Source organism: Rhodoferax sp. GW822-FHT04A08, from assembly GCF_058801025.1.
The window spans coordinates 1-111,854 of the sequence record NZ_JBXAMW010000006.1 but is presented as its reverse complement, the minus strand read 5'-3'; the positions used below and the strand labels follow the sequence as shown (position 1 = coordinate 111,854).

The window sequence follows — 111,854 nt, the reverse complement described above, 5'->3', positions numbered from 1 at the left end:
ATTTATTCACGCTCCGGAGGCAGCATGGGCATTGGATTTGCCATTCCCGTGTCTACCGCCAAGCAGGTGCTCGAGGGCCTGGTCAAGGATGGTCAAGTGACGCGCGGCTGGATTGGCGTGGAACCCAATGACCTGTCGCCCGAACTGGCCGAAACCTTCGGCGTCAAGGTCAACGAAGGTGTGATCATCACCGGCGTGCTGCAAAATGGCCCGGCAGCCAAGGCAGGGATCAAGCCTGGTGACGTGATTGAGAGGGTGGGAGAACGCAAGATCAACGACGTGACGCAATTGCTGTCAGCGGTCGCTTCCTTGAAGCCGGGGAACGCAACCCCTTTTGCCGTCAATCGCAAAAGCCAGGAACTGGTGCTGACCGTCACACCGGGTGTACGTCCCAAGCCCAAAGCCGCTCAGCGCTGACGGCCACCCCGGCTTAGCTTGCTGGCTCTTCCGGGGCCTTGGTGACCCGTATAAAGACCTGGGCAGCCCAAATGCCAATCTCATACAGCAGGCACATGGGGATCGCCAGCGAAAGCTGCGAAACCACATCAGGCGGCGTCACAATGGCTGCGGCGACAAAGGCCACCACAATGAAATAGCTGCGAAAGGCCTTGAGCTTTTCAATGCTGACCAGCCCCATGCGCGCCAGCACCACGACCACGACCGGCACTTCAAAAGCCAGGCCGAAGGCCAGGAACATGGACAGCACAAAGTCCAGATAAGCTTCTATGTCAGGCGCCGCCGTGATGCTCTTGGGGGCGAAGCTCTGGATAAACGCAAAGACCTTGCCGAACACAAAGAAGTAACAGAAGGCGACCCCGACGAAAAACAGCAAAGTGCTGGAGATCACCAAGGGCAACACCAGCTTCTTTTCATGCGAGTACAGGCCAGGCGCCACAAAGGCCCACACCTGCCACAACACAAACGGTAGCGCCAGCAGAAAGGCACATACAAACATGATCTTGAGTGGCACCATGAATGGTGAAATGACCGACGTGGCAATCATGGTTGCACCCTTGGGCAAGGAATGCACCAGAGGCTGAGCCAGGATGTCGTAAAGCGCGGCCGGGCCTGGATACAAAGCAAGAATGGCAATTGCCACCCCAATGGCAAAAGCGGCCTTGATCAAGCGGTCACGTAGCTCAACCAGATGGGCAACAAAAGGCTGCTCCGTGCCGGACAGCTCGTCTTCTTTGGAATTTTCAGAGGCCATGAACAGTCTTGCAGAATGCCTCAGGTAGTGCGGCGTGGGCGGAAACGGGCGACTCGCGCTGCGCCGGACAGCGCCTTGGTGCGCACACCGTTGCGCGCCTTGTACCAGTTGGGCGTGGCACCTTGTTTCAGACGCCAGTTCTTGCCGGGGTGCTTGTAAACGGGAGGTTCCGGCTCTTGCTGCAGGGCCGGGGTCTCATCGGACCAGGATTTCTCAAAATCGCTAGCATGGGTCTGGATGGTGTTCTCGACATCGCGTGCGGCACCTTCAACCGTCTCGCGCATCTTCTTGAGTTCTTCCATCTCCATGGCGCGGTTGACCTCTGCCTTGACGTCAGACACATACCGCTGCGCCTTGCCAAGCAGAGTGCCTACAGTGCGCGCTACCCGAGGCAGCTTCTCGGGGCCTATCACCACCAGAGCGACGGCGCCAATCAGCGCCATCTTCGAAATGCCAAGATCAATCACGCGGGTCTAACGCAAAACACACCAGGAACAGCCGAAGCCGCGATCAAGACTTGTGACGTGCTTCGACGTCAATGGTGTTTTTGTCTGTAGCAGCGTTGGACACCTGGTTGGTAGTTGCAGCTGGCTTTTCCTCCGGGGCTGTGCCATCACGCATGCCTTCCTTGAAGCCCTTGACGGCGCCACCCAGATCCTGTCCGATGTTCTTGAGCTTCTTGGTGCCAAACACCATCACCACGATCAACAGAACGATCAGCCAATGCCAAATTGAAAACGAGCCCATGAATTACTCCTAACGATTGATGTGATTCTAGTCTGCACTTACCCGCGCAACCAGGGACGCGGCCCGCCCATCACATGGAAATGCAAATGCTGCACCTCCTGCCCACCCTCGCGACCCGTGTTGCTCAGCAGACGATAGCCGCCATCTGGATATGGGTTGCAGCCCTGCTGCAAAGCCAGTTCGGGAACAAGGGCCATCATGCGCCCCAACAAGCCAGCATGCTCCGTGCCAATCTGGGCCATGGAGGGAATGTGCATCTTGGGAATCAGCAGGAAATGCACTGGCGCCCAGGGATTGATGTCGTGGAAGGCATACAACTCCTCGTCTTCGTAAACCGCGCGAGAAGGGATCTGCTTGGCAACGATTTTGCAGAAGATGCAGTCGGGGTCATGGGGTTTGATCAGCGCGCTCATAGATCCTGTCCTATCTCCTGTCCTTTGTTCATGGCGATGAAGCCGGTAACGATGCGGTACAAAAACCAGATGGAAATGGCCGTCCAGGCGATCCAACCGGGTACCAGCAAGAAGAACCACAGTGGCGCCGTCACCAAGTAAAGGCCTGCGGCGATCAGCACGGTGCGAATGCGCCAGCGGAAATGCGATGCATGCCAGCTACCGACCGCGCGCTCCCGGTTCACCAGATCGATCACCAAAGCGGCGATCAAAAGCACGGGCCCCAGTTGTCCGCCGGGAATAATCGCACCGATGGCCACCAGCAGATGCAGCACATAGCTGATGGTGCCCACGGTATTGAGCGACTGCATGCGCTGCAGGTATGCCTGGTCCGGATTCTCCGGCACGGTGAAGTTCTGGGTCATGTCTGGCCCTCCTCCCGCGCAATGGCCTTGCGCAGAGCCTTTTCCTCAATACCACTGGTGCCCTCGCGGCGTTGCAGTTCTTCAATTACGTCGGCTGGCGTCAAGCCGTAATGCGCCAAGGCGATCATGCTGTGGAACCACAGATCTGCCACCTCGTAGACGATCTTGGTCTTGTCACCGCCATGGTCTGCATCCTTGGCAGCCATGACCACTTCGGTGGCCTCTTCCCCAATCTTCTTGAGAAAGCCGTCCGGCCCCTTGTGCAGCAGCCTGGCCACATAGCTGGCGTTGGGGTCACCGCCGTTGACCGCCTTGCGGCTTTCGATAACGGCCGCCAGCCGGGCCAGCGCGTCTTGGGATGTGGTGCTTGTCATGGGCTTAGTTGTAGATGGTTGCAGGGTCCTTCAAGACCGGGTCGACACTTTTCCAGGCACCGTCTTTCAGCACACTGAAAAAACAGCTGTGGCGACCGGTGTGGCAGGCAATGCCCGGCTCGTGGCCGAGCTGCGTGACCTTGAGCAACACTACGTCGTTGTCACAATCCAGGCGGATTTCGTGCACGGTCTGCACGTGGCCAGACTCCTCGCCCTTGTACCAGAGCTTGGCACGCGAGCGGCTGAAATACACCGCACGCCCAAGCTCCGCCGTCTTTTGCAAAGCTTCGCGGTTCATCCAAGCAAACATCAGGACATCGTTGGTGCCCTGCTCCTGCGCAATCACGGGCACCAGCCCCTGTGCATCCCATTTGACTTCGTCTAACCAGTTCATACCCAGGATTGTCGGTGATTTGTAGATTGCCACTAAAGCAGCTTGGATGAAACTTCAGTGACACCGCGGAACCGGCTTCGCCGGGCCGGAGGTGTCGCCCCAGCAGGGGGAAAGGCCTTGCGACACGCAGTGCGTAAGGTCGATGGGGGTTACAAACGTACCGGTATCCCGCGCTCAGCCATACGCGCCTTGGCTTGCGCGACGGTGTATTCGCCGTAATGGAAGATGCTGGCCGCCAGTACCGCGTCCGCCCCACCCTGCTGCACCCCGTCGGCCAAGTGGTCCAGATTGCCCACACCACCCGAGGCAATGACGGGCACGCTGACAGCATCCGCCACGGCACGAGTTAGCTCCAGATCAAAGCCAGACTTGGTTCCGTCGCGGTCCATGCTGGTCAACAGGATTTCACCCGCGCCGCGCCGCGCCATTTCCGTGGCCCATTGCACCGCGTCCAGACCGGTGTTCTTGCGACCACCATGGCTGTAGACGTCCCAGCCTGGGCCAATGGCACGGCCATCCACCAGGCGCGCGGCGTCATCCGCATTGCGGCGCTTGGCGTCGATGGCAACCACGATGCACTGGGCGCCGTATTTGTGCGACGCGTCCTCGATCACCTGCGGATTGGCTATGGCAGCCGAATTGAAGCTGGTCTTGTCAGCACCGGCGTTGAGCAGGCGGCGCACATCTTCCACCGTGCGCACACCGCCACCCACCGTCAGCGGGATGAAAACCTGCGAAGCCACGGCTTCGATGATGTGCAGGATCAGGTCGCGGCCGTCACTGGTAGCCGTGATGTCCAGAAAAGTGAGTTCGTCCGCGCCCTGGTCGTTGTAACGTGCCGCGATTTCCACCGGATCGCCGGCATCGCGCAATTCAACGAAATTGACACCTTTGACGACACGTCCGCCTGTCACGTCCAGACAGGGAATGATGCGTTTAGCCAGCATGCGAAGTCTCTGCCGGGCCGCGCCAAGGAGACTTGGCCCCCACGGGGGGCAGCGCACTACACGCGGTGAGAAGCGTGGGGGCCATATCAGCCGTTGAGCTCGTCGGCACGCTCTTGCGCTTTTTCAAAGTCGAGGTCGCCGCTGTAGATGGCCCGGCCGCAGATGACACCTTCCACGCCCTCGTCTTCCACTTCGCAAAGTGCTTCGATATCGGCCAGATTGGACAGGCCACCCGAGGCAATCACAGGGATGGTGAGTGCCTGTGCCAGCTTGACCGTGGCCTCGATGTTGATGCCGCTGAGCATGCCGTCGCGGCCAATGTCGGTGTAAATGATGGACTCTACGCCGTAGTCTTCGAACTTCTTGCCCAGGTCCACCACGTCATGGCGGGTGAGCTTGCTCCAGCCGTCCGTTGCCACCTTGCCGTCGCGGGCATCCAGGCCGACGATGATGTGTCCGCCAAAGGCCGTACAAGCGTCCTGCAAGAAACCGGGGTTCTTGACGGCCGCCGTACCGATGATCACGTAACGCAGACCGGCATCGAGGTAGCGTTCGATGGTGTCCAAATCGCGGATACCCCCCCCCAGTTGCACGTCGACCTCGCTACCCACGTCCTTGAGGATCTTGCGGATAGCCTGCTCGTTCTTGGGATGACCGGCAAAAGCTCCGTTCAAATCCACCAGGTGCAGGCGTCTGGCGCCCTTGTCGACCCAACTGCGGGCCATGACGACCGGGTCTTCTCCGAAAGTAGTGGATTGATCCATATCGCCTTGTTTGAGGCGAACACAGTGACCGTCTTTCAGGTCAATCGCAGGGATGAGAAGCATGATGGCGGATTTTGCCGAGGGGAAGAATCAGGGGTTCCAGTGAAGGAAGTTGCGATAGAGGGAGAGGCCGTGCTCTGCGCTTTTTTCTGGGTGAAATTGGGTTGCGAAAATATTATCGCGTGCAATCGCCGATGAAAAGCGCTGGCCATACTCGGTTTCACCCACGCTGTGGCGCATATCAGACGGTCTGGCGTAATAACTGTGCACAAAGTAGAAGTAACTGCCGTCCGGCACATCTCCCCAAACTGGGTGGCGCGGCACGTCATGCGCTGATTGCCAGACCTGGTTCCAACCCATTTGCGGCACCTTGTACCGGCTGCCGTCGGGCTGGAACTGACCATCCAGTTCGAATTTGACAACTTCGCCGCCGATGAGCCCCAGGCATCGGGTATCCAGCTCCTGGCTGTGGTCCAGCAGCATTTGCATTCCCACGCAGACCCCCATCAACGGTTTGTTGGCCGCGGCGTGCATGACGGCGTCAAACATGCCGCTGGCGTGCAGTTCGTGCATGCAATCGCGCATGCCGCCTTGCCCTGGCAGCACCACCCGCTCGGCGTCCATCACCTCTTGCGCCGTACGTGCCCAGACCACTTCCACACCGGCATCGGAGGCCACATGCATCACCGCCTGGGTGACGGAGCGCAAATTGCCCATGCCGTAATCAACAACGGCGACTTTTTTCATGCCACAGCCTTCATGCTAGAGCGAGCCTTTGGTGGAGGGAATGACGCCTGCGGAGCGGGGATCCAGCTCCAGTGCTGAACGCAAGGCACGTGCAAAGGCCTTGAACACAGTCTCAGCCTGGTGGTGTGCGTTTTCACCCTTGAGGTTGTCGATATGCAAAGTGACGAAGGCGTGGTTCACGAAACCCTGGAAGAACTCATGGGTGAGCTGGGTATCAAAGCCGCCGATCATGCCGCTTTTGAACGGCACATCCATCACCAGTCCAGGCCGCCCGGAGAAGTCCACCACCACGCGCGACAGTGCCTCATCCAGAGGCACATAGGCATGGCCATATCGGCGTATGCCCTTTTTGTCCCCCACGGCCTTGTGCACCGCCTGACCCAGCGTAATGCCCACGTCTTCCACCGTATGGTGGCCATCGATATGCAGGTCCCCATCGGCTTCGATCTCCAGATCGATCAACCCGTGGCGCGCGATCTGATCCAGCATATGATCAAAAAAACCGATGCCCGTGGACAGGCGACTCTTGCCGGTACCGTCCAGATTGACGATGACACGGATACGCGTTTCCGCAGTATTGCGGCTGACTTCAGCAGTGCGCGGGGCCTGGGTAGCCGGGACTTCGGTCAGTGGATAGTTGCTCATAGAATTTCCTGAAGGGCTGCCAGCAAGCGGTCATTTTCGGGCGCAGTGCCCACGGTGACACGCAAACAGTTGCGCAGCAATGGGTGCATTTTAGAAACGTTCTTGACCAATATGCCGCGCGACTTGAGCGCCTCGAATACGGCACCGGCCTCATCAGCCTCACCGGTCAAGCGCAAAAGAATCATATTGGCATCACTGGGGAAGGCCTGTACGCCGTTCAAGCGGCTGAAAGCCTGCTGCAAGCGGTCACGCTGGGCCTTGATGTCTGCAGCCTGTTGCGCAAATACTTCTGCGTGCTCCAACGCAAACAGGGCGCATTCGGTATTGAGCACACTGATGTTGTAGGGTGGCCGCACCTTGTCGATCTGGGCGATCAATTCCCGCCGGCCAAACAGATAGCCGATACGCACGCCAGCCAGCCCGAATTTGCTCATGGTACGCATCAGCAGCACATGGGCATGCTGCTGCGGCTGGGCTGCGATCACATCCCGGTAGGTTCTGCTGGAAAACGGCTGGTAGGCCTCATCAATCACCACCAGACTGCCCACTTCACCAGCTGCGGCCACAACGCGTGCCATGGAATCGGAGTCCCACAAATTGGCCGTCGGATTGTTCGGATAGGCCAGATAGACGATGGCAGGCTGATGGACGGCAATGGCATCGACCATGGCCTGCGCATCCAGCGCAAAGTCCGCTCGCAGGGGCACACCGACAAAAGTCATCCCGTGGAACTGCGCGCTGATGGCATACATCACAAATCCGGGTTCCGGCGCCAGCACCACCGGCCTTTTGCCTGTGACCGCATCCTGCGGTACAGCGCAGGCCTGCGCCAGCAGGGATATCAACTCGTCCGAACCGTTGCCCAGCATCAGGTCGTAACCTTCCGGAATGTCGGCGTATGCAGCCAGTGCGTGGCGCAACTCGTTCACCCGATCATCCGGATACCGGTTCAGTGCCACCGTGCCCAGTCTTTTGCCCAGTTCCACCTGCAAGGCCTCGGACAAACGGTGCGGATTCTCCATAGCGTCCAGTTTGACCATGCCTTTGGAGTCCTGAATGGCATAGGCGTGGACGGATTGCACATCCTGGCGGATGCGGCGGGCAATCAGGGCGGCGAGCGGGTCAGTGCCTTGGCGCATGCGTATGGCGGTTCAACAGGGGTATACGTTGGCCAGCGCATTGGTGACTACCAACTGCACCGGCATATCGGCCTCGTACAGGTCCGCATTGCGCTTGAGTTCGGTGCGATACAGCCCCTCCGCCATGTCCGGGCTGAGGCGCCGACCATTCAAGCAGATGCTGGCGGTGGCACCACTGCGAACCGCCTGGTCATGCGCCTCCAGCGCCCCTTCCATGGTGCCCACCAAGTAATAGCGCATGTAGTTGGCACCCTGCTTGGGGTCGGATTTTTCCAGCTTGCGCAGCTCGCGAATGGACATGGCTTGCACAGTCGAAGCACACATCGCCAGGAGCGCGAGTGCCCCTATCAGGCGCACCAGACGGGTACCCGAAGAAGGAGCTGATAGGAGTAGACGCATGCCTGTCAGTCGGGAGCGGCTGCAAACTCTTACTTGAGACGCAATTCGGCAGCACGCGCGTGGGCTTGCAGACCCTCGCCATAGGCCAACTCGGCTGCGATGGGGCCCAGCACCTGGGCCCCGGCTTCACTGACCTCGATCAGGCTGCTGCGCTTCTGGAAGTCATACACACCCAAAGGACTGGAAAAACGTGCGGTACCGCTGGTAGGCAGCACGTGGTTGGGGCCAGCGCAGTAGTCGCCCAGCGATTCGCTGGTAAAGGCACCCAGGAAAATCGCACCCGCATGCTTGAGCAAGGGCTCCCAGCGGTGCGGTTCGCTGCTGGAGACTTCCAGATGCTCGGGCGCTATGCGGTTGGAAATGGAACAGGCTTCATCCATGTCGCGGGTAAGGATCAGGGCACCACGGTCGTTCAGACTCTTGGCGATGATTTCCGCACGGGGCATGGTGGGCAACAGGCGGTCGATTTCACGTTGCACCGCGTCCAGATAAGCAGCATCCGGGCACAACAGAATGCTCTGGGCGAGTTCGTCGTGTTCGGCCTGGCTGAACAGATCCATGGCCACCCATTCGGGCGGTGTGCTGCCATCGGCCAGCACCAAGATCTCGCTGGGGCCGGCAATCATGTCAATACCGACGGTACCGAACACGCGGCGTTTGGCCGCGGCCACATAGGCATTGCCGGGACCGGTAATTTTGTCAACCGCAGGAATGGTGGCTGTCCCGTAAGCCAGTGCGGCCACGGCCTGGGCACCGCCGATGGTAAAGGCACGCGTCACACCCGCCACATAGGCTGCAGCGAGCACGAGCTCGTTGCGTTCACCGCGGGTGGCGCCGGAATTGCCACTGCCGCCAGTGGCCACGCTGCCACGCACCGGCGTGGGCACCACCATGATGATTTCCTGCACACCGGCCACATGCGCTGGCACCGCATTCATGATCAGGCTGGACGGGTAGGACGCCTTGCCCCCCGGCACGTAAATGCCCACGCGGTCCAGGGGTGTCACCTTCTGGCCCAGCAAACTGCCGTTTTCATCGCGATAGCTCCAGCTCACGCCGCAGGCTTTTTTCTGCGCTTCGTGGTAGCTACGCACGCGGCGCTCTGCGTCCTGCAAAGCCTTGCGCTGTGCTTCGGGCAGTGCGTCAAATGCGGCCTTGAAGTCCGCCTGCGACAGCTCCAGTTCGGACACGTTGGAGGCCTTCAGCCCGTCGAAGCGTGCGGTGTACTCCAGCACGGCGGCGTCGCCCCGCTTCTGCACGTCGGACAGTATGTCGGCCACGCGCTGCTCAATAGCCGCGTCGGTATCTGCGGACCAATGCTGCAAGGCCTTGAAGCGGGCTTCAAACCCTGCGTCGATGGTGGACAGGCGTACGGGGGCGGCGTGCAAAGTCATGGGGTGCAGATGGGTCGGATGGTGGAAGTGCTACTTGCCAACAGCGCCCGCAAAGGCGTTGATGATCTTGCGAATGGGTTCCTGCTTGAGCTTGAGGGCGGCCTGGTTGACAACCAACCGCGAGCTGATGTCCATGATGCGCTCCACTTCCACCAGATGGTTGGCCTTGAGCGTGTTGCCGGTGGAGACCAGATCCACGATGGCATCAGACAACCCCACCAGGGGTGCCAGCTCCATGCTGCCATACAGCTTGATCAAATCCACGTGCACGCCCTTGGAAGCAAAGAATTCCCGTGCGATGGAAACATACTTGGTTGCCACCTTGAGGCGCGAACCCTGTTTGACTGCCGAGGCGTAGTCAAAGTCTGCTCGCACGGCGACGCTGATGCGGCACTTGGCAATCTGCAGGTCCAGCGGCTGGTACAGCCCCTGGCTGCCATGCTCCAGCAAGGTGTCCTTGCCGGTAATGCCCATATCGGCACCGCCATATTGCACATAGGTGGGTACATCGGTAGCACGCACCACCAACACACGCACATCAGGTTGGTTGGTATCCAGAATCAGCTTGCGTGATTTCTCGGGGTCGTCCAGCACCTCGATGCCCGCCGCTTTGAGCAACGGTACGGTTTCTTCGAAGATGCGGCCTTTGGAGAGGGCTAGGGTAATCATTTCACGCGCTCGATATCTGCGCCAATGCCGCGCAATTTGGTTTCCATCTGGTCGTAGCCTCGATCCAGGTGATAGATGCGATCAACCAACGTTTCGCCATCTGCCACCAAGCCGGCAATCACCAGGCTGGCGGAAGCGCGCAAGTCCGTGGCCATCACGGTAGCGCCCGACAGGCGTTCAACGCCTTCAATCACAGCCACTTTGCCATCAATCTGGATGTGCGCACCCAGGCGCACCAACTCGTTAACGTGCATGAAGCGGTTCTCAAAGATCGTCTCGGTCACCTTGGACGCACCATGCGAGATCACGTTGAGCGCCATAAACTGCGCCTGCATGTCGGTGGGAAAACCGGGGTATTCGGTAGTCCGGAAGCTCTGGGCTTTCAGGCGTCCTTGTGACTGCACGCGGATGCCGTCCTCCAAGGCGGTCACCGTGGCACCTGCTTCACGCAACTTGTCGATGACAGCGTCCAGATGGTCGGCACGCCCATGCTTGAGCACCACGTCACCACCGGTTGCCGCCACGGCGCACAGGAAGGTGCCAGTCTCGATGCGATCCGCCACCACCTGGTGCGTACAGCCATGCAGTGATTCCACACCCTGGATGCGGATGCGGCTGGTGCCGTGGCCTTCGATCTTGGCCCCCATCTTGATCAGCAGCTCTGCCAGATCGGGAATCTCGGGCTCTTGTGCAGCGTTCTCCAGGATGGTCTCCCCCTCAGCCAAAGCGGCGGCCATGAGGAAGTTCTCCGTTCCGGTCACGGTCACCATGTCAGTGGCAATGCGCGCACCCTTGAGGCGCTTGCGGCCATGGGCCAGCTTGGCCACCATATAGCCGTGCTCCACCACAATGTCGGCACCCATGGCAGCCAGACCCTTGAGGTGCTGGTCCACTGGCCGGGAGCCGATGGCACAGCCACCGGGCAGTGATACCTTGGCGTGACCAAAGCGCGCCACCAGTGGCCCCAGCGCCAGCACCGAGGCACGCATGGTCTTGACCAATTCGTAGGGCGCCTCCGGGTTGTTGAGGGATGCCGCATTCAACTCCACCGAACCGTCCTCACGCGTTTCCGCGCGCACGCCCATGTTGCGGATCAGCTTGAGCATGGTGGATACATCCTGCAGGCGCGGAACGTTTTGCAGCGTCAAGCTGTCCGCAGTCAACAGGGCTGCGCACAACTCGGGCAAGGCGGCGTTCTTGGCCCCAGAGATCAGCACCTCGCCAGCGAGCTGGCGTCCTCCGCGAATCAGTAACTTGTCCATCAGGCTTGGGCGGCCCACTCGGCCGGTGTGTAGGTTTTCATGGATAGTGCGTGCACCTCATCGGTCTTGATGCGTGCGCCCAGTGTGGCGTAGACCTGTTGGTGGCGTTGGATCAGACGCTTACCCTCAAATGCACTGGAAACGATGGTGGCAAACCAGTGGCGGCCATCACCCTCGAGCTCGCAACGCTCGCAGGACAGACCGGCGGTGATAAGGGATTTGAGTTCTTCAGCTGTCATGGAAAGTGCGGGCAAGCCCAAAGGTAATAGGAGGCGCTTCAGCTACGGATTTTGTAACCTGTGCGCAACAAGTGCAAAGCCACCAGGCTGACTGCCACCATGGTCGCCCCCACCACGGAGAAGCTCAACCAGGGCGACACATCACTCGCGCCAAAAAAACCATAGCGGAACCCGTCGATCATGTAGAAGAACGGATTGAAATGGCTCACCCCCTGCCAGAAAGACGGCAGCGAATGGATGGAATAGAAGACGCCACTCAGAAAGGTCATGGGCATCACCACGAAATTCTGAAAAGCCGCCAGTTGGTCAAACTTCTCGGCCCACAAGCCGGCAATCAACCCCAACGTCCCCATCAGGGCGGCACCCATCACGGCAAACACCAGTATCCACAGGGGCGCCACAAAACTGAGGTGCGTGAAGAAAGCCGAGACGACCAGCACCCCTACACCTACCACGATACCGCGCAGCACCGATGCGCCCACGTAGGCCACAAACCAGTGCACATAGGAAAGCGGCGTGAGCAAAAGGAACACCAGATTGCCCATGACCTTGCTCATGATGAGGGACGAGGAGCTGTTGGCAAAAGCGTTCTGCAACAGGCTCATCATGGCCAGCCCCGGTACGAGAAAGGCGGTGTAGCTGACCGTGTCATAAACCTTGACGTGGTCTTCCAGCGCGTGGCCGAAGATCAGCAAGTACAGCATGGCTGTCAGCACTGGGCCGGCGATGGTCTGAAAAGCAACCTTCCAGAAGCGCAGCGACTCCTTGTACAGCAGTGTTTGCCAACCGTTCATAAAATGGCCCCCACGCTTCCCGCTACGCGTGGTGCGCTGCCCCCCACGGGGGCCTTCGCGCCTTGGGACGGCCCGGCGGCGCTCATGCTGCGACCCCCACACCCTGAACCGAGTTCTTGTTTTGTGCCATCACGTCCAGGAACACATCCTCCAAGTCAGCCTTGCGAATTTCCACGTCATGCGCCACCAGACCAGCCTCGCGCACGGCTGCCAGATAGCGCTCCACTTCCAGCGCGTCATGCGCTGGGAACTGGACGATTCGACCGGTAATGCGGGCCTTTTCTGCCAGCGCCCTGGGCAGCTCACTGTCAATCTTGAAGCGCAGGACATTGCTGGATGCGGCCTTGAGCAGGTTGCTGGTTTTGTCCAGCGCCACGATGCGACCAGTCTTGAGCATGGCGATGCGGCCACACAATGCCTCAGCTTCTTCCAGGTAATGGGTAGTGAGCAGCACGGTATGGCCTTCGCGATTGAGCTTGGCGATGAATTGCCACAGGGTCTGGCGCAACTCGACGTCCACGCCTGCCGTGGGCTCATCCAGCACGATGACGGGAGGTTTGTGCACCAACGCCTGGGCCACCAGCACGCGGCGCTTCATGCCGCCGGAAAGCTGACGCATATTGGCATTGGCCTTGTCGGTCAGGCCCAGGTTTTCCAACAGTTCATCAATCCAGGCGCCGTTGTTCTTGATGCCGAAGTACCCAGACTGGATACGCAGTAGTTCCCGCACATTGAAAAACGGATCGAACACCAGTTCCTGCGGGACCACCCCCAGGCTCTGACGAGCACGGGCGAAGTCCGACTGCACGTCGTGGCCCAGTACGCTGACCCTGCCCTTGGTCGCGCGGGTCAGGCCAGCCAAGACACTGATCATGGTGGTTTTGCCAGCCCCATTGGGACCGAGCAGACCGAAGAATTCACCTTCTTCGATGTTGAGACTGACGTCGTCCAACGCCAGAAAGGTGCTACCGGCAGCGCTGGCTTTTGAAGACTTGGGCGACGGGTAAGCTTTGGAGACGGATTGAAAAGAGATGGCGGCCATGAGAGACCGTCATTTTACCTGGGACGGCTCAAGCTGCTGTGAGCAGGCCTTCAATCCCGTACAAGGCGGCCAGATCACGCAACCGGTCGGGCAAGCCTTTGACGGCAAACAGCTTGCCGGCCCGTGCGCATTCGCGGCGCACGGCCAGCAAAACCGCCAATGCCGAGGAGTCAAAGTTGTTCAGCGGAGCAGCGTCTATCACCACCTGCTTTTCTGCTTCCCGCTGCACATCCTGGGTGAGCTTGGCCAAACAGTCGTTGGCCTGTGTCTGGGTCAAAATGGCGGGCAGGATCAGCATGTCAGGACTTCTTGGGAGTGGCGTTGCTTTTGTTGCGTTCTACCAGCGAGGTGATCAGTCCGTCAATACCCTTGGCATTGATTTCTGCAGCAAACTGGCTTTTGTAGTTCTCCACGAGCCAGACACCCAGCACGTTGATGTTGTAAATCTTCCAACCTGCACCTTGTCCAGGCGTCTTGGCCAGGCGGTAATCCAGCTGGATCGGGTCTCCGCTGCCCTTGATTTCGGACCGCACCACGACCTCTTTGTCATCCGGACTGGCACGCAGAGGCTTCATGGATATGGTCTGGTCGGTAACCTGCGCCAGGGCACCCGCATAGGTACGCACCAGCAAGATCTTGAACTCATCCTGCAGACGCTTTTGCTGCTCAGGGGTGGCCTGACGCCAGGCGGGACCGACCGAAGAGGCCGTCATGCGCTGAAAATCCAGGTTGGGCAAGATGCGCGAATCCACCAACGCAACCACCTTGTTCATGTCTCCGGCACGGATGGACTTATCCGCCTTGATGGAGTCCAGCACCTCAACCGAAAGACGCTTGATGAGCGCATCGGGCGCTTCGTCTTCAGCGCGCGCATGCATCGCCACGCCCAGCCCCAGGATCAGGGAACAAGCAACCAACAGTTTGCGCAGGAATTCTCTTTTCATCATTTCGATCAGCAGTTGAACATGCTTTGTATTATGTACCTCGTCACATTTTCCCGAGTAATCCTGCGGTAAAGACTGTATCAAGGTGCGGTATCTTCCTCTTCCGGTGGATTGCCGTCATACTGGATATTGCGCTGGCGCTGCAGATAGGCGTCACGCCGGAAGGTGTAACTGTCCAGCGCTGCGCCTTCGAGCACATCACTGGCATTGAGGTACTTGGCCCGCAGGTCCACGACGTCCAATACGGGAAGCCAGGTCCTGGTGTCCTGGTCGCCAATGTTGTAGAGCGGTTCACCTTGCCAATCGACCGGCAGGGCTGCCACTTCGCGCAAGGTGCGCGGACCCATGATGGGCAGCACCACATAGGGCCCGGGCGGAACGCCCCAGCGCCCCAGCGTCTGGCCGAAATCGGCCGTGTGCCGGTCAATGCTGAGGTCACTTGCGACGTCAACCACACCCAACAAACCGAAGGTGGTGTTGATCATGACCCGACCCACGTTATCGCTGAATTCCTGACCACGGCCCTGCAATGCACTATTGACAACTGACCACATGTCCTCCAGGTTGTTGAAAAAGTTTCCAACACCCTTGCGTAGCCAGTCCGGCGTCACTGCACGGTAGCCTTTGGCCACGGGCTTGAGCACCACAGTATCGACCTTGTCGTTGAAGCCGAACATGGCACGGTTGAACGACTCCATGGGGTCGCGCGGATCCGGATGCGCCACTGTTGCACACCCCTGCAAGGCAACCAGTGCAGCCACCAGCAACCAACGTCCACAACCAGCCAAGCGCGTCATGGCTTGGCCTTGTCGGACGGTCCGTCCGCCGCCTTGCTGTAGAGGAACTGACTGATCAGGTTTTCCAGAACCACGGCGGACTGTGTGGTGGTGATGGTGTCGCCTGCTGCCAGGTTGGCAGAATCCGCACCCGCCTCAATGCCCACATACTGCTCGCCCAGCAACCCGCTGGTGAGAATCTTGAGCGAACTGTCCTTGGGAAAGGCGTAGCGCTGATCCATGGACAGGCGTACCCGGGCCTGGAAGGTCTTGTCGTCGAACGTGATGGCCTCCACATGGCCGACCACCACACCTGCGCTTTTGACCGCTGCCTTGGGTTTGAGTCCGCCGATATTGTCAAACTTGGCCGTCACCGCGTACCCCTTGTCGAAGTTGAAGGTCAACAAGTTGGCCGCCTGCAATGCCAGGAATACCAGGGCTGCACCGCCGATCAACACGAACAAGCCCACCCATACATCCGTACCAGAACGTTGCATGCTTTCTTCTCCTAAACCTAAATACTGAACATCATGGCGGTCAGAACAAAGTCCAGACCGAGCACGGTGAGCGATGCCATGACCACCGTGCGGGTGGTGGCATGGGCCACGCCTTCGGGTGTCGGTTGCGCCTCAAAGCCCTGCAACAGCGCAATAAAGCTCACCGCAAAACCAAACACCACGCTCTTAATGACGCCGTTGCCGACATCCTTCCAAACTTCCACCCCGCCTTGCATCTGGCTCCAGAAGGCACCGGAATCAATTCCGATCATGGCCACGCAGACAACCCAGCCACCGATCACGCCCACCGCGCTGAACACGGCAGCCAACAACGGCATGGCGATCACGGCACCCCAAAAGCGTGGTGCCAGAATGCGCTGAACTGGGTCAACCGCCATCATCTCCATGGCGCTGAGTTGCTCGCCCGCCTTCATCAAGCCAATTTCCGCCGTCAGCGAGGTACCAGCCCGACCGGCAAACAGCAGGGCCGTGAGTACCGGACCGAACTCTCGCACCAGACTCAGGCTGATGAGCATGCCCACCGACTCTGCCGCACCAAAGCGTTGAAGCCCGTAGTAGTACTGCAAGCCCATCACAAAGCCGACGAACACACCGGACACAGCAATGATTGCCAGTGAATAATTGCCCATGAAATGCACTTGGTCACGCAGCAGCGCGGGGCGCTTGAGTGTGGCTCCTATGGACACCAGCAGACGCAGAAACAAACGCGCAGCGTAGCCCATGTCGCCCAACTTGGCGCGCAGGGCAAAGCCCACATCGGAGGGACGATACCAGCTCATGCTTTCCCTCCTGCAGAAAAGTCCACATCTACAGTGACAGCCGGATAGTGGAAGCGCACAGGACCCTCTGGAAGGGCATTGACAAACTGGTGCACCAGCGGATTGTCGCTGTGGCGCACCTCGTCGGGTGTGCCCTGGGCAGCGATCTTGCCGTTGGCAAGGATGATGACCTTGTCTGATATCTGAAAGGTCTCCTCCAGATCGTGCGACACGATGATGCTGGTCAGGCCCATGGCATCGTTCAACTGACGGATCAAGCGCGCAGAGGTCCCCAGTGAAATGGGGTCCAGTCCCGCAAAGGGTTCGTCGTACATCACCAGCTCGGGGTCCAGGGCGATGGCACGTGCCAGAGCCACACGCCGCGCCATACCACCGGACACTTCAGAAGGCATCAGGTCACGTGCACCACGCAAACCTACTGCGTTGAGCTTCATCAACACTACGTCCCGGATCAGGTCCTCGGACAGGCTGGTGTGCTCACGCAGGGGAAAGGCGACGTTGTCAAACACACTGATATCCGTAAACAACGCGCCAAACTGGAACAGCATGCCCATCCGGCGACGCGCCAGGTACAGAGCGCTGCGGTCCATGGAGCCTACGTCCAACACACCATCAGACACCTGCTTGCCGTGCAACAGCACCTTGCCCTGCTGGGCGGTGTACTGCCCGCCAATAAGGCGCATGGCGGTCGTCTTGCCACCGCCCGACGCACCCATGAGCGTCGTGACCTTGCCGCGGGGTATGGTGAAAGACACGTCATCCAGGACTACGCGATCGCCGTAACCAAAGCGCACATTCTGGAATTCAACGAGAGTAGTAGAGGATGAGACTGCCATAAAAACAAAAGCCAGCATGTATCTGGCTTTTGGATCATAAAGGATATGGAAAAACTCAGCGGGGCAGTGCGCTAACACCCATCAAGAACTCATCCACCGAACGTGCAGCCTGACGGCCTTCACGAATAGCCCACACCACCAGACTCTGGCCGCGACGCATGTCTCCGGCCACAAATACCTTGGGCACATTGGTGCTGTAACCACCAACCGCTTCGGTACTGGCCTTGGCATTGCCGCGGGCGTCCTTGTCCACGCCGAAAGCTTCCAGCACAGTGGCCACGGGGTTGACGAACCCCATGGCCAGCAGGACCAGGTCTGCCTTCATGACCTTTTCGGTCCCGGCAACCTCGACCAGCTTGCCGTCCTTGAGCTCCACTTGCACCGTCTTGAGGCCGGTGACCTTGCCCTTTTCACCGATGAACTCCTTGGTGGAGATGGAAAACACGCGCTCGCAGCCTTCTTCGTGGCTGGAGCTGGTGCGCAGCTTCAGCGGCCAATAGGGCCAGGTCATGGGGCGGTTCTCCACTTCAGGCGGCTGTGGCATCACTTCAAACTGAGTGACGCTGACCGCACCATGGCGGTTGCTGGTGCCCACACAGTCGGAACCTGTATCACCACCACCGATGACGATGACGTGCTTGCCATCAGCACGCAGCTGGCCCTTGAGCTTGTCGCCCGCATTGACCTTGTTCTGCTGGGGCAGGAATTCCATGGCGAAGTGAATGCCATCCAGATCGCGGCCCGGCACTGGCAGGTCGCGTGATTGCTCTGAGCCACCGGTCAACAATACGGCGTCAAAGTCCTTTTTGAGGTCTTCGGCGGAAATGGCTTCCTTGGCCCAGTTGGTGACCTTGGAATCCTTGGGCATTGCACCGACCAGCACGCTGGTACGGATGGTCACGCCTTCGGCCTTGAGCTGTTCGACACGTCGGTCGATGTGCGACTTCTCCATCTTGAAGTCGGGAATGCCATAGCGCAGCAGTCCGCCAACACGGTCGTTCTTCTCGAACAAGGTCACGTCATGGCCAGCCCGCGCCAGTTGCTGTGCAGCAGCAAGCCCTGCGGGGCCGGAGCCGACCACTGCCACCTTTTTTCCGGTCTTGACTGCGGCAGGCTGAGGGACCACCCAGCCTTCATGCCAAGCACGGTCGATGATGGCGTGCTCAATCGACTTGATGCCCACAGCCTCCTCGTTCACATTCAGCGTACAAGCAGCCTCGCAAGGTGCGGGGCAGATGCGCCCGGTGAATTCGGGGAAATTGTTGGTACTGTGCAGCGTATCAATAGCGGCCTTCCAGTCCCCCCGGTACACCAGATCGTTGAAATCCGGAATGATGTTGTTGACCGGGCAACCATTGTTGCAAAACGGGGTGCCGCAGTCCATGCAGCGCGCAGCCTGCTTGTTGGCCTGGGCATCATCCAGCCCGATGACAAATTCCTTGTAATTCTTGAGCCGCTCGGCAACGGGCTTGTAGCCCTCCTCGATGCGCTCAAACTCCATGAATCCCGTGATCTTTCCCATGCTCACTCCTTGGCGGACCGGTACACGCGTACCGGCCCATTGGCTCTTGAATTGCTGTACGGCGAGGCCTTACTTGGCAGCAACCGCTTGCTTCTTGGCAGACGCAGCAGCTGCCTGGGTGGCCGCGGCGGCTTCCTTGCGCGCATGGATCTCGCCCAGGGCGCGCTTGTATTCGTTGGGGAATACCTTGACGAACTTCACGCGCGCAGCTTCCCAGTTGTCCAGCAGATCGCGGGCGCGTTTGCTGCCTGTCCAACGGTTGTGATCTTCCAGCAGCTTCTTCAGTTGGGCTTCGTCGGTCTCGCCACGGTGCCACACGGCTTTGTCTACGGAGGCTTGTTGCTCGGCTGCTGTCAGAACCTTGTCCAGGCTGACCATGGCGGTATTGCAGCGACTGGCAAATTGACCATCCTCGTCGTACACGTAGGCCACGCCACCGCTCATGCCTGCCGCAAAGTTGCGTCCCGTCTTGCCCAGGACCGCAACCGTACCGCCCGTCATGTACTCACAACCATGGTCGCCGGTACCTTCGACCACCGCAGTGGCACCGGACAGACGCACGGCAAAGCGTTCACCCGCCACGCCGCTGAAGAAGGCCTCACCTGTAGTGGCACCGTACATCACGGTGTTGCCCACAATGGTGTTCTTGATGGCATCGCCACGGAAGTCGATGCTGGGGCGCACCACCACACGGCCACCGGAAAGTCCCTTGCCGGTGTAGTCATTGGCGTCGCCAATCAAGTACATGGTGATGCCCTTGCACAGGAACGCACCAAACGACTGCCCGCCGGTTCCTTCCAACTGGATACGGATGGTGTCGTCGGGCAAACCTTCGGGGTGCACCTTGGTCACCGCACCGGACAGCATGGCGCCGACCGAGCGGTTGACGTTGCGGGCCACTTCCATGAACTGAACGCGCTCACCCTTTTCGATGGCTGGCTTGGACTTGGCGATCAGCACATTGTCCAGTGCCTTTTCCAGACCATGCTCCTGCAATTCCACTTGGAAACGTGGTACATCGGCAGGCACTTGCGGCTGGGCAAACAGGCGGCTGAAATCCAGGCCACTGGCCTTCCAGTGCTCAATACCTTTGCGGGTGTCCAGCAGGTCGGAGCGACCAATCATGTCGTCAAACTTGCGGATGCCCAGCTGGGCCATGATCTGGCGCACTTCTTCAGCAATGAAGAAGAAATAGTTCACCACATGCTCTGGCTTGCCAGAGAACTTCTGGCGCAGCACCGGATCCTGCGTGGCCACGCCCACCGGGCAGGTGTTGAGGTGGCACTTGCGCATCATGATGCAGCCTTCGACCACCAGCGGTGCTGTGGCAAAGCCGAACTCGTCGGCACCTAGCAAGGCGCCGATGGCCACGTCGCGGCCGGTTTTCATCTGACCGTCGGCCTGCACGCGGATGCGGCTGCGCAGGCGGTTGAGCACCAGGGTCTGCTGGGTTTCGGCCAGGCCGATTTCCCAAGGGCTGCCTGCGTGCTTGATGGACGACCAGGGCGATGCTCCGGTACCACCGTCGTGACCGGCGATCACCACGTGATCGCTCTTGCACTTGGCAACGCCGGCTGCAATGGTGCCCACACCGATTTCGGACACGAGCTTCACCGATATAGAGCTGTGCGGTGCCACGTTCTTCAGATCGTGAATTAGCTGCGCCAAGTCTTCGATGGAGTAGATGTCGTGGTGGGGCGGCGGAGAAATCAGTCCAACGCCAGGCACGGAGTGGCGCAGCTTGCCGATGTAATCAGACACTTTGCCGCCAGGCAGCTGACCGCCCTCGCCTGGCTTGGCGCCCTGGGCCATCTTGATCTGGATCTGGTCAGCGCTGGAGAGGTACTCCGCCGTCACGCCAAAGCGGCCCGACGCAACCTGCTTGATGCGCGAGCGCAGAGAGTCGCCGGCTTGCAGTGGCAAGTCTACTTCCACGTTTTCTGCGCCAATCACGCTCTTGAGCGTATCTCCCACCTTGATGGGGATACCCTTGAGCTCGTTGCGGTAACGCGCCGAATCCTCGCCGCCTTCGCCCGTGTTGCTCTTGCCGCCAATGCGGTTCATGGCGACGGCCAGAGTGGCGTGGGCTTCAGTCGAGATGGAGCCCAGAGACATGGCGCCAGTGGCAAATCGCTTGACGATTTCCTTCGCGGATTCAACTTCCTCAACCGGAATGGCCTTGGAAGGATCGATCTTGAACTCGAACAAACCGCGCAGCGTCAGGTGGCGCTTGCTCTGGTCGTTGATGATCTGGGCGTATTCCTTGTAAGTGTTCCAGTTGTTGGCGCGGGTACTATGCTGCAATTTGGCGATTGCATCCGGTGTCCACATGTGCTCTTCACCACGCACGCGCCATGCATATTCGCCGCCGGTTTCCAGCGCGTTGGCCAGTACCGGGCTGTCACCGAATGCGGCGTTGTGCATGCGAATGGCTTCTTCGGCAATTTCGAACACACCAATACCTTCCACACGGCTCGGTGTACCGGTGAAGTACTTGGCAATGGTCTGTGACGACAGGCCAATGGCTTCGAACAACTGCGCGCCACAGTAGCTCATGTAGGTGCTCACGCCCATCTTGGACATGATCTTGGACAGACCCTTGCCCACTGCCTTGACGTAGTTGTAGATGGCCTTCTCGGCGCTCAGGTCACCCGGCAGATCCTTGTGGATGCTGGCCAGTGTTTCCATGGCCAAGTAGGGGTGCACCGCTTCGGCACCGTAACCTGCCAGCACGCCGAAGTGATGCACTTCGCGCGCAGTGCCGGTTTCCACCACCAGACCGGCAGTGGTGCGCAGTCCTTCGCGCACCAGATGCTGGTGAATCGCCGACAGCGCGAGAAGCGCTGGAATGGCGACCTGGGTGGCACTGATGAAACGGTCGCTGATGATCAGGATGTTCTTGCCGCTCTTGATAGCATCGACTGCCTCGGCACAGAGCGAAGCCAGCTTGGCTTCTACACCTTCATGACCCCAGGCCAGCGGGTAGGTGATGTCCAGTGTGTAGCTGCGGAACTTGCCTTGGGTGTAGGTTTCGATGTCGCGCAGCTTGGCCATGTCTTCGAAGTCCAGCACGGGCTGGCTGACTTCAAGGCGCATGGGCGGGTTGACCTGGTTGATATCCAGCAAATTGGGCTTGGGTCCGATGAAGGACACCAGCGACATCACAATCGCCTCGCGAATCGGGTCGATGGGCGGGTTGGTCACCTGGGCGAACAACTGCTTGAAATAGTTGTACAGCGGCTTGTTCTTGTCGGACAGAACAGCCAGCGGGCTGTCATTGCCCATGGAACCAATGGCTTCTTCACCTGCCGTGGCCATGGGGGCAATCAGGAACTTCAAGTCTTCCTGGGTAAAGCCGAATGCCTGCTGGCGGTCCAACAAGGACACGGTGTCGCTGACGCGCTTGGGCTCCACGCCAGCAACCACATCTGCAAACTTGTCGTCTGCGCGCTTCTCGGCAATGGCCACGTCATCCAGCTTGATGCGCAGGTTTTCGATCCATTGCTTGTACGGCTTGCTGTTGGCGAGGTTGGCCTTGAGCTCTTCGTCATCAATCATGCGGCCCTGCTCCAGATCGATCAGGAACATCTTGCCTGGCTGCAAACGCCATTTGCGCACGATCTTGTTTTCGGGCACGGGCAACACCCCCGACTCGGAACCCATGATGACCAAGTCATCATCCGTGATGCAGTAGCGCGAAGGACGCAGACCGTTGCGGTCCAGGGTGGCGCCGATCTGGCGTCCGTCGGTGAACACGATGGATGCTGGGCCATCCCATGGCTCCAGCATCGCGGCGTGGTATTCGTAGAACGCCCGGCGACGTGGGTCCATGGTAGTGTGCTGCTCCCAGGGCTCCGGGATCATCATCATTACGGCTTGGCTGATGGGATAACCTGCCATGGTCAGCAGTTCCAGGCAGTTGTCGAAAGTCGCAGTGTCCGACTGGCCGGCAAAGCTGATCGGATAGAGCTTTTGCAGATCGGGTCCCAGAACCGGGGAGGACATCACGCCTTCACGCGCCTTCATCCAGTTGTAGTTGCCCTTGACGGTGTTGATTTCCCCGTTGTGCGCCACATAGCGGTAGGGGTGAGCCAGCGGCCACTCAGGGAAGGTATTGGTGGAAAAGCGCTGGTGCACCAGACCCAGAGCCGACACGCAGCGCTCGTCTTCCAGGTCCTTGAAGTACACACCGACCTGGTCCGCCAACAGCAGGCCCTTGTAGACCACGGTACGGCTGGACATGCTGGGCACGTAATACTCTTTGCTGTGCTTGAGCTGCAGGTTCTGGATGGCGGCGCTGGCTGTCTTGCGGATCACATACAGCTTGCGCTCCAGTGCATCCTGGACGATGACATCATTGCCACGCCCTATGAAGACCTGCCGAAGGATTGGCTCCTTCTTGCGAACCGTTGGCGACATGGGCATGTCGCGGTTCACAGGCACGTCACGCCAGCCCAGCAGCACCTGGCCTTCGGCCTTGATTGCGCGCTCCATCTCCTGCTCGCAGGCCAGGCGGGATGCATGCTCCTTGGGCAGGAAGATCATGCCCACGCCATACTCGCCCAAAGGCGGCAAGGTGACGCCTTGCGCCAGCATTTCTTCGCGGTACAGCGCATCAGGCAACTGGATCAGAATGCCGGCGCCGTCACCCATCAGCTTGTCTGCCCCAACGGCACCCCGGTGGTCCAGGTTTTCAAGAATCTTGAGCGCGTTCTTGACAATGGCATGGCTCTTTTCGCCGCGTATATGGGCAACGAATCCCACGCCGCAGGCATCGTGCTCTTGATCTGTTGAATACAGACCGTGTTCGGAAAGGTGCTTAACTTCTGCAGCCGTTGTCATGGCGCGCTCCTGAAAATGACAGAGGACGTGAAGCTTAATGCAATGCAACAAAGATGCCAAGAAGAATTAAATAGGGTCAGATTCTATTTTTAAGAATCCGATTCTCTCTCTAGATTAATTGGGGACATATAAAATCCCAATTACCAGACTATGCTACTGTTGCTTTTTTTCTCTTGCTGGCCGCCCTGGCTGCCCTTTGGTGAGACGTCTGGAGGTCTCCTTCTGGAGCTTCTCCACAAACACGGCGTCGCCCAATGCCCAGCCCTTCAAGGTTGAGTCCGTCAGCGTCTGCTGGAGACTACTGGCAATTCCCTCTTGCACCAACGCCCCGTAAGCGGCTTCACGTGCAAACGGGGTATTACCCAGTCCCCAAAACTGTGCGTGCGGTGTAATCACCCGGTCTTGCCTTCTTCCCACGTAATGGCCGTGGCTGGACCACTCGTAGTCCGCGGCGGAGGCCGCAATTCCGGCTCTCACCGGATTGGCATCCATATAGACCATGCAAGGAAGAACGTATTTCTCCGGTTGCAAAACCGTGCAGCGGTAGCGCCCATCCCACAAAGTGCCGGTCCTAGCCTGTGCATCGTTGAAATAGCGCACATAGCGGCGACCAATTGACTGCAGCATTTGTGGCAATCCGTCGGCGGCGATCGGTGTCGCAAGCAAATGAAAGTGATTGGGCATCAGCACATAGCCGTGCACGGCCACGTCAAACTCCCGCGCGTACTCCAGCACAAGATTCAGCATGTACTGGTAATCTGAAGGTCGCAGGAATATGGGCTGACCGTTATGCCCTCTTTGGATCACGTGGTGGGGCAAGCCCGGGAAGCTCAAACGGGGCAAGCGTGCCATATCAAACGGTCCCGCAGTACGGTGGCGCCATGCCGCAGGAGCGCACGGTTACTTGGGCGCTTTGGTAACGCGCACTTTGCCGCCCGTCGTCACAATGATTACAGGATCCCCTGCCTCCAGCTTTTCCGTACCTTTGGCTTGCACAATGGCGCGACGCTCGCCCCCTTTGAGCTGCACCAAAATTTCCAACGCATCATCGCGCGTGGCATAGCGCTCAATCATGTTACCGGCCGCAGCTCCCGCCACACCAGCCAGCACACCCAGAACTTGCCCCTCGCGCTGTACACCACTTCCGCTGTAGCCGCCAATGGCTCCCACCACGCCACCAACCACGGCGCCAGCACCAGATTGACTGCCGTCAATGGTGACGGAACGAACCGAAAGAATCACACCGTCTTCCACCTGCGCCATGCGCTGCGCCTCACCACGCTGAACGACATCCGGACTGCTGGAAGCGCAGGCACCCAAGACCGCCGCAATGGCCACAACCACAGCAATACGAATTGCTTTTCTCATCTGGAACTCCACAAACTATTTAGAGGGGACCGCACCATAACGGTTTAAACGGCCATTTCGTTGTCTGCCTGATTGTCTGGCAGGTGTGTAAAGCGGGTGTCAAGCAGGGATTCAATCCCAAATTCCTGCAGGATTGCGCGCAATCTCTGCGCCGCGCTACGTTTCTTTTGGCCGGTATAGCGGGCAAGAATGAGTTCGTTCTTCATGCTGTGCTCCCACCCCACCAGCTCGGTCACCGTCACATGGTAGCCACAGGCCTCCAGATACAGGCAGCGCAACACGTTGGTAATTTGGCTGCCGATCTCACGCGTATGCAAGGGATGGCGCCACAGTTCGGCCAACGGCGTTCGGGACAGTGACAGAGCCTTGCTTTGGTTCAGATGACGGGCAACCTCTGCCTGGCAGCACGGCACCAGGACCATGGCCCGGGCTCGCTTCTGCAACCCAAAGGTAATGGCATCGTCGGTTGCCGTGTCACATGCGTGCAATGCGGTAACCACATCGACGCGGTCGGGCAGTTTGCTGCTCTGGCCCGATTCGGCCACCGTGAGATTGAGAAACGACATGCGGTCAAAGCCCAGTCTGGCTGCCAATTGGGCTGACTTGTCAACCAGCTCCGCTCGTGTCTCTATTCCATAAATGTGTCCAGCCGCATGGACCTTGAAATACAGGTCATACAGAATGAATCCAAGATAGGACTTTCCTGCACCATGGTCCGCCAGACTGAAAGTCTGGTGCTTCTCCGTCTGCAGTTCATCGAGCAGTTTTTCGATGAACTGGAACAGGTGATACACCTGCTTGAGTTTGCGTCTCGAGTCCTGATTGAGTTTGCCCTCACGCGTGAGGATGTGCAATTCCTTGAGCAATTCAATCGACTGCCCCGGCCGCAGTTCCGCCGCCAAAGGATTGACTTCCAGGCCAGCTAAGGACGCCCCTTGGGATGAGCTCTTGCGGGATTGTGGTTTGGTGTGCTTCATGAGGGGTCTTCGTCGGTCGCACGCGCGGCCAAGTCCAGTGCGCCCCAACCGTCAGCGCCTAGGCGTCGCATTGTTTGCATATTGGTTTCGAATATGGCTTCAGGATTCGGGAATGCCGCCACCGCCCTATCCACACTTTCTTCACGCAACAAATGCAGCGTGGGATATGGCGCCCGATTTGTGTAATTGGTGATGTCTTCCGGATCCGTATCGGCAAACTGGTACTTGGGGTGCAAGCTGGCAATTTGCAATACGCCGTCCAGATCCAGATCGACCAGCAATTGATCAGCACGTTGCAGGAGATCATTGAACTCCAGGAAATCAGAAAATCCGTCCGGCGCAATGAGCAACGTCGTGTCCAGAATCGCCGCGTCGGTGTCAACAAGATGCAGCAATTCCCGCTTCAAGTCCGCCAGCAGGCCCTTCGCGCGCGACGCGTGGCTGACGGCATAACGTACCTGCCGTTTTACTTCGACGGATTTGGCAAATGGGCACAGGTTGAGACCAATCACTGCCCGCTGAACCCAGCGGCGCGTGTCCTCCTGCACGGTCTTATCTCTCTCTGAAATTTGAGACATTATGGAAACCTGCTTGGCTGCGCCACTATGAGCTTCGCCAATTCGTCCATCAGGTTGCTGTTGACGCGCTCCGATTCAATGGGAATTGTGAAAACCCCAAAACCCTCTGCATTGGCAACCCGAAACACCAGTTGTGCAGCATCGTGATCTGCGGTGACCATCACGCCTCCTCTCGCCTGGGTTGTGTATTCAAACCGCACGGATAGAAGACTCCTTCGCTCGGGGTGTCTATGCTCTTTGCGCTCATAAGAAACACCGGCTAGATCCAACATCCTTTGCACATTGTCCGCATCCGGCAAGAAGCTGACAATCACCGCTCCACCGACAGGAATGCCCATCTTCGGGATCATTGTCCAACCTATGGAGATCGTGTCAAAAGCTTCCTTATCCCGCAAACTCTTCTTGCGGGCATCCGCGCTGAACTTGACTAACTTCATGGCAGGCCAAGGCGTATTGCCATTCAGAATAAACCGAGGCCCTGTTGGCTCAATAACATTCAATTGCTTGGCCAATTCACGCAAGTAATGCGACACGATTTCGCATGCCGCTTCTGTCTTGACAAAGTTGACAGAAAGGTCACGCGCATTGTCTGAATTCTGATTGGTCAGCTCCGCCGCCTGTGACTTCAATTGATCCAAAAATCCCACAGGGCCTCCACTACGTTTTTCATTTTCTAGATTTCGGTCACGCCACCGTTGGAAGCACACGCCGCCCAGTAAGGCGGTGATGTTCCCTGGAAGCAAAACGATCTGTCATGCCGGCGATGTAGTCTGCCACGCTCCGCTGCAATGCGGGTCCCGCATCCCAGGTTGCGACCGTTTCCAACTGGGACCTCAGCGCGAAACCTGCTTGCATCTCCTGAGGCCTCTCACAATATGCCTCGAACAACTCACGCACCACCGTCTTGGCCTGCTCCATGGTTTGCACGACTTGCGGGTGCCGATATAGATGCGCAAACAAGAAGTGCTTGAGTTGTGAAGACCGGGTTTGCATATCCAAGTCAAACTTCACCAAGGAGCCACTTTGCCGCACATCTGCAAGCTGTTGTACGCCTGCCTTTTCAATGGCTTCTGAAGTAGCATCAATCACGTCAAACACTTGGGCGCTCAACATCAAGCGGATGCTCTCGTACACCAATCGGCGCTTTTGATTGGGTTGCCGCAAGTGGGCATGTGCAATCTGGGCCTGTTCGCAATATTCCAGAAAAAGCGGTACGTCTTGTAACTGCTCCAAAGTGATCAATCCAGAGCGAATCCCATCATCTATGTCATGGGCGTTGTACGCAATTTCATCAGCCAGATTGCATAGCTGCGCCTCAAGACTGGGGCGCGCACCGGTCAAAAAACGTTGCCCCACCCCGCCCAGGCCATCGGGGTAGCTGTGATCAGCGGCTTCCAGCAAGGTAGCGTTGACGCGCGAGCAATGCTTGAGTATCCCTTCACGTGTTTCAAAAGTCAGGTTTAGTCCGTCAAATTGCGGGTACCTTTCTTCCAGCAAGTCCACCACGCGCAAGCTTTGCAGGTTGTGTTCAAAGCCACCGAATTCAGTCATGCACTCATGCAACGCATCCTGGCCCGCATGACCAAAAGGTGTATGTCCTAAATCATGCGCCAGGGCTATGGCCTCCACCAGATCTTCATTCAGATGAAGCGAGCGGGCAATGCTACGACCGAGTTGCGCCACCTCCAGCGAGTGGGTAAGCCGTGTTCGAAAAAGATCGCCTTCATGGTTAAGAAACACTTGTGTCTTGTAAACCAGTCGCCTGAACGCAGTGGAATGCACAATGCGGTCCCGATCTCGCTGGTAGTCCGTTCTCGTGGGCGCCTTGGTCTCAGGAATACGCCGTCCGCGGGTCTGTGATGGATCACACGCATACGGCGCGAGACCGGTTGCCACCGAAGAAGATTGATCTAGTGTGTGCAGCATGCATCGATCACTTCGCGCACCATTGCATCTGGCGCACCACGCACACAGGCTCTTGAAGGCCCGTCAATCAGCACGAACTTGATTTCGCCGGCATCCGACTTTTTATCCAGACGCATAAGCTGCAGATAGCGCCCGGCGTTGTCCGCAGCATCCAATATTGGCCCCACAACTGGTAAACCGGCACGAACAACCAGCGCCGTCAGCCGCACGACAAAGCTCTCATCAACCAATCCCAGCCGCCTGGATAGCTCTGCCGCCATAACCATGCCGCAACCGACAGCCTCACCGTGCAGCCACGCGCCATAACCCATGCCGGCTTCAATGGCGTGACCAAACGTATGTCCAAAATTCAGAATTGCACGCAGACCGCCCTCACGCTCATCCTGTGCAACTACCCATGCCTTGATTTCGCAACTACGCCGCACAGCGTGGGTCACCGCATCCACATCGCGCGCCATCAGCAGATCCATGTTCTGCTCCAGCCATTCCATGAAGCCCATATCCGAGATCGGACCGTATTTAATGACCTCCGCCAGACCCGCACTCATTTCCCGGGCAGGAAGTGTCTTCAAGGTGTCCAGATCGCAAATCACCCGTAACGGCTGGTAGAACGCTCCAATCATGTTTTTGCCTAGGGGGTGATTGATGCCGGTTTTCCCACCCACCGAAGAATCCACCTGTGAGAGCAAGGTGGTTGGCACTTGAACAAAGGGTACGCCGCGCATGAAACTTGCGGCTGCGAATCCGGTCATGTCGCCGACGACGCCACCGCCAAGTGCCACAAGCAGGCACTTGCGATCGCAGCCGTTTTCTAAAAGCGCATCAAATATCAGGTTCAAGGTCTGCCAGCTCTTGTGCGCTTCGCCATCGGGCAACGACAAGGTAATGACCTTGGGAAATTTCGCACGCAGCAACTCTTCCAATTGCCTTGCATAAAGCGGAGCAACCGTCTCGTTGGAGACGATCAGTACCGAGGTGGCCCGTGGAAGCGCCTCCCACATGGTTTTTTCAACCATGAGATGGGAACCAATATGGATGTCGTAACTGCGCTCCGCCAAATCAATGGCGACTGTTTGGAAATTTGGCTTGCTCATAGCTCAAGTTTAGAGCTTTTGCAAAAGCTCCCTCCGGCGCAGATTTAGGGCTGTTGACCCGCGCCAGATAGCTCCAATTGCATCACGATCATGTTGACCAGCGTAGAAACAGAGGGTCGACCAGTCTCCAACACGAAATGCGCCACCTCCCGATACAGCGGATCACGTTCGGTATACAGGGTCTTGAGTTTGTGCATGGGATCTGCCACCTGTAGCAAGGGGCGGTTGGAGTCATGCCGCAAGCGGCGAAAAAGCTCTTCCGGTGTCGATTTGAGATACACCACCTGCCCGCGCTCACGCAAATGTTGCCGATTCTCAGGACGAAGCACCGCCCCGCCACCGGTCGACAATACTTTATCTGCGCCTTGAGTCAAGGTATCCAGGACATCCTGCTCAATGTCGCGAAAACGTGCTTCGCCTTCACGCTCGAAAAACTCACGAATGGAGCATCCGATGCGGGCCTCGATCTCGTGGTCCGAATCCACAAAAGGAAGCTGGAGACGCCGGGCCAGCTGCCGCCCTACGGTGGTCTTCCCGGAACCGGGAAGACCGACTAACGCAATCACTCGCAAGCCTAAATCAATAAGGTGAGGGTGGCAATATGCAAGCAGTCACAGTACCACTACTGTCCACAGTCATATCGACTGTGTTGGCTGGCAATCGGAATATCAAAGCACTACCAGACTCAGTGGTGCTTGAGTTCGCTACAGTTGCAGTAATTTTGTCAACAATCCAAATAGCAGACGCCTTTAAGTACGTAAGACTAAAGGATGCGGAACCATTTGAATTGGTTTGAACAGAAGAAGGTATCGCACCTCCCATTGAGTTTTGAGGGGTTAAAAGACCATCAGATTTACCTGCAGTTGGCGCTGGCAAAGCATTTGATGCTGGGCACTGTCCCGTCGTGTTAACAGTAATTGGTGACCGAACGCCGTCTTCACCAGCATCAAGCGACCCGTTACCATTAGCATCCTCTGAACAATAAGTTCCGGTCACTGTACAGAAAGAGCCCGTACTAAAAGCCACTGGCCTGGCGCGCAATGTAACTGTTGCATTTGACACCGGATTATTGTTTGAATCCGTTACCTGAACTGCATAGTCTTGAATATATAACGTCTTATCCGATGACTCTCTCAACACGGAGGCTGCACCAAATGAAACAGAAAAAGCCTGACCTCCAATCGTGAGTGCTACTGGAGCACTGGATGAACCAGATCCAGTTTGTACACTTGTATTTTGTATCTGCGCTGAGACTGTAATGCCGTTTTGGACGGTTGCCGAAGTACCTGAGTAGAAATCCGCATACGCAAATCCAGTCCCGTCTGTCAATTGATAGGCCGGCGTAAGGTATTCGCCTGCATTCGGCCCTCCCGTGAAGGAGAACAAGATAGGGACATTGGCGACACCTTGCCCATTGTATTTTGCTTGGGCAACTATCCTTGTACTTGGCGTCGAGGTGCTAGTTGCCAATGGCAGCGTAGTGGGACTAGCTGTCAAAATAACCTGATTCGCAGAAGAAGCGGGCGGGGAAGCGTACAGCACCAATGTCGCAATGTGTGTGCCATCAGAAATCGTAATATCTGACCTGCCTCCGGTGGTTGCCGTCAGGTTGGCGGTGTAGGTGCCCCCATTCACCGTAACACCACTGAAAGTTCCGCGTGTCGCACTGAAATTCAGTGTGGAACCTGATGCAGCAGAGACAACAATTTGTTGCGCAACCCCTGTAACAAATACAGAATTATTAGGCGGTGAAGTTACTACAATACTCGCCCCACCCGTAACCGTAAATGCAAAAGACTTTGCATTTCCAAGCGAGGTAATATTTACGCTAGCAGATCCAGGAGCTAAACCAGTTACGGAAACAGTAGCCAATCCGTTAGCATTGGTCGTTGCAGTAACAGCGCCTAAACTCAATACACTACTATCTGTGACGGCAAAGGTAACCGTTTTATTGGCAACTGCCGCCCCTTTTGCGTCTGTCACAACTGCATTCAAAGTGAAGGCACCGCCACCAACAACTAATGCACTTCCAGCTGGGCTGGTTACTGTTAACTTTGCACCGTTGACCTGAACTTGCAATGTCGCAGCACTAGCGGAGCAACCAGAGCAACTTGCAGTCACTGTTGCTATTCTGGTCGACAAGTCCGCATTGTTTGCAGTCAATGTAACAGTTGTAGTTCCAGTTGTGGCATCTGTTGTAACCACTGATGCACTCAAAACCGAATTTCCTGTAGATGCCAGCCCGATGGTCGCACCTTTGACTAAGCCATTTGACGAGTCCAATGCACGTACTGTCAAAGTAATTGTGGACGTGCCGTCGGCGTCTAGAGTCAACGGATTTGGCGCTGTGAGCAAAATGCTCGCGACAGAAGAAGTTGCAGTAGTGGTTGACGTGGATGTTGTTGGCGAGCTTGCATTTCCGCCGCCACCTCCACAAGCTACCAGCACAGCAGCCAGCAAGACCCCGGCTATTGACTTAAATATTGACATCGTGAGTGCCCTGTTCATTTCATAAGTATTCAATTTGACGCACTTCTATCAGCCAAAACTCTAGGTGTAATGAAAACAAGCATTTCCTTCTTGTTGGAGCCCTTGGTCGTTCTCTTGAACAAGGCACCCACAAATGGCAGATCGCCAAAGAAGGGAACCTTGTCCACAACATCGCTTGAGTCTTCAGTAAAGATACCACCGATCACGATGGTTCCGCCATTTTCAATCAATGCCTGAGTCTGGATGTGCTTGGTATCAATGGCATAACCACCAGGTGTCAGTTGACCCACCGTGTCCTTGTTGACGTCCAATGTCAGGATAATGCTGCCCTCCGGGGTAATCTGGGGCGTGACCTCCAGCTTCAAGTTGGCCTTGCGGAACTGAATACTCGTGGCGCCACTTGAAGATGCCACTTGGTAGGGCAATTCAGTACCTTGCTCGATAAGCGCTTTGGTTTGGTCGGCCGTCACTACACGGGGGCTGGAAATAACCTTGCCCTTACCGTCGGACTCCATGGCCGAGATTTCAAGGTTCAGGAACCGATTGGCGGATGCATTGAAAATGGACAGAGCGAAGGTGCCAGCCGCCGTACCAGTCACCGGCAAATTCACTGCGCTCGCCGTCTGGTCAACCGTACCACCGGCACCGCTGGAAGCCACAGCATTACTGTAACTGGTACCAAATGCGATTCGGTCACTGCCATTGAGTTGATAGCCACCGTCGCCACCGTTTTGGGCACGCAGATCAGAGCCACCTAGACGAACACCGAGAGCTTTGCTGAATGTGTCGGAAGCCTCCACAATCCTCGCCTCAATCACCACTTGGCGTACAGCAACGTCCAGCTTGGTAATCAAATCCTGAACCTGCTCGAGACGGCTGGGAATATCGGTGACGAATAATTGATTTGTACGGGGTTCCGCAATAACGCTTCCCCTGGAACTCAAAATCCGCGCAGAAACGGAACCCGATGCAACTGCCCCTGCACCACTAATCTGCGTAGCAATATCGGCTGCCTTGGCAAAGTTGATTTGGAACGACTGCGTCTTCACCGGTTCCAGATTCTGAACTGCAGTCATGGACTCCAGATCCAGCTTTTCCTTGGCGGCAATTTCATCCTTTGGAGCAACCCAGATCACGTTACCACTCTTGCGCATGCCCAAATTTTTGGCTTGCAAGATGATGTCCAGTGCCTGATCCCAAGGAACATCCTGCAAACGCAACGTCACTGATCCGTTCACACTGTCCGAAGTAACAATGTTGAAGTTGGTGAAGTCGGCTATGACCTGCAGCAGCGAACGCACTTCGATACTCTGGAAATTCAGGGACAGCTTCTGACCGTTATAACCAATACCTTGGGTCAACTTCTTGGGGTCTACCTTAACCTCTTTGACCTCAACTACGAACTGTTCATCGTTTTGATAGGCCGAGTGCTCCCAAAGCCCTTGCGGCTCAATGACCATACGCACCCGGTCCCCGACTTGCGTAGTGGTAACCGTTTTGACGGGGGTACCAAAGTCGCCAACATCCATGCGACGACGCAGCCCTTCGGAGAGCGATGTCTTCATGAATTCAACAACCAATGCCTTGCCTTGCTGACGAATGTCCACCCCCACATTGCTGTTGGGCAAAGTGACAACCACGCGACCGGAACCATCTGCCGAGCGGCGGAAGTCCACATCCTTCAATGCCTGTACATCGCGTGTACGGTTTTCTGCAAATGTAGAGGTCGCTGTAGCGCTCTTTGCGCTGGCACTGCTGGGGTCCAGCACGACCAACAAAGATTTGCCCTTGATTTCCGCCTTGTATGTCGTTGCCTGTTTCAAATTCAGAACCACACGGGTTCTCTCACCAGCCTGCACAACGCTGACAGACTTCAGATTGCCCTCATTGACCTCAATGGAAGATCGACCCATTGCATTGGTGATCCCAGGAAAGTCCAACGCAATGCGAGCGGGCGACTGAATGGTAAAACCCGTAGGAACTGAGTCGAGCGCCTTTGACAAGTCGATTCGCACATACTCCACCCCGCTTTGCATGGAGCCGGTCACCGATTCAATTGCGTTCTGAGCCCAGCACAAAGGAGCAAGCGTCATCAAGGACAGTGCAAAGAAGATACGACGCCACATGTAAGACCCTAACCCAAAATTATTGATATTCATTTGGACCTCTCCTGCAACTGGAGCGTTGCAACGCGTTCAATCCATTCGCCAACCGCATCCTGCACGATTTCCCGAAGAGTGACCTCTGTTTCCGTGATTTTTGTAACACGACCAAAATTCAGTCCCAAATAGTTTCCAAGTTTGACTTGATACAGCAAGTTGTCGACTTTAACCAAGGCAACCGGCTGCCCAGCCTTGATGATGCTTCCAACCAATGCCATGGAGTCCAAAGGAAAGGCCTCCAATGCTTCTTTACGCCGGGCCAGCTCAGGTGCGACAAGGCTCGCATTGGTGGAAGACTGTGATGAGTCCCGTTTGAGTGCCTGCGTGAGCTTCAGATTGCTGAACGGATCCACCGCCGTCGTATTGGCATATGGTTCAGGTATGAACTGCTTAGGCGGCTGAATGGGGGGAACATGTGGCTTGGTCTGATTGTGCTCCTGCACCATCCAGGCTCGAACATCATCTTCTTTGGACGAACCACAGCCTACCAGTGCAAACCCGGCAATTAACAACAAAGTAATATGAGCGTGCTTCATTTTTTCTTGGGCCCTGAAGCGTTTCTCTGCGCCTTAACCTCATCATCATCAAGGTATCGGAAGGTTTTGGCCGTGGAGTCCATCGCAAGCGCCCCATCCGCCTTGGGGGAAATCGTCAGATTGTTCAGCGTAACAATGCGGGACAAATTGGCAATATCCGAAGCGAATGCGCCTATATCGTGGTACCTGCCCGTCACTTTCAGAGCAATCGGCAGCTCAGCGTAATACTCCTTCACGGCCACCTGACCAGGGCGGAACAGATCAAACTGGAGGCTGCGGCCCAACCCGGCCTGGTTGATATCGGACAGCAAAGCATCCATTTCCGCCTTGCTGGGCAACTGCTTTTCGAGCTGCGTCACATACTGCTGCACCTGTTCGCGCTGCTTCTTCAGCACATCAAGATTGACCGCCTTAGCCAACTTGACTTTGTAATCTTCACGAAGCTTGACCTCTTTAGCTTGCTCTTCTTGCAACGCATCTTGCGAGCCACTCAGCCATACGAACCACAAAACAACCAGCACCACCAATGTTGTTACGCAAAAAAGCGCATACCGCGGAATGGAAGGCCAAACGGACGGATCGCGAGGGTCCAAATTGGAAAACTGGCTCTTCAGATTGTCCTGAAACGCCTGAAAGTCAATCGAAGGTAATGATTTGGTAGCCATGGCTTTATGCTATTTCTTCACAGGAGAAGAAGCTGCCGCCGCTGGCGCAGATGCGCCGGCAGCAGGCGCTACCGCCTTTTCTGCTTCGCTCGAACGCATGAGGCGCACCTTGATAACAAAATTGGACACTCGCTTTTGTTCTTTGGTCGGAAGCGTGATACTTCCAGCCACAATTTCAATCAATTCAGGCTTGCTGAACCAAGGCGTATTGCTTCCCAGATTGCGTAACAGTTCCGCTACGCGTTCGTTGGACTGCGCCGTACCGGTCAATGTGACCGACTGGTCCACCTGAACCATTTTGGACACAAAAATTCCGTCAGGAAGTTGTTTTACCAACTCGGTCAACAAGTGAACCGGCAAATTGCGGTCAGACTGCAGATCCTCAACCGCCTGTTGGCGCGCCTTCAACGCAGCGATTTCCCCCTCTAAGCCGGCGATCTCCTTGATCTGCCCTTCCAGTTTGGTAATTTCACTCGCAATGATTTGATTTGAATTTTGCTGCGCAGATATCTCGGACTCGTACCAAAGGAAAATGGCACCTGCAATCAGCCCACCCAACAAGGCTGATCCAGCCAATGAAACATTGAATATGTCGCGCCGCCGTTTACGCGCGGCCTCCCTGTGCGGAAGCAGGTTAATCAGAATCACTGGGTAAACCTCCGCAAGGCCAGGCCACAGGCGGTCAGATAGGACGGCGCCTCACGGGTCATTTTCTTGAGACGCACGCCACTTCCTATTTCCATTCCATCAAATGGATTCAAAAGTGTGCACGGAAAGGATGTGTGCTGGGTCACTGCTGCAGTCAATCCAGGCAATGCCGCAGAGCCACCCGCCAGCATGATGTAGTCCACCTTGTTGTGTGGCGTGCTGGTAAAGAAAAATTGCAATGCCCGCCCCAATTCTTGAACCATCGTCTCAATAAACGGATTCAGTACAGCAGACTCATAGTCCTCGGGTAGCTCGCCACTGCGCTTCTTGGCCTCGGCCTCTTCCGCAGAAAAACCATACTGCCTCACAATTTGTTGCGTGAGCTGCGCGCCACCAAAGGCTTGGTCTCGGTCGTACAGCACGTCTTCATCACGCATAACTTGCATGCTGGTGGTAAGCGACCCCAACTCAAACAATGCCACGATCTGGCCCTTACCTTGATCAGGAAGGTTCTCAATCAGTCGATTGGTTGCCATCCGTGACGCATAGGATTCCACATCAACCACGACGGCAGTCAATCCGGCTGCCTCTGCCAGCCCCTGTACGTCCTGCACCTTTTCGCGCCGAGATGCTGCAATGAGGACCTCTACATCGCCGGCTGAAGTTGAACTGGGCCCCATGACGCAAAAGTCCAGGCTGACCTCATCCAGCGGAAAGGGAATGTACTGGTTGGCTTCCGTTTCAACCTGCAATTCGAGGTCAGAGTCAGACATGCCTCCAGGAAGAATGATCTTCTTGGTAATTACCGCAGAGGGTGGCAATGCCATAGCCACGTTGCGGGTCTTGGTGCCGCTCTTCTTGACCAGTCGCCTGATGGCGTCCGCAACTTCGTCGAACTTTTCGATATTGCCGTCGGCGATCCAGCCTCGCTCCAGAGGCTCAATGGCACATCGTTCCAATACCAGGTTGCCCGCCTTGTCACGACCCAATTCGACCAGTTTCACACCAGACGTGCTTACGTCAAGCCCGATCAAAGGCGCAGGTTGACGACTAAAAAGCGACCCCAATGAGATCAAAACTGTCCCCTGAAACAGACCAGCTACATGCCAGTCCTACTTAAGAATTCACTTCAATGCTATCAGCAAGCCCGTTGTCCGGCAAAGGTTTTTTAATTCTGACCTCCGGTCGAGCGTTGTCAAAAGCAGACGATATATACAGGTATCTCCCAAAAAATGAACATTCATCAGGTGCTTTGCGGCGCCCATGCCAAGATACCGGTCGACCCGCGCCTGAACTTTACATGCATTTTTATAATGTGACGGCGACAACCCACCTTCTTTTATGCCCTCCACCTCCCCACCTTCCGAACCGTCCAAGGCGGCATCCCCTGCGAAAAAGAAAACCATGCATTGGGGGTTGAAGGTGCTGCTGTGGGCATCCGGCTTGGGTCTCGCTGCCGTGCTCAGCGGTTTGATCGTGTTGGCCATTGCGTTGTCAGTCGCTTTTCCCAACCTGCCGGACATTTCTGATCTGTCGGACTATCGTCCCAAACTGCCATTGCGAATCTACTCGGCGGAAGGTGACCTGCTCGGGGAATTTGGAGAAGAACGGCGCAATCTGACCCCCATCAAGGACATCCCCAAGGTCATGTCCAACGCAGTTCTGGCCATTGAAGACGCCCGCTTCTACCAACACGGCGGTGTCGATTACATGGGCGTGATCCGCGCTGGCTTGGCCAACGTCGGACGGGCGAAGAGCCAAGGCGCGTCAACCATCACCATGCAGGTGGCGCGCAATGTCTATCTTTCCTCGGAGAAGACTTTCACCCGCAAGATTTACGAAATTCTGCTCACCTTCAAGCTGGAACACATGCTCAGCAAGGACCAGATTCTGGAAATCTACATGAACCAGATCTTCCTGGGGAACCGTGCCTACGGCTTTGCGGCTGCGTCGGAAACCTACTTTGGCAAGCCACTGAAAGACATAACCATCGCCGAGGCAGCCATGCTGGCCGGACTGCCTAAGGCACCGTCCGCCTACAACCCCATCAGCAATCCACGGCGTGCTCGTTCACGCCAGCTCTACATCATTGACCGGATGCTGGAGAACGGCTTCATTACGCAAGCGGAAGCCGAAGCCGCCAAAGCGCAGGAAATCAAGGTCAAAAGCGGGGCCGACAGCAACAAGATCCACGCCGAGTACATCGCCGAAATGGTGCGCCAGCTCATGTACAACCAGTATGGCGATGAGACCTACACCCGCGGCCTCAACGTTCAAACGACCATCCATTCCGACGAGCAGGACGCCGCCTACAAGGCGCTACGCAAAGGCATCATGGACTTTGAGCGTCGCCAGATCTATCGTGGCCCGGAAAAGTTCATCACCCTTCCCACAACGCAGCAGGACATCGAAGACGCCGTAGATGACGCGCTGGACGAACATCCCGACAACGGCGACGTCATGTCGGCCGTAGTCATTGAAGCGGACCCCAAACACATCAAAGCCATGCGCACGGCAGGTGAAACCCTGGAAATCACGGGGGATGGCCTCAAACCCGCGCAGTCCGGCCTTTCCGACAAGGCGCCGCCCAATATCAAGTTGCGCCCCGGCGCTGTGATCCGCGTGGCGAAAACTGCCAAAGGCGGCTGGGAAATCACCCAACTACCCGAAGTGGAAGGTGCGTTTGTAGCCGTAGACCCCCGGGACGGCTCTATCCGTGCGCTTGTAGGCGGCTTTGACTTTGCCAAGAACAAGTTCAACCACGTAACCCAGGCTTGGCGTCAGCCAGGCTCCAGCTTCAAACCGTTCATTTACTCCGCGGCGCTGGAAAAGGGTTTCACGCCTTCCACGGTCATCAACGATGCACCGTTGTTTTTCGATGCAGGAACAACCGGCGGCCAACCCTGGGAGCCCAAGAACTACGATGGGACCTTTGAAGGGCCCATGACGCTACGCCGTGCACTGGCAAAGTCCAAGAACATGGTCTCCATCCAGATTCTGCAGTCCATTGGCACCCAATACGCGCAAGAGTGGATCACCAACTTCGGTTTTGATGCGGACAAGCATCCGCCCTACCTGACCATGGCGCTGGGCGCGGGCTCGGTCACCCCCATGCAGATGGCTGGGGCCTATTCAGTCTTTGCCAACGGTGGCTACCGGGTCAACCCCTGGCTGGTAACCAAAATCAGTGAGCAGCGCGGCAAGGTTCTGGTGAACACCCCCCCGGTGGTTCTGGATGAGTCACAGCGCACCATAGAAGCGCGCAATGCGTTCCTGATGACCAGTCTCCTGCAGGAAGTCACCCGTTCCGGTACCGCAGCACGCGCGCAGGCCACCTTGAAACGACCCGATATCTACGGAAAGACCGGCACCACCAACGACTCCATGGACGCTTGGTTTGCCGGCTACCAGGCCACCATCACGGCCGTAACCTGGATTGGCTACGACACACCACGCAAGTTGGGCGACCGGGAAACCGGCGGCGGCTTGAGCCTGCCCGTGTGGATCTCTTTCATGGAGACCGCCCTCAAAGGTGTGCCCGTGATGGAGCCGACTGCGCCCGAAGGCATCACACGGGTGGGCGGCGAGTGGTACTTTGAAGAATTCGCCAAAGGCAATGGCGTGTCCGGCCTCAATGCAGGAGAGAAGTCAGAGCCTGCTCAGGTCCCTACCGATGAAAAGAAGAAGATCATTGATCTGTTCAAGAACTGATCAGGCGGTGAATTCCAGCTTCTGGCCAGACTGGACACTGGCCTGACGCGACAACTGTGCGAAGAACTCGCCTTGCCCCTTGGTGTCCTGCCATTGGTCATCCAGCCACCGGTAGTGGTAGCCACCCGCCTTTGCCGCCATCCATATTTCATGCAATGGCTTTTGCAAATTGATGACAATCTGGCTCCTGTTGGCAAAGGTCATCGTCACCATGCCACCCACGCGCTGGTTGTCGATATCTGCATCGCCTTCGTCGTTCATGCGATCACAACATTCCTCCACGGCTTTGAGCAGGGCTTCGGCTTGATCCAGGAATTCGAGGTCAGTCATTACAATTTGGCGATGTTGAAAGCAAAGCAAATTCTAGCCACCCTGATAGTCCTTGGTGTGTGCATGTTGAATCTGGCGGGTTGCGGGCAGACCGGCCCTTTGTATTTGCCCACACCACCAGCGGCCTCGACGGCCAAATAAACAGCGGCTACGACCGCTGCAAGCGGCGCAACAAACGCCAGCCGAGCAACACCGACAGTACCGCCGCATATACCGCCACTTCGGCAAAGTTGTTTTTGCCCGCACGCATCCAGAAGAAATGCAGTATGGCCAATCCGGCCACGCAATAGGCCGCACGATGCAGCACTTGCCAACGCCTGGCCCCAATGGCCTTGATGGCGCGATTGAAGGAAGTCAATGCCAATGGCGTGAGCAACACAAATGCGCTGAAACCCACCAATATGAAGGGACGCTTGGCTATGTCCTTGGCGATATCGAGCAGCTCAAAGCCCATATCGAACCAGGCGTAGGCCAGCAGATGCAACAACGCGTAGAAATACACAAACAGCCCCGCCATGCGTCGCATGCGGGCCAAGCCCGTCACGCCTGAAACGGTACGTAACGGCGTGACAGCCAGCACAACGCACAGGGCACGCAAGGTCCAGTCTCCTGTTGCCCGCACCAAGGCCTCAGCAGGATTTGCTCCCAATTGGTCTGCAACGGCGCCCCAAACCAGCCACGCAACAGGCAGGACGGACACCACAAACCAGACAGGCTTGGCCACAGCGCTGGAAAGCCAGCGGTTCAGCATGACACGCATGAACAGACTCAGTAGTACTTTTTCAGGTCCATGCCGGCATACAGCTGACCCACTTGTGCCTCATAACCATTGAACATCAACGTCTTGCGCTTCTTGGCAAACAGTCCGTCTTCTCCGATACGGCGCTCCGTGGCTTGGCTCCAGCGCGGATGATCCACAGTCGGATTGACGTTGGAGTAGAAGCCGTATTCATTGGCCGCTGCCTTGTTCCAGGCAGTACCGGGCTGCTTTTCAACAAAACGGATCTTCACGATGCTCTTGCCGCTCTTGAAGCCGTATTTCCAGGGCACCACCGCACGTACCGGCGCACCGCTCTGGTTGGGCAGCACTTCGCCGTACATACCGAAGGTGAGAAGCGTTAGCGGATGCATGGCCTCGTCCAGACGCAGTCCTTCCGCATAGGGCCAATCCAGAATCCGTGAGCCCACAAACGGCATGGTTTTGGGGTCGGCCAGACTGATGAATTCCACGTATTTGGCACTCCCCAATGGCTCCACCTTGCGAATCAACTCCGCCAGAGAATAGCCAATCCACGGGATGACCATGGACCATCCCTCCACGCAACGTAGACGATAGATGCGCTCCTCCAGCGGGCTGAGCTTGAGCAAGTCTTCCAGCGCAAACTTGCCCGGTTTCTTGATAAGGCCTTCCACTTCCACCGTCCAGGGCGCGGTCTTGAGCGTGTGTGCATTGGCAGCGGGGTCGGATTTGTCCGTGCCGAATTCGTAAAAGTTGTTGTACCCGCTGGCGTCCTTGTAGGGCGTAACCTTTTCCATGGTCAGAGCCCCTTCTACCTTGGATGCCTGGGTATTCAGTGCAGCCAATTTGCCCGGTCGACTGCCCCAGGCCGAATCCGCAAACGCTTCACGCGCGGTCCACGACGCCAGCCCCGCGCCTGCAGCCCACGCGGCAGCACCCTTGAGCAGTTCGCGTCTACGTGCATAGATTGCCTGGGGCGTGATTTCACTCGCTACGAGGTGATTGAAACCATTGTCTTGAGATTTGATGAGCATGGAGAAAAGTCCTTGTTTCGCGTTGGTCTGACAATGGCGTCGCTTCTTACAGCTTTCCCCAATTTCATGGGCCCTAGGCAAACCGGTGCGCCAAGCTAACACAAGCGGAAAAAGTCATCCTCCGCCCAGGTTATTTCACAAAAGAAAAGGCGGACTCCTTTCGGAGCCCGCCTTTTCAGACAATCTATGCAGGTCAGCGCTCATAGGCGCATAACCTGCAGCAGGATTAACGCAGTCCGGCGATGTAGTCGCTTACGGCCTTGATTTCGCGGTCATTCATCTTCGCTGCAACGCCCGACATCTGGGCGCTGTTCTTGCGAACACCATCACGGAACGCAGTCAGCTGAGCCACGGCGTAGTCCGCATGCTGGCCGGCCAGACGTGGGAACTGTGCAGGAATACCGGCGCCATTGGGGCTGTGGCAGCCAGCACAAGCAGGAACCTGGCGATCGGCAATACCACCGCGGTAGATGCGCTCGCCCAACGTGACCAAGTCCTTTTCCTTGGAGAAGCCAGGCTTGGACGCCTTGGTTGTCACCCAGTAGGCAATGTTCTTCATGTCTTCTTCGGACAGAGCCGATGCCATGCCCTTCATGACGGCGTTGGCACGCTTGTCGGACTTGAATTCGGTCAATTGCTTGACGATGTATTCAGGATGCTGTTGCGCCAGCTTTGGATATGTGGGTGTGCCGGAATTGCCATCAGCACCGTGGCAGGCGGCGCAAACGGCGCCGAAGCTCGCTTCACCCTTAGCCAAGTCCGGCTTGAATTTGGCAGGTGCAGCCTCAGTGGCCACAGCTGAGAAAGAGGATGCGGCAACAAAGCCAGCGATGAGCAAATGGGCAATCAACTTCATAGTGGGGTGGTTTCTGAGAAGCAAAACTGCTCGCATTCTACAATGCGGCTTCGGGTTTACCTTATCGATCAATGACCACCCCTCCAAACCCAAGCCGCTCCGCTGGCACCGCCCCCCCTCAAACACCTCTAGAAAAGTCTGCGGCTGCGGTAGCCATGGGCTGGTTGCATACCGCCAAATTCCTGACGACAGCGCCCCAATTGCACTTCCTGCCCGCGCTGGATGTGCCGGAAATCGCATTTGTGGGTCGATCCAACGCAGGCAAGTCCACCTGCATCAATACCTTGACGCAGCAGAAGCAATTGGCCTTTGCTTCGAAAAAGCCGGGGCGCACCCAGCACATCAACCTGTTCTCGCTAGGCAAGCAGGGTGTGATGGATGCGGTGCTGACCGATCTCCCCGGCTATGGCTATGCAGCCGTGCCCAAGCAGGACAAGATCCGTTGGCAGCAGGTCATGGCCAACTATCTGGTTTCGCGCAAGAATCTGATGGGTATCGTGCTGATGTGCGACCCCCGCCATGGCATGACCGAGCTGGACGAAGTGCTGCTGGAAGTCATCCGTCCGCGCGTGGAAGAGGGACTGAAGTTCCTGATCGTCCTGACCAAGGCCGACAAACTGACCCGCACCGAGGCTGCCAAAGTGCTCTCCATTACCAAGCTGCAAGCGGGCGGAGGAGAAGTCAAGCTGTTCTCAGCCACCAAGCGCCAGGGCATAGAAGACGTGGCACAACTGCTATGGCAATGGGCCCACCCCAAGGCGCCTAGTACGGAGGCAGCTCCCCCGCCGGCCGATCCTTGAACCGCTTGTGTACCCAGTAATACTGGGCGGGCATGGTGTCTATATAGGCTTGCAACCGCTGATTCATCAGCGCGGTGTCGGCCGTTGCGTCCGCCGTTGGGAAACCGACCCACGCCGGCAATATCTCGATGTCATAGCCTTGCGGTGTCATTCGGGCCAACACCGGAACCACCTTGGCCCGGCTTAGCCTGGCAAAGCGCGACAAGGATGGAACGGTTGCCGCCGGCACGCCATAAAAAGGCACAAACACCGAGTCCTCTGGCCCGAAATTCATGTCCGGCAGCAAATAGAGCGGGTCACCTGCCTTGAGCGCCGCCACGATGGGTTTGACGCCATCGATGCGACCAAACAGACGCGCGTTCCCAAAGCGTTTGCGCCCTTGCAATATCCAGGTATCCGCTACTGTATTGGCCTGATTGGTATAGATGGTGGTGAAGTGACGAGGCAATTGCCGCGTAATGGCTGTCCAGCCAGCATCCAGTCCGACAAAGTGCGGAGCAAAAATAACCGTGGGCATTTCGCCTAGCAGTTCTTCGGTGTGGCCGATGATGCGCAGGCGCTTGTCCAGCCGAGACTCCTCACCGTGCCAGAGCCAGCCCCTGTCCAACCATGCCTGGGCGAAATACACGAAGGTGCTGCGGCTGCACGCACGAACCTGCGCCTCGCTCCAGTCTGGAAAGCACAGACGCAGATTGGTCTGCACCACACGTCTGCGTGAGCCCACGGTCCAATACAACAACCACCCCAACCCCGCCCCCAAAGCGCGCACCCAGGACAGCGGTAGCACCGCAATCCATTGCAGCAGCGTCAGCATCCATCGCGTCACGACTCGGTGCTCCGGGGCGTCTTGTACCGTGCATAACCCCACAGGTACTGCGATGGGAGTTGGCAAATCAGGCGCTCCATGGACTGGTTGATTTGCCCTGCCGCGATCTGCATGTCACTGGAGAGGACCTCTGCCATCGGGGAGACGTGCACCACAAAACCGCGGCCCCAAGACAGTCTCTCGCACCAGGCGACCAGCACGGTTGCTCCGGTTTGCAGGGCCAAACGTGCCGAAAGCGTCATGGTGTATGCGTTCTTGCCAAAAAATGGTGCCCATACGCCCATGCCTTCGGGAGGAACCTGGTCTGGCAACAACCCTATGCAGTGCCCGGATTTCAAGGCCTTGATGAGTTGCTTCACGCCAGCCAGCGTGGTGGGGGCAGTGAGCAAACCGGGGCGCTGGCGCGCCGCGCCCACCACGGCCTGCAGCCAGGCCTTGCGCGGGGGCCGGAACAGCACGGTCATGGGTTTGCCGTGAATACCAAAGGCTGCGGCGTAAGCCTGGGCAGACACCTCAAAACAACCTAAGTGCGGCGTCAGAAAAACGATACCGCGCTGCAGCTCCAACGCGGCTTTTACATGCTCTTTACCATCCCAGAAGATGGGTACATCGGAGCCCATCCAGAGCCGTGGCAGTTCGGCGACCATCTTCCCGGACTCGCCTACCGCCTTTCGCCATTGAGCCCCCGGAACCCTTGCCAGCGCAGCGTTTTCCAGGAAACGGCGACGGTAAGTTGACGATGCCAGAAACGCGACCCAGCCCATGGCCCAGCCCAGGCCGTGCAGCAGCCACAAGGGCCCATGCGATAAGAGTCTGAATACTGAAGTCATTGCTGAGATAAAATGGCGCGTGTCGCTGAGTTACAGAACTACTTGCAGGGCGACATGCACTGTGGCTTTTCTTTCGGGATCGCCATTGTGCCCTGCCAATTTGGCCAATCTGCTAAAGCGTTCGCTGCAAGCCCAAAAGCCCAAGCAACGCAACTTGTTGAACTTTTGGAGAACTTTTTATGGCGAACGACTTCCTCTTCACTTCCGAATCCGTATCCGAAGGCCACCCCGACAAGGTTGCCGACCAGATTTCCGACGCGATTCTCGACGCAATCTTCAAGCAGGACCCGCGCAGCCGTGTGGCCGCCGAGACGCTGACCAACACCGGTCTGGTCGTGCTGGCAGGTGAAATCACCACCAACGCGCACGTCGACTACATCCAGGTCGCGCGCGACACCATCAAGCGCATCGGCTACGACAACACCGAGTACGGTATCGACTACAAGGGTTGCGCCGTGCTCGTCGCCTACGACAAGCAGTCCAACGACATCGCCCAGGGTGTGGACCATGCGTCCGACGACCATCTCAACATCGGCGCCGGCGACCAGGGCCTGATGTTCGGCTACGCCTGCAACGAAACGCCCGAGCTGATGCCTGCGCCCATCCACTACGCCCACCGCCTGATGGAGCGCCAGGCCCAGTTGCGCAAGGATGGCCGCCTGCCTTTCCTGCGTCCCGATGCCAAGAGCCAGGTGACCATGCGCTATGTGGATGGCAAGCCGCACAGCATCGACACCGTGGTGCTGTCCACCCAGCACAGCCCGGACCAGTCCGAAACCTCCACCAAGATGAAGGCCAGCTTCACCGAAGCCATCATCGAGGAAATCATCAAGCCGGTTCTGCCCAAGGAATGGCTGAAGGACACCAAGTACCTGATCAACCCCACCGGCCGTTTCGTCATCGGCGGCCCGCAAGGTGACTGTGGCTTGACTGGCCGCAAGATCATCGTCGACACCTATGGCGGCGCCTGCCCGCACGGCGGTGGCGCGTTCTCCGGCAAGGACCCATCCAAGGTGGACCGTTCTGCTGCCTACGCTGCACGCTATGTCGCCAAGAACGTGGTGGCAGCCGGACTGGCGCGCCAGTGCCAGGTTCAGGTGGCCTACGCCATCGGCGTGGCCCGCCCCATGAACGTGACGGTCTACACCGAAGGCACGGGCGTGATCCCCGACGAGCAAATCGCCAAGCTGGTCAACGAACACTTCGACCTGCGTCCCAAGGGCATCATCCAGATGCTGGACCTGCTGCGCCCCATCTACGAAAAGACGGCTGCCTACGGCCACTTTGGTCGCGAAGAGCCCGAATTCACCTGGGAACGTACCGACAAGGCTGCCGCACTGCGCGCCGCCGCCGGCCTGTAAGCAGACAGCATGAAACTGCAGACACAACGCTTCATTGACCGCTGGGTTGGCCAGCTGCTGTGCGGGCTTGTGTCTGCCTGGGTGCGTTTTACCGGACTTTTCTCCGGTCCGGTAAAACCGGTCCATAACCCAAAAAACATTCTGGTGATCCTGCTCTCCGAGATGGGGAGCATCGTGCTGGCTGGCCCCATGTTTGCGCAGATCCGCCGTCAGTACCCGGGCGTGAACGTCCACATCTTGCAACTCAAGAAGAATCAGGAAGTCTCCAAGCTGCTGCAACTGACCAAACCGCAGTACCTGCACAGTCTGGACGACAGCTCCGGTGCTTCCCTGATCAGCGACATCCTGTCCGTCAGCAGCAAGATGCGTAGCCTCGGTCTGGATGCGGTCATCGACTGTGAGTTGTTTTCGCGCGTGAGCGCCCTGCTGTCTTTCACCACCGGAGCGCCGGTGCGGGTCGGCTTTACGCCGCATACCCAGGAAGGTCTGTACCGCGGCAGTTTCATCAACCACGCCATTCCCTACAACCCCTACCAGCACATCAGCAAGCAATTTCTGTCGCTGGTGGACGCGCTGGAGTCTGCCGGTAGCGTTCCGCGCAACAAGGCTGCGACGATACGCGCCCTGCCCCCCGAAACCGAGCTGAGCGTCGATTTTTCCGCCGCGGAGTTGCAGACCTACCAGGCACAAGTGCACCGCGACCACCCGGTCACAACGCAACGTCCTCTGGTGCTGATGTATGCCGGAGGCGGCATCCTGCCCGAACGCGCCTGGCCGGCCTCGCATTACGCGCGCGTCGCCCAGGGTCTGTGTGCCAAGGGCTATGCCGTGGGCCTGATCGGACTGAAGGACGATGCCCAATTGGCCAAGGACCTGATGGCGCAAGTGCGCAGCGACGCCTGCCTGGACCTCACCGGCTACACCCGCAGCATCCGCGAGTTGCTGATGCTGTTCCACTCTGCCCGTTTGCTCATCACCAATGATGGCGGTCCTGGCCACTTCGCCACCCTCACCCCGATCCAGACCATGGTGTTTTTCGGGCCGGAGACCGGTAAGCTGTACGGCCCGTTGGGCAACCGCAATCTGGTACTGGAGAGTGGCATCGCCTGCTCCCCCTGCCTTACCGCCTACAACCATCGCCTGACCTTCTGCGATGGTGACAACCAGTGCCTCAAACGCATAGCGCCCGATCCGGTACTGGACCAGGCTTTGCAATTTCTACAGGGCACCGCCCTTTCTTCATGAGCGATGCATCTCCCTTGCGGCGGGGCGCACTCGCTCTGCTGCGCTGGCTGGAAAAATTCCGCTACATCAAATTCGGCATCGTCGGTGCCAGTGGCACGGTGGTCAATCTGCTGGTGCTGCATTTCGGCCACGAGTACCTCTTCACGGCCATGGAGCCGCCCGGCAGCAAACCCTATGCCTCGCTGGCCTTTGCCATTGCGGTTGCGACGCTCAACAACTTCACCTGGAACCGGCTGTGGACATGGTCTGATCGCGTCAAGGCTGCAGAACTGGCCCACCTGGAAGACACCGAACAGTTGCACGTCAACCAGTTGACCCGGGAATTCGGCAAATACGCAGCCGCCTCCGCTTTTGGCAGTGCACTGCAATACGTGCTGACCCTGGTGCTGACCGGCTACATGGATTACCGCCTGGCCAACGTCATTGCCATCGTGGTGGCCAGTGTGAGCAACTTCCTGGCCAATGACTATTGGACGTTCAAACGTCGCTGAAGCACACTGAAGGCAATCATGCCCAATCTGCGCACCCTGCTCCACCCCGCCGTGCTGTGGGCCGCTTTGTTGCTGCTGGTAGTGGCCACCTATCTTTTCGGACTCGGCGGCCCGTTTGCGCCCACCAACGGCGACGAAATGGTGTACATCCACATTGCGCGCATGACGGCCGAAAGCGGCCACTGGTTGCCACTGCAAAGTGAGTTGCTGGGCACGCGCAATACCAAGCCGCCGCTACTGATCTGGCAAGGCATCGCAGCCAGCGGCTGGGGCCAGCACTGGAATCTGGTGGCTCTGCGGCTACCCAGCATCTTCTACACGTTTGCCACCACAGCTTTACTGGGCTTCTTCACCTGGCGCATGAGTGGCAAGCGTCGCACCGCCTGCCTGGCTGCCGTGTTGTACCTGTTGTACTTCTCTACCTTCCGCTATGGCCGCGTCTATTTGACGTCCGCGCCGGAGACCTTCTGGCTAGCGCTGCCGATGTGGTGGCTGATGTGGTTGCAGGCAAAGCAGCGCAGTCCCGGAGCCAAAGGCCCAGATGTACCGGCCGCCTTGGGTTGGATTGCTTACTCATTGATAGGGGTGGCTTTCGGGCTGGGCGCAGCCTACAAATCCTTTGCCCTGTTGGCACCGGCCAGTGCGGCGCTGTGGTGCGCAACACTCTGGGGTACGCCATGGCAATGGCGCAACGTCGTGCGCGCTACGGCTGGCGTGTGCTGGAGCGCCTTGCTGGGCCTGGGCATTTTCTGCCTATGGTTCGTGCTGGACCCGGATCCATCCGCGGTGTGGAACGAATTTGTTCTGGCAGAGAACGTCGGCAAGATGTCCAACCAGATGGGCTACTGGCAGGCCGCCATCAATGGCCCCTATCCCATGTGGCAACAACTTCTGGCCTACCCTGTGAATGCCGGACTGCTGGCACTCACAGGTCTGGGCTTTTGCTGGCTCATCTTCAAGTGCCTGGTACGACCCGGCCGGCTTGCACCACTGACGGCTTCACAACGGGTACTGGTCGTGTGGCTCGTCGTATGGCTGATCGTGTTCACCATTCCCAGCCAGCGTTCCGAACGTTACGTCATCCCCGCCATGCCTGCATTGGCCATTGCCATGGCCCTGCTGTGGCAGCACATCGGGCGCATCTGGTCGATTGCCACCTTGCTGCTGATTGCGCCTGCGCTGGTCATGCTGGCGCGCATCGCATGGGTGATTGACGACATGGGCGCAGGCTCTGAATGGCTCAGTGACTCCACCTTGGCCGTGGCGGGACTGGGCCTGCTGGCGGTATTTCTGGGTCTGTTCAACGCGCGCTGGACACGCAATGCCAGTCTGGTGGCCTGTGCCACAACCTATGCCTGCTTCAACCTGATGGTGGCTCCACTGTCCCATCCGGATGCCGACTACCCCAGCGCGGTGGTGGCCTCATTGCAAGACAAGCGCGTGGCCGTGCCCAACGGGTTTACTGGCCAGTACGAGAACTACCACTTTGTACTGGGCCGCGCCCGCACCATCCCCTACGATGCGGAAGGGCGCAACACCGGCGAGTTGTACCCGGACATGCCCGCACCACAGCGGCTGGAGCGCCTGCTCAACGAGTTTGATGCCGTGGTCTGGCTGCAGGACGACGATGACCAGGAAGAGCCCACTTGCCTGCCGCACTGCACCTTGGTGGCACAACGCTGGCATGTCCTGAGTCGCCACAAGCCGGGCGACATCACCTGGGACAACATCTGGTACCCGCAGGAGTGGCTGTTCAGCCGCGAGTGGCTGCTGGTGAAGTCGGGCGCTTGAGCCCTTTGTAACGCCTGTAGAGGGCGCGGATCAGCAGACCGTGCAGGAACAGCCACAGCAACGGGTCCAGCAATGCATCCCACAGATTGCCGGTCGGCAGCCGCGTGGCGGCATACAGCAGCAAGGCCGCAGGCGTCAGCCACCGGGTCAACCCCGCTTGCGCGCGCGACGCGCCTGAAAACACCCACGGCAGCAGTGCCATCAGCAGCAGAACCAGCAACAGCAAGGGGCTGAAACCCCAGGCATAGACCTGCCATGGAAGCACCGCAAACGTGTCCAGCAACAGCGCATACCCCAGTGCCAACGGCACCAGCAGCAGCAAGCCAGGGCCCGCAGCTGGCGTGCTCGATTGGTGCGAAGGCGGGAACAGACTGCGCCACAGCCACCAGCCGCACAACAACATGGCGGACAGGCTGGGTGCATGAAACGCCAGCCCCAACCAATAGTCTGGCGTGAGAGGTCCAGGCAACAGCGTCCAAACCACCAGAACGGCGGCAACCACTCGACGGGTTCGCAGCGATAGGCGACAGGTCAACCCGACGCCCAAGGCGGCAAGTACCAGAGCCCAGCCAAGCGCCAGACCAGCGTGCATGGCCCAGGCCACCGGCAGGGACGGAGCGCTGGTGGACAGCAGCGGGGACAGCCAGGACATTGCGGCACTCATGGCGTTCCCTGCCCCGCAGCGGCAAAGCGCTGCCACGCAATGCTGCGACGGTGATCGGTATAGCTCAGCCACAGGGATCCGTCGGCCCAGGCCACGGCTGGGTAGGAATACTCATCCCCTTCAGTGCCGCGCGCCAATGAGGCTTGAGATAACCATTGCATGCCATCGGCAGAGCTGCTCAAGTCCAGCACTTGCCGTGAATGGGCCGAGCTGTTGTGGGTCAACACCATCTGCCCGGGTGCCAACGCCAATCCGGCAATGGCTGCGTCCGGGTTCACCAAGGACAGGTCCGGTAGGTCACGCCAAGTCTGCCCCGCATCCAGGGTCTGTACCGCCGTGACGTGGCCGTCGGGGCGGTGATCTCGCATCAGGGCCACCCAGGCCGTTTCGGACTGGGGTAGCAGCGTGGGCTGCAACAGATACGGCCTTTGCGACATGCGCACCATGCCCAGAAACTCACCATCGCGATCAAAGCGCAAGGCCACCGGGTACTTGATGCCGATTTCAAAATGGGCGGGCAGCAGCATGCCGCCATCTTTCAGAGGTAGCGGGTTGTTGCGCACCAGAAAACTGGTGTTCCACAACCAAGACAAGGGCAAAACGCGCACCGGCTCAAACTCCATTGCAGCCAGCTGGTTGTCCGCACTACGCTGCACCAGATGCAGGATGCGCCCGGCGGCCCAGCCGCCCCAACCAGTGGCCACCACAAACAGGTGCATGCGGCCTGACGCGTCCAACCAGGCCACCGGATTGCCCAGTCGGCGCAGGCCAAAGCCGAGCTGCTCGCCCATGACATGGCGATCCACCACGTAACGGGCCGCAAGCCATTGCTGAGTGTCCCGGTCGAATTGGGAAGCGGCTATCTGCACATTGGGCGCACTCTCGCGGTCGCCGGCAAACCAGAAGGCCGTCAACACGGCCTTGCTGCCCGCAGGCATGGCCAGCAGATTGCTGGCATGGGCCGCCAGAGCGCCCTCGGGCATGGGAATTTTTCCGGACGCTACCGGCTTGAGCGCATGCACGTCTACAGCCTGTTTGTCCGATGCAGTCGCGAACACGGCCTGCGCTGCGCCCGGTTCAGCGGGCCGCCGCCAAGTGTCCAGCCCCCAGGCAAGGCCCAGGACCAGCAAGGCCAGCACGCACCGGGCGGCCAGCGGAAGTGGGGCGCGGGAGGTCATGCTTGCGTCTGGCCCAGACGGAGTTCTGCAAGGTGTGGCGGCAAGTGCATGGCTTAGTGATGCTCGATGTTCAGCTCTGCTCGTGGCTGCCAGTCGGCCTCGGTTGGCGAGGTCTTGGCAGCGCCCATGAACAGACGGTCAGACGGCAATTGTCGGGCAACCAGATAGTCCCGCACCGCGATGCTGCGGTTCAGGGCCAGTTCACGTACCGTATCGTCGTTGACCACAAAACTGCCCAGCAGCAAAGCCTCCATCTCCGACTGCGGCAGATCCTTGGCAAAGCCCACCAGATTGCGCGGCTTCTTGATGTCCGAGCGGCGGTACACCTCCTTGAGCAGGGCTGGGTATTCCTCGGGCGTGACGGCAGTCACGGCGGTCACATCCTTGCTCGCGCTGGCAGCAACACGCCGCTTCTCGGCCAATAGCAGACCAGACAAGCGCTCGCGCTGGATCGCTTCTGCCTCACGCTCCAGACTGGCAGTGCCCACCACGGTCAGACGCAAGCTGGGCTTGTCTGCCAGTGCCTTGGCTACCTTGTCGAGGTTGGCCTGCGCGGCGGTGCTGATGTGTGTGGTGCCAGCGTCAAACGCAACGGTGCTGAGCTCGTCCGCGCCACCATCGCCACTGAAGATTCCACTGATGAGATTGAACGGTGACGTAATGGCCTTGGCAATGATGTTGCCCACGATCTTCCAGACGATGGGCCAGACGCGGAACTGCGGGTCGTTGAGCGAGCCGCTCAACGGCACGTTCAGGTCGATCACTCCATTGCGGTCCGCCAGCAGCGCCACCGCCAGCTTGACCGGCAGGCGGTTGGTCGCGCCTTCGACTTCATCACCAAAAACCAACTGGTTCAGGATGATGTTATTGCTGGCCTGCAATTGCCCATCCGGTGCCACGCTGTACTTCACGTCCACGCTGAGCTTGCCGCGCTCGATGCCGTAGCCTGCGTACTTGATGGCGTAGGAAGAAAGTGGCGAGAGCTCCAGGTCGCGCACTTTGCCGGTGATGTCCAGCGCCAACGGCTTGGCCAGTGGATTGACCTTGCCCGTGATCTCCAGGCTGGCGGTTCCTTCTGCACGCCCCCGCAGTTCCAGGTCCGCCATCTGCACACCGCCCTGCGGTGTCTGTGAACTGAAGTGGCTCAGACTGCCACCCAGCTCGGTCAGGCTGGCAGAGTAATTGGGCTTGATGAAACGGTCGGAGAACGCAACCCGGCCATTGACAAGTTTGATGGTGCCGATGTCAATGACCGGGTCCATTGGAGAAGCCCTGGGAGCGGATGCGACAGCTGCTGGCGACGACGCAGCGGCGCTTGCCTGGGGTGCCGCACCTTGCGCGGGTACCGGAGGGCCTACATCTTCGGGACGAACAATGTCCTGCAGCACCAGACGCCCTTCCGGGCTGATGATCAATCGCGCATAGAAGTCAGACAGGGAGACCTCACGCACTTTCAGTCGCAGCGGCACACCGGGCGCCATAGTGAATTCAATGCCGGGAACGGACAAGGCCTTCCAGTTCAGCAGCTCTTCAGACGTCGCAGATAGGGGCTGCGCCTTGGCCGTGCTGGCTCCGCTCTGGGCAGCGCTGGCTGCGGCGGGCGCCACGGTGGGATACAGGCTGTTGAGCACAAGCTCTTCCACCGCCGCATCGCCACTCACCTGCACCTGCGGCCCAGCGGGCAGACTGGCATAGCGCACCTGGCCCTTGAAACTGGTATCGGCCCGCAGCAGATCCAGCCGCAACTGGCTCATCACATAAGGCGCCACCGCCTGCAATGGCAATTGCGAGGCTTGCAGCGCACCCTGTGCTACCAGTGGATCCCACATCACGCTACCGTCAAAGCGCAGAGTGCCCGGCTCGGTGCGTGCGGAGCGAACCTTGGCCGACAGCGTCAGCGGCACTGGCTTCTTGCCGTCGGGCGAGAGATTTTTGGCGTGCGACTGCAAGGCGGACAGCTCCAGGAAAACCGTTTTTTGCGGTACCTTGTCCACATAAGTTAGCGTGCCGTCGTCCAGCGCGAAGTCATTGAGCCGCAGCATCCAGGCCGGTCCGGCCTTGGTGGCAACCGTCTTCTGGGTTGGCGGTGTCTTGGGGGTGACCGGTGGCTTGAGCCAGTGGCTGAACATCCATTGCCCGTCATCGTCGCGCTGCACACGCAGCTTGGGGCTGCTCAGAGCCAGGCTACCCAAGGTCACACTGTGCTTGCCCAGATCCGCCGCCACCTGGGTCAGCTGCAACAGTTTGAAGGACGGCAGGTCCTTGGCACGCATGTCGGTGTTGCCTGCAGGCGGCAGCAGTGCAAAGTCATGGGCGGCCAGGCGGGGTGCGGAAAACTGCACCTCACCGCCCTTCCAGTTCGCCAGCAATTCGCCTTCCAGCATGCCTTGCACCTGAGGCACCAGGTAGGGATTCAGGTAAGGTGCCGCCAGCGTGAGCGCCAAGTCGGACACACGGGCCTTGACACTGCCGGTTGCGTCCGTGGCTTCGCCCTGCAGTGCAATCCCGGCAGGCTTGCCCTTCTTGGCATCCGGCGCCTGCAATTGCGCCGATGCGTCAAACTTTGCCGGGGCCTCAAAAGGCCAGTGCACATCGCGCACCGTGATGTGCGTGTCGGTGAGTGCCAGCTTGGCCACCGGCACCGTGCTTTCGTCCGTGAAGCGCACCTGCCCGCCCTTCAACTCCAGCGTGTCCAGTGCCACCTTCCACGGATTGGCGGTGCTGGTGGCAGCCTTATCCGGTGCGGCCTTGGCAGCGGGCTTGCTGTCGCCAACGCCAGGCAATACCAGCTCCCCGGCATGGTTGCGCGCGAGCACGACATGGGGGCCTTCAATATCCAGCGACTCCAGCACCAGCGACTGCTCCAGCGGACGCAAGTCCTTGAGCTTGGCCCGCACAGCATCGATGGCCAGCAGTTCGCCTCCCGCCTTGTCCGCCACGCGCAGCTTGGAGACTGCCATGTCTCCCGACAGCGTCACCTTGGTGGTGGGGGACTGCTCGAAGGCCAGCTTGAGGTTGCTGTCCAGCACCGCGCCCTGGACGCGCACCGGCAGACTGGCAGGCAGATAGGGCAGATACGGCGCCACGTCCAGATGCGCCACATGCAGCTCCACGTCCCCCTTGCGCGTCTGGGCAAAGGGAGTGGCCTGCGCAGCTGTGTCAAACGTGCTGCCATTGAGTTCAAACGCCAGGCGGGGTTGCACAGTCACGTTGCGCTGCGAATCGAAGTTGCTCACAAACGGCAGCGCCAGTTGCAGCTTGCGCAGATGGTGCTCCTGCTGGGCGCCCGCCACATGGTCGGTGAAATCCACAGAACCGTCGGTCAGCTCGATGTTGTGCAGTGCAAAGCGGGCTGGCGCCGAAGCAGGCGCGGCCGGGTCGGGCTTGAAGCGTTCCAGCAGGTCATCCACGTCATAGTGGCCGTCACCCAGATGGGTCAGGTGCAGCTCGGGTTGGCTGATGCGGATGGCATCCATCACGGGCGCCAGACGGAACAGGGATTGGATTTCCGCATCCACGTACACACCCGCCACGGCGAACTGGGTGCTCTTGCCGTCAGCGCTGGCGATTTTGATGTCCGAGACCGTGAACTCCAGTGTCCAAGGCTTGAAATCCACGGCGCCAATCGTGAGCGTGCGCCCCAGCGCCTGTGAACCTCGGGACTCAGCCAAATGCTTGACCAGCGGCGGCAAGGCCAGCCACGCCAGCAACCACACAGCGATCCATACGCCTATAACCCACAGAAAACGTTGCAACCACTTATTTTTTAGCATGCTGACTGACTCCATAGCGCATTATTGCTGAGGCGTTCGCATCGAATGGCTTGACGCAATGCAAAGTTGAAACAACAAGTTCAACGCATCGAAGCATCTGCCCCTTGCTGCGAACCAGCCAGAACAGGAGGCCCCCATTGGACGCCATCAGGTCCACTCCGATACTTTGTCCAAATATCCAAAAACTGCGCTGGTGAGCCGCCTCCTTAAATCGTCTTGGCTCACTTTGCGCTGCTCCGCGGCGACGTCGGCAATTCCTTTGGTCATAGCAACGATATCTTGAGCAAGTGTTTGAAGATTGGATTGGCTGACATCTGGCAATCCGCGTCTTAATACTTCCTCAAGGTGCGATGGGATGCTCACCGTGTCGCTGCGCGGTCGCAGCCTCGCCTCCTCCACATCCAGTATCCGCGCCAGTTGCGGTCTGGAGAGTTGGTGTTGCACGGCAATGTCAATCATTTTTCGCAGTGCTTCCTGCCAATCGATCTGCTGCAAACTGACTTTCTCGATGGATGAAGCCACACGTTGGCCTTCCTGCTGGATGAGTGCGACGGTTATCGCATCCTTGCTGGGGAAGTACTGGTAAAGAGAACCAACGCTCACCCCTGCACGATTTGCAATGGCATTGGTCGAGTATTTGCCGTAGCCGCTGCTATCCAAAATGTGAGCAGCAGCTGTGAGTATGACTGCAACTGTGTCGGCTGAGCGTGCCTGGGCCGGAAGTTTCCTGGGCAAAAGCCGCTTGTTTGCTTTGGTACTCATCGATTGCAAATGCGAGTTTGAAATGCGAATCATCGCTCATATCATTTCTTTGCATCACCCCCCTTCTGCAAGATGTTTTTAGGTAAGAGATACACGCATATGACACAAGACGACTTTTCAAGCACCTGTTCGCTGCTGCGCGGCATCACCGATGAGATAGCCTTCGGGGCGCGCCACCCGGTACAACAGGAGGGCATTCCTGAATTGATCAATCGGGTGCGAGAGACAAGCAAGAGAGCAAGTGCGTACATGCGCTGCGCACTCGCCGTCGCTTATCCCCGGATCGGCTGGAACGACTCTGAGGACCAGCATGCATCCGACGCCAGTTCTTCCCGGTACTGGGTCTACGACGCCATCGATGGGGCGTACCACTACCTGCAAGGGCTCCCTTTGTGGTCCAGTTCCTTGGTACTGGTTGACAATGCAAAAGCCGTTATGGCACTGGTTTATGACCCCCACCAACGTGAGCTCTTCTTCGCGCAAGCCGGCAAATCCGCGACGCTCAATGGAGTCTCCATCCGTACGTCACCCAAGAACGATGTTTCCAGTGCAGTCGTTGGTTCGGCTCTGCCTCCCTTCGCGGGCGTCACACCAGAAGAGCATGCGCACGCATTGGGAATTTTTTCAAACATCTCCAGAAATGTCTTCGTTATGCGGCAGATGGCAGCCGCATCGTTGCAACTCGCTTATGTCGCCGCAGGACGCCTGGATGCCTATCTGGAAACTGGGACGGACGTCTATGACTGGATGGCCGGTGCATTGATCGTCCAGGAAGCCGGTGGAACCGTAACTGCCCACGACGGATCGCCCTTCGGAACCCATGCCACGGGCGTATTGGCAGCGGGGCCCGGACTGCACGCCCAGATGCTCACGCTCTGCCAATGAGGCGCCCCTCCGTATGTTGCACTTCAGCTGTTCAAAGTGTCATCCATCGAGTGGGATGGAGCAAATTGAGTGCGAATCCGGTCTACGTCCCTAATCGGCGATAGGCCGAATGCGCGGCTGTACTCACGGTTGAATTGCGTGGTGCTCTCGTAGCCCACCTGGTAAGCCGCGGCGCCTGCGCCAAGCCCACCGGACACCATCAATCCCCGAGCCTGCAGCAGACGCAAGCGCTTTTGGAATTGCAGTGGGCTCAGTGCGGTCACCGCCTTGAATTGCCGATGGAAAGCGGATGTACTCATGCTGGCTTCGTCCGCCAGCACTTCAACGCGAAGTTCTTTGTTGAAGTCACGGCGAATGCGTCGAATAGCCCGACTGATGCGGGACATGGCTGACTCAGGCGCTGCGATCCCTCGCAGTATGGAACCTTGGGGGCCTTGCAAAACCCGATACAGGATCTCCCGCTCGTACACGGGCGCCAGAGCGGGAATGTCGTCAGGTTGGCGCATGAGCCGCAACATCCGGACCCAGGCATCCATGAGTTCAGGGGTGACAGCGGCTACAGAAAAACCGGCATGCGCTGCACGGTCAATGGACGTCTGAGGCAAGTCCGCCAACAGCTGTGCGACCAGTTGCACATCCAAAGTCAGGCTCACCGCCAGATAGGGAGCACCTTGTTTGTCGGGATGCACCGTCCCCACGGCCGGCAGATCTACCGACATCACAAAGTAGGTGGCTGGGTCGTAACGCAGCGTCACGTCACCCACCGTCATGGTTTTCTTGCCCCGAAGTATCAGGTTCACCATGGGCTCGTATACAGCCGACAACTGATGCTCCGGAACGGCACCCTGCACCATGGCAACGCGTGGAATTCCGGTCTCGGTTCGTCGATTGCGGGCTGTCGATGCGAGAAATTGAAGTTCTGCGAGTGGTGTCTGCATGAAGGCATGGTGCCTTGCCACGCGGGCGAGTGTCAACAAAATAGCAGGATTAGGCAACTTCCAAGGAGTATTCAATCCCCCTTCATTGCCCACGAAACATAACCTCTGGGCTCCTCAATTCACTTGGAGTTACCTATGAGCGTAGTACTTATCACCGGCGCAAGCCGCGGCATTGGAGCCCGCACGGCGCTGGAATGCGCCCGCAAGGGACATGGTGTCGTTCTCACCTTCAACAAGGAATTCAGCGCCGCAGAAAAGGTTGTGCAAGAAGTGCAGGACCACGGCGGCAAGGCAGTTGCGCTGCCTTTGGACTTGTCGGATAGCGGCAGCTTTGTGGCCTTCAGGGACTCCGTCAAGGAAAAGCTGCAATCCATCTGGAAAGTCACGACGCTTGACGGGCTGGTCAACAATGCGGGCTACGGGCTCTTCAACCCCATGGAGACAGTGAGCGAAGCCGAGTTTGACGGTTTGTTGCGCGTCCATCTGAAAGGGCCCTTCTTCTTGACGCAGACGCTTCTGCCGTTGTTGGCACGCGGGTCCTGCATAGTCAATGTGACCAGCGCAACCACACGCGTTGCAACGGTCGGAGTGGCACCGTATGCATGTGCCAAAGGTGGGCTGGAAGTACTGACCCGGTATATGGCCAAGGAGTTCGGCGAGCGCGGAATCCGGGCAAATTCCGTGTCACCGGGAGCCATTCGAACGGAACTCGGCGGCGGACTGACACCGGCCTTCGAAGCATTGCTTGCGTCTCAAACAGCCCTTGGCCGAGTGGGTGAGCCCGTGGACGTAGCCCGTGTCATTTCCTTTCTGCTCTCAACCGAGAGCGAATGGGTCAATGCGCAATCCATAGAGGTTGCCGGAGGCTACCTTGTCTGAAGCGCTTGAAATCACGACGTTCCGACTGGTAAAGGGGCTCTCGCTCAAGGACTTTGTCGCCGCCAACAAGGATATCGACCCCTGGTTGCAAAGCCAGCCAGGATTCCGATGGCGCCGCGTTGGCATGCGCTCGGATGGCCATGTGGTTGATGTATTGCTATGGACGAGTACGGAGGACGCACACCGCAGCGCTTCAGGCATTGTGACGGAGATGGCTGGCTCCCCTGTTCATTCGACCATTGACCATGGCACGGTCAACTGGATGGTAGTGGAATGCCCGCACTTTCTCACCCCCTGAATAGGTTCACTCTGCATCGCAAGGTCTGGAGCTGGTGATGGTTGTTACCGATGACCTGCGGGGTCTAACCACTGCTTAAACGCCGGACAACCAATTCCACAAAGCGACTCAAGCGCGGCTGTCTGCGCATGTCGTGGTGGTAGCCAAGCCAGGTATCTCGGCTCGGAGGAGACTCTCCCAAGTCGTAGGGAACAATTCCTGGCGTCGAATCGCCAAGCGGTTTGGGCAGAACAGCCAGGCCTGCACCCAGGGCGCAGAGGCGGGCCTGAGCCTCCCGGCTGTTGCTTCGTGCGGCAACGGATGCCTTTGGCAGGATGCGTGTTATCCAGCCCACATCCGGCATATCCTGAAATGCAGTGTCCATGAGCACCAAGCGGCATCCAGCACCGCCCTTCGCATGACTGTTCCATTTATCAGGTACTCCGTACACCGCGTATTCGGTCTGCAGCAGTTTTCTGCTGACTACGTCAGGGTCCTGAAATGGAAGAATTCGCATCACACAATCGGCCTCCCTGTGCGGAAGGCTATACAGGCGCGGCTCCGTCAACAGTTCAACCACGATCCCGGGATACAGCTGAGAGAATTCGGCAATCACCGGGGCCAACAGCAAATTTCCAAACCAGTCGGAGCAGGACACCCTGAGCAAACCGGACAGCAATGCCTCTGCTCCAGACAATTCGCGCTCTGCGGCGATTGCCTCCGCCTCCATTCTTTCTGCGCGCAACAGAAGCGCTTGGCCTTCATCGGTTGGAACAAAACCGAATTGCGTGCGCTGGAAGAGTACGTGACCCACCGTTTTTTCCAAGGACTTGAGCCGTCGACCCATGGTGGGTTGCGTCTGACCCAACGCGCGCGCAGCCGCCCCAAGCGTTCCCTCCCGCGCAATGGTCATGAAAACTCGAAGATCATCCCAGTCCATAAGTCATGCATTTTTGCATGGAAACATTACACAAATATGGATTCCCATACTAATTTTGCTAGCCTACATTCGGTTCTTCAATCAACTGGAGATACCAAATGTCAGCCAAAACCATGCGTGCATTGCAAGTAGACACACCAAACGCCGCCCTCAAACACATTGAACTGCCTCTGCCCAATGCCAGGTATGGGGAAGTTGTCGTCAAAATCCACGCCAGTGGCGTAAATCCCCTGGATCTCAAGATCCGGGCAGGCTCCGCCGCACATGCGCAACATCCGTTCCCTGCCATTTTGGGAATGGACTTGGCGGGTGAGGTCTACCAGGTTGGAGAAGGGGTCCGCAATTTCTCCGTGGGCGACCTGGTGTGGGCCATGGCCGGTGGAGTGGGCGGTGTTCAAGGAACAATGGCAGAGTACGCCAACGTCGACGCCCGCCTGCTGGCCAAAATGCCTCGGAATCTTTCGATGCGGCAAGCCGCAGCCATGCCGTTGGTTGCCATTACCGCTTGGGAAGGCATTGTGGACATAGCCAACGTCACAGCCGGGGACAAAGTCCTTGTGATCGGCGCGGCAGGTGGCGTGGGTCACATGGCGCTTCAATTGGCAAAGGCACGCGGTGCAGAAACTTACGGCCTTGACAGCACAGACTCTGCTGAGTATTTGCGTTCCATTGGTGCCACTCCGATCAACCGGGAAACACCTGTCAGCCACTTCACCGAACAATACACATCCGGAAAAGGATTCGATGTTGTCTATGACTGTGTAGGCGCCTTGGATACCGCCTTTCAGGCTGTCAGAACTTTTGGAACCGTAACAAGCTCCCTGGGCTGGGGGACTCACTCCCTGGCACCTCTATCGTTCCGTTCCGCGCGGTATGCCGGCGTTTTTACCTTGCGCCCCCTTCTTACGGGGCAAGGCAGAGAAGCGCACGGGAATATCCTCTCGGAAGTGACAAAGTTGGTGGAAGCAGGAAAGGTATCTCCACGCCTGGATGACCATCCATTCTGGCTCCATGACGCAGACACGGCACATGAGTGGGTTCGCTCAGGTCAAGCCAATGGCAAAGTGGTGATAACGGTCTCTGAATAGCAAAGGCCGGGTGCACCTCAGTCACGGGAACTAAAATACGGCCTTGCCTGCCCGCTGGGCAAGCTCCTCCTGAACGCAGGCCGTTCCCCAAAACCTCCACCCGCTGCCGCATGAAAGACCACTACACCGCCCTGGGCCTGACCAGCTCTGCGACGCTGGCCGACATCAAGAAGGCCTTTCGCCAGAAGGCGTCGCAGCACCACCCAGACCGCAATACCGATGCGGATGCACCGGCACGCTTTCGATCCGTGCAGGAGGCCTATGAGGTGCTGTCGGACGACGCCAAACGCCAGGCATACGACGACAACCGCCGCCGCAATCTGCTGGACAACCCGGCCGAGACGGCACGCGACATCTGGCAGGCCTACTTTGAACCCCTGCGCCAAGCGGCGCGTTGACACCATGAATATCTCCCCCTTTTTCCACAACCTGCGCTCGGCCTACCAGGCCGAACTGGACGATCTGCGTTCCGACTCCGAAGGGCACGACGTGCTCAAAAAACGCCTGGCTGAGAAGCGACGCGAACTGGGTTTTCTGGTCCAGATGATGGAACTCAGCCCGGAGATGGTGGCAGTGGTCCTGCACCAGGCGCTGCGCTTTGGCAGCCCTGCCGCCATGGACCATCTGGTGGCTCAGGACGCTGACGATTTGCCGGATTGGGACAGCATTAGCGGCACGGTGGATGTCGCTCCCTGGGCTCAAGAGACCGTGCAAACCATTCTGAAGGAACCCATGGGCGAATGGTTCATGACCATCGCCAGCGCTCTGGAGTACATGCAGCACAAACCGCTGTCGGCGTCCGAGCGGGCGCAACTGGAAGACCAGGACGAAGACGGTGCCGAAGACCGCGATGCGCGCCGTGAAGAACGCCACGACGACAACCACACCGAAGACCACGACGAGGAAGAAGCCGATGCACAGGCCCGTGAAGATGCCGGCAACGACTGGCTGGCCGAGCAAGGCTTTGACCGTAAAGAGTAGGAAAATTTTATGAATGCGCTTGCCCTGATCCAAAAAACCCAAAGCCTGATCGCCGCGGGTGACATCGTGGCCGCCGAAGCGGCGCTGGTGGAGCTGGCCGATACCGAGGGTGACCGCGCCCTGATGGTGGTGCTGGAGCAGTTGCCGCCCAAGGACATCCTGGCGGTGATACGCGAGTACGACAATTCCAAGGAATCGGTCATCAACCTGCTGGTCACGCCCGAGCAGTTTGCGCGTGCCGTGGTCATCGAGAAACAGTACAAGGACCTGAGCCGCACCCACCTGCGCGGCATGATGAACTCCATCATCTTCCGCGAAGACTCCGACCCGGTGGAATTTCTCAACGCCATCGGCGACCTCGAAGGCGGCTCCGAAGCGCTGGCCGACTACTTCACCGAGAAGTGGAGCCGCATCGAGGCCTTTGCGCGTAGCGGCACTTTTGATGCCGTGGAAGATGATGGCGACATCCTGTCAGAGACGGCCCTGCTCGCCAATGCCTACATCAAGCCGCGCGTCGAAGAGGACGAGGTCGCCGACCAGGACTGGATGCAGATGGCTTGGCTGCTGCGCCACGACTGCCCCGACCTGTTCGTGGAAATGCTGCTGGTGCTGCGCGCCAAGGCCCGTGCACACGATCTGGGCCTGGGCGATGAAGCTGAGGCCGAAGAAGATGATGGCAAGGTGGAGACCAGCGATACCGATCGCGGCAAGGCCACACCGGCTGCGCTGGAAGGTGATGAAGAGTCGGCCATTTGATGCAGGGACACCAGCACACCATGTCCGACGACCAAGGCGCCACCCCCGCAGTCCAGCACGTTGCGCTGTTTGATGCCCGCCCCTTCTTCGAGAAGGTGCTGGTCTACGGCCTGCAGCACGGCCTCATCGACCAAGCCAAGCTGGACGCCATTCAAACCGACGCGCCCAAGGGCATGGTGCAGATTGCGCGCTACTTCGGCAGTGAGTTCCTGCGCCCGGAGCTGGAGAAGGCACGCGACCGCATCGTCAACCTGGTCAGCCTGAGCCTGGAACTCAGCAGTGGCGGGGATCTGCACAAGGCGGCCGAGACGCTGCGCGACCACAGCTTTCTGTCGCGTTCCAAGAACGCCTCGGACATGCTCAAGGCGCTGATTGCCATGCCGCAGAGCAGCCACTTTGGCATGAACGAGCATGGCGGCTTTACCGACGACCACATCCCGCAGTTGGCCAAATGGTCCTTGCGCAGCCTGGCCGACTACCAGGCCGAACTGGCCAAGCGCCAGCAAGTGGCGCAGGTCATCCAGGCCGCACTGTGGTTTGCCGAGCAACTGGACATGGACGCCGAGGAACTGGAAGACGCGGGCCGTGATGCCGAGGCGGTGATACGCACTGCGTTGCTGGCGATGGCCACCCGGCAGACACGTTTCCCCGACTGGGTGACCTTCCAGAAAACGATAGCCGCGCTGCGCAAGAAGGCGGCTGCCTCCAAGGTCACCAGTCTGTCCATCCCTTTGCCCAAGGACCTGCCTGCCGAATTCAAGGCGGTGGTGGACGGTGTGCGCAAAAGCATCGTGGCTGACATGCCCAAGATACTGGACAGCACCTTGCCCGCGCGCAAGCTGTTTGACCAGACCCCCGCTTTCATGGGCCGCTACTTCTGGGTGGAGGATGCTCTGAGCGAAGTGGATGACTTCGACCGCGCCGCATCCGCCGCATGGAACAAGGCCACCGGCGGACACAGCGATGACAGCTCGCTGCTCACCCTGTTCCTCAGCATTGCCGCAGGCAGCTCCCACAAGACCTTGCTGACGCCCAAAGCCGCCGCGACTCTGGTACGCAAGATTCGCAAGTCCGGCCTCAAACCCGATCTGGTAACGCAGTACATCCTGGGCAATGCGCCCGCCGAGTTCCAGAACGACTACCTGCAGATGTGGCAGGACTTCCTGGAAGACGCACAAGACCGTCTGCTCAGCGACCACGACTACGAGTTGCATGACGCCATGGCGCTGTTGCGGCGGGACTGCAATATCGCGCCGGGCTAGTGGAAGTCCCGGCTCACCGTACTCAGTTCCCCCAGCAGGTGCGTCAGGTCCACCAGCCGCTTGGCCACCACGTGGCGTACCTCGCCGCCACTTTCGTCATCGCGTTGCCACACGCCGTACACCACCATCAGGCGGGCGTGGTAGAGCACGTCGCGAAAGCTTTCTTTCACGGCCTTCCAGACAATCACGTTGACGCTGCCGGTCTCGTCCTCCAGGGTGACGAAGACCACGCCCTTGGCGGTCTGCGGCTGTTGGCGTGCTGTGACGATGCCGCAGGCGCGCACCAGACGGCCACTGGGGTAGAAGCGCATCTGTTCGGCAGTTAGCAACCGCATGCTGTGTAGTTGTTCGCGCAGCAAGGCGACCGGGTGGGTGCGCAAGGTGAGCCCCACCGCAGCGTAGTCAAACACCACTTCCTCACCCTCTTCGGCTGCCTGCAGTTGCAGCGCCGCTTCTTCAATCGGCACGCCCTGCAACAGGGCTGGCGCGGCACGCAGGGCGGAGGCGTCCCACACCTGCTGGCGGCGGTGCCCGCTCAGGCTTTGCAGGGCGTCTGCACTGGCCAGCGCGCGCAAATCGGCCACGTCCAGTTGGCAGCGCAGGGCCATGTCCTGTGTACTCGCAAAAGGTGCCTGCTGCCGCTGCTGGCTGATGCGCTCTGCCACCTTCTCTGAAAGCCCTTTGACCATGCGCAGGCCCAGCCGCACGGCAGGCTGCTCCGGCACGCCTTCGGCACGGCTGCACACTGCGGGCGCATCCGGCTCGCACGCCTCCAGCGTGCAATCCCAATCGCTGTACACCACATCAGCGGCACGTACCTGCACGCCGTGGCGCTGCGCGTCCTGCACCAGCTGGGCCGGGCCGTAGAAGCCCAGCGGCTGGCTGTTGAGCATGGCCGCCAGAAAGCAGGCGGGTTCGTACCACTTGAGCCAGCAACTGTTGTAGACCAGCAATGCAAAGCTGGCCGCGTGGCTTTCGGGAAAACCGTACTCGCCAAAGCCCTCAATCTGCTTGAACAGGCGCTCGGCGTACTCTAGCGGATAACCATTCGCGTGCATGCCATTCACCAGGCGGTCATAGAACTTGTGCACGCCGCCTTTGCGCTTCCAGGCGGCCATGGAGCGGCGCAACTGGTCGGCCTCGCCGGCAGTGAAGTCCGCCGCCAGCATGGCGATCTGCATCACCTGCTCCTGAAAAATCGGGATACCGTGGGTGCGGCTCAGGGCTTTATCAAGCTGGGGGAATTCGGACTTCTGCTTTTCCTTGTTGGCCCGCGCCTTCAGATACGGATGCACCATTCCCCCCTGGATAGGCCCGGGCCGCACGATAGCCACCTCCACCACCAGGTCGTAAAACACTTGGGGTCGCAGGCGCGGCAGCATGCTCATCTGCGCGCGGCTCTCGATCTGGAACACGCCAATCGTATCGGCGCGGCTGATCATGGCGTACACAACCGGATCCTCACGCGGAATGTCCTGCATTTGCTTCGGGCTGCCGCGCGTCTGCCCGATCAGTTGCAGGCAGCGGCGTATGGCGCTGAGCATGCCCAGGGCCAGCACATCCACCTTGAGCAGCCCGACCGCATCCAGATCGTCCTTGTCCCACTGGATGACGCTGCGATTTTTCATGGACGCGTTTTCCACCGGCACCAGCCGCGTCAATGGCCCCTGGGTGAGCACAAAACCGCCCACGTGCTGACTCAGGTGGCGCGGAAAACGCTGCAGTTCGCTGGCCAGGCTGAGCCAGAGTTGCAAGCGGCGCGGCGCGGGCAGAACGACGCGTGCGCCGTCGGCGTCTACCTGGGACTGCACCCGCTCGATGGCCGACTGCAACCGCTCCACCAGCAGCTCCCGGCTGTACATGCCCGGATGCTCCTTGGCCATGGCGTTGATCAACTCTTCAGGGATTTCCAGCGCACGCCCCACGTCGCGCAGCGCACTGCGCGGGCGGTAGTGGGCCACCACGGCGGTGATGGCGGCGCGGTCGCGGCCGTATTTTTTGTAGATGTACTGAATGACCTCTTCGCGGCGCTGGTGTTCAAAGTCCACGTCGATGTCGGGCGGCTCGTCACGCTCGCGGCTGATGAAGCGCTCAAACAGCATCTTCATGCGCGAGGGGTCCACCTCGGTCACACCCAGGCAGTAGCACACCACCGAATTGGCCGCCGACCCCCGCCCCTGGCACAGAATGCCCCGGCTGCGGGCAAAGCGCACCAGGTCATGGACGGTGAGAAAGTACATCTCGTAGGCCTTCTCGGCGATCAGCACCAGCTCTTGCTCCATCTGCCTACGCACCTCGGGGGGAACGCCCTCCGGGTACCGCACGCGCGCGCCCTCTTCTGTGTGCTGGCGCAAGGTCTGGGCCGGGGTATGACCGGGCAGCACGGCCTCCATGGGGTACTGGTAACGCAGCTCCTGCAGGTTGAAGGTGCAGCGCGCCGCGATCTGCAGCGTGGCCGCCAGCAGCTCCGGGGGAAAGAGCGACGCCAGCCGTGCGCGGCTGCGCATATGCAGCTCGGCGTTGGCTTGCAGGGCAAAGCCGCACTGCGCCACCGGCAACCCCACGCGCACCGCGGTCAGCACATCGTGCAAGGGCTTGCGCGAACGCACATGCATGTGCACATGGCCGGTGGCGACCAGCAGCAGGCCTGCCAGATGCGCGAGGCGCTGCACACGGTACCAACGCAAGGCATCGTCACCGCACAGGCGGTGCGATACCGCCAGCCAGGCGTTGGCCCCGTACAGCATGCGCACCCCGCTGCACACTGCGTAGGCCGACTCCATGGCCAAGCTATCCAGCCCGGTCAGCAGGATTTCGCAATCGGCCAGGGACTGCTGCTGCACGTCGGCCCAGGTGACGCGGTACTGCCCCTTGGCCGCTGCCATACGGGCATGCGTGATGAACGCACACAAATTGCCCCAGCCCTGCAGGTTGTGTACCAGCGCTACCAGCGTGAACACACCACCGGCCGGCAATTCCACCCGGAACTCGGAGCCCAGCAGGAGGTGTACACCCTGCTGCCGCGCCTCCTCGTACGCACGCACCACACCGGCCACCGAGCACTCGTCCGTGATGGCCAGGGCCTGGTAGCCCAGCGCACGGGCGCGCTGGACCAGCTCTTCCGGCTGCGAGGCGCCGCGCTGGAAGCTGAAGCTGGAGAGGCAATGCAGCTCAGCGTAAGCGGGGGATGGGGAAGCGTTGGATGGCATGAGTACTGTATTTATACACAGTATCCACAAACCCCCGCACCACGTCAAACTAGCCGCTGTCAGGGCTTTGTCAATTTGGGGAGCGACGCTCGAAGGCGCACTTCTTGATGATGTGCGTCAATTCCCCAAAACCAAGACTGGCCTAGACTCCGCAACAGCACATCCAGCGCCAGCAGTCATCAGGAGATTTGCCTTGCTATCCGCCTACATCACGCACGTCGACTGCACACGCCATGAAATGGGCGCCGGGCACCCGGAATGCCCGGAACGTCTGGGGGCCATCAATGACATGCTGCTCACCAAAGGCCTGCTCGACTACATGCACAGCTACGACGCGCCCCTGGCCACCGAGGCGCAACTGGCACGTGCGCACACACCGGACTACATCCACACCATCCTCAACTCCGCACCCGAGGAGGGCTACCACCGCGTCGATCCGGACACCAGCATGAACCCCTATACCGCCCTGGCCGCGCTGCGCGCTGCGGGTGCTGCGGTGCAAGCCACCGATCTGGTGCTGTCGGGCGAAGTGCCTAGCGCGTTTTGCTCGGTGCGCCCACCTGGCCACCACGCCGAACGCGGTGCCGCCATGGGCTTCTGCTTCTTCAACAACGTGGCCGTGGGCGTGCTGCATGCCATCGAACAACACGGGCTGGAGCGGGTGGCGCTGATCGACTTCGACGTGCACCACGGCAATGGCAGTGAGGACATCCTGCAGAACAACCCCAAGGTGCTGATGTGCTCGATCTTCGAGACCGGGCTCTACCCCTTCTCGGGCGAGAACAGCACGGCCACCAACATGATCAATGTGGGGCTGCCACCGCGCTCGGGTTCGGACAAATTCCGCGAGGCGGTGACCACCCACTGGATACCCGCGCTGGATGCCTTCAAGCCCCAGCTGATCTACATCTCCGCAGGCTTCGATGGCCACCGCGAAGACGACATGGGCAACCTGGGTCTGGTGGAAGCCGACTACGAATGGGTGACCAAGCAACTCATGGCCGTGGCCCAGCGCCATTGCCAGGGCCGCGTCATTTCCTGCCTTGAAGGAGGCTATGTCTTGAGCCCGCTGGCGCGCAGCGCCACGGCGCACGTCAAGGTTCTTATAGGCGCTGATTGAGACCATGGACAAACACTACCTCTCCCCCCTCTTTGCCCCGCAATCGATTCTGGTCTTCGCCGGCTCCACCGGGAACCCGGAGAGCCTCACACTGCAGGCCAGCCAGCTGGTTGCCAACCTGAAGGCGCAGACCTACAAAGGCACGCTGCACTTTCTGGACATCCACAGCAGCGGCACACTGGCCGAGCTGGCGCAAAGCCGGGCGGACCTGGCCATCATCGCCTTGCCGGCGGAAGAGGTCGTGGCTGCGCTGGAAGTGGCGGGCCGCATGACCTGCCGCTCCGCCGTCATCATTTCCAGCGGCATCAGCGCCGAACAGGCCGCGGCCTTGAAGAAGGTGGCCAAGCGCGAAAACGTGCAACTGCTGGGCCCCAACTGCCTGGGCTTTCAGAACCCGCTGCTGCAGCTCAATGCCAGCGTGGCGGGCGACCTGGCCAATAGCGGTTCGCTGGCACTGGTGTCGCAGTCGGGTGCACTCACCGCCTCCATGCTGGACTGGGCCAGCAAGAACGCCGTGGGGTTTTCATCCGTGGTTTCCCTGGGCCCCAACACCGCAGTGGACATTGCCCAGGTACTGGACTACCTGGCCAACGATGCCCGCACACAAAGCATCATCGTCTACCTAGAAGGCATCTCCAACGCACGCCGCTTCATGAGTGCCCTGCGCTCAGCAGCCAATGCCAAGCCGGTGATCGTGCTCAAGGCCGGGCGCAAGCCCGCAGGCAACCAGGCGGCACAGACGCACAGCGGCACCATTGTCGGCAGCGACGACGTGTTCGACGCGGCCCTGCGACGTGCCGGTGCGGTGCGCGTCACCTCGTTTGTGGAACTGTTCTCCGCGGCCAAGTGCCTGGCTTCGCGCTACCGCCCGGTGGGGCAGCGCCTAGCCATCGTCACCAACGGGGGCGGCCCCGGCGTGCTGGCGGCAGATTGGGTCAATGAAATCCATCTGCACCTGGGCAAGCTCTCAGAACAGTCAGCAGCCGACCTCAAGGCCAAGGTGCCGGAACTGGCGTCGCTGAGCGATCTGATCGACCTGTCTGAAGAAGCCTCGGCCGAACACTACAAGGCCGCCGTCATTGCCGCCGACCACGACGCATCCATAGACGGTGTGCTGGTGATCTTCTCGCCCAAGACCGGCGCAGACTCCATCGGCATCGCCAAGGCCATGGCGGAGATCAAGAAGTCCATGGGCAAACCGCTGCTGTCCTGCTGGATGGGTGACGCCACCGTGGGTGAGGCACGTGTGCTGCTCAACGCTGCAGCAATTCCCACCTTCCGCACGCCCGAGGCTGCCGTGGGTGCCTTTGGCAACATCGCCACCTTCTACCAGAACCAGCGCCTGCTGCAGCAGACTCCGCCGCCCCTGTCCACCCTGGGCAAGCCCGACATCGAAGGCGCGCGCCTGATCATTGAGAGCGTGCTGGCCGAACGGCGCAAGGTGCTCACCGAAATGGAGTCCAAGACGCTGCTGTCGTGCTTCCACATTCCGGTGACGCAGACCATTCTGGCGCGCAACGCCAGCGAGGCCATGATGATCTCGGCACAGTTGGGCTTTCCGGTGGCGCTCAAGATCGATTCGCCCGACATCAGCCACAAGTCGGATGTGCAGGGCGTGGCGCTCAACATCATGAATGCCACCAGTGCGCGCGACAACTACAACGACATGGTGGAACGCGTGCGGCGCATCATGCCGCAAGCCCGCATCAATGGCGTGACGGTACAGAAGATGGCACATGCCCGCCGTGGCCGCGAGATCTATGTGGGTCTGGTCACCGATGATCCGTTCGGCCCGGTGATCGTGTTTGGCGCGGGCGGCACCATGATCGAACTGCTCAATGACCGCGCCATGGAATTGCCGCCGCTCAACCAGTTCCTGGCGCGCCGCCTGATAGACCGCTCGCGCGTGTCCGAGACCCTGGGCGAGTGGCGTGGCGCCAGCGCGGTGGACATGGACGCGCTGGAACAGGTGCTGCTGCGCGTGTCAGAAATGGTGTGCGAACTGCCGCACCTGCGCGAGATGGATATCAACCCCATCATCGTGGACGAGTCCGGTGCCGTGGCGGTGGATGCGCGCATCGTCATCGACAACGCACCCCAAGCCAGCAGTGGCCGCGCCAGCGACTACCACCATCTGTCCATCCTGCCCTACCCGGCCCGCTACGAGAAAACCTTGCCGCTGCGCGGTGGTGGCGAATACACGATTCGCCCCATCCACCCGGACGACGCCACCATGCTCAAGAAGCTGGTGAGCGAGCTCTCGCCGCAGAGCCGCTATTTCCGCTTTGTATCGAGCATGGCCGAGTTGCCGCCCGCCATGCTGGCGCGCTTCACGCTGATCGACTACGACCGCGAGATGGCGTTGGTGGCCATCATCAAGGAACGCACCGCCAACCAGGAGGGTGAAATCACCGAGACCGAGCGCCTGGTGGGTGTGTCGCGCTACGTCACCAACCCCGACCAATCGAGCTGCGAATTCGCGCTGGTGGTGGCCGACGATTTCAATGGCAAGGGCATGGGCTCACGCCTGATGGAGAGCATCATGGACGTGGCCCGCGAAAAAGGCCTGAGCGAAATCGAAGGCCTGGTGCTGGCCAACAACTCCGGCATGCTCAAACTCATGCGCGGCCTGGGCTACCACGTGAAGAGCTATCCGGATGATCCGGATTTCAAGCTAGTCACGCATAGTCTCTAGCCTATTCACATCCAGGCCACGCTTTTGTCTCACGCTTCGTCAGACAGGATGGCGTTGTAGACCAGCGCCCCCAGCACCGCACCGGCAATTGGTGCAACCCAGAACAGCCACAAGTCACCCAACGCACCGGTTTGCGCAAACAACGCAGGGCCGGTGCTGCGCGCCGGGTTCACGGAGGTGTTGGAGACGGGGATCGACACCAGGTGAATCAGCGTCAGGCACAAACCAATGGCCAGACCACCAAAACCACCCGCGGCTTTTTTCGCGGTAGCGCCCAGAATGACAACCAGAAAGATGGCCGTCATCACCACCTCGCACACCAGCACGGACAACAGGCCGAAGCCGCCGGGCGAGTTGGCACCATAGCCATTGCTGGCAAAGCCACCCACGCCCTGGAACCCGGCTTTGCCGGAGACGATCACGTACAACACTGCGGCGGCGGCAATCGCGCCCAGCACCTGCGCAATGATGTAGCCCGGCAACTCGGCAGCCGAGAAACGCTTGCCCACGACCAGACCAATCGATACCGCGGGGTTGAAATGCCCGCCCGAGATGGGGCCGAATGCGTAGGCACCCGTGACCACGGTCAAGCCGAAGGCCAGAGACACCCCCAGCAGACCAATGCCTACCCCCGGAAATGCGGCGGCCAGAACGGCACTGCCGCAACCTCCCAGAGTGAGCCAGAAAGTCCCCAGGAATTCGGCCGACCATTTTGCTTTGTTGCTGACCATTGTTATTGCTCCTTTGCTGCGTCAGTTGAAGTTACATGCAAACGGGACGAAATACGCCCCGTTTGCATTAGATCATTAGATGATTGATTGCCTACTTCGCGCAAGCCTGGCCCTTGACCGGGTGGTTGCCTTTGGCCTTGGCTTCCGCCTCGCTCATGTATTCGCCGGACTTGGTCTTTCCATAGAACTTGGAGCCTTCACAGTGGTAGATCTTGGAGCTGCTATTGACCCAGACCTTGCCTGCGCCACCTGTGGCAGCGGTCTTGGCGGGTGCAGCGACACTGACTTTGGCTGCTGGTACGGTGGTGGCTGTTTGAGCCCATGCGGTTGCGGCACAGAGTATGCCGATCACGATGACCAACGAACGCATTCTTGTTTTTTTCGTGGTGTTTACTGCCGTGGCACATGAAACGTAGCTTGTGTATATGCGCTTTCTCTACTGGCTTTGATTTTTCGCAAACACATCCATATGTATCTATTGTGAAATTGCTACTAGGTATTTCCCTAGGCAACTACATAAAGGTATTCCATATGAAAAAACACGTTCTGACCGCTTTGGCTATCGCTGCCGCCTCTTTGGTAAGCACGCAGGCATTTGCACAAGCCAAGGAAGGACCGTGGATGGTTCGCGCACGCGCAGTCAGCCTCTCCAGCGCCAATACGGATTCCACCGGCTTGGGCTTGAGCGTCAATGACATCGTTCTGCCCGAAGTGGACTTCAGCTACTTTTTCACACCGAATATCGCCGCAGAACTGATTCTGACGGTGCCACAACAGCATGACGTGCGTTTGAACGGTAACAAGATCGGCACACTCTCGCAACTGCCTCCCACTCTGCTGGTGCAATACCACTTCAACCTCAACGGCTACAAGCCTTATGTGGGTGCCGGTATCAACTACACCAAGTTCACTGCCAATGACATTCTGGGCGGCGCGGTGACGACCGACGGCTCCAGCTGGGGCGGCGCGTTGCAAGTGGGCGTGGACATTCCTCTGTCGGGCAATATGTACTTCAACTTCGACGTGAAGAAGGTCCTGATTGGTACCAACATCAACGCGGGTGGCAATAGCCTGGGTTCGTTGCGCGTGGATCCTCTGCTGGTCGGTGTGGGTCTGGGCTGGCGCTTCTAAGCCGGCTTTCACAGCTTCACAGCAACCACGGTGTTTGCATCAGGCAAACAGGCCGTGCAGGAACCAGCGCAGACCCGGCTCGGCGCTGGTTTTTTTGTGGGCGTGTGTGCGCCCCAGGCGTTCACGGTAAATCCACACCAGACCGGCATGCTCGCTGCGCGCCACGAAGTAGTCGCGCAGTGCGATGCTGTTGTCTTCGAGCCAACCGGCTTCAATGCGCTGCGGCCCGGCCAGCAGTATCAGAGGGCCGTGGTACTGCGGGCATTGCTGCTTGACGCCAAGCGGCAACGGCACCGGTAGCAGCCATGTGGGCAACAGCGCGTTGTCCAATCCCGCATCACCTCCCATCTGCGCTGCGCCATGTGTTGCGTTGGCGCGCACGCATGTCGGAGCAGACGACGGTTTGCCGGATGCGGATGACCAAGGTGCCCACACTTGCATGTGTTCCGGGCAGTGTCGTTCCTGCTGCTGCACGCACGTTACCTGCTCGCGCCCCAGGCGTGCACCCAGGCGTTCCAGCATCTGGTGCAGGCTGTCGCCCTTGCGCACGTCCTCTGGCAACAGACTGTGCGACTCGCCGTGCAAGGCCTGTGTTTGCACGGTACGCAAGTGCAGATAGAGCACAGGTGCCGGCAGTGTGACCTGCGCCAGTTGCTCACCCAGCAGGCGCTGCAGGTGTTGCATATCCTGCGTGGACTCTGCCGTGCGCACCAGCATGCGCCCTTGTGAACTGCCATCATGGTAGGCATCGATGTGCTGGGCGTTGGAGCGCCGTGCATCCAGTTCCCACAGCAACTCCAGTTCCTGCACGCCACGCTGGCGTGCACGCAACCACACCAGCAATTGCGCCAGCAAGCGGCGTGCACCGAACAGCAATGCACTGGCCGACTCCACGGCAGCAGACAGCTCCAGCCGCTGTGCAAACACATCGGGCAGTGTGAGCCACGGATAGACCTCGGGACGCAGACCGTAGGCGCAATCCAGCGCGTCCACCAGTCCCGCACCAAAGCGCCGCACCAATCCGCCGCGTGGCAGGGCACGCAGCTGCCCCCAGGTGTTGCACCCCAGACGCTGCAGGGTGGGCAGATGCTCGCGCGCAGCCGCCAAGCTATGCAGCGGCAAGCTGTGAATGGGCGCGTCCGGCGCACGGGCCCACAGCCGCGCCAAGGCCAGCAGGGCTGTCGCCCCTTGTGCATGGTCCAGCATCACACACGCCTCGCTTTCCAGCAACTGCTGCAGCAGCGAAGCGCGGCCGCCAAAGAGCCGCTCGCTTTGGGACACCTCCAGCACCAGCGATGTGTCCATGCGCGCCACCAGCGGGGTGAAGCGCAAGGCCCACCAGGCCAGTGCCGTGTCCGCATCTACCAGTACCGCAGCATCTGCGCCGGCAACGGGTACAAGCGGTTTATGCGAAAGCTGCAGTGCGATCCAGTGCATAGGCCTGGCTTGATGCGAGTTGTACCTGCATGCGCGCCGAACGCGCCTGCAGATGCAGCGGTTTGTCCAGCGGCGGTCCCCGGCGCTTGAGCAGATGGATCTGCAGCGCGTCCGCTTCCTGCTGGGGCTGAACCTGCAGCCGTAGCGCTGCCGGTGACGCATCTGCAAACGCAGAGGCCGGCCGCATGACAAACAACAATTTGCTGTGCTCTGCCGCGGCCATCTGCAAGCGCCTGAGCTGGTCGCTGCGCACCTGTGGCAACCACGCCAGCACTGCGTCCACATCGGCACAGCGCAGCGCCTGCTCGCAAGCCCACAGGCGAGAGCCCACGGGCTGCGCGCCAACCGACAGCAAGCGGTGCGCAACCAGCCCCTGGGCCGCCAGAGCAGGCACAAACGGCACATGCGGCGGCGCCACCAGCACCACCGGACCTTGCCCGCACTGCGCCAGCGCGGGCAGCAACAGACGCCACTCACAGTGCGCGCCCACAGGCTGCAGGATTTCCGTCAGCGCCCCCACCGGCCAGCCCCCACCGGGCAGCTGCGCATCCAGTACCGCATCGCCCGTGGCCTGCACCTGCTGCGCAGGTGAAGCCAGCGCGTGCGCGTGCCAGACATCGGCATGGATGCCGTGCAGCGAATCGGCGGAGGTACGCGCCAAGGCAGACATGGCAAGGCTTACTTCGAAATACTGTACATTTAAACAGTATAACGATGCAGCCCTTTTTAAGCCACCTACCGCATCAAATCTTCGATGGCATCAACCACCATGTTGGAGCCCACCGCCACCAGCAGCACATCGTTGAGGACACGCACATAGCGGTAGCCCGCAGGCGGAAGACCTATTCGGACCACCACGTCTTGCGGCACGGGGTAGACCACCACGTCACGCTCCAGCCGCTGTCCAAGCTTCCATTTCTTGGCTTGTCCGGGCGGTTGGCATCCGTTGTGTTTCTTGGCCAGTCCCGGAGGGCACTTGCCAGCCCGCCCCTGGGCTTCGTAATACTCGGATGCAGCGGCACGCTGGCGCTCACCGAAATAAGCTCCGATCTGGATATCCACGTTGGCCTGCTCTTCCTGCACCTGCTTCTTCTTGCCTTTGCCATTGCCAGCCCAGTCGGGTTTTTCAGCCAACACGGGTGAAGACAGCGCTGCAAGGCAAAGCAGCAGTACGAGTGAGGAAGTTTTCAGGGTAGAGGGGTTGTTGAAGTGGGTCATGGTTTATTTTCGTTGGGGTTGGTATCTGAAAAAACGCGCTATTTTTTGCCGCCGCCGTGGCTGCCTCCGTCACCGCCGCCGTTGCCACCCGCATGCGACCCATCGGCGGAATCACCCTTTCGGGCATTCTCACGGCTATTGGATTCATGCTTTTCCTTCTGGCCGGCTTGATCGGTCTTGGAAGCGCTGACCAGCGCGCCCAGCTTGAAGCCCAATGCATGGGCAATCTGTCCCCATCCCATACCGGCACTTCGCTCAGACAGCACACCCGTCATCTGAACTTGTGAACCGGTGGGACTGGTGACGCTGCCCCCATTCAGGGCCGCCGCCAGTTGCGCCGGGCTTGGCTGGGTAATGCCTGCCTTGCTCAACTCGGCCTTTGCCAGGGAAAGTGCAATATTCACCTCCCCCGGGCTCAGCTTGGCCGTCGCCGGAGTGAACGTGACTGGCTGATTGGTTGGGGTTTGCACGCCAGTTGGAGCCAGTGTCACGCTCTGACCGCTTTCCAGGCCCTGAACCAGTGCCTTTGCGTTGCTTTGAGAGCCCGCAAAGGTGCTGTAGGAGCTGACCAACCGGGATGTGGACGTTGTTGTCACGGGCCTGTCTTCCACCTTGACAAGGGTTGTCTGCGCGGATGCGCCGAACAGACTGCAGACCAGTAGCGCTGTTGCAATGGATTGCTTGGACATGGAAATCTCCTCCAAATCGGCAAATGTGCCGTTTTCCCATTCTATGAGTCAGCAGAGGAAATTCCGGGGATGTAATGTTTGCTTACAACTCTTCCCGACGCTCACACATGCACCGTGTGTTGCCCGATCTCGGGCCAGCGCCGACGGATCACCAGCCAAGCCACCACGCCAATGCATGCCAGCCCGACCGACGTGGCTGCCAGTGCAACGGTGGAGTGCATGACCAGGGGCGAGATCAGACCAGCCACCACGCCATTGGCCGTGGAGCCAATGAACATCTGCAGGCTCGACGCCATGCCGCGCCGCTCAGGGTGCAGGTCCAGCACCAGCAGAGTGACCACCGGCACCATCATGGCCCAGCCAAAGGCGAAGATGCACATGGGCAACATGGCCCATCCCACATGCGGGGCAAACAGCATATTGGCCAGCAGATTGATCACACCAATGCCCAGCATGATGAGAAAACCATTGCGGATCTGGCGCTTGGGACTGAGCTTGCCAGCGACCTGCCCGCTCACCCACGCCCCGGCCATGATGCCGCCTATGGTCAACAAGAAAAACCAGAAGAAATGCGCTGGCGGCAGCCCCAGATGATCCCCCAGGAACACAGGCGCGCTCAGCACATACAGGAACATGCCGTTGAACGGGATACCGCTGGCCAGCGCCAGCAGAAAGAAACGCGGATCGGAGCCCAGCTTCCAGTACCCCGCCAGCAAATTCCTGGGATGGAAATGCTGGCGCTGCGCCACATGCAGTGTCTCGGGCAACAGGCGGTAGATGGCCAGCCACAAGACCACCCCGACGCCGCACAGAAACCAGAAGATGGCCTGCCAGCCGGCGTGCACCAGTAACCATCCGCCCAACATGGGCGCAATGGCTGGCGCCGCACCAAAGAAGATGGTGACCTGGCTCATGACCTTCTGCGCCTGCGACGGGGGATACATGTCGCGCACGATCGCCCGTGACACCACGATGCCTGCGCCCGTGGACAGCCCCTGCACGGCACGGAAGAAGACGAGTTGCCCGATGCTATGGGCCAACGCGCAACCGATCGAGGCCAGCGTGAAGGCGGTCAAGCCCCACAGCACCACCGGTTTGCGCCCCACACTGTCGGAGATGGCGCCATGAAACAGGCTCATGAACGCAAAGCCAAACAGGTAGGCCGACAAGGTCTGTTGCATCTGCACCGGCGTGGCCTGCAGTGACAAAGCGATTCCTGAAAAGGCCGGCAGATAAGTGTCTATGGAGAACGGCCCCAGCATGCCCAGCAGGGCCAGCAATATGGCAAATGCCCACTGCGGTGCGCGCCATATGGTGTGTGCGTCTGGATTCATTACGTCATTGGAACACGCCGCCGCAAAGCCCCTGCGCCGCTGGCTCTTGGGGCTAACGTGAATAGGGAAATCACCGAATCGCCTCGGTGATTTATCCGGACAATGCCTGTCATACCCACAAGAAAACAAGGAGAGGTACGTGGCGACAAGTAATCTGATGCTGGACTATGTTTACGCGCATGAAGCTGCGCGTTCGGACCACATCTTTCTGTCGCAACCATTGGGCGGTGGCCAGGTGAAAGACTACACCTGGGCCCAGACCATGGACCAGGCACGGCGCATGGCCACGCACATCAAGTCGCTGGGCCTGGAGCCAGGCGCGCGCATTGCCATACTGTCCAAGAACTGTGCCCACTTCTTCATCGCCGAGTTGGCCATCTGGCTCGCAGGCGGCACCACCGTTGCAATCTACCCGACAGAAACTGCCACCACCATCCGCTTCGTGCTCGAACACAGCGGCGCCAGCCTGCTGTTTGTTGGCAAGCTCGACACATGGCAGCAGCAGGCCGCAGGCGTGCCAGCCAGCCTGGCCTGTATTGCCATGCCACTGGCACCCGCGACTCCATTCGAAAGCTGGGACTCGATTACCCGACGCACTTCACCACTGACCGGCAAGGTCCAGCGCGCGCCCACCGACATTGCCTTGCTGATGTACACGTCCGGCTCCACCGGCGAACCCAAGGGCGTGATGCACAGCTTCCAGGCCGCCACCGATGCCAGCGTAGGCATGTGCCATTACTTGCAGCAGTACCTGAAGGCGGAAGAGGAAATGCGGGTACTGTCCTACCTGCCGCTGGCGCATATTTTTGAACGTGCCTGGATCGAATGCGCCTCGCTGGTGGATGGCCGCACGCATGTCTTCTTCGCCGAATCGCAGGAAACCTTTCTGGCCGACCTCAATCGTGCGCGGCCTACCGTATTCCAGTCGGTGCCACGTCTGTGGCTGAAGTTCCAGCAAGGAGTTTTTGCCAAGATTCCCGCAAAAAAACTGGACCGTTTGCTCAGCATTCCGCTGTTGGGAAGGCTGGTTGGGCGCAAGGTGCTCAAAGGCCTGGGGCTGGATCAAGTCATGCTGGCTTCGAGCGGCTCTGCTCCGATTCCCGCCGAGCTGATCCACTGGTACCGTCGCCTGGGTCTGAACCTCATGGAAGGCTACGCCATGACCGAGGACTTTGCGTACTCGCATGCCTCGACACCGCAATTCAATGCGCCGGGCTGTGTAGGCATCCCTTTGCCTGGCGTGGAAGTGCGAATGGGTGATGACGGCGAGGTGCTGATCAAGTCGCCCGGCTGCATGGTGGGCTACTACAAACGGCCGGAGCTCAATGCGGAGGTGTTTACCCAGGACGGTTTCTTTCACACCGGAGACAAGGGCACCCGCACTGCTGACGGTCTGCTGATGCTGACCGGCCGCGTGAAAGAGATCTTCAAGACATCCAAGGGCAAGTACGTGGCGCCGGCCCCCATAGAGAACCTGCTCAACACCCACCCACTGGTCGAAATGAGCATGGTCTCGGGCATGGGCCAGGCATCGGCTTTCGGCATGGTGGTGTTGGCGGAAGATGTGCGGCCCCGCGTTGGTACACCCGAAGTGCGGGCCGAAGTGGAACGCGCCTTGACCCAATTGCTCAAGGACACCAACAGCGTACTGGCCGAATACGAGAATCTGCGCATGCTGGTGGTGGTGCCGGAGCCCTGGTCGGTGGAAAACGGGTTCCTCACCCCGACCATGAAAATCCGACGTAATCGCATCGAAACCTCTGTAAATCCCCAATTGGCAACGTGGTACGAAAACCATGCTTGCGTTCACTGGGCCTGAATGCAGTTGACCACCTGGGCCAAGCCGTGCACGATGCGGGCTCCTGGGGAGAGTAATGAACGCAAGTACGAGCGGCTTCAAGCGAGAGTATCTGGATACCCATGCCACAGTGTTTCAAACTGGTGATTCGGGGGATGCAGCCTACGTCATTGAAAGTGGTTGCGTCGAGATACTGAGCGGCCCGCCGGACACACCCGTGCGCCTGGCGGTGCTGGCTGAAGGCGCCATGTTCGGTGAAGTGGCCTTGCTGGACCACCAACCTCGCACAGCCACCGTCAAGACCCTCATGCCCACCAGCCTGATCCGCATTGACCGTGTGCACGTGGAGGAACTGCTGGTGCGCGCAGATCCGGTAATCCAGTACTTGCTGCGCCTGTTGCTGGAACGCTTTCGCAGCAGCAGCGGCAAATCCCAATCTTCGTCCGGCACACCGGTCAACCTGAATGTCGCGGGCGAGCACTACTCCACACCCGACCTGCATGCGGCAGCCGTGAGGACCCTGTCCCTGGCGCACGACCTGTCCGCGGCCATTGGCTCAAGCCAACTGGAGCTGTTTTACCAACCCATCATCAGCCTCTCCAGCAACACCGTGAACGGCTTTGAGGGCCTGGTGCGCTGGCGCCACCCGACCATGGGGCTGGTCAATCCCGACGAGTTCATTCCCCTGGCTGAGAAAACCGGCCTGATCCACCGCATCGGCGACTGGGTGCTGCGCCGGGGCATGCTCGACTGGCCCCGCCTGCGGGAGCTGTGCAATCCAGCGCCGGGACAAACGCCCTTTGTCAGCCTCAACCTGTCGGGCCCGGAGTTGTGCCAGGACGGCATTGTGGAAAGTGTGCAGCAGCGCCTGGGCGCCATGGACATGCCGCCCCACGAGCTGCGTATAGAACTCACCGAAACCACGGTCATCACCAGTCTGGACCAAGTGACCGACATCACCCAGCGTCTACGCGCCTTGGGCGTGGGCATTGCATTGGACGACTTTGGTACCGGCTATGCGGGCCTGGATTATTTGCAGACCCTGCCGTTTTCCAGTCTCAAGATCGACAAGAGTTTTGTGCAGCAGATGCACACTTCAGAGCGCAGCTTTCAGATCGTCAAGGCCGCACTGGAGCTCTCCAAACGACTGGGCCTGAGCAGCGTGGCAGAAGGCATCGAAGACCGTGAGACGGCGACGGCACTACTGCGCATGGGATGCGATTACGCCCAGGGTTATCTGTTTGCCAAACCCATGCCATTGGAAATGGCCTGCCAGTGGACACCCCGGTTCTGACGACAGAAGCGCTACTGTTGTTGTGACGGTCCGAACAGTTCGGCTCGCGTGGGCGGCTGGCAGCCCGCGCGCGTGCAGTTGATGGCCGCCGCACGCATGGCGTTTTGCAGAGTGGATGCGACCCGCGCGCCAGCGCCGTTCTGCTCCAGCGTCCATTCGGCCAGGCAGTTGCCCCAGAAAGTATCTCCGGCGCCCACGGTATCGACCACACGGACCCTGGGAGCCACATCTTCTGCAACATGGCCGTCCACACTGAGCCAGGCACCCTCAGCGCCAAAGGTCAATGCGATGCGGCTGGCGCCATGGGCCGCGAAAGACTTGGCGATGTCTGCGGCGGTGCGCTTGCTGGCTTCAGCGAATCCCAGCAGTTGCAGATCCTCATCACTGGCCTTGACCCAGTCAGCCAGGGAGGCCACGGCTTTCACCGCTGCCACATAGGTTGCCAGATCCGCCGCCAGCTTGGGGCGCAGATTCACATCCACACTGATCACCCAGCCGCGCGCCTTGGCGCCCTGCAGGATCTCCAGTACCTTTTCATGCTCGGGTGGCACCAGCATCAGGGAGCCGGTATGCAACACGCCCGGAGTCCCCACCGACAGCGCGCGCAGCACTTCGTCCACGCGGTAATCGCGATCGGCAATGCCTTCGCGGTAAAAACCATAGCTGGGCTGGCCATCCTTCACCTGAACCACCGCCAGTGAGGTGGGCAAGCGGCTGTCACCCAAGGTGGTCTGCACCTGGTCTTTGCGCAACTGGGCCAGCATCTGGTCGCCAAACGTGTCTTGCGAGAAGCGGTTGAGAAAGTGGACGCTTGCCCCGCGCAACGCTGCTGCCCTGGCCAGGTTGAATGGGCTGCCGCCCACATGGGGATGCAGCAGGCCGTCCGGCCTGGCAACGCAGTCCATCAAAGCTTCACCAAGTACGTAAATGGATGTCATGGAATGCGCAATACCAAGATGTTGAATGGATGGAACGGTACGTTGCCAATGCCGTGGCGGCACGGACGCGCCATGGGGCGCAGAACGCAACGAATTTTGCCACTACATTAGCCATTCGCCGACCTACGCAAAGGTAACTACCGTGAAACTGTTTCTTGATTCCGCCCTGCCCGCTTCCTGGGCCCTGCCCGCTTCCTGCCCTCCGGTGCAAGGGGTGACCACCAACCCCAGCCTGGTCCTGCAGGCCGGGCTGAGCGTGACGCTGTCAACTTACACCGGGCTGCTGCAGGCTGTGGCAGACGCGGGCTTGCCCGAGCTGATGCTGCAACTGCCAAGGCCTGATGCCACGGAGGCTCTTCAGTGGCTGGACGTGCTGGGCGCCAAGGCGGCGGATGTGGGCGTGACACTGACCATCAAACTGCCTTGCCACACGGACTGGCTGCCCTGCATCCGGGCCATGCAGTCGCGCGACCAGGCTATATTGCTGACCGGCCTGTCCAACCCGGTACAACTGCTTTGGGCGCAGGCCCACCAGGCCCAGTATGTGGCGCCGTATATTGGCCGCCTGGTAGCAGACGGACGCGATGTCTGGCCCCTGATGCAGGCCTGTGTGGCCCTGCAGAACGAAGGTCCGGCACTGCTGGCTGCCAGTATCAAGTCGCCCGATGTGCTGGCGCGGCTGATTGCCTGTGGCGCAGCCGCAGCCACCTTGCCACCGTCGAGTCTGGTGGAATGGGCAGGCGACGCACTGACCGAAGCGGCCATGGCCCAATTCGAAAAAGATGTGGCATCCAGCCAATCCAAGCCTGCACTGCGCTGAGCCGGACCGTCTGCGCCCGCCGTGGAGCAGGCATGAAAAAGGCCACCCGCTTGCGCTGGTGGCCTCTTGTTTTTGGAGCCGCAAGGGCTCCGTACAGCAGCTTGAATTACTTCTTGCGGCTGTTGGTCTTGACGGCGTTCAGCACGTTGTCGGTCACGGCATTGGCTTGCTTTTCAGCAACTTCCACAGCCTTCTTGGCAGATGCCTTGGCGGTGTCCAGTGCGTTCTGGCTGGCAGCCACAGCGGACTTCACCACGGCCACCACGGACTCGGTACCGGCAGGAGCGTTCTTGGCCAGGTTGTCCAGTGCAGCGGTAGCAGTCTTTTGGGCTTCGGCAAACTTGCCTTCGGCAGCAGCAGCCAGTTCAGCGCTGGTTTCGGAGGCAATGGCGTAGACCGAGCGGCCATAAGCGATGGACTTTTCAGCCAGGGGCTTGATCAGCGAAGCTTGGGCAGCCAGCGCGTCGGTGGGGGACTTGGCGCTCAGCACGGAAGTCAGGTCAGCGGTGTCAAACAGAGCGGACTTGGTAGCAGCCAGGTTCAGTGCGACCAGCTTTTCAAAACCGGCAAATGCGGATGCAGCCAGGGCCTGGGCTTCGGCAACGGCAGTCTTGTTGGCAGCCAGGATTTGTTCAACGTTCAATGTAGTCATGCGATTCTCCAAAAGGGTTAAGAAACTTCTGCGCTACGAACATGGACCAGATCAACTTATGTTGCAGTGCAGCATGGACGCAATCTTACGGCGATTTCTGCCGTATGCAAGCGCTTTTTGCTGCAATGCAACAAATTAGAGGTGAACTTCTAGAAGTGCCTCAACCGCAAGTACCCACATGGCCACACTGGGTGCAGTAGTCGCACCCGTCCTTGCGGATCACCGCATAGGCCCCGCATTCACCGCACTTCTTGCCCACCATCGCCGGTGGCATGGCCGGTGTGGCTACTACCGGAGCAGCGGGTGCAGGCGCTACCGCAGTGTCGGCATGGCTTGCGCTCTCGTTGCGGTGCGCGATGATCTGCTGGATGGCATAGGCAATGGCCGCCACTTCCGAATCGTGCCACAGGGGCACCAAGCCACCATCGGCCTTCTGGTACGTGCCCAGCCGCACTGGGCCACGGTCCCAGGCAACCTTGCGCATATCGCGCAACGCACGCTCCAGAAAGCCGCCGCGTGCCGCCAGTGACAGCAGGCGCATGCTGGAGGTGATCCATTGCTGCGACTCGCCACTCTGCCCCAGGGGCATGAAGAATTCGATGGCGCGCTGCACCGTGCCCTTGCCGTCGGCCGTGGGCACCGGCAGGAAGGAGACCACGATGTACAGCGTCTTGTGGCCTTCCTGGGTCCAGTATTCCACCTTCTCCGCCACGGCAGACAAGCCGCCCTTGGGCCGCTTTTCGATCACGGTGCGCATGGGGTCGGCCGGAGCGGCCATGGAATCGGCAGCTGGCGGCGGCTTGGGTGTGCCGGTATCCAGCACGGAACCCAGGATGGCGTTGGGTCGGTAGGTTGCCAGTCCCTTGAGACGGGCACGCCACGCCTGCTGGTACAGGCCCTTGAAGTCCTCGTATGGGTAATCGGCGGGCACGTTCACGGTCTTGGAAATGGCCGTGTCCACCAGCGGCTGCACCGCTTCCATCATGGCAATGTGGTCAGATGCCGCCATGTCCAGCGCCGACACAAAGTAGTCGGGCAACTTGTTCACATCGCCACCCAGCTCGCGGTACAGGCGCCAGGAATGGTCTTCCACCGCGTATTCGCTGGTGCTGCCATCGGATTCCCGTTTCTTGCGGCGGTACATCCAGGAAAACGCTGGTTCGATGCCGTTGGATGCATTGTCTGCAAATGCCAAGCTCACGGTGCCCGTGGGCGCGATGGACAGCAGGTGGCTGTTGCGGATGCCATGTTCACGGATGGATGCCTGGATGTCGGCTGGCAGGCGGCTGGCAAATGTGCCTGCCTTGAGGTAGCCCTCAGCGTCAAACTTGGGGAAGGCACCCTTTTCCTGCGCCAGCTCGACCGACGCGCGGTACGCCGCATCGCGCATGCAGGTGGCAATGCGCTTGGCCATTTCGCGGGCTTCGGCCGAGTCATAGCGCAGGCACAGCATGGTCAGTGTGTTGCCCATGCCGGTGAAGCCCACACCGATGCGGCGCTTGGCGGCGGCTTCCTCACGCTGCTGCGGCAGCGGCCAGAAAGTCACGTCCAGCACGTTGTCCAGTGCGCGCACCTGGGTTGCCACCGATTTGGCAAATGCCTCAAAGTCAAACGCGGCAATACCGTCAAAGCCAAAGGCATTGCGCACAAAGCGCGTCAGGATGATGGGGCCCAGGTCGCAACAGCCATACGGCGGCAGCGGTTGCTCGCCACAGGGATTGGTGGCCGCAATGTCTTCGCAATACGACAGGTTGTTGTCTTCGTTGATGTGGTCCAGGAACAGGATGCCGGGCTCGGCAAAGTCATAGGTGGAGCGCATCACCGTGTCCCACAGCTCGCGGGCAGGCAGCGTGCGGTACACCCACATACCGTCGGCACGCTGATAGGCACCTTGGGCCATGAGATCGGCACCGGGCTTGGCGCGGTGCACCAGCTCCCAGGAGGCGTTGTCGTCCAGCGCGCGCATGAAGCTGTCGGGCATGCCAACTGACACGTTGAAGTTGTTCCAGCGCCCCGGCGTGCGTTTGGCGGTAATGAACTCCAATACGTCCGGATGGTCGATACGCAACACACCCATCTGCGCGCCCCGGCGTGCCCCGGCGCTCTCCACCGTGGAGCAGGACTGGTCAAATACATTGATGTAGCTGCAGGGGCCGGAGGCCATGGAGTGGGTGCCCTTGACCTCGGCGCCCTTGGGGCGGATGCGCGAAAAGTCATAGCCCACGCCACCGCCACGGCGCATGGTTTCTGCGGCCTCGCGCAAGGCCTCGTAGATGCCGGGGTAGCCCGCGTCGTCCACGCCCTGGATGCAATCACCCACGGGCTGCACAAAGCAATTGATCAGAGTGGCCTGGATGTCGGTCCCGGCGGCACTCATGATGCGCCCGGCACCAATGGCGCCTGCGTACAGGTTTTCCAGGAACACGGCTTCGAAATGGCCGCGCTCGGACTCCTTTTCCACACTGGCCAAGGCACGGGCTACGCGCCGAAACACGTCTTCCAGTCCCGTTTCACCCGGTTTGAGGTATTTCTCCTTCAGCACGTCGTGGCTGATGGGTTGCACGTCGCTGTGGCTGGAAGCGGTTTGGGAACGGTCACGTTTCATGAAAATGTCTTTCTAGGGGATTGCGCAGGGCAGTGTTGCCGAACTTGCAGGCCATGGTTTTGAGGCAGGTCAGTGACCATGCTGCCAGGATAGCTGAGCGGGAATTTTGCTTCCACCAGTATCTGTCAGAGACATGCAGGTTTTGAACGGGATAATAGGGGGTTGATCACAATTCAGCGGTTTTCTTCTTTTTACCCCATATCCCTTTCGCTCAAGAGGACATCAATGACGACACAAAAGTCAAAAATCATCTACACGCTGACCGATGAGGCCCCTTTTCTGGCCACCTGCGCGTTTTTGCCCATCATCCGCACCTTCGCCGCTCCGGCCGGCATTGAGGTAGCTGAGAGCGACATTTCCGTTGCGGCCCGCGTGCTGGGCACCTTCCCGGAATATCTGACAGAGTCCCAGCGTGTTCCCGACAACCTGGCCGAACTGGGCAAGCTGACCTTCAAGCCCGAAGCCAACATCATCAAGTTGCCCAACATCAGCGCCTCGGTGGGTCAGCTGATTGCATGCATTCGCGAACTGCAGAGCAAGGGCTACGCCATTCCTGACTATCCGGAAGATCCCAAGACCGAAGAAGAAAAGGCCATCCGCGCACGCTACGCCAAATGCATTGGCTCTGCCGTGAACCCGGTGCTGCGCGAAGGCAACTCGGATCGCCGCGCACCCAAGGCCGTCAAGGAATTTGCCCGCAAGAACCCGCACAGCATGGCCGAGTGGAGCCAGGCATCGCGCTCGCACGTGTCCCACATGCACCATGGCGACTTCTACCACGGCGAAAAGTCCATCACGCTGGATCGCGCCCGCAACGTCAAGATGGAACTCATCACCAAGAGCGGCAAGACCATTGTCCTCAAGCCCAAGGTCGCCCTGCTGGACCGTGAAGTCATTGACTCCATGTTCATGAGCAAGAAGGCGCTGCTGGAGTTCTACGAGAAGGAAATCGAGGACGCACACAAGACCGGCGTGATGTTCTCCCTGCACGTCAAGGCCACCATGATGAAGGTGTCCCACCCCATCGTGTTCGGCCACTGCGTCAAGATCTTCTACAAGGACGCATTTGCCAAGCACGGCGATCTGTTCAAGGAACTGGGTGTCAACGTCAACAACGGCATGGCCGACCTGTACGCCAAGATCGCCACACTGCCGCAAAGCAAGCAGGACGAGATCAAGCGCGACCTGCACGCCTGCCACGAGCACCGCCCCGAACTGGCCATGGTGGACTCTGCCAAGGGCATCACCAACTTCCATTCGCCCAACGACGTGATCGTGGACGCTTCCATGCCCGCCATGATCCGCAACGGCGGCAAGATGTGGGGCGCCGACGGCCGCCTGAAGGACGTCAAGGCCGTAATGCCCGAATCGACCTTCGCCCGCATCTACCAAGAGATCATCAACTTCTGCAAGTGGCACGGCGCCTTCGATCCCAAGACCATGGGCACGGTGCCCAATGTCGGTCTGATGGCCCAGCAGGCCGAGGAGTACGGCTCGCACGACAAGACCTTCGAGATCCCCGAAGACGGCGTGGCCAACATCACCGATCTGGAAACCGGCGAAGTGCTGCTGAGCCAGAACGTGGAAACCGGCGACATCTGGCGCATGTGCCAATGCAAGGACGCTGCCATCCGCGACTGGGTCAAGCTGGCCGTAACCCGCGCCCGCAACTCCGGCATGCCCGTGGTGTTCTGGCTGGACAGCTACCGTCCGCACGAAGCCCAGCTGATCACCAAGGTCAAGATGTACCTGCATGAGCACGACACCACCGGCCTGGACATCCAGATCATGAGCCAAGTGCGCGCCATGCGCTACACACTGGAGCGCGTCATCCGCGGTCTGGACACCATCAGCGCCACCGGCAACATCCTGCGCGACTACCTGACCGACCTATTCCCCATCATGGAACTGGGCACCTCGGCCAAGATGCTGTCCATCGTGCCCCTGATGGCAGGCGGCGGCATGTACGAAACCGGCGCTGGCGGCTCTGCCCCCAAGCACGTGCAGCAGTTGGTGGAAGAAAACCACCTGCGCTGGGACTCGTTGGGTGAATTCCTGGCGCTGGCAGTTTCCCTGGAAGACCTAGGTCTGAAGACCGGAAATAAGCAGGCCGTGATCCTGGCCAAGGCACTGGATGCAGCCACCGGAAAACTGCTGGACAACAACAAGGGCCCGTCGCCCAAAACCGGCCAGCTCGACAACCGCGGCAGCCAGTTCTATCTGGCCACGTACTGGGCGCAAGAACTCGCGGCGCAGACTGAAGACAAGGCACTGGCCGCACAGTTCACCAAGCTGGCCAAGACCCTGACCGAGAACGAAGCTACCATCGTGGCCGAACTCTCAGCAGTGCAAGGCAAGCCGGCGGACATCGGCGGCTACTACCTGGCCGACAAGCAGAAGGTCACGGATGTCATGCGTCCGAGCGCAACTTTCAACGCCGTGCTGGAAAAAGCAATGGCCTGATTTTTCGCCGTGAAGTGACAGGAACGGGGGCAGCAATGCCCCCGTTTTTTTATTGGAAGCGCGTTGCCGCAAATGGCCTCAGATCCAGCACCGACTCCCTAGCGGCGATCTGGTCTGCTACCACCATGCCGCTCAAACCACCCAGCGTCAATCCAATGTGCTGATGGCCGAAGGCGTAGATGACCCGTGCGGACGCACTGGATCGGCCCAGCACCGGCAGGCCATCCGGCAAGGTGGGGCGGAACCCCAACCAGGGCGCGGTGGGTGAGCCCAGTTGCGGCAGTGCGCGCTGGGACGAGAAATGCAGAAGGTCCAGCAGGCCCAGATGTTTTGCTGGCCCCAGTCCCGCCAACTCCACGGCCCCCGCGACGCGTATACCTTGCTTCATCGGCGTCATGTAGAAGCCGCGCTCCGCCCAGCCCACCGGTCGGGATATCAGATGCGAAGTACCCGGATACATCAGGTGGTAGCCGCGCTCTGCTTCCAACGGAACCTTATCGCCACACTGCGCGGCCAAGGGACCGGAATGGGCACCGGTACACAGGGCAACATGGTCGTGCTGTATCTCGCCGTCTGCTGTTCCCAGTATCACGTTGTCTGGCAGGGGCTTGAGCGACTGCACCTGCGTAGCGCGAACCTGCAGCCCCTTATCCAGCAGCCAGCTCTGCAAGGTATGCAGAAAGGCCGAAGGATCCGACAGATGCCAGGAGCCTTCAAACAATGCGCCGCGTTCAAACAGAGGCTGCAGCGATGGCTCCAAGGTACGTACTTCGGCCTTCTGCAGAATGCGTGTCTTCACGCCCAGGGCGCTACGCAATTCCAGAGTGGGGCGGGATGCCTCAAAGTTGGCCGCACTCGAATACAGGTACAAGCACTCGCGCGGACAGATGAAGCCGTCCAGACCGGCTTGCGCCACCATGTCGGTGTACCCGCTCTGCGCACGACCCAGCAGTTGCGCCAGCGCCGTGGCCGAACGGGTGTAACGCTGTGTGGTGGAGCTGCGCAAAAAGCCCAGCAGCCAAGGCATGAGTTGCGGCAGATAGCCCCAGCGCAAACGCAAGGGACTGCTGGGCGAGAACAGGTAGCGCGGCAGATCGCGAAACACCGTGGGGTTGTTGACCGGTATGCAGGCGTAGTTGGCAAAGGTGCCGGCATTGCCAAACGACGCACCACCAGCCGCACCGACCGGGTCATACAAGGTGACTTGATGTCCATCCCGCATCAGCCAATAGGCCGATGACAAACCCACAAATCCCGCACCGATCACCGCAACGTTAGCCATAGTTTCCTACCTGCTCTGTCAATGAAAAAAGGCAGCAGCCATTACAGCTGCTGCCTTGATCACGCGTAAAGCGTGCCGATGATTATTGCACCGGTGTAGGCATGCCTGCCTTGAACGTGTAGACGGTGATAGGCGCCTTTTGCAGGTTGCCCTTTTCGTCATACGCGTAGGTGGTCACGATGCCCTTGTAGCTGGCCTTGTGCAGCTCTGCACTGACCTTGGCTGCGTCGGTAGTGCCCAGCTTGGACATGATGCTGGCAACCATCTGGGTCTGGTCGTAGAAGGAAGCAGCGTAAGCATCCGGATCCTGGTTGAAGCGCTTCTTGTAGGCTTCCTTGAATGCAGGACCAGCAGCAACCTTGTCCAGAATGGCGCCGCCCTGTGCGCAGTACACGGTGTCGTTGGCAGCATCACCAGCCAGCTTGCCGGTCTCAGCCACGCAGATGGCATCGCCACCCAGCAGCTTGGCCTTGATGCCCAGACCCTTCATTTGCTTGGTCAGAGGACCAGCTTGTCCAGCGTAACCGCCGTACATGATCACGTCAGGGTTCTTGGCCTTCATGTTGGTCAAGATGGCGTTGAAGTCGGTAGCTTGGTTGGTGGTGTATTCCTGACCCACGATGGTCAGGCCCAGTGCCTTGGCTTCCTTGATGAACTCTTCAGCCAGACCTTGGCCGAAAGCGGTACGGTCGTCGATCACGCCGGCAGTCTTGGCCTTCATGGTGTGGAAGGCGTACTGTGCCAAGCTGGTACCAATCAAGTTGTCGCCAGCAATGATACGGAACACGCTCTTGTATCCGCCCATGGTGACCTTGGGGTTGCTGCCCACGGTGGACAGAATGGCGCCGCCTTCGTCATACACCTTGGAAGCAGGAATGGCCACACCAGAGCAATAGGGTCCCATCACGAACTTGATGCCAGCATCGGTCATCTTCTGTGCCACGGCCACACCGGCCTTGGGATCGCACTGGTCGTCTTCAGACACCAGCTCCAGCTTCAAGGTCTTGCCAGCAACCGTCATTTTCTTGGCGTTGATGTCGTCAACGGCCATGCGGATACCGTTTTCATTGTCCTTACCAGCAAAGGCATTGGAACCGGAGAGTGGGCCAGTGTGGCCAATCTTCACGGTAATGTCTTCTGCGTATGCAGAGCCTGCCATGCACACGACGGCTGCAGCTGCCACCAGGGGCATAAGCTTGGATTGAAATTTCATACGAACTAACTTTCTATTAAGAAAAAAAACACAGTTCCGGTTATGCAAGATGCGGGCCTAAACTTGTAGCGTGTAAACCCTTAAGTCATGCTTTTAGTTGGTGCACTTTTGATGCAAGTCTAATCATGACATGATGCACACAGCACAAATCACTATTTATAGCCATGAAGACCAACAAAGTTATCCACGTGGTGAGCTGCCATGCAGCGGGTGAAGTCGGCGATGTCATCGTCGGTGGAGTCGCGCCGCCACCAGGGGACAGCATCTGGGAGCAGTCGCGTTTCATCGCGCGTGACGAGACACTGCGCAACTTCGTTCTCAACGAACCGCGCGGTGGCGTGTTCCGTCATGTCAATCTGCTAGTACCCCCGAAAAACCCGGCTGCACAAATGGGCTGGATCATCATGGAGCCCAGTGATACACCGCCCATGTCGGGCTCCAACTCCATCTGTGTAGCGACCGTTTTATTGGAGACCGGCATCATCCCGATGCAGGAGCCTGTGACCAAAATGGTGCTCGAACCACCTGGTGGATTGATCGAAGTCACGGCCACATGCAAGGACGGGAAAGCCGAGCGCATCGCAGTTCGCAACGTGCCGTCGTTTGCAGCTAAATTGGATTCGCATTTGGAGGTAGCAGGCCTTGGCACTTTGGTAGTAGATACGGCATACGGTGGTGATAGTTTTGTGATTGTGGATGCACAAAAACTGGGCTTTTCCATAACACCGAATGAGGCGCGCGAATTAGCTGAACTAGGTATGCGCATCACACAGGCAGCGACTGAACAACTAGGTTTTGTGCACCCCACCAACCCGGACTGGAAACATATATCTTTCTGCCAGTTCGCCGGTCCGCTCAAGCAGGAGAACGGTATCTGGACGGGCGCCAATGCGGTTGCCATTCGTCCCGGAAAAATAGACCGCTCCCCCACCGGCACCGGTTGCTCTGCACGCATGGCCGTACTGCATGCCAAGGGTCTGATGCAAGTGGGAGACCGCTACCTGGCACGCTCCATCATCGGCAGTGAATTTGCATGCCATATTGAATCAGCGACCACGATTGGCGGTCAGAGCGCAATCCTGCCCGTGATATCGGGCACTGCGTGGATCACGGGCACGCACCAGCACACGCTGGACCCTACGGACCCTTACCCTTCGGGCTACCGGCTGTCCGATACCTGGCCGATGTAGACCGGCTTTAGTTCGGGGTGTCGGCCGCAGCGTCCGCCGAGATCCCCAACTCGCCGCAGAGCTTGTGCACGATGCTGCGCAACTCGGCCACTTCTCGCTCCAGCCTTTCGATGCGCTCGTTGTTGCCGCTTGCGCCGTGGCTCACACGACCCGATTCCAGGGCCTGCACATCCACTTCACCACACAACAGATGTGCCCAACGCTGCTCACGGGTGCCGGCAAGGCGTGGCAACTTGACGACCAATGGCCCGCCTTTTTCTTCTGACCGCTCCAGCAGCTCCTCCAGGAAACCTTCCACGGAAGAGATGTCCGCAAATTTGTACCAGCGCTCGGTATTGAGCCGCAGCTCACCGGCTGTCTGCGGTCCGCGCAGCATCAGCATGCCCAGCAACACCGCCGCTTGCTCATACACACCGACGCCGCGCTGAAAGTTGTGGGTGAACTTGGTGGTGCGTCCACCGGTCGTCTCGTGCACCAGCCCTTGCTCGCGCAGACTGGCCACCGCACTGGCCACCTGGGACTCATCGAGTTCCATCAAGGGGTCGCGACTGGTTTTCTGGTTGCACCCCAGCGTCAGTGAGTTGAGGGACAAAGGATAGCTGTCGGGCACTGTGCGCGCTTTTTCCATCAGCGTGCCCAGGACGCGGGCTTCAATATCGGTGAGCAAGGGACGGACGGGAGTCGGTGTGGGAGTGGTCATAAGACAGATGTTGTTTTTAGACCCATTCTATAGACCGGTTCGACATCCGTTAATGCGAATGGTTCTCATTTGTGTATAATGTAAAGCGTCCGTTAACCCCAGCCAGCCACATCACGCAGCATCCCGCTGTACGTGCCATAGCCAGCCAAATCAAACCCAAAGGTCTGTTTAGCTATGCCACGTTCTCTTTCTTCCAAAAAACGCCTTCGCAACGCCGCCGCGATGCCTATGCACTGCTCGCCGACATCTGCCACGGCCCTGCTGCCACTGGGGGCGCTGTTGCTCGCCGGTTCGCTCAACGTATGTGCCCAGGCCGTGCAGGACACTCCAGCAGGTGAAGAGACCAAAACGCTCAAGCCGGTCACCATTTCCGGCACACGGGATCGCAACAGCCAGACATACCAGAGCGGCGTGGTGTCGGTGGGCAAGACACAGGCTGCCGCCAAGGACATCCCACAATCGTTGACGGTTGTCACCGAAAAGCTCATTCACGACGAAGGCAAGGACACGCTCAAGGGCGCCTTGCAAAACGTCCCCGGCATTACCTTTGAAGCCGGCGAAGGCGGGCGCATCGGCGACAACATCCGCCTGCGTGGCTTTACCGTGGCTGGCGACATCTATCTGGACGGCATGCGTGACATCGCCCAGTACAACCGCGACACCTTCAACCTGCAGAACATCGAAGTGCTGCGCGGCTCCGCCTCCATGCTGTTTGGTCGCGGTTCTACTGGCGGCGTGGTCAACCAGGTCAGCAAGCAGGCACACAAGGGAACCGCATCGGAGATCAACACCACCGTAGGCACCGACAACTACCTGCGCCTGGATGGTGACTTCAACGTCGCCACCAGTGAAGATTCGGCATTGCGCTTCGACCTCATGTCCACCGACTGGGATGGCCGCGCAGACAAGGCTGGCACCCATCGCCGCGGGCTGGCCGCCGATTACGGCATCGGTCTGGGCACCACGGACGAATGGCACTTCAGCGTGTACCACCTGGACTACAACGACAAGCCGGATCTGGGCGGCCGCTGGCTGCAGGGCGCGCCGGCACCACTGCCCACCGACAAGTGGTATGGCGTGGATTCCGACTACCAGCGCGACAGTGCCGATATCGCCACCGCTTCGTACACACACTACTTTGATGACGGCAGCAGCCTCAAGACCAAGGTGCGTGACGGCCAATACCGTCGGGACCTGTGGGCAACACAGCTCAACGCCTTTGCGAATACCGTCACGCAAGACAACCTGAACGGCAACACCACCGTCAACCGCGGCAACCAGACCCGCGCCGGTGAAGAGCACCACACCTTCTTGCAGAGCGACTACCTGACCCGAGGCGAATGGTTCAACCTGAAGCAGGAACTGCTGCTGGGCGCTGAATACGCACTGGAGCGCTCCACCCGCTATACCTACTCCAACGTACCGGCCAAACCGGCCACTACTGTGGCCGCAGCCAGCAATGCCGCAGTCGCAGACACTCGCATCAAGAACTGGGCCAACACGTTCAAAGCCACCACGCTGGGCCTGTATGTCCAGGATACCGTCTCCCTCACCGACTTCTGGAAAGTGGTGGCGGGTCTGCGCTGGGACCAGTTCGGCGGCGACTATGACCGCCTGACCGGTGGCACCCTGTCACGCACCGACTCGGTCTGGAGCAAGCGCCTGGGCCTGATGTACCAACCCACCGATGCAGTGAGCTATTACGCTTCCTACGGCACTTCCTTCAACACCTCGGGCGACCTCTACCAGTACGACGCCAACACGGCCAACACACCACCGGAGAGCAGCCGCAACATAGAAGTCGGCATCAAGTGGGAGCTGGCCGATGGCGACCTCTCGGTACGCACGGCACTGGCCCGCACCGACAAGTACAACGAACGCAATACCGACATCAACCAGAGCACCGGTGAATACCTGCTCTCGGGCCAACGCCACACCGACTCGCTGGAGTTTGAAGTCCAGGGCAAGCTGACTGAACGCTGGGAAATTTTTGCCGGATTGGTGTTCATGAACGGTGTGATCGACCAGGCGGGATCCAGTGCCGCGTCGCAAGCCACGGTCGGCCTCAACCCCGGCCTGACACCTGCCAAGCAAGCCAATCTGTGGACCACCTACCGCCTGGATGACAAATGGCGCGTTGGCGGCGGCATCACAGCGGTGAGCGAAAACCATCCGGCCTCTTCGAGCGCTGCAAGCCTGGCCAACACCGCGCCCGGTTATGTGAAGGCCGATGCCTTGGTCGAATACCAGATCAACCCACGCAACGCCCTCAAGCTCAATATCGACAACGTGGGTGACACCGTCTACTACAGCTCGCTCTACCAAGGCTGGCCCAGTCTGGCACCGGGACGTAGCGTGCGTCTGACCTGGACCGCCAACCTCTGAACCCGACAGGAAACCTCTCACCATGCTGCTGCGAATCCACCAGGCACTGACCGCTGACGAACTGCACCAGATCCGCCATCTGCTCCTGAGCGCAGATTGGGTCGACGGGCGCGTCACCGCAGGCACCCAGAGTGCGGCCGTCAAGAACAACCGGCAACTGCCGGAAGACTGCGCCAACGCGCAGCAGGCCCGGCACCTGGTGTCGGTGGCGCTGGCGCGCAATCCGCAGTTCGTCACCGGCGCCCTGCCCAAGACGGTCTACCCGCCGCTGTTCAATCGCTACGGTGGTGAGAGCAATGCCTTCGGTGACCACATCGACAACGCCGTGCGCACCCATGCGGCCACGGCCAAGCATGTGCGCACCGACATCTCCTGCACCCTGTTCCTGAGTGACCCAGACAGCTACGACGGCGGCGAGCTGGTGGTGCAGGACACCTATGGAGAGCAGCGCGTGAAGTTCGACGCGGGCGACCTGGTGATGTACCCCGGCACCTCGGTGCACCGGGTCGAACCGGTGACCCGCGGCGAACGCATCGCCAGCTTTTTCTGGATCGAAAGCATGGTGCGCCAGGACGCGCAGCGCCGCCTTCTGTACGACATGGACATGGCCATCCTGGACCTGCGCCGCAAGGGTGGCGACACAGCGGAAGTGGTCAAGCTCACCGGCTGCTACCACAACCTGCTGCGCATGTGGGCCGATACATGATGGAACTCATCCGACACCGCCAGCCCGCTGTTTTTGCGCTGGTTCTGCTGACCCACGGTGCGGCGCTCTGGGCCCTGCAAAGCGGTCTGCAGCGTCCTCCAGAAGACTTGGTCACGCCAGCCGAAATGCTGGTGGAGATCACGCCCATGGATGCCCCGCCTGCACCACCGGCACCGCAGGTCAAGCCCAGCAAGATCACCCCCATAGCGCCGTCGCGCCCTGCCCCGCAGCTACCACCAACAACGCCGACACAGGTAACCGAGGCAACACCGGTGCCTGCACCGGTAACGGCGGTTGCCGCCGGTCCGGCAACACCCAACACACCGGCGGCAGTTCCCGCCGCGAGCGCAAACGCCATCGCTGCAGTCGCCCCGGCGCCCGCGCCACCCGCTGTGCAGCTGCCCTCGTCGGATGCCGACTATCTGCACAACCCCAAGCCCGCCTACCCGGCCATGAGCCGCCGCCTGGGCGAAACCGGCAAGGTGGTGGTGCGCACCTTGATTGGTGCCGATGGCGTGGCGCAGCAGGCCGAAGTCCTGCGCTCCAGCGGTTTTGAACGCCTGGACCGTGCGGCTGTGGAGACTGCCTTGAAGTGGCGCTACGTGCCCGGCAAACGTTCCGGAATTCCCGAGGCCATGTGGTTCAACGTCCCTCTGGTCTTTGTTCTCGATTAATTTTTTTGGAGTCTTTATGCAAACCCCCATCGGACTAATTTCTTTGTGGAGCCAGGGCGACTGGATCATCCGGCTGGTCGCTTTGCTGCTGCTGGCCATGTCGCTGGCCTCGTGGATGGTGATCCTGCTCAAGGTCATTGACCTGATCCAGTTCAAGCGACTGGCGCGCAGCACCGAAGCCTTCTGGCACAGCCCGGACTTTGCGCTGGGTCTCAACGCCCTGGGGCCACAGGCGGCCAACCCGTTTGTGCAACTGGCGCGCTCGGGCTTTGAGGCCAGCAGCCACCATCGCAACACCCAGGCGCAGCTGCACGATGCACTGGACATCAGCGACTGGATCAGCCGCGCGCTGCGCAACGCCATGGACGACAGCACGGCGCGTCTGCAATCGGGCTTGGCCATTCTGGCTTCCGTCGGCTCCACCGCGCCTTTCGTGGGCCTGTTCGGAACGGTCTGGGGCATTTACCACGCCCTCATGGGCATTGGCGCCAGCGGCCAGGCCAGCATAGACAAGGTGGCCGGCCCCATCGGCGAATCCCTGGTGATGACTGCCCTGGGCCTGGCCGTGGCCATCCCCGCAGTGCTGGGCTACAACGCACTGGTGCGCGGCAACAAGTCGGCCCTCACCCGGCTCACCCGCTTTGCGCACGACCTGCACGCTTACTTCGTCACAGGTGCCCGCGTGGGAGCCGTGCAACCGGAAGGCCATGCGGCCAACGTCGTGCTCAGCATGAAGAAAGCCTGATGCCATGGCCTTCGGAATACAGGATGCAAGCACCGACGCCGACAGCGAGGTGATGAACGAGATCAACATGACGCCGCTGGTGGACGTGATGCTGGTGCTGCTGATCATCTTCATCATCACCGTGCCGGTGATGAAACATGCAGTGGCGGTGGATCTGCCCGTGGCATCCAGCCAGCCGCTGCAGCAAAAGCCGGTCGTGCTGCAACTCAGCGTGGACGCACAGGGCACCTTCTTCCTGGACCGCCAGAGCGTGGATGCCACGCAACTGGCCAACACCCTGCAAGCCGAGAGCGGCAAGGAGCCGCAACCGGAGCTGCACATTCAGGGCGACAAGGCCGTGCGCTATGAGTACGTGGCCCAGGCCATGGCCATGGCCAAGCAGGCCGGCTTGCGCAAGATCGCATTTGTGACGGAGCCCGCACGTTGAAAGATCCAGCCCGCACGCCCCACGCACCGCAGGAGCGGCAGGCCGCACCTGCGGCCACAACCGGCGAGTCGGTCGCCGGTGAGCGCAAGCTGGTGCAACTGTCCGATTTGCTGGGCAATGCGCAAGGCATCAACATCGCCTATGGCGAGCAGGTCTACCGGCTACAGATCACCAAGGCGGGCAAGCTGATCTTGACCAAGTAGCGCGCCGGCGCCCTTGCGCGCAGTCAGCCCTTCGCGCTTGCCTCGGGCGCCGGAAAGCGGCGCAGCACCGCAGACGTGTCGGCCCCATCGACCAGATTGTTTTGAAACAAGGTGAGCGCGGGGTCAAACTCCATGACCTCCAGCTGGCAAGCCAGACGCCTGCCCTCAAAACTGTCGCCGACGGCATCGAGCAAAGCATCAAACAGCAGCGCGGCAATGTGTTGGCGCAACGGCAGATCGCGCCCCGGGCCAATGCGCACCACCACCTGGATGAAGCCGTTGGCCGGGTCCCCATTGCCCACCCGGTAGTGCGGGACCGGGCGGGCAAAGGTACGGATGCCCCACACCGGAAATATCCCGGACCGCACCGCCGCGCCATGCAATGTGTCCACGAGCTCGCGCTCGTCGACCAGTGTCTGCAAGTTGGCGGTGTAATCGATCAGGATGTGGGGCATGGGTCATGCAGCTTACATCTTGCACAGAGGCGATGCTGCAGGCGTGAGCGAAGGAGCAAACGTTTGCTCGATCACCGGTCGCAGCACACCATCCACCACCTTGGCACGGCCCACGAAATTGGGCAATACCAATTGGTTGTCCGCGGCACGCATCTGCACCGAGCCGTAAATGCTGTCGATGGTGGTGCCCGACAAGGCCTTGGCCACGTCACCGGGTTTGGTGCTGCCGGCCTTCTTCACACCCTCGAACATGACCTGCGCGCCGTTGTAGGCCTGGCCTTCGTTGTCGGTGGGCAGGCGGTTGAACTTGGCCTTCCATGTGGAGACGAACGCCTTGTTGCGCGGGTTGTCGATATCGGGGGTGTAGCCGGTGGTGCCTGGCGTGCCTTCCAGTGCCTTGTCGGTACCGTTGATCATGAAGTTGAGGATCAGCGAATGGCCGATGAGCTTGGTCTTGGGGATCAGGCCGAACTCCTGCGCCTGCTTCACAAAGGCAATGGCGTCACGCCCGGTTTCGGCCACCCAGATGGCGTCCACATTGGCGTCCTTGAGCTGGGCGATGAAGGGCGAGAAGTCCTTGGTACCCAGCGGCGCGTACAGGTTGAGTTTGACCTCCTTGCCCTGGCCCTTGACCGCCTTGGTGAAGGACTCGGAAGAGTCACGTCCCCACACGTAGTCCGCCGCCAGGGTGGCATAGGTCTTTTCCTTGAAGCTCTTGGCCCATTCGCTGATCATGGCGATGTCCATCGCATCGGAATGGTTGGTGCGGAACATGCGTGGCTTGCAGGAGTCGCCGGTGATCTTGTCGGACTTGCTGGCCACCACAAAGTACGCGGCATCCCAGCGGTCCAGGTTGGCGCCCAGTGCCAGCGAGATGGACGAAGGAATGGCACCTATCAGCAGGTTGTAGCCATCGCGTGCCAGCTTCTCGGCCACACGCCGACCCGCGTCGGGCGTGCCTTCGTCATCGGCTTCTGCCACTTCCACCTTGCGGCCGTCCACGCCACCCTTGGCGTTGGCTTCGTCAATGGCGAACTTGACCGCGCGAATCACTTCTTCGCCCTGCTGCGCAAACACGCCAGACTTGGAGCTGACCAGTCCGACCTTGACCGGGTCCTTGCCCTGCGCCAATGTCACACCAGGCAGTGCGGCCAGCAGCGCCAAGGCGATGACAGTGCGGCGGGGAAAATTCATAGATTTCATGGGTTGTCTCCTCTGTAGTGGATGCCGGATACGGTCCGGTGCCGTTATGAAATGCGTCAAACCATCACGTGTTCATGCAGTTCATGGAGGCTGCCTGCATGCACCTCGCCCTGGGCGATGGCAGCGCCCTTGGCCATGGCCACATAGCGCCTGGCCACGCGGGTGACAAGAGTCATGTTCTGCTCGATCAGCAGCAACGCCGTGCCCTGATCGGCGACCTTGTTGAAGATCTCGCCGAGCTGGTCCACGATGACTGGTGCCAGACCCTCGGTGGGCTCATCCAGCAGGATCAGCGAAGGGTTGGCCATGAGCGCGCGGCCCACCGCCAGCATCTGCTGCTGCCCACCCGAGAGCGCCGTGCCCGGCGTATGAGCGCGCTCCTGCAGGATGGGAAACAGCTTGTAGATTTCCGGCACGTTCCAGAACCCCTTGCGAGCCACGGCCGCGCCCAGCTGCAGGTTCTCTTCCACCGTCAGATTGGCCACGATGCAGCGCCCCTGCGGCACCACCGCAATGCCGTGTTGTGCTGCCATGTAGGTGCGTGGGCGGTTCACGCCGCGCCCCGCCATCTGGATGGCGCCGCCCTTCATCGCGGCCAGCCCCAGCACGGTGTTGACCACCGTGGTCTTGCCCACGCCGTTGCGGCCAATGAGCGCCACGCGCTCGCCTTCCTTTACCTCCAGCGACATACGGTGCAGGATGTGGGCCGCGCCGTAGAACGCGTCCACCTGATCGAGTTGCAAAAGGGTCTTCATGCGGCGCTCCCCAGATAGGCTTCGCGCACCCGCGGATTGGCACGCACCTCGGCCGGTGTGCCCTGCGCAATGACGCGGCCCAGTTCAAACACGGTGATGGCGTCCGAGATGCCAAACACCACATCCATGTCGTGCTCCACCAGCAGCACCGAGACGTTGCGCCGCGAGGTGAGCGCCTGCAGATGGCGCGCCAGGTCCAGCGACTCCTGCACCGACAGGCCCGCCATGGGCTCATCGAGCAGCAGCACGGCCGGGCGGCCTACGAGCGCCAGCGCCAAGTCCAGGCGGCGCTGCTCGCCATAGCCCAGGTCTTGTGCGGTGGAGTGGCTCAGGTGCGCCAGCGAGAGCTCCTGCAGCACGTCATCGGCATCGGCACCGGAGTCGGGCACACCCATCATGTGCGAGGCCAGCTCCACCTGCTTGCGTACCGGCATCTGACCGAACACGCTGGTGCGCTGGAAGGAGCGCGAGAGCCCGCGCATGCGCCGCTGCACTGCATCGGTGTGGCTCACGTCCTGCCCTTGGAGCATGACCTTGCCGCGGGTGAGCGGCTGGCGCCCGGTGATGGCATTGATCACCGTGGTCTTGCCTGCACCGTTGGGGCCGATCAGGCCGCGGATCTGGCCCTGCTTCAAGGTGAGCGACACACCGTCAAGCGCCTTGACGCCGCCATAGTGGATGGCCACATCGTCGGCCTGCATTACAAAGTCCGTCATGGGGTTTCCTTCCTAGTGGCGCACGGTGGCAGCGGTGGGGACAGCGTGGGGCTTGTGGGCCAGGCGCCGTCCCAGCAACAACCTGTCCAGAATGCCGGCGATGCCGCTGGGCGAGAACACGATCACCGCAATCAGTGCCACACCGAAGATGGCCATCCAGTGGCTGGCGTAGTCGCCCAGAATGTCCTTGGCCAGGAAATACACCACCGCACCCAGGGCCGGACCCCACAGCGCCTTGTAGCCACCCACCACCACCATCATCAGCGCCACACCCGAGAGGCTCCAGTGCAGGCTCTCCGGCGACACAAAGCCGGTGTTGAGGGCCGAGAGCAAGCCGGCCACGCCGGTGACCAGGGCCGACAGCGCATACACCGCAGCGCGCGGCAGCAGGGTACGGATACCGATGAAGCGGGCACGCTCCTCGTTGTCACGCACGGCCTCGGTGATGCTGCCAAAGCGCGTTGCCAGCAGCAGGGTGAGCAGCAGGATGACGATGACCAGCGTGCTCCAGCTCAGCATGAACATGCTGCTTGGCCGCGTCAGCACCGACATGGACACACCGAACAGGCTGGAGGGCCACTCGATGTTCATGCCGTCGGCCCCTCCGGTGAGCCCGCGGGAGCGCGAGGCCGTCAGAAAGAACATCTGCCCCACGGCCAGCGTGAGCATGCCAAAGGACACACCGGGCACACGCACGATCACCAGCCCGATGACAAAGGCCACCAGCAGCAGGCCCACCAGCGTGAGCACGATGGCAACTTCCGCCGGCACGGCCTTGGACTGCAGCAGCAAACCCACGGCATAGCCCGAGCTACCAAAGAACAGTGCGTGGCCGAAGCTGACCATGCCGTTCTGGCGCAGCAGCAGCCCGACACCGATGGCAAACACCGCGTAGATGGTGGCCTGTGTCAGCAAGGAGAGCACAGTGCCCGAGCTCACGAAGGTCATCACGGCGGCGCCCAGTGCGAGCGCGCCAACCGTGGTCAGGGAGATTTTTTGTATCGACATGGTGTGCTCCTCAGGTGCGGCTACCGGCAAAACCTGCGGGCTTCCAGATCAGGATGCCCACCATGATGGCAAAGGGCAGCACGGCAGACTCATCGGGCAGATACACCGCGCCCAGCGACTGCACCATGCCCAACACCAGAGCGGCGACAAAGGCGCCAGCCAGCGAGCCCAGGCCGCCCACCACCACCACCACGAAGGAGTCGATGATCACGTCGCTGCTCATGCTGGGAGAGAGCGACAGAAACGGTGCAGCCACCACACCGGCCAGGCCGGCCAGCGCGGTCCCCAGTCCCACCACCCCGGCGCTCAAGGCGTCGGTATTCACACCCTGCATGGCGGTGGTGGTGGGGTCGGTGCTCGAAGCCCGCACAAACAGGCCTACCTTGGAGTAGCGCAGCCACAGGCTCAGGCCCAGCGCCACGGCCAGGCCCACGGCGATCACCGCGATGCGGTAGGCCGGCACGGGCGTGCCCCACAGGTCCACCGAGAAGTTCAGCGCAGCCGGTGCCTGCACCGACAGATTGCTCTTGCCCCACACGGTTTGCACAAAGTCTTCGATCACCAGAAGCAGGCCGAAGGTGACCAGTACCACGGTGAGCGGGTCGCGGTCCTGCAAGAGGCGAAAGCCGTAGCGGTCCAGCAACACGCCCAGCAAAGCCATCACCAGCGGCGCACCCACCAGCGCCACCCAGAAGTTGCTGGCGCCGGCAATGGAGTAGCCGATGTAGGCACCCAGCATGTAGAGCGAGCCGTGCGCGAAGTTCACCACCCGGCGCAGCCCGTAGATAAGGGCCAGCCCTGAGCACATCACGATCAGCAATGCGCCGTAGGTCAGTCCGTTGAAAAGGTTGATCGTCAGCAAAATGGTCTCCGTTTTTTCATCATCTTTTTATGCAGAGGGAAGTTCGGCCAGCGCCGATTCCGGCGCGCCGAAGCAGGTCCAGCCACCGTCCACCGGCAACACGATGCCGGTGATGTAGCTGGCGCGACGCGAAGCCAGAAAGCAGATGGCATCGGCAATTTCCGCCGGCTCGGCCATGCGGCCCAACGGCGTGCGGTGGGCAATGCCACGCGCATCGAGCATGCCCTTGCGGTGGAGGTCGGCCACCAGTGCCGTGTTCACGTAGCCGGGTGCCACCGCATTCACCCGGATGCCGCTGCGTGCCCACTCGCTGGCCAGCGCCCGGGTCATTCCCAGCACACCGGCCTTGGCTGCGCTGTAGGCATTGCGCATAGGCAAGCCGACGGTGCTGGCAATAGAGCCCAGGTTGACAATGGCACCGCGCTGCTGCCCCACGGGCACTTGCGCCTGCAACATCACACGACCCACGGCCTGGCTCATCAGAAACGTGCCACGCAGATGCACGGCCAGAACCCGATCGAATGCAGCGCTGTTCTGGTCTATCGTGGCGCCGGCCTGGTCACCAATGCCAGCGTTGTTCACCAACACATCCACTCGTCCAAATCGGGCCACCACGGCCTGCACTGCCGACGTCACGCTGGCGTCATCGGTGACGTCACAGGCCATGGCCATATGGGCAGCACCCAATTCGGCGGCGCGGGCCTGCACCGCATCCGCACGCAGGTCCAGCAACACCACGGTGTGGCCGTCGCGTGCCAGCGCCTGTGCCGTAGCCCAGCCAATGCCGTCAGCGGCTCCGGTCACGATGGCTACGGTGGTGTCTGCAGGAGTCATGGTGTCTCGTTATAAAAATAGGGGTGGAACAGCCAGTCGCAGGGCTGTGCCAAAGGTGCCGAATTTTGTGGCGCCACCCGGACAAGTGCTGCAACGTTTCGTGCCAATAACCGGACATTTCATGCACGGCCCTGGGAGCGTTTTCCCTAGGTCGGCCGCGCTGGCGTGTGGGGCTTAGCGATGGATGAAACGCGGCTCGCGTTTCTGTACGAAGGCCTGCATGCCTTCCTTCTGGTCAGCCAGGGCAAAGGTGGCATGCAAGGTGCGTCGCTCAAACAGAATGCCTTCGCTCAGTGACGATTCGTAGGCACGGTTGACCGACTCCTTCATCATCATCAGCGCGGGCAGTGAGAAGCCGGCTATCTTTTCAGCCGTACGTAGCGCGACGCTGAGCAATTCATCCGCAGGCAGCACGCGTGACACCAAACCAGCGCGCAAAGCCTCGTTGGCATCCATCAGGCGCCCGCTCAGGCACAGGTCCATGGCCAAGGCTTTACCTACTGCCCGTGGCAGGCGCTGCGTGCCGCCTGCTCCAGGAATGGTGCCTATCTTGATTTCGGGCTGGCCAAAGCGTGCCGTCTCGGCGGCAAATACCATGTCGCACATCATGGCCAGCTCGCACCCGCCGCCCAGAGCAAAACCTGCCACGGCCGCAATCACCGGTTTGCGAAAGGTACGCAGGCGCTCCCAATTGCGCGTGATGAAATCACTGCCATAGGCATCGGCGTATTCCATGTTCTGCATGGCCACGATGTCGGCCCCGGCAGCAAACACTTTCTCGCTGCCCGTCAGCACCACGCAACCAATGTTGGCATCTGCCTCGAACGCGTTGAGCGCGTCGCGCAAGCCATCCATCACCGCGTCATTGAGTGCGTTCATGGCTTCGGGGCGGTTCAGCGTAATGATGCCGACACGCCCACGCACCTCGCTCAACACCGTAGCGGCGCTCATGCCTGACCTCCAAAGACCTTGGCCGACTCGCGCAGCTTGAACTTCTGCAGTTTGCCGCTGGGCGTCTTGGGCAGGTCTTCCATCAGCTCCAGGCGCTCAGGATGGTATTGGCGGGTGACCTGATGTTCGGATAAATAGCGGCTCATCTCCTCCAGCGAAAAGCTGTGGCCCGGGCGCAGCGTGACAAAGGCGCAGGCACGCTCGCCCAGGCGCGCATCGGGATAACCCACGATGGCCACCATGGCCACGGCCGGATGCTTGTAGAGCAGGTTCTCGATTTCCATCACTGGAATGTTCTCGCCGCCACGAATGATCAGGTCCTTGCTGCGGCCATTGATACGGATATAGCCCTCGGCATCGATGTAGGCCATGTCCCCGGTTTCAAACCAGCCATCGGCATCGGTGGCGTTCAAGTGCGGGCGTTTCAGATAGCCCGCGAACAGCGAGTTGCCCCGTACCAGCAATGCGCCGGTCTGCCCGGTGGGCAAAGGCTTGCCGTCGGCATCCACCACCTTCACCTCAATGCCGTCGAGCGGCTTGCCATCGGTGCTGCCGGACTTCTCGCTGGTGCGCTCGGGTTCGGTAACGGTCACGGCGCCGCACTCCGTCATGCCCCAGGCCGAGCTCACGCGCAAGCCCAGCACGCGCAAGGCGCGTTCAATCAGCACCGGAGGAATCGGCGCACCGGCACAACAGAAATTGGTAAAGCGTGGCGATACCGGGCCGCCCGCTTCGGCCGCCGCACACAGGTCGGAGACAAAGGGGCTGGATGCCATGCTGAAACTGACGCCCTCCCGGCGCACCAACTCCAGCGCCTGCTTGGCATCCCAGATGTCCTGCAGCACGGTGGTGGCGTTGAGGATGAGCGGAATCATCGCCAGATAGCCGAAGCCGGTCAGGTGGGCCATGGGCGAAGCGCCCAGGATGACGTCATCACGACCCAGGTGGTAAGCGCCAATGAAACCGTGCAGATTGGAGAACAGGGTGTTGGACGTGTGGGTCACGCCTTTGGGCTCGCCGGTGGTGCCTGATGTGTACATCAGCAGCGACACATCGTTGGACCCCAGTGTGGTGGTCGGCAGCGCCGTGTCGGTATCCCCCAGCAAGGCGTGCTCAAAACTGTCTTGCCCTTGACCGTCCACCACCACCAGTCGCGGCTTTGCTTCCAGTTGAGGCAACAGGTCGTGGGCCATGTCTTCGTAATCAAAACCCTTGTAGCGCTTGGGCACGATGAACAGCCGGGACTCGCCGAAGTCCAGCATGAACTTGAGTTCGCGCTGGCGGAAGATCGGCATGATCGGATTGGCCACCGCCCCCACCCGCGCACATGCCAATGCCACGGCAATGAACTCCCACCAGTTGGGCAACTGAAAGCTCACCACGTCGGAGTGCCCCACACCCAGACGGGTGAAGTTGCGCGCAATGCGCACCACACGCGACTCCAGCTCGCTATAGCTCAGCCGTGCAGCGTCTGCACGGTCACTCCGGTAGCCCACTACGGCGGGCTTGTCAGGACACTCGCGCAGTGCCTGGGCCATGAAGTCGTTGATGGTCTGGTTGCGCCAGTAACCGGCTTCGGTCATGGCCTTGAGGCGTCCAGCGATGAGTACGGGATCAAATTGCATGCGGGTCTCCACTATGGCGGCGGACGTCAAAAAAGGAAAGCGTCGCCGGTATTGAGACAATGTATTGTCGTAAATGATTTTCCGCAATAGGCCAGAACCAACTTTTCCAAAGATTTATCTAAGTATTTTCCCTAGTGTTTTTCACTCTTATTTATTATTTTTGTGGGCATTCTCGAGAGAAAGCCTGCACATCGCATAACAAACACCCAAATGGCATTTTATGTAAAGATATTGACTTATATGCAGAAAACTGCCTAAACTTCAAAACATCACAAAAGGAGCAAACGGATGGACTTTCAAATCAGCGATGACCAGCAGGCACTGGTCGATAGTGCGCGCCGTTTTGCGGTGCAAAAGCTGGCACCGGGCTACAAGGCAGGGGACAAGAGTGGGCGGGTGGACCGTGCCATGGTCAAGGCCATGGGGGACCTGGGCTTCCTGGGGCCGGAGCTACCGGAGGAATACGGCGGCATTGGTGTGGACTGCGTCACCAGCGGCCTGCTGCTGGAGCAGATTGCCTATGGCGACTTCAACATGTCGTACATCAATCTGCTGACCTCGCTGTGCGGCCAGATCATCTCCACCCATGCCCAGGAGTTTCTCAAGGAGCGCTGGCTGCGGCCCATATTGGCTGGAGACAAACTGGTGGCGATCGCCCTGACCGAGCCCAGCGCCGGCTCCGATGCAGCCCGTCTCAAACTCAAGGCCGTGCGTGATGGCGATCACTTCACCATCAATGGCGAGAAGACGTCCATCTCCCTGGCTGACCAGTCGGATGTGGCCGTGGTGTTTGCCCGCACCGGCAGCGATGCCGATGGCGCCAAGGGCATCAGTGCCTTTCTGGTGCCCATGGACCTGCCCGGCCTGACCCGTACTGCGTTTGACGACGTGGGTACCCGTGCGGTGGGCCGTGGCTCCATCTTCTTTGACAACGTGCGTGTGCCCGCCGACCACATGCTGGGCACTGAGGGCAAGGGCTTTATTCAAGTGATGCAGGGCTTTGACTACAGCCGCGCATTGATAGGCCTGCAGTGCCTGGGTGTGGCCCGCGCTTCACTGGACGAGGCCTGGGAATACGCCAAAGGCCGCGAGACCTTCGGCCTGCCCATCATCGAGCACCAGGGCGTGAGCTTCCCGCTCGCCGAGAGCGAGACCTATCTGGAATCACTGCGCTGGCACTGCCTGCGCACCCTCTGGCTCAAGGACAACGGCAGGCCCCACTCGGCCGAAGCGGCCATGTGCAAATGGTGGGGACCCAAGCTGGCCTGCGAAATCATCCACCAGTGTCTGCTGACCCACGGCCACGGCGGCTATGCCAGTGACTACGCGTTTGCGCAACGCTACCGCGACGTGCTGGGCCTGCAGATTGGCGACGGCACTGCCAACATCATGAAGATGATCATTGCCCGCGAAAAATCGGGCATGCGTCTGACCTGAGGCCTGAGCGATGAACGCCTCAGAGCTTGGACATATTGGTCTGCAGCTTGGTGAAGTAGTGGATGAACGCCAGCCGATCATCAAACGACAGGTCCTTCAAGGCCTTGTCATAGAACTGGTGGATCGGGTCCTGCAGCTTGAGCCACAAGGCCTGCCCCTGCTTGCTGAGCTTGACCTTGCGCGAGCGCCGGTCCTCTTCGTTGGTGGCGCGCTCGATCAGCCCGTCGCGTTCCAGCCGCGAGAGCACGCCGGTGAGGTTCTGCCGGCTCACCAGCAGCAGCCGCGACAAGTCGTTGATGGACATGCCCTCTTCTGCCTGCGGGCGCGACAGTGCACCCAACACCGACCACTGCTGCGTCGTCACACCGAACTCCTCAATCGCCTGCGTGCCCTTGGTGTGCAAGGTGTTCGCCACCTGAAAAAGGCGAAAGAACAGACGGTTGTTGATCTCGTGAACGGCGTGGTCTTTTTCGGAGCGAAGGTCGGACATGGAACGGTTTCGCAGACGTGAATGGAATGAATCAGGGGCGATGGTAATGGAAGCCTTCCAACCTGCAGATCAATTTTTACTTTTTAACAGGAGATAGCAATGCGTGGATTGAAAGACAAAGTCGTACTGGTCACCGGCGGCGCCGGCGGCATTGGTGCAGCAACCTGCAAACGGTTCGGCGAAGAAGGTGCCAAGGTAGCCGTGGTGGATATCAACCAGGCCGCGGCAGATGCCGTGGTGAAAGAAATCGCCGCCGCCGGTGGCACGGCCCAGGCCTTCGCGCTGGACCTGACCAAGCAGGACCAGGTGGTAGCCGGTGTAGCCCGCATCGAAGCGGCACTGGGCCCCATCGACGTATTGGTAAACAACGCCGGCTGGGACCGCGCGGGTAATTTCCTCAAGACCGACAAGGCGCTGTGGGAACAGATCGTGGCCATCAACCTCTATGGCTCGCTGTACATGCACCACGCCGTGCTGGCCGGCATGTCCGAGCGTGGCCGTGGTCGCGTGGTGAACGTGGCCTCGGACGCGGCACGCGTGGGCTCCACCGGCGAAGCCGTGTATGCGCTGTGCAAGGGCGGAATGATTGCTTTCTCCAAGACCATTGCACGTGAACTCGCTCGCAAGCAAATCAGCGTGAACGTGGTCTGCCCCGGTCCAACCGACACCGCCCTGTTCGCCGACTTTGCTGGCGAAGGTGAGCAGGCCGACAAGCTGCGTCAGGGTCTGGCCCGCGCCATTCCCTTCGGCCGACTGGGCCAGCCCGCCGATCTTCCCGGCGCCATTGCCTTCCTGGCCAGCGACGACGCGGCCTTCATCACCGGCCAGGTCATCAGCGTGTCCGGCGGCCTGACCATGGTCGGCTGATCCCCATCCCCTTCAATTTGCTCTAGGAAACACCATGAACTACACCGACATCCTCTACACCAAGGCAGACGGCATCGCCACCATCACCATCAACCGGCCCAAGGCCTACAACGCATTCACCGCCAACACCTGCGAGGAGATCATCAGTGCCTTCAAGGATGCGGACTTTGACCGCAGCGTGGGCGTGGTGGTGCTCACCGGCGCAGGCGAAAAGGCCTTCTGCACCGGCGGCGACCAGGGCACGCAGGACGGCGGCTATGGTGGCCGCGGCGTGATCGGCCTGCCGGTGGAAGAAATGCAAAGCGCCATCCGCGACTGCAATAAGCCCGTCATCGCCCGCGTGAATGGCTTTGCCATCGGCGGCGGCAATGTGCTGGTCACCATCTGCGACCTGGCCATCGCCTCCGAAAATGCCCAGTTGGGCCAGGTCGGTCCCAAGGTCGGCTCGGTCGACCCCGGCTTTGGCACAGCATTGCTGGCGCGCGTGGTCGGCGAAAAGAAGGCCCGCGAAATCTGGTACTTGTGCCGCCGCTACAGCGCGCAGGAGGCGCTTCAGATGGGACTGGTCAACGCCGTGGTGCCAGCCGACCAGCTCGACGCCGAAGTGCGCAAATGGTGCGACGAGATCCTGGAGAAGAGTCCCACCGCACTGGCATTGGCCAAGAAGTCCTTCAACGTGGACACCGAAATGATCCGCGGCATGGGAGGCCTGGCCATGCATGCGTTGAAAATGTATTACCAGACCGAAGAGTCTGCCGAAGGCGGCAATGCCTTCCGTGAAAAGCGCAAGCCCGACTTCCGCAAGTACGCCAAGTAGACCCACCACGCACAGGATGACACCATGATCAGAGACCCGGAAACCATCAAGCTGCTGCAAGACAGCATTGCGCGCTTCGTGAATGAACGTCTGGTACCGCTGGAAGCCCAGGTGGCCGAAACCGACCAGATTCCCGACGACGTCGTGGCGGACATGAAGGAACTGGGTCTCTTTGGCATGTCCATCCCCGAAGCCTATGGCGGCATGGGCTTGACCATGGAAGAAGAAGTGCTGGCCGGGTTTGCGGTGGCGCAGACCTCGCCCGCCTTTCGCTCGCTCTTTGCCACCAACAACGGCATTGGCGCACAGGGCATCGTGCTGGATGGCACGCAGGCGCAGAAGGACTTCTATCTGCCGCGCATTGCCACCGGCGAAATCATCGGATCGTTTGCGCTCACCGAACCCGATAGCGGGTCGGACGCCGCCAGCCTGCGCACCAGCGCAGTCCGTGAGGGCGACGTCTATGTGATCAACGGCACCAAGCGCTACATCACCAACGCGCCCGAGGCTGGCATCTTCACCGTGATGGCGCGCAGCGACACAACCCGCAAGGGCGCAGACGGCATCTCCGCCTTCATCGTCGAGAAGGGCACGCCGGGGCTGTCGCTGGGCACCATCGACAAGAAGATGGGACAGAAGGGAGCGCACACCTGTGACGTGATCTTCGACAACGTGCGCGTGCCCGCAACCAACCTGATTGGCGGCGTGGAAGGCATTGGCTTCAAGACCGCCATGAAGGTGCTGGACAAGGGCCGCATCAACATTGCCGCGGCCAGCGTGGGGGCAGCCGAGCGCATCCTGCGCGATGCGATCCGCTACGCCAAAGAGCGCAAGCAGTTCGGCAAGGCCATCGGCGAGTTCCAGCTGATACAGGCCATGCTGGCCGACAGCCATGCCGACATCTATGCCGCGCGCTGCATGGTGCTGGACGCAGCCCGTTTGCGCGACGATGACCACAACGTCAGTACCGAGGCGGCCTGCGCCAAGATGTTTGCATCCGAGATGTGCGGCCGCGTGGCCGACCGCGCCGTGCAGATATTTGGCGGTGCCGGTTATCTGGCCGAATACGGCATCGAGCGCTTCTACCGCGATGTGCGTCTGTTCCGCATCTTCGAAGGCACCACCCAGATCCAGCAACTGGTGATCGCCCGAAACCTCCTGCGCGACGCCTGAATCTCCCCCGATATCTTCTTCACAAGGTAACAACATGAAAGCAATGGTCGCGGTCAAACGCGTGGTGGATTACAACGTCAAGGTCCGGGTCAAGACGGATGGCACAGGCGTGGATATTGCCAACGTCAAGATGAGCATGAACCCCTTTGACGAGATCGCCGTCGAAGAGGCCGTGCGCCTCAAAGAGAAGGGCGTGGTCACCGAGATCATCGCCGTCTCCTGCGGTGTAGCCCAGTGCCAGGAAACCCTGCGCACCGCCATGGCCATTGGCGCAGACCGCGCCATCCTGGTGGAAACCGCTGCCGACCTGCAACCCCTGGCGGTAGCCAAGCTCTTGAAGGCTTTGGTGGACAAGGAACAA

General features: G+C 59.7%; 113 protein-coding genes (1 of these 113 running past the window's edge). 35 read left to right on the top strand and 78 right to left on the bottom strand.

Going from position 1 to position 111,854, the window contains the following annotated elements; genetic code table 11:
• Positions 1–417, top strand: the 3' end of a protein-coding gene (locus tag AC1RMF_RS13735; protein ID WP_342618784.1) for a S1C family serine protease. 729 nt of this gene lie to the left of the window's left edge; only the last 417 of its 1,146 coding nucleotides appear in the window; its start codon lies beyond the left edge, outside the window; the stop codon is at positions 415–417.
• A gap of 13 nt (positions 418–430) precedes the next feature.
• Here AC1RMF_RS13735 and tatC read toward each other — a convergent pair whose 3' ends face one another.
• The 42 genes from tatC to AC1RMF_RS13525 all read right to left on the bottom strand — a co-directional run bounded on the left by tatC (position 431) and on the right by AC1RMF_RS13525 (position 37,650).
• Positions 431–1,210 carry a twin-arginine translocase subunit TatC gene (gene tatC / locus AC1RMF_RS13730; RefSeq protein ID WP_342618785.1) on the bottom strand — a complete coding sequence of 260 codons (780 nt, stop codon included), beginning with the start codon at positions 1,208–1,210 and terminating at the stop codon, positions 431–433.
• A gap of 20 nt (positions 1,211–1,230) precedes the next feature.
• Positions 1,231–1,677: a Sec-independent protein translocase protein TatB gene (gene tatB, locus AC1RMF_RS13725; protein ID WP_493142116.1), complete on the bottom strand. Its 447-nt coding sequence runs from the start codon at positions 1,675–1,677 to the stop codon at positions 1,231–1,233.
• Between the two features lie 43 nt (positions 1,678–1,720).
• Positions 1,721–1,957 (bottom strand): Sec-independent protein translocase subunit TatA, encoded by a 237-nt coding sequence (gene tatA / locus AC1RMF_RS13720; RefSeq protein WP_493142115.1) that lies wholly within the window; start codon positions 1,955–1,957, stop codon positions 1,721–1,723.
• 38 nt (positions 1,958–1,995) lie between these two features.
• Positions 1,996–2,370 (bottom strand): histidine triad nucleotide-binding protein, encoded by a 375-nt coding sequence (locus AC1RMF_RS13715; protein WP_493142114.1) that lies wholly within the window; start codon positions 2,368–2,370, stop codon positions 1,996–1,998.
• The gene (locus tag AC1RMF_RS13710) at positions 2,367–2,774 is read right to left on the bottom strand and encodes a DUF4870 family protein (protein ID WP_342618789.1); all 408 of its coding nucleotides are present in this window, start codon (positions 2,772–2,774) and stop codon (positions 2,367–2,369) included. The genes AC1RMF_RS13715 and AC1RMF_RS13710 overlap by 4 nt, the downstream gene beginning before the upstream one ends.
• Positions 2,771–3,148 (bottom strand): phosphoribosyl-ATP diphosphatase, encoded by a 378-nt coding sequence (locus AC1RMF_RS13705; protein ID WP_342618790.1) that lies wholly within the window; start codon positions 3,146–3,148, stop codon positions 2,771–2,773. The genes AC1RMF_RS13710 and AC1RMF_RS13705 overlap by 4 nt, the downstream gene beginning before the upstream one ends.
• 4 nt (positions 3,149–3,152) lie before the next feature.
• Positions 3,153–3,542 carry a phosphoribosyl-AMP cyclohydrolase gene (gene hisI / locus AC1RMF_RS13700; protein WP_446737968.1) on the bottom strand — a complete coding sequence of 130 codons (390 nt, stop codon included), beginning with the start codon at positions 3,540–3,542 and terminating at the stop codon, positions 3,153–3,155.
• A 149-nt stretch (positions 3,543–3,691) separates the two neighbouring features.
• Positions 3,692–4,489 carry an imidazole glycerol phosphate synthase subunit HisF gene (gene hisF, locus AC1RMF_RS13695; protein WP_493142113.1) on the bottom strand — a complete coding sequence of 266 codons (798 nt, stop codon included), beginning with the start codon at positions 4,487–4,489 and terminating at the stop codon, positions 3,692–3,694.
• Between the two features lie 86 nt (positions 4,490–4,575).
• On the bottom strand, positions 4,576–5,316 hold the full coding sequence (hisA, locus tag AC1RMF_RS13690) for a 1-(5-phosphoribosyl)-5-[(5-phosphoribosylamino)methylideneamino]imidazole-4-carboxamide isomerase (protein ID WP_493142111.1): 741 nt from the start codon (positions 5,314–5,316) through the stop codon (positions 4,576–4,578).
• A gap of 27 nt (positions 5,317–5,343) precedes the next feature.
• Positions 5,344–6,000, bottom strand: a complete 657-nt coding sequence (gene hisH / locus AC1RMF_RS13685; RefSeq protein ID WP_493142110.1) for an imidazole glycerol phosphate synthase subunit HisH — start codon at positions 5,998–6,000, stop codon at positions 5,344–5,346.
• A 15-nt stretch (positions 6,001–6,015) separates the two neighbouring features.
• Positions 6,016–6,645, bottom strand: coding sequence for an imidazoleglycerol-phosphate dehydratase HisB (gene hisB, locus AC1RMF_RS13680; RefSeq protein ID WP_342618794.1), 630 nt, complete (start codon positions 6,643–6,645; stop codon positions 6,016–6,018).
• Positions 6,642–7,784 carry a histidinol-phosphate transaminase gene (gene hisC / locus AC1RMF_RS13675; protein WP_493142108.1) on the bottom strand — a complete coding sequence of 381 codons (1,143 nt, stop codon included), beginning with the start codon at positions 7,782–7,784 and terminating at the stop codon, positions 6,642–6,644. Before hisC ends, hisB begins: the two co-directional genes overlap by 4 nt.
• 12 nt (positions 7,785–7,796) lie before the next feature.
• Entirely contained in the window at positions 7,797–8,183 is a 387-nt protein-coding gene (locus tag AC1RMF_RS13670; RefSeq protein ID WP_342618796.1) for a Rap1a family protein, read from the bottom strand.
• 29 nt (positions 8,184–8,212) lie between these two features.
• A complete protein-coding gene (hisD, locus tag AC1RMF_RS13665) occupies positions 8,213–9,577 on the bottom strand; it encodes a histidinol dehydrogenase (RefSeq protein ID WP_493142106.1) in 1,365 nt (454 codons plus the stop codon).
• A gap of 30 nt (positions 9,578–9,607) precedes the next feature.
• Positions 9,608–10,246 (bottom strand): ATP phosphoribosyltransferase, encoded by a 639-nt coding sequence (gene hisG / locus AC1RMF_RS13660; RefSeq protein ID WP_342618798.1) that lies wholly within the window; start codon positions 10,244–10,246, stop codon positions 9,608–9,610.
• Positions 10,243–11,508: a UDP-N-acetylglucosamine 1-carboxyvinyltransferase gene (murA, locus tag AC1RMF_RS13655; protein ID WP_493142105.1), complete on the bottom strand. Its 1,266-nt coding sequence runs from the start codon at positions 11,506–11,508 to the stop codon at positions 10,243–10,245. The genes hisG and murA overlap by 4 nt, the downstream gene beginning before the upstream one ends.
• Positions 11,508–11,747, bottom strand: coding sequence for a BolA family protein (locus AC1RMF_RS13650; protein WP_342618800.1), 240 nt, complete (start codon positions 11,745–11,747; stop codon positions 11,508–11,510). Before AC1RMF_RS13650 ends, murA begins: the two co-directional genes overlap by 1 nt.
• A 38-nt stretch (positions 11,748–11,785) precedes the next feature.
• Positions 11,786–12,541, bottom strand: coding sequence for an ABC transporter permease (locus AC1RMF_RS13645; protein ID WP_493142103.1), 756 nt, complete (start codon positions 12,539–12,541; stop codon positions 11,786–11,788).
• An 82-nt stretch (positions 12,542–12,623) separates the two neighbouring features.
• Positions 12,624–13,583: an ABC transporter ATP-binding protein gene (locus tag AC1RMF_RS13640; RefSeq protein WP_493142101.1), complete on the bottom strand. Its 960-nt coding sequence runs from the start codon at positions 13,581–13,583 to the stop codon at positions 12,624–12,626.
• 28 nt (positions 13,584–13,611) lie between these two features.
• Positions 13,612–13,881 carry an STAS domain-containing protein gene (locus AC1RMF_RS13635; RefSeq protein WP_342618803.1) on the bottom strand — a complete coding sequence of 90 codons (270 nt, stop codon included), beginning with the start codon at positions 13,879–13,881 and terminating at the stop codon, positions 13,612–13,614.
• Position 13,882: 1 nt separating this feature from the next.
• Complete coding sequence (locus AC1RMF_RS13630) at positions 13,883–14,527, bottom strand: MlaC/ttg2D family ABC transporter substrate-binding protein (RefSeq protein ID WP_342621198.1); 645 nt, start codon at positions 14,525–14,527, stop codon at positions 13,883–13,885.
• A gap of 80 nt (positions 14,528–14,607) precedes the next feature.
• Positions 14,608–15,324 (bottom strand): MlaA family lipoprotein, encoded by a 717-nt coding sequence (locus AC1RMF_RS13625; protein WP_493142099.1) that lies wholly within the window; start codon positions 15,322–15,324, stop codon positions 14,608–14,610.
• Positions 15,321–15,800: an outer membrane lipid asymmetry maintenance protein MlaD gene (mlaD, locus tag AC1RMF_RS13620; protein ID WP_342618805.1), complete on the bottom strand. Its 480-nt coding sequence runs from the start codon at positions 15,798–15,800 to the stop codon at positions 15,321–15,323. Before mlaD ends, AC1RMF_RS13625 begins: the two co-directional genes overlap by 4 nt.
• A 17-nt stretch (positions 15,801–15,817) precedes the next feature.
• On the bottom strand, positions 15,818–16,600 hold the full coding sequence (gene mlaE / locus AC1RMF_RS13615; RefSeq protein ID WP_342618806.1) for a lipid asymmetry maintenance ABC transporter permease subunit MlaE: 783 nt from the start codon (positions 16,598–16,600) through the stop codon (positions 15,818–15,820).
• Complete coding sequence (locus tag AC1RMF_RS13610; RefSeq protein ID WP_342618807.1) at positions 16,597–17,436, bottom strand: ABC transporter ATP-binding protein; 840 nt, start codon at positions 17,434–17,436, stop codon at positions 16,597–16,599. Before AC1RMF_RS13610 ends, mlaE begins: the two co-directional genes overlap by 4 nt.
• Positions 17,437–17,491: 55 nt before the next feature.
• Positions 17,492–18,958 carry a glutamate synthase subunit beta gene (locus AC1RMF_RS13605; protein WP_493142097.1) on the bottom strand — a complete coding sequence of 489 codons (1,467 nt, stop codon included), beginning with the start codon at positions 18,956–18,958 and terminating at the stop codon, positions 17,492–17,494.
• A gap of 69 nt (positions 18,959–19,027) precedes the next feature.
• Entirely contained in the window at positions 19,028–23,800 is a 4,773-nt protein-coding gene (locus tag AC1RMF_RS13600; RefSeq protein ID WP_493142096.1) for a glutamate synthase-related protein, read from the bottom strand.
• Between the two features lie 153 nt (positions 23,801–23,953).
• Entirely contained in the window at positions 23,954–24,652 is a 699-nt protein-coding gene (locus tag AC1RMF_RS13595) for a transposase (protein ID WP_342618810.1), read from the bottom strand.
• Positions 24,653–24,700: 48 nt separating this feature from the next.
• Positions 24,701–25,168, bottom strand: coding sequence for a glycine zipper 2TM domain-containing protein (locus tag AC1RMF_RS13590; RefSeq protein ID WP_493142094.1), 468 nt, complete (start codon positions 25,166–25,168; stop codon positions 24,701–24,703).
• A 44-nt stretch (positions 25,169–25,212) separates the two neighbouring features.
• Positions 25,213–26,145, bottom strand: a complete 933-nt coding sequence (locus AC1RMF_RS13585; RefSeq protein ID WP_493142092.1) for a class I SAM-dependent methyltransferase — start codon at positions 26,143–26,145, stop codon at positions 25,213–25,215.
• Positions 26,142–26,723: a DUF1415 domain-containing protein gene (locus tag AC1RMF_RS13580; RefSeq protein WP_342618813.1), complete on the bottom strand. Its 582-nt coding sequence runs from the start codon at positions 26,721–26,723 to the stop codon at positions 26,142–26,144. The genes AC1RMF_RS13585 and AC1RMF_RS13580 overlap by 4 nt, the downstream gene beginning before the upstream one ends.
• Positions 26,723–27,370, bottom strand: a complete 648-nt coding sequence (locus AC1RMF_RS13575; RefSeq protein ID WP_493142090.1) for a hypothetical protein — start codon at positions 27,368–27,370, stop codon at positions 26,723–26,725. The genes AC1RMF_RS13580 and AC1RMF_RS13575 overlap by 1 nt, the downstream gene beginning before the upstream one ends.
• Before the next feature lie 37 nt (positions 27,371–27,407).
• Positions 27,408–28,649 carry a deoxyguanosinetriphosphate triphosphohydrolase gene (locus AC1RMF_RS13570; protein WP_493142088.1) on the bottom strand — a complete coding sequence of 414 codons (1,242 nt, stop codon included), beginning with the start codon at positions 28,647–28,649 and terminating at the stop codon, positions 27,408–27,410.
• The gene (gene aroB / locus AC1RMF_RS13565) at positions 28,634–29,743 is read right to left on the bottom strand and encodes a 3-dehydroquinate synthase (protein ID WP_342618816.1); all 1,110 of its coding nucleotides are present in this window, start codon (positions 29,741–29,743) and stop codon (positions 28,634–28,636) included. The genes AC1RMF_RS13570 and aroB overlap by 16 nt, the downstream gene beginning before the upstream one ends.
• Before the next feature lie 44 nt (positions 29,744–29,787).
• Positions 29,788–30,315 carry a shikimate kinase gene (locus AC1RMF_RS13560; protein ID WP_493142086.1) on the bottom strand — a complete coding sequence of 176 codons (528 nt, stop codon included), beginning with the start codon at positions 30,313–30,315 and terminating at the stop codon, positions 29,788–29,790.
• A gap of 7 nt (positions 30,316–30,322) precedes the next feature.
• Complete coding sequence (locus AC1RMF_RS13555; protein WP_493142085.1) at positions 30,323–32,266, bottom strand: Ig-like domain-containing protein; 1,944 nt, start codon at positions 32,264–32,266, stop codon at positions 30,323–30,325.
• On the bottom strand, positions 32,263–34,392 hold the full coding sequence (locus AC1RMF_RS13550) for a type IV pilus secretin PilQ (RefSeq protein ID WP_493142083.1): 2,130 nt from the start codon (positions 34,390–34,392) through the stop codon (positions 32,263–32,265). The genes AC1RMF_RS13555 and AC1RMF_RS13550 overlap by 4 nt, the downstream gene beginning before the upstream one ends.
• The gene (locus AC1RMF_RS13545; protein WP_342618818.1) at positions 34,389–34,931 is read right to left on the bottom strand and encodes a pilus assembly protein PilP; all 543 of its coding nucleotides are present in this window, start codon (positions 34,929–34,931) and stop codon (positions 34,389–34,391) included. The genes AC1RMF_RS13550 and AC1RMF_RS13545 overlap by 4 nt, the downstream gene beginning before the upstream one ends.
• Positions 34,928–35,596 (bottom strand): type IV pilus inner membrane component PilO, encoded by a 669-nt coding sequence (locus AC1RMF_RS13540; protein WP_342618819.1) that lies wholly within the window; start codon positions 35,594–35,596, stop codon positions 34,928–34,930. The genes AC1RMF_RS13545 and AC1RMF_RS13540 overlap by 4 nt, the downstream gene beginning before the upstream one ends.
• Positions 35,597–35,605: 9 nt before the next feature.
• Complete coding sequence (locus AC1RMF_RS13535; protein ID WP_493142081.1) at positions 35,606–36,244, bottom strand: PilN domain-containing protein; 639 nt, start codon at positions 36,242–36,244, stop codon at positions 35,606–35,608.
• Positions 36,241–37,320: a pilus assembly protein PilM gene (locus AC1RMF_RS13530; protein ID WP_342618821.1), complete on the bottom strand. Its 1,080-nt coding sequence runs from the start codon at positions 37,318–37,320 to the stop codon at positions 36,241–36,243. Before AC1RMF_RS13530 ends, AC1RMF_RS13535 begins: the two co-directional genes overlap by 4 nt.
• 48 nt (positions 37,321–37,368) lie before the next feature.
• Entirely contained in the window at positions 37,369–37,650 is a 282-nt protein-coding gene (locus AC1RMF_RS13525) for a hypothetical protein (protein ID WP_493142080.1), read from the bottom strand.
• Between AC1RMF_RS13525 and AC1RMF_RS13520 the strand changes: the two genes are divergently transcribed.
• Complete coding sequence (locus tag AC1RMF_RS13520) at positions 37,649–39,955, top strand: penicillin-binding protein 1A (RefSeq protein ID WP_493142078.1); 2,307 nt, start codon at positions 37,649–37,651, stop codon at positions 39,953–39,955. The genes AC1RMF_RS13525 and AC1RMF_RS13520 overlap by 2 nt on opposite strands.
• Here the strand turns inward: AC1RMF_RS13520 and cyaY are convergent, their stop codons facing one another.
• Positions 39,956–40,285, bottom strand: a complete 330-nt coding sequence (gene cyaY, locus AC1RMF_RS13515; RefSeq protein WP_493142077.1) for an iron donor protein CyaY — start codon at positions 40,283–40,285, stop codon at positions 39,956–39,958.
• A 12-nt stretch (positions 40,286–40,297) separates the two neighbouring features.
• Here cyaY and lptM point away from each other — a divergent pair, with 12 nt between their 5' ends.
• A complete protein-coding gene (lptM, locus tag AC1RMF_RS13510) occupies positions 40,298–40,426 on the top strand; it encodes an LPS translocon maturation chaperone LptM (protein ID WP_493142075.1) in 129 nt (42 codons plus the stop codon).
• A 7-nt stretch (positions 40,427–40,433) separates the two neighbouring features.
• On the opposite strand, the gene msrQ is transcribed toward lptM, so the two are convergent.
• The 3 genes from msrQ to AC1RMF_RS13495 form a co-directional block, all read right to left on the bottom strand.
• A complete protein-coding gene (gene msrQ / locus AC1RMF_RS13505) occupies positions 40,434–41,036 on the bottom strand; it encodes a protein-methionine-sulfoxide reductase heme-binding subunit MsrQ (protein ID WP_493142335.1) in 603 nt (200 codons plus the stop codon).
• Positions 41,037–41,053: 17 nt separating this feature from the next.
• Positions 41,054–42,058 (bottom strand): protein-methionine-sulfoxide reductase catalytic subunit MsrP, encoded by a 1,005-nt coding sequence (msrP, locus tag AC1RMF_RS13500; protein ID WP_493142073.1) that lies wholly within the window; start codon positions 42,056–42,058, stop codon positions 41,054–41,056.
• A 226-nt stretch (positions 42,059–42,284) separates the two neighbouring features.
• Complete coding sequence (locus AC1RMF_RS13495) at positions 42,285–42,914, bottom strand: c-type cytochrome (protein ID WP_342618826.1); 630 nt, start codon at positions 42,912–42,914, stop codon at positions 42,285–42,287.
• Positions 42,915–43,069: 155 nt separating this feature from the next.
• On the opposite strand from AC1RMF_RS13495, the gene yihA reads away from it, so the two are divergent.
• The gene (gene yihA, locus AC1RMF_RS13490; RefSeq protein ID WP_342621201.1) at positions 43,070–43,714 is read left to right on the top strand and encodes a ribosome biogenesis GTP-binding protein YihA/YsxC; all 645 of its coding nucleotides are present in this window, start codon (positions 43,070–43,072) and stop codon (positions 43,712–43,714) included.
• Here the strand turns inward: yihA and AC1RMF_RS13485 are convergent.
• Both AC1RMF_RS13485 and AC1RMF_RS13480 read right to left on the bottom strand, forming a co-directional pair.
• On the bottom strand, positions 43,677–44,528 hold the full coding sequence (locus tag AC1RMF_RS13485; RefSeq protein ID WP_493142333.1) for an LpxL/LpxP family acyltransferase: 852 nt from the start codon (positions 44,526–44,528) through the stop codon (positions 43,677–43,679). The genes yihA and AC1RMF_RS13485 overlap by 38 nt on opposite strands.
• An 8-nt stretch (positions 44,529–44,536) precedes the next feature.
• A complete protein-coding gene (locus AC1RMF_RS13480; RefSeq protein WP_493142071.1) occupies positions 44,537–45,370 on the bottom strand; it encodes a lysophospholipid acyltransferase family protein in 834 nt (277 codons plus the stop codon).
• A 179-nt stretch (positions 45,371–45,549) separates the two neighbouring features.
• On the opposite strand from AC1RMF_RS13480, the gene metK reads away from it, so the two are divergent.
• Genes metK through AC1RMF_RS13460 form a run of 4 tightly spaced genes read left to right on the top strand, consistent with a single transcriptional unit; the run spans position 45,550 to position 50,258 of the window.
• Positions 45,550–46,731: a methionine adenosyltransferase gene (metK, locus tag AC1RMF_RS13475; protein ID WP_342618829.1), complete on the top strand. Its 1,182-nt coding sequence runs from the start codon at positions 45,550–45,552 to the stop codon at positions 46,729–46,731.
• Positions 46,732–46,740: 9 nt separating this feature from the next.
• The gene (locus AC1RMF_RS13470) at positions 46,741–47,976 is read left to right on the top strand and encodes a glycosyltransferase family 9 protein (protein WP_493142069.1); all 1,236 of its coding nucleotides are present in this window, start codon (positions 46,741–46,743) and stop codon (positions 47,974–47,976) included.
• Complete coding sequence (locus tag AC1RMF_RS13465) at positions 47,973–48,467, top strand: GtrA family protein (protein WP_342618831.1); 495 nt, start codon at positions 47,973–47,975, stop codon at positions 48,465–48,467. Before AC1RMF_RS13470 ends, AC1RMF_RS13465 begins: the two co-directional genes overlap by 4 nt.
• A gap of 18 nt (positions 48,468–48,485) precedes the next feature.
• A complete protein-coding gene (locus AC1RMF_RS13460) occupies positions 48,486–50,258 on the top strand; it encodes an ArnT family glycosyltransferase (RefSeq protein ID WP_493142067.1) in 1,773 nt (590 codons plus the stop codon).
• Here AC1RMF_RS13460 and AC1RMF_RS13455 read toward each other — a convergent pair.
• The 4 genes from AC1RMF_RS13455 to AC1RMF_RS13440 all read right to left on the bottom strand — a co-directional run bounded on the left by AC1RMF_RS13455 (position 50,221) and on the right by AC1RMF_RS13440 (position 56,668).
• Entirely contained in the window at positions 50,221–50,910 is a 690-nt protein-coding gene (locus tag AC1RMF_RS13455) for a hypothetical protein (protein ID WP_493142065.1), read from the bottom strand. The genes AC1RMF_RS13460 and AC1RMF_RS13455 overlap by 38 nt on opposite strands.
• Before the next feature lie 8 nt (positions 50,911–50,918).
• Positions 50,919–52,100 (bottom strand): exo-alpha-sialidase, encoded by a 1,182-nt coding sequence (locus tag AC1RMF_RS13450; RefSeq protein ID WP_493142063.1) that lies wholly within the window; start codon positions 52,098–52,100, stop codon positions 50,919–50,921.
• Between the two features lie 53 nt (positions 52,101–52,153).
• Complete coding sequence (locus AC1RMF_RS13445) at positions 52,154–55,873, bottom strand: DUF748 domain-containing protein (protein WP_493142062.1); 3,720 nt, start codon at positions 55,871–55,873, stop codon at positions 52,154–52,156.
• Between the two features lie 147 nt (positions 55,874–56,020).
• Positions 56,021–56,668 carry a TetR/AcrR family transcriptional regulator gene (locus AC1RMF_RS13440; RefSeq protein WP_493142060.1) on the bottom strand — a complete coding sequence of 216 codons (648 nt, stop codon included), beginning with the start codon at positions 56,666–56,668 and terminating at the stop codon, positions 56,021–56,023.
• Between the two features lie 66 nt (positions 56,669–56,734).
• Here AC1RMF_RS13440 and AC1RMF_RS13435 point away from each other — a divergent pair, with 66 nt between their 5' ends.
• On the top strand, positions 56,735–57,520 hold the full coding sequence (locus AC1RMF_RS13435) for an inositol monophosphatase family protein (protein WP_493142059.1): 786 nt from the start codon (positions 56,735–56,737) through the stop codon (positions 57,518–57,520).
• Positions 57,521–57,543: 23 nt separating this feature from the next.
• Here AC1RMF_RS13435 and AC1RMF_RS13430 read toward each other — a convergent pair whose 3' ends face one another.
• Positions 57,544–58,458, bottom strand: a complete 915-nt coding sequence (locus tag AC1RMF_RS13430) for an AraC family transcriptional regulator (RefSeq protein WP_493142058.1) — start codon at positions 58,456–58,458, stop codon at positions 57,544–57,546.
• Positions 58,459–58,593: 135 nt separating this feature from the next.
• Here AC1RMF_RS13430 and AC1RMF_RS13425 point away from each other — a divergent pair, with 135 nt between their 5' ends.
• Both AC1RMF_RS13425 and AC1RMF_RS13420 read left to right on the top strand, forming a co-directional pair.
• Positions 58,594–59,337, top strand: a complete 744-nt coding sequence (locus AC1RMF_RS13425) for an SDR family NAD(P)-dependent oxidoreductase (protein ID WP_493142056.1) — start codon at positions 58,594–58,596, stop codon at positions 59,335–59,337.
• Complete coding sequence (locus tag AC1RMF_RS13420; protein ID WP_493142054.1) at positions 59,330–59,635, top strand: hypothetical protein; 306 nt, start codon at positions 59,330–59,332, stop codon at positions 59,633–59,635. The genes AC1RMF_RS13425 and AC1RMF_RS13420 overlap by 8 nt, the downstream gene beginning before the upstream one ends.
• A gap of 64 nt (positions 59,636–59,699) precedes the next feature.
• Here the strand turns inward: AC1RMF_RS13420 and AC1RMF_RS13415 are convergent, their stop codons facing one another.
• Positions 59,700–60,554 (bottom strand): LysR family transcriptional regulator, encoded by an 855-nt coding sequence (locus AC1RMF_RS13415; RefSeq protein ID WP_493142052.1) that lies wholly within the window; start codon positions 60,552–60,554, stop codon positions 59,700–59,702.
• Between the two features lie 98 nt (positions 60,555–60,652).
• Between AC1RMF_RS13415 and AC1RMF_RS13410 the strand changes: the two genes are divergently transcribed.
• The 5 genes from AC1RMF_RS13410 (at position 60,653) to AC1RMF_RS13390 (ending at position 64,641) form a co-directional block, all read left to right on the top strand.
• Positions 60,653–61,642: a zinc-dependent alcohol dehydrogenase family protein gene (locus tag AC1RMF_RS13410; protein ID WP_493142050.1), complete on the top strand. Its 990-nt coding sequence runs from the start codon at positions 60,653–60,655 to the stop codon at positions 61,640–61,642.
• A 110-nt stretch (positions 61,643–61,752) separates the two neighbouring features.
• Positions 61,753–62,040, top strand: a complete 288-nt coding sequence (locus AC1RMF_RS13405; RefSeq protein WP_493142048.1) for a DnaJ domain-containing protein — start codon at positions 61,753–61,755, stop codon at positions 62,038–62,040.
• Between the two features lie 4 nt (positions 62,041–62,044).
• Positions 62,045–62,623: a hypothetical protein gene (locus AC1RMF_RS13400; protein WP_493142047.1), complete on the top strand. Its 579-nt coding sequence runs from the start codon at positions 62,045–62,047 to the stop codon at positions 62,621–62,623.
• 9 nt (positions 62,624–62,632) lie between these two features.
• On the top strand, positions 62,633–63,379 hold the full coding sequence (locus AC1RMF_RS13395) for a hypothetical protein (protein ID WP_493142046.1): 747 nt from the start codon (positions 62,633–62,635) through the stop codon (positions 63,377–63,379).
• Positions 63,380–63,399: 20 nt separating this feature from the next.
• Complete coding sequence (locus AC1RMF_RS13390; protein WP_493142045.1) at positions 63,400–64,641, top strand: hypothetical protein; 1,242 nt, start codon at positions 63,400–63,402, stop codon at positions 64,639–64,641.
• Here AC1RMF_RS13390 and AC1RMF_RS13385 read toward each other — a convergent pair.
• A complete protein-coding gene (locus tag AC1RMF_RS13385; protein WP_493142044.1) occupies positions 64,638–67,850 on the bottom strand; it encodes an error-prone DNA polymerase in 3,213 nt (1,070 codons plus the stop codon). The genes AC1RMF_RS13390 and AC1RMF_RS13385 overlap by 4 nt on opposite strands.
• A gap of 193 nt (positions 67,851–68,043) precedes the next feature.
• Between AC1RMF_RS13385 and AC1RMF_RS13380 the strand changes: the two genes are divergently transcribed.
• Both AC1RMF_RS13380 and AC1RMF_RS13375 read left to right on the top strand, forming a co-directional pair.
• On the top strand, positions 68,044–68,970 hold the full coding sequence (locus AC1RMF_RS13380; RefSeq protein WP_493142043.1) for a histone deacetylase family protein: 927 nt from the start codon (positions 68,044–68,046) through the stop codon (positions 68,968–68,970).
• A gap of 4 nt (positions 68,971–68,974) precedes the next feature.
• Positions 68,975–71,665 carry a bifunctional acetate--CoA ligase family protein/GNAT family N-acetyltransferase gene (locus AC1RMF_RS13375; protein WP_493142041.1) on the top strand — a complete coding sequence of 897 codons (2,691 nt, stop codon included), beginning with the start codon at positions 68,975–68,977 and terminating at the stop codon, positions 71,663–71,665.
• Between the two features lie 29 nt (positions 71,666–71,694).
• Here AC1RMF_RS13375 and aqpZ read toward each other — a convergent pair whose 3' ends face one another.
• The gene (gene aqpZ / locus AC1RMF_RS13370) at positions 71,695–72,396 is read right to left on the bottom strand and encodes an aquaporin Z (protein ID WP_493142039.1); all 702 of its coding nucleotides are present in this window, start codon (positions 72,394–72,396) and stop codon (positions 71,695–71,697) included.
• Between the two features lie 91 nt (positions 72,397–72,487).
• Positions 72,488–72,766 carry a hypothetical protein gene (locus AC1RMF_RS13365; protein WP_493142038.1) on the bottom strand — a complete coding sequence of 93 codons (279 nt, stop codon included), beginning with the start codon at positions 72,764–72,766 and terminating at the stop codon, positions 72,488–72,490.
• A 161-nt stretch (positions 72,767–72,927) separates the two neighbouring features.
• On the opposite strand from AC1RMF_RS13365, the gene AC1RMF_RS13360 reads away from it, so the two are divergent.
• Positions 72,928–73,527, top strand: a complete 600-nt coding sequence (locus tag AC1RMF_RS13360) for an OmpW/AlkL family protein (RefSeq protein ID WP_342620960.1) — start codon at positions 72,928–72,930, stop codon at positions 73,525–73,527.
• A 39-nt stretch (positions 73,528–73,566) separates the two neighbouring features.
• Here AC1RMF_RS13360 and AC1RMF_RS13355 read toward each other — a convergent pair whose 3' ends face one another.
• The 5 genes from AC1RMF_RS13355 to AC1RMF_RS13335 form a co-directional block, all read right to left on the bottom strand.
• The gene (locus AC1RMF_RS13355; protein ID WP_493142037.1) at positions 73,567–74,964 is read right to left on the bottom strand and encodes a Y-family DNA polymerase; all 1,398 of its coding nucleotides are present in this window, start codon (positions 74,962–74,964) and stop codon (positions 73,567–73,569) included.
• Positions 74,933–75,634, bottom strand: coding sequence for a translesion DNA synthesis-associated protein ImuA (imuA, locus tag AC1RMF_RS13350; RefSeq protein WP_493142035.1), 702 nt, complete (start codon positions 75,632–75,634; stop codon positions 74,933–74,935). The genes AC1RMF_RS13355 and imuA overlap by 32 nt, the downstream gene beginning before the upstream one ends.
• A gap of 65 nt (positions 75,635–75,699) precedes the next feature.
• Positions 75,700–76,182 (bottom strand): hypothetical protein, encoded by a 483-nt coding sequence (locus AC1RMF_RS13345; RefSeq protein ID WP_493142033.1) that lies wholly within the window; start codon positions 76,180–76,182, stop codon positions 75,700–75,702.
• Between the two features lie 38 nt (positions 76,183–76,220).
• Entirely contained in the window at positions 76,221–76,871 is a 651-nt protein-coding gene (locus tag AC1RMF_RS13340; RefSeq protein WP_493142031.1) for a hypothetical protein, read from the bottom strand.
• 101 nt (positions 76,872–76,972) lie between these two features.
• Positions 76,973–78,205: a multidrug effflux MFS transporter gene (locus AC1RMF_RS13335; protein ID WP_342620955.1), complete on the bottom strand. Its 1,233-nt coding sequence runs from the start codon at positions 78,203–78,205 to the stop codon at positions 76,973–76,975.
• Positions 78,206–78,344: 139 nt separating this feature from the next.
• Here AC1RMF_RS13335 and AC1RMF_RS13330 point away from each other — a divergent pair, with 139 nt between their 5' ends.
• Positions 78,345–80,024, top strand: a complete 1,680-nt coding sequence (locus AC1RMF_RS13330; protein WP_493142029.1) for an AMP-binding protein — start codon at positions 78,345–78,347, stop codon at positions 80,022–80,024.
• 55 nt (positions 80,025–80,079) lie between these two features.
• Positions 80,080–81,297, top strand: a complete 1,218-nt coding sequence (locus AC1RMF_RS13325; protein ID WP_493142028.1) for an EAL domain-containing protein — start codon at positions 80,080–80,082, stop codon at positions 81,295–81,297.
• An 11-nt stretch (positions 81,298–81,308) separates the two neighbouring features.
• On the opposite strand, the gene AC1RMF_RS13320 is transcribed toward AC1RMF_RS13325, so the two are convergent.
• Positions 81,309–82,235, bottom strand: a complete 927-nt coding sequence (locus tag AC1RMF_RS13320) for a PfkB family carbohydrate kinase (RefSeq protein ID WP_493142027.1) — start codon at positions 82,233–82,235, stop codon at positions 81,309–81,311.
• 142 nt (positions 82,236–82,377) lie between these two features.
• Here AC1RMF_RS13320 and AC1RMF_RS13315 point away from each other — a divergent pair, with 142 nt between their 5' ends.
• Positions 82,378–83,055 (top strand): transaldolase family protein, encoded by a 678-nt coding sequence (locus AC1RMF_RS13315; RefSeq protein WP_493142025.1) that lies wholly within the window; start codon positions 82,378–82,380, stop codon positions 83,053–83,055.
• A gap of 106 nt (positions 83,056–83,161) precedes the next feature.
• Here the strand turns inward: AC1RMF_RS13315 and phaP are convergent, their stop codons facing one another.
• Together phaP and AC1RMF_RS13305 are read right to left on the bottom strand one after the other, a co-directional pair.
• Positions 83,162–83,707: a TIGR01841 family phasin gene (gene phaP / locus AC1RMF_RS13310; protein WP_493142024.1), complete on the bottom strand. Its 546-nt coding sequence runs from the start codon at positions 83,705–83,707 to the stop codon at positions 83,162–83,164.
• Positions 83,708–83,867: 160 nt separating this feature from the next.
• Positions 83,868–86,312: an adenosylcobalamin-dependent ribonucleoside-diphosphate reductase gene (locus tag AC1RMF_RS13305; protein ID WP_493142022.1), complete on the bottom strand. Its 2,445-nt coding sequence runs from the start codon at positions 86,310–86,312 to the stop codon at positions 83,868–83,870.
• Positions 86,313–86,537: 225 nt separating this feature from the next.
• Between AC1RMF_RS13305 and AC1RMF_RS13300 the strand changes: the two genes are divergently transcribed.
• Positions 86,538–88,775, top strand: a complete 2,238-nt coding sequence (locus AC1RMF_RS13300; protein ID WP_342620948.1) for an NADP-dependent isocitrate dehydrogenase — start codon at positions 86,538–86,540, stop codon at positions 88,773–88,775.
• Between the two features lie 49 nt (positions 88,776–88,824).
• Here AC1RMF_RS13300 and AC1RMF_RS13295 read toward each other — a convergent pair whose 3' ends face one another.
• On the bottom strand, positions 88,825–90,057 hold the full coding sequence (locus AC1RMF_RS13295) for an NAD(P)/FAD-dependent oxidoreductase (protein ID WP_493142019.1): 1,233 nt from the start codon (positions 90,055–90,057) through the stop codon (positions 88,825–88,827).
• Between the two features lie 82 nt (positions 90,058–90,139).
• The gene (locus tag AC1RMF_RS13290) at positions 90,140–91,270 is read right to left on the bottom strand and encodes a branched-chain amino acid ABC transporter substrate-binding protein (RefSeq protein WP_342620946.1); all 1,131 of its coding nucleotides are present in this window, start codon (positions 91,268–91,270) and stop codon (positions 90,140–90,142) included.
• Positions 91,271–91,434: 164 nt separating this feature from the next.
• Between AC1RMF_RS13290 and AC1RMF_RS13285 the strand changes: the two genes are divergently transcribed.
• Entirely contained in the window at positions 91,435–92,460 is a 1,026-nt protein-coding gene (locus AC1RMF_RS13285; RefSeq protein WP_493142017.1) for a trans-3-hydroxy-L-proline dehydratase, read from the top strand.
• A 7-nt stretch (positions 92,461–92,467) separates the two neighbouring features.
• On the opposite strand, the gene AC1RMF_RS13280 is transcribed toward AC1RMF_RS13285, so the two are convergent.
• The gene (locus AC1RMF_RS13280) at positions 92,468–93,160 is read right to left on the bottom strand and encodes a YceH family protein (RefSeq protein WP_493142015.1); all 693 of its coding nucleotides are present in this window, start codon (positions 93,158–93,160) and stop codon (positions 92,468–92,470) included.
• Positions 93,161–93,388: 228 nt separating this feature from the next.
• On the opposite strand from AC1RMF_RS13280, the gene AC1RMF_RS13275 reads away from it, so the two are divergent.
• Genes AC1RMF_RS13275 through hemP form a run of 6 tightly spaced genes read left to right on the top strand, consistent with a single transcriptional unit; the run spans position 93,389 to position 98,300 of the window.
• A complete protein-coding gene (locus tag AC1RMF_RS13275; protein WP_493142014.1) occupies positions 93,389–95,545 on the top strand; it encodes a TonB-dependent receptor in 2,157 nt (718 codons plus the stop codon).
• Positions 95,546–95,567: 22 nt separating this feature from the next.
• Positions 95,568–96,251 (top strand): Fe2+-dependent dioxygenase, encoded by a 684-nt coding sequence (locus AC1RMF_RS13270; RefSeq protein ID WP_342620942.1) that lies wholly within the window; start codon positions 95,568–95,570, stop codon positions 96,249–96,251.
• The gene (locus AC1RMF_RS13265) at positions 96,248–96,925 is read left to right on the top strand and encodes an energy transducer TonB (RefSeq protein WP_493142012.1); all 678 of its coding nucleotides are present in this window, start codon (positions 96,248–96,250) and stop codon (positions 96,923–96,925) included. The genes AC1RMF_RS13270 and AC1RMF_RS13265 overlap by 4 nt, the downstream gene beginning before the upstream one ends.
• A gap of 16 nt (positions 96,926–96,941) precedes the next feature.
• A complete protein-coding gene (locus AC1RMF_RS13260) occupies positions 96,942–97,670 on the top strand; it encodes a MotA/TolQ/ExbB proton channel family protein (RefSeq protein ID WP_493142011.1) in 729 nt (242 codons plus the stop codon).
• A 4-nt stretch (positions 97,671–97,674) separates the two neighbouring features.
• A complete protein-coding gene (locus AC1RMF_RS13255; protein WP_493142010.1) occupies positions 97,675–98,097 on the top strand; it encodes an ExbD/TolR family protein in 423 nt (140 codons plus the stop codon).
• Positions 98,094–98,300, top strand: coding sequence for a hemin uptake protein HemP (gene hemP, locus AC1RMF_RS13250; protein WP_493142009.1), 207 nt, complete (start codon positions 98,094–98,096; stop codon positions 98,298–98,300). The genes AC1RMF_RS13255 and hemP overlap by 4 nt, the downstream gene beginning before the upstream one ends.
• 23 nt (positions 98,301–98,323) lie before the next feature.
• On the opposite strand, the gene AC1RMF_RS13245 is transcribed toward hemP, so the two are convergent.
• The 9 genes from AC1RMF_RS13245 to aliA form a co-directional block, all read right to left on the bottom strand.
• Entirely contained in the window at positions 98,324–98,755 is a 432-nt protein-coding gene (locus tag AC1RMF_RS13245) for a 5-carboxymethyl-2-hydroxymuconate Delta-isomerase (RefSeq protein ID WP_493142007.1), read from the bottom strand.
• A 12-nt stretch (positions 98,756–98,767) separates the two neighbouring features.
• On the bottom strand, positions 98,768–99,958 hold the full coding sequence (locus tag AC1RMF_RS13240; protein ID WP_493142005.1) for an ABC transporter substrate-binding protein: 1,191 nt from the start codon (positions 99,956–99,958) through the stop codon (positions 98,768–98,770).
• Positions 99,959–100,014: 56 nt separating this feature from the next.
• A complete protein-coding gene (locus AC1RMF_RS13235) occupies positions 100,015–100,713 on the bottom strand; it encodes an ABC transporter ATP-binding protein (protein ID WP_493142003.1) in 699 nt (232 codons plus the stop codon).
• Complete coding sequence (locus AC1RMF_RS13230) at positions 100,710–101,429, bottom strand: ABC transporter ATP-binding protein (RefSeq protein WP_493142001.1); 720 nt, start codon at positions 101,427–101,429, stop codon at positions 100,710–100,712. Before AC1RMF_RS13230 ends, AC1RMF_RS13235 begins: the two co-directional genes overlap by 4 nt.
• A 12-nt stretch (positions 101,430–101,441) precedes the next feature.
• Complete coding sequence (locus AC1RMF_RS13225) at positions 101,442–102,437, bottom strand: branched-chain amino acid ABC transporter permease (protein ID WP_493141999.1); 996 nt, start codon at positions 102,435–102,437, stop codon at positions 101,442–101,444.
• A 10-nt stretch (positions 102,438–102,447) separates the two neighbouring features.
• Complete coding sequence (locus tag AC1RMF_RS13220; RefSeq protein ID WP_493141998.1) at positions 102,448–103,299, bottom strand: branched-chain amino acid ABC transporter permease; 852 nt, start codon at positions 103,297–103,299, stop codon at positions 102,448–102,450.
• 27 nt (positions 103,300–103,326) lie between these two features.
• Positions 103,327–104,133 (bottom strand): SDR family NAD(P)-dependent oxidoreductase, encoded by an 807-nt coding sequence (locus tag AC1RMF_RS13215; protein ID WP_493141996.1) that lies wholly within the window; start codon positions 104,131–104,133, stop codon positions 103,327–103,329.
• A 174-nt stretch (positions 104,134–104,307) separates the two neighbouring features.
• Positions 104,308–105,084, bottom strand: a complete 777-nt coding sequence (locus tag AC1RMF_RS13210) for an enoyl-CoA hydratase (RefSeq protein ID WP_493141994.1) — start codon at positions 105,082–105,084, stop codon at positions 104,308–104,310.
• Positions 105,081–106,709: a cyclohexanecarboxylate-CoA ligase gene (gene aliA / locus AC1RMF_RS13205; protein ID WP_493141992.1), complete on the bottom strand. Its 1,629-nt coding sequence runs from the start codon at positions 106,707–106,709 to the stop codon at positions 105,081–105,083. The genes AC1RMF_RS13210 and aliA overlap by 4 nt, the downstream gene beginning before the upstream one ends.
• A gap of 288 nt (positions 106,710–106,997) precedes the next feature.
• Between aliA and aliB the strand changes: the two genes are divergently transcribed.
• Positions 106,998–108,146 (top strand): cyclohexanecarboxyl-CoA dehydrogenase, encoded by a 1,149-nt coding sequence (gene aliB / locus AC1RMF_RS13200; RefSeq protein ID WP_493141990.1) that lies wholly within the window; start codon positions 106,998–107,000, stop codon positions 108,144–108,146.
• Between the two features lie 19 nt (positions 108,147–108,165).
• Here aliB and AC1RMF_RS13195 read toward each other — a convergent pair whose 3' ends face one another.
• Positions 108,166–108,636 (bottom strand): MarR family winged helix-turn-helix transcriptional regulator, encoded by a 471-nt coding sequence (locus AC1RMF_RS13195; RefSeq protein ID WP_342620927.1) that lies wholly within the window; start codon positions 108,634–108,636, stop codon positions 108,166–108,168.
• 99 nt (positions 108,637–108,735) lie between these two features.
• On the opposite strand from AC1RMF_RS13195, the gene AC1RMF_RS13190 reads away from it, so the two are divergent.
• The 4 genes from AC1RMF_RS13190 to AC1RMF_RS13175 all read left to right on the top strand — a co-directional run.
• Positions 108,736–109,503, top strand: a complete 768-nt coding sequence (locus AC1RMF_RS13190) for a glucose 1-dehydrogenase (RefSeq protein ID WP_493141988.1) — start codon at positions 108,736–108,738, stop codon at positions 109,501–109,503.
• A gap of 34 nt (positions 109,504–109,537) precedes the next feature.
• Positions 109,538–110,320, top strand: coding sequence for a 2-ketocyclohexanecarboxyl-CoA hydrolase (gene badI / locus AC1RMF_RS13185; protein WP_342620925.1), 783 nt, complete (start codon positions 109,538–109,540; stop codon positions 110,318–110,320).
• Positions 110,321–110,344: 24 nt separating this feature from the next.
• A complete protein-coding gene (locus AC1RMF_RS13180; RefSeq protein WP_493141985.1) occupies positions 110,345–111,493 on the top strand; it encodes an acyl-CoA dehydrogenase family protein in 1,149 nt (382 codons plus the stop codon).
• 34 nt (positions 111,494–111,527) lie between these two features.
• Positions 111,528–111,854, top strand: a 327-nt coding sequence (locus tag AC1RMF_RS13175; RefSeq protein WP_493141983.1) for an electron transfer flavoprotein subunit beta/FixA family protein, incomplete at its 3' end; no start/stop codon positions are given.

What these genes read in the sequence shown, in the direction of transcription:
- tatC (WP_342618785.1), bottom strand. Translation starts at nt 1,210, where the DNA reads ATGGCCTCTGAAAATTCCAAAGAAGACGAGCTGTCCGGCACGGAGCAG.
- tatA (WP_493142115.1), bottom strand. Translation starts at nt 1,957, where the DNA reads ATGGGCTCGTTTTCAATTTGGCATTGGCTGATCGTTCTGTTGATCGTG.
- AC1RMF_RS13715 (WP_493142114.1), bottom strand. Translation starts at nt 2,370, where the DNA reads ATGAGCGCGCTGATCAAACCCCATGACCCCGACTGCATCTTCTGCAAA.
- AC1RMF_RS13710 (WP_342618789.1), bottom strand. Translation starts at nt 2,774, where the DNA reads ATGACCCAGAACTTCACCGTGCCGGAGAATCCGGACCAGGCATACCTG.
- AC1RMF_RS13705 (WP_342618790.1), bottom strand. Translation starts at nt 3,148, where the DNA reads ATGACAAGCACCACATCCCAAGACGCGCTGGCCCGGCTGGCGGCCGTT.
- hisI (WP_446737968.1), bottom strand. Translation starts at nt 3,542, where the DNA reads ATGAACTGGTTAGACGAAGTCAAATGGGATGCACAGGGGCTGGTGCCC.
- hisF (WP_493142113.1), bottom strand. Translation starts at nt 4,489, where the DNA reads ATGCTGGCTAAACGCATCATTCCCTGTCTGGACGTGACAGGCGGACGT.
- hisA (WP_493142111.1), bottom strand. Translation starts at nt 5,316, where the DNA reads ATGCTTCTCATCCCTGCGATTGACCTGAAAGACGGTCACTGTGTTCGC.
- hisH (WP_493142110.1), bottom strand. Translation starts at nt 6,000, where the DNA reads ATGAAAAAAGTCGCCGTTGTTGATTACGGCATGGGCAATTTGCGCTCC.
- hisB (WP_342618794.1), bottom strand. Translation starts at nt 6,645, where the DNA reads ATGAGCAACTATCCACTGACCGAAGTCCCGGCTACCCAGGCCCCGCGC.
- hisC (WP_493142108.1), bottom strand. Translation starts at nt 7,784, where the DNA reads ATGCGCCAAGGCACTGACCCGCTCGCCGCCCTGATTGCCCGCCGCATC.
- AC1RMF_RS13670 (WP_342618796.1), bottom strand. Translation starts at nt 8,183, where the DNA reads ATGCGTCTACTCCTATCAGCTCCTTCTTCGGGTACCCGTCTGGTGCGC.
- hisD (WP_493142106.1), bottom strand. Translation starts at nt 9,577, where the DNA reads ATGACTTTGCACGCCGCCCCCGTACGCCTGTCCACCATCGACGCAGGG.
- hisG (WP_342618798.1), bottom strand. Translation starts at nt 10,246, where the DNA reads ATGATTACCCTAGCCCTCTCCAAAGGCCGCATCTTCGAAGAAACCGTA.
- murA (WP_493142105.1), bottom strand. Translation starts at nt 11,508, where the DNA reads ATGGACAAGTTACTGATTCGCGGAGGACGCCAGCTCGCTGGCGAGGTG.
- AC1RMF_RS13650 (WP_342618800.1), bottom strand. Translation starts at nt 11,747, where the DNA reads ATGACAGCTGAAGAACTCAAATCCCTTATCACCGCCGGTCTGTCCTGC.
- AC1RMF_RS13645 (WP_493142103.1), bottom strand. Translation starts at nt 12,541, where the DNA reads ATGAACGGTTGGCAAACACTGCTGTACAAGGAGTCGCTGCGCTTCTGG.
- AC1RMF_RS13640 (WP_493142101.1), bottom strand. Translation starts at nt 13,583, where the DNA reads ATGGCCGCCATCTCTTTTCAATCCGTCTCCAAAGCTTACCCGTCGCCC.
- AC1RMF_RS13635 (WP_342618803.1), bottom strand. Translation starts at nt 13,881, where the DNA reads ATGCTGATCCTGCCCGCCATTTTGACCCAGACACAGGCCAACGACTGT.
- AC1RMF_RS13630 (WP_342621198.1), bottom strand. Translation starts at nt 14,527, where the DNA reads ATGAAAAGAGAATTCCTGCGCAAACTGTTGGTTGCTTGTTCCCTGATC.
- AC1RMF_RS13625 (WP_493142099.1), bottom strand. Translation starts at nt 15,324, where the DNA reads ATGACGCGCTTGGCTGGTTGTGGACGTTGGTTGCTGGTGGCTGCACTG.
- mlaD (WP_342618805.1), bottom strand. Translation starts at nt 15,800, where the DNA reads ATGCAACGTTCTGGTACGGATGTATGGGTGGGCTTGTTCGTGTTGATC.
- mlaE (WP_342618806.1), bottom strand. Translation starts at nt 16,600, where the DNA reads ATGAGCTGGTATCGTCCCTCCGATGTGGGCTTTGCCCTGCGCGCCAAG.
- AC1RMF_RS13610 (WP_342618807.1), bottom strand. Translation starts at nt 17,436, where the DNA reads ATGGCAGTCTCATCCTCTACTACTCTCGTTGAATTCCAGAATGTGCGC.
- AC1RMF_RS13605 (WP_493142097.1), bottom strand. Translation starts at nt 18,958, where the DNA reads ATGGGAAAGATCACGGGATTCATGGAGTTTGAGCGCATCGAGGAGGGC.
- AC1RMF_RS13600 (WP_493142096.1), bottom strand. Translation starts at nt 23,800, where the DNA reads ATGACAACGGCTGCAGAAGTTAAGCACCTTTCCGAACACGGTCTGTAT.
- AC1RMF_RS13595 (WP_342618810.1), bottom strand. Translation starts at nt 24,652, where the DNA reads ATGGCACGCTTGCCCCGTTTGAGCTTCCCGGGCTTGCCCCACCACGTG.
- AC1RMF_RS13590 (WP_493142094.1), bottom strand. Translation starts at nt 25,168, where the DNA reads ATGAGAAAAGCAATTCGTATTGCTGTGGTTGTGGCCATTGCGGCGGTC.
- AC1RMF_RS13585 (WP_493142092.1), bottom strand. Translation starts at nt 26,145, where the DNA reads ATGAAGCACACCAAACCACAATCCCGCAAGAGCTCATCCCAAGGGGCG.
- AC1RMF_RS13580 (WP_342618813.1), bottom strand. Translation starts at nt 26,723, where the DNA reads ATGTCTCAAATTTCAGAGAGAGATAAGACCGTGCAGGAGGACACGCGC.
- AC1RMF_RS13570 (WP_493142088.1), bottom strand. Translation starts at nt 28,649, where the DNA reads ATGCTGCACACACTAGATCAATCTTCTTCGGTGGCAACCGGTCTCGCG.
- aroB (WP_342618816.1), bottom strand. Translation starts at nt 29,743, where the DNA reads ATGAGCAAGCCAAATTTCCAAACAGTCGCCATTGATTTGGCGGAGCGC.
- AC1RMF_RS13550 (WP_493142083.1), bottom strand. Translation starts at nt 34,392, where the DNA reads ATGAATATCAATAATTTTGGGTTAGGGTCTTACATGTGGCGTCGTATC.
- AC1RMF_RS13545 (WP_342618818.1), bottom strand. Translation starts at nt 34,931, where the DNA reads ATGAAGCACGCTCATATTACTTTGTTGTTAATTGCCGGGTTTGCACTG.
- AC1RMF_RS13540 (WP_342618819.1), bottom strand. Translation starts at nt 35,596, where the DNA reads ATGGCTACCAAATCATTACCTTCGATTGACTTTCAGGCGTTTCAGGAC.
- AC1RMF_RS13520 (WP_493142078.1), top strand. Translation starts at nt 37,649, where the DNA reads ATGCATTGGGGGTTGAAGGTGCTGCTGTGGGCATCCGGCTTGGGTCTC.
- AC1RMF_RS13525 (WP_493142080.1), bottom strand. Translation starts at nt 37,650, where the DNA reads ATGGTTTTCTTTTTCGCAGGGGATGCCGCCTTGGACGGTTCGGAAGGT.
- cyaY (WP_493142077.1), bottom strand. Translation starts at nt 40,285, where the DNA reads ATGACTGACCTCGAATTCCTGGATCAAGCCGAAGCCCTGCTCAAAGCC.
- lptM (WP_493142075.1), top strand. Translation starts at nt 40,298, where the DNA reads ATGTTGAAAGCAAAGCAAATTCTAGCCACCCTGATAGTCCTTGGTGTG.
- msrQ (WP_493142335.1), bottom strand. Translation starts at nt 41,036, where the DNA reads ATGCTGAACCGCTGGCTTTCCAGCGCTGTGGCCAAGCCTGTCTGGTTT.
- msrP (WP_493142073.1), bottom strand. Translation starts at nt 42,058, where the DNA reads ATGCTCATCAAATCTCAAGACAATGGTTTCAATCACCTCGTAGCGAGT.
- AC1RMF_RS13495 (WP_342618826.1), bottom strand. Translation starts at nt 42,914, where the DNA reads ATGAAGTTGATTGCCCATTTGCTCATCGCTGGCTTTGTTGCCGCATCC.
- yihA (WP_342621201.1), top strand. Translation starts at nt 43,070, where the DNA reads ATGGGCTGGTTGCATACCGCCAAATTCCTGACGACAGCGCCCCAATTG.
- AC1RMF_RS13485 (WP_493142333.1), bottom strand. Translation starts at nt 44,528, where the DNA reads ATGCTGACGCTGCTGCAATGGATTGCGGTGCTACCGCTGTCCTGGGTG.
- AC1RMF_RS13480 (WP_493142071.1), bottom strand. Translation starts at nt 45,370, where the DNA reads ATGACTTCAGTATTCAGACTCTTATCGCATGGGCCCTTGTGGCTGCTG.
- metK (WP_342618829.1), top strand. Translation starts at nt 45,550, where the DNA reads ATGGCGAACGACTTCCTCTTCACTTCCGAATCCGTATCCGAAGGCCAC.
- AC1RMF_RS13470 (WP_493142069.1), top strand. Translation starts at nt 46,741, where the DNA reads ATGAAACTGCAGACACAACGCTTCATTGACCGCTGGGTTGGCCAGCTG.
- AC1RMF_RS13465 (WP_342618831.1), top strand. Translation starts at nt 47,973, where the DNA reads ATGAGCGATGCATCTCCCTTGCGGCGGGGCGCACTCGCTCTGCTGCGC.
- AC1RMF_RS13460 (WP_493142067.1), top strand. Translation starts at nt 48,486, where the DNA reads ATGCCCAATCTGCGCACCCTGCTCCACCCCGCCGTGCTGTGGGCCGCT.
- AC1RMF_RS13455 (WP_493142065.1), bottom strand. Translation starts at nt 50,910, where the DNA reads ATGTCCTGGCTGTCCCCGCTGCTGTCCACCAGCGCTCCGTCCCTGCCG.
- AC1RMF_RS13450 (WP_493142063.1), bottom strand. Translation starts at nt 52,100, where the DNA reads ATGACCTCCCGCGCCCCACTTCCGCTGGCCGCCCGGTGCGTGCTGGCC.
- AC1RMF_RS13445 (WP_493142062.1), bottom strand. Translation starts at nt 55,873, where the DNA reads ATGCTAAAAAATAAGTGGTTGCAACGTTTTCTGTGGGTTATAGGCGTA.
- AC1RMF_RS13440 (WP_493142060.1), bottom strand. Translation starts at nt 56,668, where the DNA reads ATGATTCGCATTTCAAACTCGCATTTGCAATCGATGAGTACCAAAGCA.
- AC1RMF_RS13435 (WP_493142059.1), top strand. Translation starts at nt 56,735, where the DNA reads ATGACACAAGACGACTTTTCAAGCACCTGTTCGCTGCTGCGCGGCATC.
- AC1RMF_RS13430 (WP_493142058.1), bottom strand. Translation starts at nt 58,458, where the DNA reads ATGCAGACACCACTCGCAGAACTTCAATTTCTCGCATCGACAGCCCGC.
- AC1RMF_RS13425 (WP_493142056.1), top strand. Translation starts at nt 58,594, where the DNA reads ATGAGCGTAGTACTTATCACCGGCGCAAGCCGCGGCATTGGAGCCCGC.
- AC1RMF_RS13415 (WP_493142052.1), bottom strand. Translation starts at nt 60,554, where the DNA reads ATGGACTGGGATGATCTTCGAGTTTTCATGACCATTGCGCGGGAGGGA.
- AC1RMF_RS13410 (WP_493142050.1), top strand. Translation starts at nt 60,653, where the DNA reads ATGTCAGCCAAAACCATGCGTGCATTGCAAGTAGACACACCAAACGCC.
- AC1RMF_RS13405 (WP_493142048.1), top strand. Translation starts at nt 61,753, where the DNA reads ATGAAAGACCACTACACCGCCCTGGGCCTGACCAGCTCTGCGACGCTG.
- AC1RMF_RS13400 (WP_493142047.1), top strand. Translation starts at nt 62,045, where the DNA reads ATGAATATCTCCCCCTTTTTCCACAACCTGCGCTCGGCCTACCAGGCC.
- AC1RMF_RS13395 (WP_493142046.1), top strand. Translation starts at nt 62,633, where the DNA reads ATGAATGCGCTTGCCCTGATCCAAAAAACCCAAAGCCTGATCGCCGCG.
- AC1RMF_RS13390 (WP_493142045.1), top strand. Translation starts at nt 63,400, where the DNA reads ATGTCCGACGACCAAGGCGCCACCCCCGCAGTCCAGCACGTTGCGCTG.
- AC1RMF_RS13385 (WP_493142044.1), bottom strand. Translation starts at nt 67,850, where the DNA reads ATGCCATCCAACGCTTCCCCATCCCCCGCTTACGCTGAGCTGCATTGC.
- AC1RMF_RS13375 (WP_493142041.1), top strand. Translation starts at nt 68,975, where the DNA reads ATGGACAAACACTACCTCTCCCCCCTCTTTGCCCCGCAATCGATTCTG.
- aqpZ (WP_493142039.1), bottom strand. Translation starts at nt 72,396, where the DNA reads ATGGTCAGCAACAAAGCAAAATGGTCGGCCGAATTCCTGGGGACTTTC.
- AC1RMF_RS13365 (WP_493142038.1), bottom strand. Translation starts at nt 72,766, where the DNA reads ATGCGTTCGTTGGTCATCGTGATCGGCATACTCTGTGCCGCAACCGCA.
- AC1RMF_RS13360 (WP_342620960.1), top strand. Translation starts at nt 72,928, where the DNA reads ATGAAAAAACACGTTCTGACCGCTTTGGCTATCGCTGCCGCCTCTTTG.
- AC1RMF_RS13355 (WP_493142037.1), bottom strand. Translation starts at nt 74,964, where the DNA reads ATGCACTGGATCGCACTGCAGCTTTCGCATAAACCGCTTGTACCCGTT.
- imuA (WP_493142035.1), bottom strand. Translation starts at nt 75,634, where the DNA reads ATGTCTGCCTTGGCGCGTACCTCCGCCGATTCGCTGCACGGCATCCAT.
- AC1RMF_RS13345 (WP_493142033.1), bottom strand. Translation starts at nt 76,182, where the DNA reads ATGACCCACTTCAACAACCCCTCTACCCTGAAAACTTCCTCACTCGTA.
- AC1RMF_RS13340 (WP_493142031.1), bottom strand. Translation starts at nt 76,871, where the DNA reads ATGTCCAAGCAATCCATTGCAACAGCGCTACTGGTCTGCAGTCTGTTC.
- AC1RMF_RS13335 (WP_342620955.1), bottom strand. Translation starts at nt 78,205, where the DNA reads ATGAATCCAGACGCACACACCATATGGCGCGCACCGCAGTGGGCATTT.
- AC1RMF_RS13325 (WP_493142028.1), top strand. Translation starts at nt 80,080, where the DNA reads ATGAACGCAAGTACGAGCGGCTTCAAGCGAGAGTATCTGGATACCCAT.
- AC1RMF_RS13320 (WP_493142027.1), bottom strand. Translation starts at nt 82,235, where the DNA reads ATGACATCCATTTACGTACTTGGTGAAGCTTTGATGGACTGCGTTGCC.
- phaP (WP_493142024.1), bottom strand. Translation starts at nt 83,707, where the DNA reads ATGACTACATTGAACGTTGAACAAATCCTGGCTGCCAACAAGACTGCC.
- AC1RMF_RS13305 (WP_493142022.1), bottom strand. Translation starts at nt 86,312, where the DNA reads ATGAAACGTGACCGTTCCCAAACCGCTTCCAGCCACAGCGACGTGCAA.
- AC1RMF_RS13300 (WP_342620948.1), top strand. Translation starts at nt 86,538, where the DNA reads ATGACGACACAAAAGTCAAAAATCATCTACACGCTGACCGATGAGGCC.
- AC1RMF_RS13295 (WP_493142019.1), bottom strand. Translation starts at nt 90,057, where the DNA reads ATGGCTAACGTTGCGGTGATCGGTGCGGGATTTGTGGGTTTGTCATCG.
- AC1RMF_RS13290 (WP_342620946.1), bottom strand. Translation starts at nt 91,270, where the DNA reads ATGAAATTTCAATCCAAGCTTATGCCCCTGGTGGCAGCTGCAGCCGTC.
- AC1RMF_RS13285 (WP_493142017.1), top strand. Translation starts at nt 91,435, where the DNA reads ATGAAGACCAACAAAGTTATCCACGTGGTGAGCTGCCATGCAGCGGGT.
- AC1RMF_RS13280 (WP_493142015.1), bottom strand. Translation starts at nt 93,160, where the DNA reads ATGACCACTCCCACACCGACTCCCGTCCGTCCCTTGCTCACCGATATT.
- AC1RMF_RS13275 (WP_493142014.1), top strand. Translation starts at nt 93,389, where the DNA reads ATGCACTGCTCGCCGACATCTGCCACGGCCCTGCTGCCACTGGGGGCG.
- AC1RMF_RS13270 (WP_342620942.1), top strand. Translation starts at nt 95,568, where the DNA reads ATGCTGCTGCGAATCCACCAGGCACTGACCGCTGACGAACTGCACCAG.
- AC1RMF_RS13265 (WP_493142012.1), top strand. Translation starts at nt 96,248, where the DNA reads ATGATGGAACTCATCCGACACCGCCAGCCCGCTGTTTTTGCGCTGGTT.
- AC1RMF_RS13260 (WP_493142011.1), top strand. Translation starts at nt 96,942, where the DNA reads ATGCAAACCCCCATCGGACTAATTTCTTTGTGGAGCCAGGGCGACTGG.
- AC1RMF_RS13255 (WP_493142010.1), top strand. Translation starts at nt 97,675, where the DNA reads ATGGCCTTCGGAATACAGGATGCAAGCACCGACGCCGACAGCGAGGTG.
- AC1RMF_RS13245 (WP_493142007.1), bottom strand. Translation starts at nt 98,755, where the DNA reads ATGCCCCACATCCTGATCGATTACACCGCCAACTTGCAGACACTGGTC.
- AC1RMF_RS13240 (WP_493142005.1), bottom strand. Translation starts at nt 99,958, where the DNA reads ATGAAATCTATGAATTTTCCCCGCCGCACTGTCATCGCCTTGGCGCTG.
- AC1RMF_RS13235 (WP_493142003.1), bottom strand. Translation starts at nt 100,713, where the DNA reads ATGAAGACCCTTTTGCAACTCGATCAGGTGGACGCGTTCTACGGCGCG.
- AC1RMF_RS13230 (WP_493142001.1), bottom strand. Translation starts at nt 101,429, where the DNA reads ATGACGGACTTTGTAATGCAGGCCGACGATGTGGCCATCCACTATGGC.
- AC1RMF_RS13225 (WP_493141999.1), bottom strand. Translation starts at nt 102,437, where the DNA reads ATGTCGATACAAAAAATCTCCCTGACCACGGTTGGCGCGCTCGCACTG.
- AC1RMF_RS13215 (WP_493141996.1), bottom strand. Translation starts at nt 104,133, where the DNA reads ATGACTCCTGCAGACACCACCGTAGCCATCGTGACCGGAGCCGCTGAC.
- AC1RMF_RS13210 (WP_493141994.1), bottom strand. Translation starts at nt 105,084, where the DNA reads ATGAGCGCCGCTACGGTGTTGAGCGAGGTGCGTGGGCGTGTCGGCATC.
- aliA (WP_493141992.1), bottom strand. Translation starts at nt 106,709, where the DNA reads ATGCAATTTGATCCCGTACTCATCGCTGGACGCCTCAAGGCCATGACC.
- aliB (WP_493141990.1), top strand. Translation starts at nt 106,998, where the DNA reads ATGGACTTTCAAATCAGCGATGACCAGCAGGCACTGGTCGATAGTGCG.
- AC1RMF_RS13195 (WP_342620927.1), bottom strand. Translation starts at nt 108,636, where the DNA reads ATGTCCGACCTTCGCTCCGAAAAAGACCACGCCGTTCACGAGATCAAC.
- AC1RMF_RS13190 (WP_493141988.1), top strand. Translation starts at nt 108,736, where the DNA reads ATGCGTGGATTGAAAGACAAAGTCGTACTGGTCACCGGCGGCGCCGGC.
- badI (WP_342620925.1), top strand. Translation starts at nt 109,538, where the DNA reads ATGAACTACACCGACATCCTCTACACCAAGGCAGACGGCATCGCCACC.
- AC1RMF_RS13180 (WP_493141985.1), top strand. Translation starts at nt 110,345, where the DNA reads ATGATCAGAGACCCGGAAACCATCAAGCTGCTGCAAGACAGCATTGCG.